This window comes from Devosia sp. (assembly GCF_036563435.1).
GTDB lineage: Bacteria > Pseudomonadota > Alphaproteobacteria > Rhizobiales > Devosiaceae > Devosia.
Genome location: NZ_DATCMJ010000008.1, coordinates 1 through 109926 on the forward strand (window position 1 = coordinate 1; position 109926 = coordinate 109926).

Below are 109926 nucleotides of genomic sequence, written 5' to 3' on the forward strand. Positions count from 1 at the left end.
TGCCGGACACGGGACTCGCGGGATCTCCAACGCTCGCAGAGATTCCGGCCCATGCCTCGACCCGCCCTGGCTGACGTTGCCATGCGCCCGGCCCACTCCCGCCACTGTCGCCTGCAGGCCGCCTGCGCGGGGTGGATGGGGAGAGGATATGCTGGGAACGAGGGGGTGGGGATAAGTATGTGTGGGGCAGTGATACTCAAAGCGGCCCGATCGCCAATCGCCGCCGCTGAACGTCACCCTCGGGCTTGACCCGAGGGGTCTTTGCTTCAGCCGCGTTTCGCAAGTGTAGAGCCCTCGGGTCGAGCCCGAGGGTGACGGCTGGTGGGTGGGGCCGATGGACAGGGGCTAAACCGCACCCCCTCCCATCCTCCCCCGTCGAGGGGGAGGTGCCGTGCGGTGTTTGTGGCACGATCTTGCGCTATCCACAGCACGGGCTTCCCTCCCCCTTGAGGGGAGGGAGTGAGGGTGGGGGTTCCAGCGGATTGACTGGCGCCTGAGTGGGTGGAAGGCACAGAACCCCCACCCTTGATCCCTCCCCTCAAGGGGGAGGGAGACGACTGCCACATCTCGGTTAGGAGCTAGGACTTTCTGGTGAGCCCCGGGAGTGGGTGCTAGCCCCGGGCCGTTACCCTCGGGCTGGACCGCTTCACCCGCACTCCGCAAGTGCAGGGCCCTCGGGTCGAGCCCGAGGGTGACGGCTGGTGGGTGGGGCCGGCGTCCTGCTAGTCGATCAGCAGTTGGACCTGGATTCGGTCGTCGAAGGACCAGCCGCCCAAGGAGAGGACGCCGCCGGAGGGGTCGCGGACGATGGGGGCGGTGCGGATAGCTTCGGCGGGGGCGGTGACCTTGAAGCCGAGGAATTCTTCGAGACGGTGCCGCGGCAGGTAGTCGGCGACGCTGGCGGTGAGGCCTGCCTCGCCCGAGCCGTTGACGATGCGAAAGCGTTCGTCCCAGACCAGGGTGCCATGCGGCACCAGCAGAGCATCGGGTGGCAGCGCCCGGCCCGGCTCACGTGCCACGGCGATGGCGCCATCCTTGATGCGGACCACGCAGCCGAGCACCGTGGTGGATTTGAGGAGTTCGCCACGGGTGATGGACTGGCGCAGCCGTTCCACCTGGCCCAGGGCGCGCGGCTTCTGGCGGCCGCCGACAATGTTGAGCACGCGGCCGAGCAGCCGGGTGGAAATGGCGGGGCTGAGACCGGTAAAGGGCGTCAGGTCGATGCGGGCGGCGCCAAAGCCGTCGAGGCGCACGATTTCGGCAAAGCAGCCATCGGCCATCTGCCGGATTGCCGCATCGGCCTCGGCGGCCCGCTCGGCGAACTGCGAAAGTGCCGCGGCATCGAGGCCCAGGGTGGCCAGAGCAGGCATGGCCTGGCGCCAGCGCACGCGCTCGTAATGAGTGTCGGTATTGGTCGGGTCTTCGGCTGGCTGGAGACCTGCAGCAAGGACAAGGTCGCGCAGGGCAGAAGGCTCGACGCCCAGGAGGGGGCGGTGCACGCGGACGCCTTGCACCTCGGCAAAGGACGTCATGCCTTTGAGACCTTCAAGACCGCTGCCATGGGCGAGGCGCATCAGCACGGTTTCGGCCTGGTCCTGCCGATGGTGGGCGGTGAGGAGAACCTCGGCAGCGTCTTCGGCCATTGCGGCGCCCAGCAGGCCGTAGCGGGCAAGACGCGCGGCTTCCTGGATGCCGTGCGAGGGCTTTTCGCCGGTCCAGTGCAGGGCACGCGCCGGAAGGCCAAGGCGCGCGGCGAGGTCGACCACCATGGCCACTTCGGCGGCGGCTTCCGGCCGCAGGCCATGGTCGACCGAATAGACGATCAGTCGCGGCGGCAGCGCTAGGCCGGCGGCCCAGCGCTGCGCCAGCAGCATCAGCCCTAGGCTATCGGCACCGCCCGAGACGGCCAGGGCGATGACACGGCTACCGGCAACTTGGTCAAACAGCGCCGCGAGCTCTTGCGGCGTCTCCAGTCCCGGCGTCATGCGGGCGGGCATTCGGCCTTGGTCTTCTCCGCTGCAAGCCGTGCCGCGACGTCGTCGGCAAGGTTGGGATAATTGCTGCTGACCTGCGCGAAGGTGCGGCAGGCCACTTCGCGTTCCCCGGCGCCGGAGATGGATGCACCGAGCTTGACCAGGAGTTCGGGCGCGCGCTCGCTTTGCGGATCCTTCTGGTAGGCGTCGAGCAGTACGTCGGCGGCCTCATTATAGGCGCCGCGCTGGAGGAGCGCATCGCCGAGGTAGTTAGCGGCGTCGCCGACCATCGGATTGTCGGGATAGAGCTCGATGAACTGGCTGAACTGATCCTCGGCAAAGGCATAGTCGCCGGACGCCAGGGCCTCGTAGCCGGCGTTGAACTGCGCATCGGCATCGGCATTGCCGGTGTCGGTGGCGGCGGGATCATAGTCGAGGTTGAGCGGCTGCCCGGTGGCGAGGTCGACGCCGCCGGTGGCGCCGGTGCCCACCAGGGGATCGGCCGAGGCGCCGGTCTCATCGGCGGGGGCACTGCCATCGTCAAAGGTGGGGTCGAATTCCACTTCCCCGGGGAGCGGCTGCACGCCCTGCTCTGGAATCTGGGTTTGCGGCACCGCGTCGGCCGGTTGCGTGGGCGTGGACGTGGAGGCGCCGGCGGGGGCGGCACTGCCGCCACCTTCTACCTGCGCCTGAAGCCGCGTCACCAGTTCCTGCAGCTGCGTCATCTGGAAGGTCAGGCCTTCGATCTGCCCGTTCTGGGAGCGCAACTGCTCCTCGAGCTGCTGGATGCGCACCAGGAGCTGCGCGCTGTCCTGCGCCTGGGCGACATGGATGCGCGCCGGCTGGGTGCTGTTGGTGAACGTCAGGCCGCCAAGCTCGGCCGGCAGCGGCGTCTGCGTCGCGGCCATGCCCGGGACCGTGATCCCGAGGCCAACGGCCAGCGTGCACAAAGCCCTTTTCCCTGCGCGTGCCATGGATGTTAGCTTCAAGTGACGCCTCCGCTGCCCAGATATGATCGACGCCAAGATGGTGTCGCGGCGTCAGCCGATAAAGGGCAAATGGGACAAAAAGAAAGCGCCCGGGCCAAATAATGGCTCCGGGCGCTTCTGCCTCCAGTTTGCACTGGATTCGGCTCCCCCGAGGGGGAAGGGTTTACTGCACGACGGTGACGGCGCGGCGGTTCTGCGACCAGCACGAGATGTCGTTGCAGATGGCAACAGGGCGTTCCTTGCCGAAGCTCTGCGAGGTGATGCGCTGCTGGTTGACGCCGCGGGATACGAGGTAGTTGACCACGACCGAGGCGCGGCGGGCGCCCAGGGCAATGTTGTATTCGCGGGTACCGCGCTCGTCGGCATGGCCTTCGATCATGATGCGGTAGTTCTGGTACTGGTTAAGCCAGGCGGCCTGCTTGTCGAGGGTGGCGGCCGCTTCGGCGGTCAGCGAGCTCGAGTCGGTTTCAAAGAACACGCGGTCGCCGACCGAGACCAGGAATTCCTGCTGGCTGCCCGGAGCGCCGCCGCCCGGACCGACATTGCCCACGCCGGTCAGGCCGACATTGTCGTTGGGGTTACGGGCACAGGCCGCAATGACCGCGACGAAGAACAGCATGGCGAGGGCGCGCACTGCAGTATTGAGGGGTGCGGTAAAGACCACGGTTCACTCCTGGAAAGGCAACAATCTTAAGCACGGCATTTACCGCGCTTAGTCTTAAGGCCGGGTTTGTGGACGTGGTTAATGTTCGGCTATCACGGCTGCAATGTGGCGGGATTCCGGGCTTTTTGCGGATGATGCAATCGCGCAACAGCAGCCGCGATGCTCCGGTTAAGGTTAAGCCTAGCCGCCCGCGCCCTGGTAGCGCTGAAGGCAAAAGCGCCAGAACCAGATGGCCGCCAGCGCCGCAAGTGGGCCGGCCAGAATTGCGCCCAGGCCCGCATAGTCGCCCAGAAACGGCACCGGCTTGCCGAGAAGGGCGGCGACGGGGACATAGGCCATGAAGCCGAGCGGAACCACCGTCAGCAGCAGCGCCTGGAGCGGTGCGCCAAAGATAGGCAGAGGATAGCGCGCCAATTCCCAGAAGCTGAAATAGATGCCGAAGAGGTAGCGCGAACGGCCCAGGATCAGCGCGGTGGCCGCTACCATGGTGATGATGGCGCCGGTCAGGATGGCGGAACTGAGAAAACTCAGCAGCAGCTGGAGGACGGTGAGCCACGACCAGTCGATGGCAAGCTGCGGCAGCGACCAGGCGAGCAGCACGAGGCCGAGGGCAACATGGCCGCCATATTCGATGTTGATGCCGGAAAAGCAAAGGTAGGCCCAGGGATTTATCGGGCGGACTAGGAGGACGTCGAACGTGCCCTGCCGCACCTGGTCTTCCATGTTGCGCAGTTGCACAAAAGTGAGCGAGGCGCCGATGGCGTAGCTGAGGACGTGAAAACCCAGCAGCAGCGCCACTTCGGGCCAGGTCCAGCCGCCGATATGCTCGAAGCGCGCGACGATGACCCAGATGGAGGCAAAGACCCCCGTATAGCCGAAGGCCTGCGCCAGCCATGCCACCACCAGCCCGGCGCGGTATTCGAGCCGCGTGCGCACGCGGAGCTGCACCAGGAACCACATGAGGCTTAGGGTTTCGCGCAAAGCTCAGCCTCCCTGCACCACGAGGCGGCCGGTCGTGCGCGACCAGAGCCAGCCGATCACACCCACCATCACGGCAAGCCACGCCAGGCCGCCCAACAGGGTCAAACCCGCGCCGGCGAGGTCGACCTGCCCCAGATAGACGGCCATGGGATGATAGGCGATCCAGGAGAATGGGAGGAGAGCGACAATCTGGCTGAGGGCCGGTGGAAAGAACCAGAGGGGCACAAAGCCGCCCGAAAGAAAGGCGACGAAGCCGCGCATGAACCATTCCAGCGCATGGGCATCGAGCACCCAGAAGCTGAGGAGGCCAAAGACGATGCCGACGGCCATGATCATGGCGGCCGAGACCAGGCACAGCAGCGCAAAGAAAAGGGCGTGGCCAAGGCTTGCGGGCGGGACGAGGCCGAAGGCGAACGCAATCACGGCGATCAGCGGCAGGCCGATCAGCAGCACCTGCGAGAGCTTGGACCCGACGGTGCGGGCAAACAAGGACGCGGGATAGGCATAGGGCTTGAGCAGCTGGTTGACGATGTCGCCACTGCGGATCGAGGCGCCGACGTCGCGCACCAGTTCGATCGAGTCCCAGTCGCTGAACAGCGCCACTGCGAGGACCGAATAGGTCACCATCTGCCACAGCGACACGCCATTGATGACGCTATTGCCGCCATAGACGGCGGTCCAGATCGAGACGCGGGCAAAGATCTCGAGCGCCACGCCGAAGAGGAGGGCCCAGACTTGAGAGCGGTAGGCAATGCGGGTGCGAAAGGCGCTGATAGCGAAGGCGAGGAACATCTCAGCTTGCCTGCCGCGACTGGTAGTGGGTGCGGATCACTTCCTCGATGTCGGGGCGGTGGAGTTCGATGTCGCGCAGGCCCGGCGGGTTGCCGAGCTGGGCGATAAGGTCGACCAGGGAACGCCCGTCGTCGGGCAGGAGGAATTCGCGCATCACCGGCGAAGCCCCGACCATTTCCGCACCCGACAGCATGACCGGGCCGGGATCTTCGGCAAATTCCAGCGTCAGGCGGCGCCGGGCGCCAAAGGCGGCATGCAGCTGCGCCAACGGCCCATCGAACAGGAGCCTGCCGTCATCGACCATGATGAGGCGCGGGCAGATGTGCTCGATATCCTGAAGGTCGTGGGTGGTGAGGATAATGGTGACGCCACGCTCGCGGTTGATCTGGGCGAGGAAGCGGCGCACCGCGTCCTTGGCAACGACGTCGAGGCCGATGGTCGGCTCGTCGAGAAAGAGGATCTTGGGGTCGTGCATCAGCGCCATGGCAATCTCGGCGCGCATGCGCTGCCCCAGGCTCAGTTGCCGCACCGGGCGGTCGATGAAGCTGGCCATGTCGAGCATGGCGAGCATCTCGGCGCGGTTGTGGTCGAAGCGCGCCTGCTCGATGCGGTAGATGCGCCGGTGCAGCTCGAAGCTTTCGCTCAGCGGCAGATCCCACCACAGCTGGCTTCTTTGCCCGAAGACGACGCCGATCTGGCGGGCATTGCTGACCCGCTCGGCATGGGGCGACACGCCCAGCACCTCGACCTGGCCGGTGGTGGGCACGAGGATCCCCGTCATCATCTTGATCATGGTGGATTTGCCGGCCCCATTGGGGCCGAGATAGCCCACCGCCTCCCCAGGGGCGATGGCAAAGGAGATGTCGGCGACGGCGTGGACCGGCACGGTATGGCGCGAAAAGAAGCTGCGCAGACCGCCCATCGTGCCCTTGGCGCGCACCCGCTGCTGGAAGGTCTTGCTGACGTGGTCGGCGACGATGATCGGGGACATGGAACCGGCCAGGGTGAAGGGGACCGGTTGGATAGTGGCGGGTTATGACAGAGTCGTGAAGAGCTCAAGTCGCGCGAAGTTCGCTCCTTGCGAAGCCGGAGTGGAGCGAAGGCTCCCCTCCCCCTTGAGGGGAGGGGTGGGGGTGGGGGTTCGGCGTTTTCCGCAACTTCTGAGCATGGGCAAACCCGGAACCCCCACCCTCGGTCCCTCCCCTCAAGGGGGAGGGAGGCGCTAGCACAAGCGCCAGTGTTTATCCCCTCCCTGCGCACTGCAGGGGAGGTAGAGGGTGCTTAGCTGCGCAGGCCGGACCAGGCGGGGTCGGAGGCGTAGCTTTCGGTGGGGATGGTGAGGAGATTGCGGCCCCAGATGTCGACGCTCATGAGGCGCGGGCCGTCATTGCCGCCCGGATCCTGGAAGAACATGATGACGCGCCCGTTGGGTGCCCAGGTCGGGCCCTCGGCGTGGAAGCCCGAATAGAGCATGCGCTCGCCCGAGCCGTCGGGGTTCATCACGCCGATGTTGAACTGGCCGCCCGACTGACGGGTGAAGGCGATGAGATCGCCCTGCGGCGACCAGACCGGCGTCGAATAGCTGCCCTGGCCGAAGCTGATGCGGTTGGCGTTGCCGCCGCCGGCGCCCATCATGTAGATCTGCGGGGAGCCGCCGCGGTCGCTTTCGAAGATGATGCGCGAGCCATCGGGCGAGAAGGACGGGCCGGTGTCGATCGCCGCGCCCGAGGTCAGCTGCATGGGCGAGCCGCCGCCGGTGCCCACGGCATAGATGTTGGTCGCGCCGCCCTGCTCCACCGAGAAGACGACCGTGCCGCCGTCGGGCGAGAAGCGGGGCGCGAAGGTCATGGCGCCCACATTGGCCAGGCGCTGCTGCCGGCCGGTCGAGAGCTGCAGCAGATAGACCTGCGGATTGCCGTCGGCGAAGTTCATGTAGACGACCATGTCGCCATTGGGCGAGAAGCGCGGCGTCAGCGCCATGGTGGAGCCATCGGTCAGATACTGAGCATTGGCGCCATCCTGGTCCATGATGGCCAGGCGCCGGACACGGTTGGCCTTGGGGCCGCTTTCGGCCGTATAGATGACGCGAGTATCGAAGTAGCCGCTGCCACCAGCCAGCGAGGTGTAAATGGCGTCCGAGACGATGTGGCCGACGCGGCGCGAGGCGCTCGGATCAGTATTGTAGCTCGAGCCGACGACCTGCGCGCCCTGGCGGGTATCCCATACGCGGACGGACGAGGAGATGGTGCCGCCGCGCTCGACGGCGCCCATGACCACGGCATCGACATTGACCGTGCGCCACATGTTGAAATCGGGCGTGGCGTTGACATCGCCGACCTGAATGGGCAGCGAGGCCGGCTCGAGCGGCAGGAACAGGCCGGAGCGGCGCAGGTTGTTGCGCACGATATCGGCGATCTCGCGCCCGAAGGTCGGATCGGACGAGGCGAAGTCGGGAACGGCGATCGGCAGGGGCTGGAAGTTGGCGCCTTCCACCCTGATCGTCACCTGGGCCCGGGCCTGGGCAGCCAGAGCCGCCGTCAAACCACTTGCGAGGCCGAGCTTGAGAGCATTCCGCCGCGTGAAAAGGGTCATTTCAGTCTCCATTCCTGCCAGTTGCTGGCCACTATGCTGCACCGACATCAAGGTTACGGGCTCAGCACGACGTTCATATTTTGCCACTCGCCGTAGCTGGCGGCCGAAAGCATATCGTAGGGGGCGCAGGCGGCCACGGCACTCACGGCCTTCTGGGCGATATTGATGGCCTCTGCCTGCTGGCTGACCGCCACGATGCGCGGAACATCCGACAGCGTGCCGTTTTGGCTCAGGCGGATGTTGACGGTCACCTCCACCCCCGGAATCTGTTCGTGGGGCAAGAGGTTCCAGCACTGTTTGATCTTGGCCACCATGGCGCCCATCTCGGTCGTGCTGAGGGTTGCCGCCGTGCCGGTCGTATCACCCAGGGTCGGCGAGCCGCCCTGCCCTGTTGTGGCGCCGGTGGTCTGGTCGCGATTGATCAGCGCCGAAATATCGTCGGCCAGCTCGGCATCGAGCTGCGGCGGCGAAGCCTGTTCGGCAACGCGCTCGGCTTCTTCAGCCTCCTCGGCGGCCTGGCGCTCCGCCTCTTCGCGCTCGGCGGCTTGCGCCGCGGCGACGCGGGCGCGTTCCTTTTCTTCTTCCTCGCGCTTGCGGCGCTCGGCCTCGGCCGCAGCGAAACGCTCGCGCAGCTGGGCGAGGTTTGACGGGCGCGCGGCTGGGGTAGGCGCGGCAACCGTTGGCTCCGGCGTCGGCTCGGGCGTGGGTTCAGGCACTGGCTCGGGCGCCGGCTCCGGTTCAGGAGCAGGTTCTGGTTCAGGAACAGGCTCGGGCTCCGGTTCGGGTTCCGGAGCGGGCTCGGGTTCTGGCGGCGTGGGCCGGGTGACAGGCGTGGGCGCCACCACCGGCTCTGGCTCCGGCGCTGGTTCGGGTTCCGGCGCCGGTTCCGGTTCGGGAGCGGGCTCTGGCTCGGGCGGCGGCGCGGCCTCGGGTTGCGGCGCTGAATTGGTCACCGGTGCCGGCGTTGGAATATCGGCAGGTGACGGCGTCGGCTGGTCCTGCTCAGTATTGCCGGTCGGCTGGGCGATTTCGGCAGGCTGATCGTCCTCGACGATGGAGGGCGTATCGGTTTCCACCACCTCGCTGTCGAGCTGACCGGCGCGGATGCTGGACACGTCGCTGATCGGCACGAGATCCACGGCAATGGCGTTGTCCACCGTCTCCAGCGGCTCGGCAAAGCCGAGATTGACCAAGCCGATCGCGAGGATGGCCAGGTGAGCAGCAATGGAAACGATGACGCCGGTCCGCATGGGCTGCGCTATTGCTCCGGCTGCGTGATGAGGCCGATCTTGGTGAAACCGCCGGCCGACAGGAGACCCATGACGCGCATCACGGCACCGTAGTTGGCGCTGGTATCGCCGCGCAGGTAGATGCGGTCCTCGGCGCCGTTGACGCCACGCGTGGTCAGTTCGGTTACCAGCTGGCTTTCGGCCACCGGATCGTCGTCAATGAAAACGGCACCGTCGGGCGTGACGCCCACGGTGATCGGATCGGCCTGGTTGGGCAGGGCCGCCGCGGCCGAACTCGGCAGGTCGAGCGGCACGCCGGCCGTCATCATCGGCGCGGCAACCATAAAGATGATAAGCAGCACCAGCATCACGTCTACCATGGGCGTGATGTTGATTTCGCTCATCACAGCTTTGCTGCGGCCCCGACGGCGCCGGCCTCCGCCGCCGCCACCTCCGCCTGATACACCCATGCCCATCTTAGCGGTTCCGTGCTTCGAGCTGGCGCGACAGGATGGTCGAGAACTCGTCGGCAAAGCCTTCGAGGCGGCCGATCATCTTGCCGGCATCGGCGCTGAGCTTGTTGTAGGCGATAACCGCCGGGATAGCGGCGACAAGGCCGATGGCTGTGGCAAAGAGCGCCTCGGCGATCGGGCCGGCCACCACGGCAAGGCTGGTATTGGACGAGGCCGCAATGGCGGTGAAGGCATTCATGATGCCCCAGACCGTGCCGAAGAGGCCGATGAACGGACCGGCCGAACCGACGGTGGCGAGGAAACCCAGGCGCTTTTCCAGCACTTCGCTTTCGCGGGAGATGGCCACATCGAGCACCTTGTCGAGGCGCTGCTGCATGCCGACGAAGCTCGCCGCATTCTGCTCGTGGCTGCGCTTCCACTCCTTCATGGCGGCGACGAAAACGGCACCAAGGCCGCCGGAGGGCTTTTCAGCCTGCTGCTGGTAAAGCTCTTCCAGCGACTGGCCGGACCAGAAGGTGCGCTCGAACTTGTTCATTTCGCTCGTGGTGCGGCGATAGGTAATGGTCTTGTCGATGATGATCGCCCAGCACCAGACCGAGGCAGCGACAAGGCCCAGCATGACGGACTTGACGATCCAGTCGGCGGCCCAGAACAGGCCCCAGATGGACAAGTCGGCATGAGGGGCGGCTGCCGCCGCAGCATCCATGGCTTCCATGTAGTGATCCTTTTTGGCCCGGTTCCTGCACCCGACCCCGAGCAGGCGATGGGGTCGAAATCTGTCAAAATTAAGAGAAATGCCCGACAGACCGGCCCTTAGCGGGTGGGCTGACGGACACGTGTTCGCTTTGCCGCGATTATGGTCAAGGAGTGGTTAACAAAGAGAGTCTTGGGGGGTGGCTGATGCTGGCGCGCCCGAACACGGAACGTCACCCTCGGGCTTGACCCGAGGGCACTTCACTTAACCAACATGCAGCAAGTGCAGAGCCCTCGGGTCAAGCCCGAGGGTGACGGCTGGTGGGTTGGTGAGCGGTCGGTGACGGTCGGTGGGGTGGGATGTGCACGTACCAGCTGGACCAGGTCAGATCGTGACGGCCGGTTGTGGACCAAACCGCTCGAGGATCACCCTGGGCATCCGTGCCGGACCGCCGCTGGTCTTGATGGCCACCACCACAACCGTGGCGCGGGTGAGGACGGTGTCGCCGCGCCGGATGGTTTGGTTGAGCGTGAGGCGGGCGCCGGTGATGGCGCTGACCTCGGTGACGACGGAAAGCAGGTCATCGATATGGGCGGCGCCGTCGAAGCTGATCTCCATGGAGCGGACGGCGAAGGCTATGCCCCCGGCAGCTAGTTCGGAATGGTGGATGCCCTGCTCGCGCAGGAATTCGGTGCGCCCGCGCTCGAAGAACTTGAGATAGGCGGCGTGGTAGACATTGCCGGAAAAATCGGTGTCTTCGTAGTAGATGCGGACGGGGAAGCTGTGGCGGTTCACGGCTGAGGCTCGTGGAAGATCACATGTTCGGGCCTGCCCGTGAGGCGGCGCAAGCGCTCGGGCAGCCAGGGCGGCAGGAGCCGGGCCTGTTCGAGAGCAGTGCCGGCCAGGGGCAGCCAGGAAAACTGCAGGATATGGCCTTCGTCCTCGCGCACGAGGAAGGGCTGGCTGCCGCCGGGCCGGACGTCTTGCGGCAGTTCGATGCGGTAGATGAAGCCCAGTTCGTGGAAGCGTTCGCCGACGCGGCCGTAGAAGCTTTCGGAGGTGAAGAGGAGCGGCCCGACGGTGACGGCCATGACCATTTCCTCGGCGATTTCACGCACCAGCGAGACGTCGCTGGGCTCACCCATTTCCACGCGTCCGCCGGGCAGCATGCAATAGTCGTCCTCGTCCTCGCGGCAAACAAGGACATGGCCGTCGCGGATGGCGGCGCCGGCGACGCGATAGTTGAACCGCGTGCCACCGACCGGAAAGCTGAGCATGATGCGGTCAGTCACTCTCAGGCTCCTCGAAGAGGCTTTGCTGCATGCCGACGAAGCCCTGCGGTACGCTGCGCCCCATATGCTGGAAGGCGATGCCGGTCAGCATGCGCCCGCGCGGCGTCCTTTGAATGAAGCCCTGCTGGATCAGGTAGGGCTCGACGATTTCCTCGATGGCATCGCGCGGTTCGCTCAGCGCCGCGGCGATGGTCTCGATGCCCACGGGACCGCCATTATAGAAATCGGCAATGGTGGAAAGATAGCGCCGGTCGAGCTGGTCGAGCCCGCGCGCGTCGACGTCGAGCCGCAGGAGGGCCTTGTCGGCCAGCTTGCGGTCGATCTCGGCGGCCCCATCCACCAGAGCGAAGTCGGTCACCCGGCGGAGGAGACGGCCGGCGATACGCGGCGTGCCGCGCGAGCGGCGCGCAATTTCCATGGCGCCATCGGGCGCCATCGGCATGCCGAGGAGCCGGGCACCGCGCTGCACGATCTGCACCAGTTCCTCGGGCGTATAGAAATTGAGCCGCACCGGAATGCCGAAACGGTCGCGCAGCGGCGTGGTGAGAAGGCCAGCACGCGTCGTGGCGCCCACCAACGTGAACTTGGCCAGATCGATGCGGACCGAGCGGGCGGCGGGTCCCTCGCCGATGATCAGGTCGAGCTGGAAATCCTCCATCGCCGGATAGAGCACTTCCTCGATCGCCGGATTGAGCCGGTGGATCTCGTCGATGAAGAGGACGTCGCGCTCTTCGAGATTGGTGAGGAGCGCAGCAAGGTCCCCGGCCTTGGCGATCACCGGGCCGGAAGTGGCGCGGAAGCCGACGCCCAGTTCGCGCGAGATGATCTGCGCCAGGGTGGTCTTGCCCAGGCCCGGCGGACCGACGAAGAGAACATGGTCGAGCGCCGTGCCGCGCTGCTTGGCGGCCTGGATGAACACCTCGAGATTGGCCCGCGCGGCGGCCTGGCCAACGAATTCAGAGAAGCCGGAGGGGCGGAGCGACACGTCCAGCGGATCGTCGCGGCCGGCGGCGGCGGAGGTCAGGTCGGTCACGCGCTCAACTCCCGCAGGCCGAGGCGGATCAGCTTCTCGGTGGGCATGCCATCGCCTTCACGGGCGACGATGCGCGCCAGGGCGGCAGAGGCCTGGGCACTGGAATAGCCGAGATTGGTGAGAGCCGAGACGGCGTCGGTGACGGCCGAGGAGGCGACGCCTTCGCCCAGGGCCGCCTGCAGGCCCAGCGTGCCGGCATCAATGCCCGGGCCGGTGGGGACCTTGCCCTTGAGTTCGGTGACGAGGCGGAGGGCGAGCTTGGGGCCGACGCCATTGGCCCGGCCGATCATGGCCTTGTCCTGGAGGGCCACCGCGCTCGAAAGTTCGGAGGGCGAGAGCACCGAAAGGATGGAAAGGGCGACGCGTGAGCCGACCCCCTGCACGGTCATCAGAAGGTTGAACCAGCCCTTCTCGGCTTCGCTGGCAAAGCCATAGAGGCGGATCATGTCTTCGCGCACGATGGTCTCGATGAAGACCACGGCGGCCTCGCCGACGCGCGGCAGGGCCTGCAGCGTGCGGCTGGAGCAGAAGGCTTCGTAGCAGACGCCGCCGCAGTCGATCAGCACATGATCGTCGCCGAAACTGTCCACCAGGCCCTTGAGCTTGCCGATCATGCGAGTGCCTTCAGGCGCTGATGGGCCACCCGGTGATGGGCATGGCAGATGGCGATGGCGAGCGCATCGGCCGCGTCGGCGCCCTTGAAGCTTGCGGCGGGCATCAGCGTCTTGACCATCAAGGCGACCTGGTCCTTTTCGGCGTGGCCCGTGCCCACGACCGACTTCTTGACCAGGTTCGCGGCATATTCGGCCACCGGCACGCCGCGGGCCGCCGGGGTCAGGAGCGCCACGCCACGCGCCTGCCCCAGGATCAGCGCCGAACGCATGCCGGCGTTGACAAAGGTTTCTTCCACCGCAGCCTCCTGCGGCGCGTAGCGGTCAAGGACCTCGCCCAGGCCGCTGAACAGCTCGGCCAGGCGCTCGGCCAGCGAACCGTCCGTAGCCGGTGTGACCGTGCCTGCCGCAACAAAGCTCAGCCGGCTGCCCTGTGACTCGATGATGCCCCAGCCGCAGCGGCGCAGGCCCGGATCGATGCCGATGATTCGCGTCGCAACATTCATGCCCACATCCTTAGTGAAACCCGTCCCATCTACCAAGCCTGATGTGAACAAAGAGGAAACAGTGAGGCGCCGAAGGTGCGCTTTCATAAAGTTCTATCGGAGCAGGAAACAGCTTCTTTAAGAACTCCGCCCTAGCCTCCTCGGTGGGAATGCAGGGGCTGATCATGAGGGACTTCCGCAAGGAGCCGCCGCCACAGAAGTGGCGGCCATTCGACCATTCCACTCATCGCGTGCGTGGCTTGGCAGGGGTTCTTGAGCCATGTGGCAGGAATGCTGTGAACGAGCGGTTCACCGCATCTATGCTTCTGGTAGCAAACAATAAACCATGGCCGGAAACCTCCTTCCGCCGCACCGCAACGTATCGCGGCATCCGCGAGTTTGCCCTTCGCTACACATGGGCGAACATGCATCTCCACTATCCAAGAACAACCCGATCGCGACCAAACCTGAAGCGCGAAGCCTCGGCACGCGTGCGGCAATGTTCCTACGCCGGCTGCCTGACCTTCGTTCGAGGCGTGGCTCCACGAAACCAGACGGGTCAAGATCGATGATGCCATCCAAGACATTGACGGCCCTGCAAAGCTGGTCCGGCGTCGGGCGCTGGACCTTCTACGGCACCATGACCTGCATCCTGGTGTCGGTCGCCTTCAACATCCTTTATTTCAGGGACCTGGGCGATGAAGCGCTGCAGCGGGCGCTGGTCAGCGCAACGCTGCTGCCGACGGCGCTTGGCGTGCCGTTTTTCGTCTATACGGGCCTTCGGGTACGCGGCCTGACCATCACCAACCTCCGGCTCGGGCTGGTGGCCCGCACCGATAGCCTCACCGCCTGCCTCAATCGCGGTGCCTTCACCGCCAAGGTGGGCATCATGCTGTCGCGAAAAAGGCGCGGCGCGCTGTTGATGATCGACGCCGACAACTTCAAGGCGATCAACGATGTCTACGGCCATGATGCCGGTGACGAAGCCCTGACCATCATCGCCCGCTCCATCCGCACCATCTTGCGCGCCGGTGACCTTGTGGGCCGCATGGGCGGCGAGGAATTCGGCGTCTACCTGCCCGACGTGGATCAGGTGAGTGCCGAAGCCATTGCCGAGCGCATCCGCCGCTCCGTCAACCTTGCAAGCTTTGCGCCCGATGGACAGCAGCGGCCGCTGGCCGTCAGCATCGGCGGCGTTGCCTTCGAAGAGGCATCGAGCTTCTCCGAACTGTTCCGAATTGCCGACCAGCGCCTCTATGGCGCCAAGCAAGCCGGCCGCAATCGCGTGATCGTCGTGCACCGCGACGACCACCCCGTGGTACCCTTCAAGCTTAGCGCATGAAAAAGGGCGGTGCCGTGGCACCGCCCCTTTACTAAATTGGTGGCGAACTAGGCCTGCAGCTTGGCTGCGTCTTCGTCGCTCATCTCGAAGTTCGAGTAAACGTTCTGCACGTCATCGTCTTCCTCGAGCGTGGCGATCAGCTTCATCAGCGTCGCGCCCTTTTCGGCATCGATCGGCGTATTGGTCTGCGGCTTCCACACGGCCTTGACCGACTCCGCCTCGCCAAGAACCTTTTCGAGGTTGGCGGCGACTTCGACCATCGCTTCGAACGTGGTGGTGATGTAGTGGCCTTCCTCGTCGCTCTCGACGTCGTCGGCGCCCGCCTCGATGGCGGCTTCCATCACCTTGTCTTCGGAACCGGCGCTCAGCGGATAAGTGATCTCGCCGACCTTGTCGAACATGAAGCCGACCGAGTTGGTTTCACCCATCGCGCCGCCATTCTTGCTGAAATAGGAGCGGACGTTGGAGGCCGTGCGGTTGCGGTTGTCGGTCAGCGTCTCGACGATGATGGCAACGCCGCCCGGGCCGTAGCCCTCGTAACGGATCTCGTCGTAGTTCTCGCCTTCGCCGCCCGATGCCTTCTTGATGGCGCGGTCGATATTGTCCTTGGGCATGGACTGCGCACGCGCATTGGCCACCGCGAGACGCAGGCGGGCGTTGAAGGCGGGATCAGGCATGCCAAGCTTGGCAGCGACGGTGATTTCGCGCGCCAGCTTGGAAAAGACCTTGGAGCGTGCCGCGTCGGACTTGCCCTTGCGGTGCATGATATTTTTGGCGTGTGAATGGCCGGCCATCGGTCACTCCCTCGATTAGAATGCTGGATTGGTGGCGCGTTATAGGCAAGCGCGTGCCCGTTGTGAAGCCGGTGCCGATGTGACGCTAGGGGTTCTTCTGCTTGCGATGGACGCGTACCACGACATCGGCGGCAGACCTGTTGAGCCGCTCCGCCAGCGCTTCAGCGGCCTCCAGGGCGAAGCTCCCATTGAGCACCATCCAACGATCCGAGATGGGCGAGCGGATCACCGGCGAGGTGACCAGATGACCATCGACCAGCACATCCACCACTTCTCCCACATGGGCGGCGGTGAAGTCGGCAAAGGCCTCCTGCCCATCGCCCGACATGAGGAGGACCAGCATGGGCTCGCCTGTCGCTTCATCGCGCTTGGCATCGGCCGACTGGATCTCGATCGTCACTTCCTGAGCCAGAACCAGACCCGGCGCGACAGTGAGCAGCGCCAGCGACAACGCCATCAGCACACGCCGGTTCATCGGACTATCCCTGCAGCGTCAAGGTCAAACCAAGGCTCGGCCTGCGCCAGCGAACCGCCGATGCGCAAGGGGAGCACTTTGCGGGCAAGGCCGCTGCGCGGATCGGTCTCCACCGCGACGCCGCACAGGGTTGCCTCGCCCTCCGCCGGGGCGAAGCGCCCATTGGGAATGCCGGTAAGGAAACGGTTGAGCGGTTCGTCGCTTTCGGTGCCGATAATGGAGTCGAAGTCACCGCACATTCCGGCATCGGCCATGAGCGCCGTGCCGCCGCGCAGGATGCGGTGGTCGGCCGTGGGAATATGGGTATGGGTGCCCACGACGAGGCTCACCTTACCGTCGAGGAAGACGCCCATGGCCTGGATTTCGGACGTCGCCTCGGTATGGAAATCGACGATGATGGCGTCCGCCTGCTCGCCCAGCGGACAGGCTGCTACGGCCGCTTCCACGGCGCGGAAGGGATCGTCGATGGGGGGCATGAAGACCCGGCCCTGCGCATTGATCACGAGAACGCGGTGGCCGTTGCGGCCTTCCACGAACATCGCCCCGCGTCCCGGCGTGCCGGGCGGCATGTTGATCGGGCGCAGAAGAGTGGTCTCGCGTTCGATATAGGTCAGCGCCTCGCGCTGGTCGAAGGCGTGATCACCCAGGGTCACCACGTCGGCCCCGGCGTTGCGGATGGCGTTGAAATGCCCCTCGGTCAGCCCCTTGCCGTGGCTGGCGTTCTCGCCGTTGACCACCACGAAATCGAAGCCGTAGCGCTCGATGATGCCCGGCAGTTGCTCGGTTACCGCCTCGCGTCCGGCGCGGCCCATAACGTCGCCAAGGAACAGGAACCTCATGCGCCTGCTCCAAAGCGCAGGAAACCCTTTTCGGTAACCACGCCGTCGAGCGGGACGTCATGTGCCTCCCGCGGCACATGGGCGACTTCCTGCAGGCTGAAGGCAAGTCCGATCAATCTGGGTTTCCTGGTCATGAGGGCAAGGGTGTGATCATAAAAGCCACCGCCATATCCCAGCCGGGTGCCCCGGCTGTCAAATGCCAGGAGCGGGACGATGATCAGATCCGGCTCCGCACGCGGTGCCGTCTCGGGCGGCGCCATCGTGCCGAACTGAGAAGGCACGAGCGGAACGTCTGCTTCCCAAACACGCATTTGGAGCGGCTGCCGGCGGCCGGTGACGGCAGGCAAAACCATTGTGTGGCCGCGGTGGCTCAGGTCCGCCAGCAAGTGGCGGCAATCGAGTTCGGATCCGATGGGCCAATAGCCCGCAATGATGTCCGAGGGTGGGAGGGGCACATGGAGGAGGAAATGTCGGCGTACCTGGTCGGCGGCAAGATCGCGCGCAGTCTGGTCGGGCACCTCTCGCCTGGCCCGCGCCTCGCGGCGAAGAGCCGTCTTGTCTGCGGCAGTCGTGTCGTCAGCCATGCACGCGCGTCTGCCTGCTTGAATAGGAGCCGCCCTGGCCGTGGGATATGCGATCCCGGGAACCTACTCACGTAGGTGGGCGCCGTGTGTCCGAACCCACGGGTCCGGTCAGGGACAGCTCCCTTAGGATCGATTAAGGCCCCGGGGATATGGTTATCCTCACGCGCCGGGCAGCAAGGCAGATATAGGCGCTTTGCCGGGGGATGCAAAGGGGTGGTCAGATGAGATCGAACCAATCCTGCAGCCCATGCAGGACGCGGAGGATGATGACGTCCTCGTTTTCAACCACGTAGATGATGTTATGCGCGCCGCAGGGCATAAGGCGGATGAGTCGGTTTGCAGCATGCCTCTCACTGCCGATTTGAGGATTGCTCGCCAAGGTGTCGAACATTCCGAGCAGCCGCAACGCATAGGAACGGGACACACGAGTACCAAACTGGACGACACCATGCTCCGCGATGAACTGAAGGTCGTCTTCAGCTTCGTCCGTGGTGAACCAGACCATCTGCTATGCTGACTTGCGGGCTTCCACGGCTGCGATGGCTCTGGACATGATCTGTTCGAGCAACTCTTCTTTCGACTTTTGGTTGATCCCGCTCGCCAGCGCCTGGTCGACCATGTCCTGCAGCTTTTGTCGGGCATATGTTCGCTGATCTTCCCGCACTAGGCCGACCATATATTCGCTGATGTCGCTGTAATGGCCGGCCGCGACCTGCTCCTCGATCCACTGCTTCATCTTGTCGGGCAGGGAGATATCCATCGTCGCCATGAGCGCTCTCCTTTCCATTTAGCCTACGCTCGATGGCAAACTTTGCCAACCTAGCCCTGCGGCAGGGGCGCGGCTTCGTCCAGGGTACCGGCGACGCCTTCGAGGGCCTTGGCGGCGTCGCTGAGCTTGGCGGCGAACTTTTCCTCTAGCGTCTCGATCTCGGCGGCGATTTCCTGGCCGGCCCGCGTCAGCACCAGAACCTCGCTCTCGAGTTCCTTGATGCGGCGCTCGGCTTCGGCCAGTTCGTCCACCACGGCGATCCCGGCCATGACGGTGAGGCGATTGTCGCCGATTTCGCCGACGGCACCCTTGAGCGCTTCCACCTGCGCGTTGAAGCGCTCCGCAAGCCCGATCAGGTGACCCTGCTGGCCCTCTTCGCAGGCCATGCGGTATTTGCGGCCATTGATCTCGACATTGACTTCCGGCACTGGGCTACTCCGCCTTGGCTAACACTTCGCGCACCGTTTCCATGGCCTCGACCAGCCGGCGCGACACGTCATGGGCGCTGTCGTCGAGGCGCTTGGCACGGGCCGAGGCCTTGTCGAGCTCGGTGGCAAGCCGGGCGCGCTCGTGCACCAGGCGCTGGGTATCCACCTCGATGCGCTGCTGCTGCCGGAGGCGGGCCTGGAGGTTCTTGACGCTCTGGTCCAGCCGCATCATGGCCCGGTCGAACCGCGCACCGGCGGCCTGCAGGCCATCTTCAAGTTCCGTCTCACTCATTGCAGCTACGGTCCTAATGCTCGGCGATTGAGGCAGCTTCAGGGTGCAACACCGCCCGGCGCATTGCAACCGGCACGGCAGGCACTGTCATTGACACGATAGGCGAACCTGTTATGCCTCGAAGCCGCCTTTGGGAGGAGGCTTGTAGGGCCTCTTCTCCCCAGAATTCAGACCTGACGAAAGCGCGAACCCGATGACGAACACTGCCCAGCAGAACGACTTGGCCAATGCGATCCGCTCGCTGTCGATGGACGCCGTCGAAAAGGCCAATTCCGGTCATCCGGGCCTGCCCATGGGCTGCGCCGATATTGCGACGGTGCTGTTCACCAAGGTGATGAAGTTCGATCCTGCCGACAGCAAGTGGGCCGACCGCGACCGCTTCGTGCTCTCGGCCGGCCACGGCTCTATGCTGCTCTATTCCAGCCTCTATCTGCTCGGCTACAAGGACATGACCATCGACCAGGTCAAGAACTTCCGCCAGCTCGGCGCTATCACCGCCGGCCACCCCGAATATGGTCACGCCGAAGGCATTGAAACCACGACCGGTCCGCTGGGCCAGGGTGTCGGCAATGCCGTAGGCATGGCGATTGCCGAAGCCAAGCTTGCGGCCGAGTTCGGTTCCGACCTCGTCGACCACCATACATGGTGCCTGGCCGGCGACGGGTGCCTGATGGAAGGCATCTCGCAGGAAGCCATCGCCCTGGCCGGCCACCTCAAGCTCAACAAGCTCACGGTGATCTGGGACAACAATTCCATCACCATCGACGGCGCCGTGTCTAACGCCGACTCCACCGACCAGATCGCCCGCTTCAAGGCATCGGGCTGGAACACGATCGAGATCGACGGCCATGACCAGGCGGCCATCGAAAAGGCGCTGCTTGACTCAAAGAAGTCGGACCGCCCGACCCTGATCGCCGCCAAGACCACGATCGGCTTTGGCGCGCCCAAGAAGGCCGGCACGGAAAAAGTGCATGGTGCGCCGCTAGGTGCCGAGGAACTGGCCGGCGCCAAGGCGGCGCTGGGCATCACCTATCCGGCTTTCGAAATCCCGGCCGAGATCCTCGATGCCTGGCGCGCCGCCGGCACCCGGTCGCAGAACATCCGTGGCGAGTGGCAGTCGCGCCTTGCCCAGTCCCCCAAGCGCGCCGAGTTCGAGCGCCGCATGGCCGGTGCCTTGCCTGCCGACTTCGCCGCGGCGATGACCGCGCACAAAAAGAAGCTGAGCGAAGAACAGCCCAAGGTTGCCTCGCGCAAGGCATCGCAGCTGGCGCTTGAAGTCATCACCAAGGTGGTGCCGGAAGCCCTGGCCGGCTCAGCCGACCTCACCCATTCCAACCTGACCAATACGCCGGACACCAAGCCGTTCCAGGCCGACAGCCGCGACGGCCGCTACATGATGTACGGCATCCGCGAGCACGGCATGGCCGCTGCCATGAACGGCATTGCCCTTCATGGCGGGCTGATCCCCTATGGCGGCACCTTCATGGTCTTTACCGACTATGCCCGCCCCTCGATCCGCCTGTCGGCGCTGATGGGCCAGCGTGTCGCCTATGTCATGACCCATGACTCGATCGGTCTCGGCGAGGACGGCCCAACGCACCAGCCGGTGGAGCACCTCTCGGCGCTGCGCGCCATCCCCAACCTCCTGGTGTTCCGCCCGGCCGACGCGGTGGAAACCGCCGAATGCTGGCAGATCGCCATTGAAACGGCCGACCAGCCCTCGATCCTCGCGCTGTCGCGCCAGAACCTGCCGACGCTGCGCACCGAACATACTGACGAGAACAAGTCGGCCAAGGGCGCCTATACGCTTGTCGGCCCGGCCGATGCCGATGCGATCATCTTCGCCACCGGCTCGGAAGTCGCCATCGCCGTCGAAGCGCAGAAGGCGCTGACCGAGCAGGGCGTCAAGGCGCGCGTTGTGTCGGTTCCCTCGATGGAGCTCTTTGCGAAGCAGAGCGATGCCTACAAGGCCGAAGTGCTGGGCAACGCCAGGGCCCGCGTCGCTATCGAGGCAGGCATCGAGATGAGCTGGAACAAGCTCCTGGGCGACAAGGGGCGCTTTGTGGGCATGCATTCCTTTGGTGCGTCGGGCCCCATCGACAAGCTCTACGAGCACTTTGGTATTACGGCCAAAGCCGTTGTTGAAGCCGTCACCGCACAGTTGTAAGAGGGCGCTGCCCTCCCTCCTCCCCCCTCCCTTCTAGGAGCGTCTTACCATGGCAATCCGCGTCGCCATCAACGGCTTCGGCCGCATCGGCCGCAACGTCCTCCGCGCCATCATCGAGTCCGGCCGCACCGACATCGAAGTCGTGGCCATCAACGATCTCGGCCCGGTCGAGACCAATGCCCATCTTCTCCGCTTTGACAGCGTCCATGGCCGTTTCCCCGGCACCGTGACCGTTGCCGGCGACACGATAGATGCCGGCCGCGGCCCGATCAAAGTGACCGCTGTGCGCGACCCGGCCGAGCTGCCGCATGCGGCGATGAACATCGACATCGCGCTCGAATGCACCGGCATCTTCACCTCCAAGGAAAAGGCCTCGGCCCACCTCAAGGCCGGCGCCAAGAAGGTCATCATCTCCGCCCCCGGCGACGGCGCCGACAAGACCATCGTCTATGGCATCAACCACGCCTCGCTGACCAAGGACGACGTGGTCATCTCCAACGCCTCGTGCACCACCAACTGCCTGGCCCCGCTGGCCTATGTCCTGCACAAGGAGTTCGGCATCGAAAAGGGAATGATGACCACCATCCATTCCTATACCGGTGACCAGCCCACGCTCGACACCATGCACAAGGATCTCTATCGCGGCCGCGCGGCAGCTCTGTCGCAGATCCCGACCTCGACCGGCGCTGCCAAGGCTATCGGCCTCGTCCTGCCTGAACTCAAGGGCAAGCTCGACGGCGTGTCGATCCGTGTGCCCACTCCCAACGTTTCCTGCGTGGACTTCAAGTTCATCAGCAAGCGCAACGTGACGGCCGAAGAGATCAACGAAGCGGTCAAGCGCTATGCCGACGGCGAGCTCAAGGGCGTGCTGGGCTACACCACCCACCCCAACGTCTCGATCGACTTCAACCACGACGCTCACTCCTCCACCATGGCGCTGGACCAGACCAAGGTGATGGACGGCAACTTCGTATCGGTTCTGTCCTGGTACGACAATGAATGGGGCTTCTCCAACCGCATGGCCGACACGGCCGTGGCGCTGGGCAAGACGCTGTAAGACTTTGAAGGGCGCTCTGGGGAGCGCCCTTCTTCTTGGGACCTCCCGATGAGCCTTGATCGCACCATTCGCTGGCGTGGCCTCGATCCTCAGACGCTCGAACATTGCCACGTGATCTCCACCGAGCGTGACACGCGGATCCGCGGCGCAATCGTCACCCCGGACTATGGCCTGTTCTACCGCATCAAGCTCGACGACACGGAGCGCGTGCGCACCGTGCGGCTGGAGCGCACCGACGGTGCGGTGCTGGAGCTCTTTTCCGATGGGCTCGGCAACTGGTCGGATGACCGGGCTGAACCGCTGGCTGGGCTCCAGGGCTGCATGGATGTCGATATCTGGCCGACGCCGCTGACCAACTCCCTGCCCCTTTGGCGCTGCAGCTGGGAACGGGGACAGCCGCAGCGCTTTGCCATGGCCTGGATCGATGCCGACGAGATGACCGTCCACCGCCAGGAGCAGCTCTATACCCAGCTCGATCCCACCCATTTTCGCTTCCAATCGGCCGATTTCGAGCGGGTTTTGGAAGTGGATGCGGATCGCCTGGTGGTGACCTATCCGGGCCTCTTCGAGCGCGCCTCATAGCGTCACCGCCGGGTCATCAAATCAGCCTAGGCTTTTGTGGTCCGTCCGGAGGCCAGCCATGTTCCATATCATGCGCCGCATCTTTGCCGGCCTGCCCTTTGCCTTCGCCGCCATTGGCCTTCTGGGGCAGCCGACCCTGCTGGTGGTTCCGCCGGTCCTGACCGCTGGCATCGTGTTGCTGCGCGACCGCAGCATCCGCCGCCGCGTCGGCGATGGTGCCTGGCCAAGCGACGGCTTTGCCCGGCATGTGCTGGTGGACGATCTGGCGCGGCTCCTATGCGTCACTTTGCTGGGCCTGCCACTCTTTGTAGCCTTCCATAGCCTGCGCAGACTTTGGGGCACCCCCTAGCGACACCACTTTGCCGCTTCCCCCGCCCTTTCGGCTCTGCTACGCCACCCCAAAGACCAAGGCCTGGAGACCCGCTATGTCCGCAACCTTCAAGACCCTCGACGAGCTCGACCTCAACAACAAGCGCGTGCTGCTGCGGGCCGATCTCAACGTGCCGGTCGCCGACGGCAAGGTTTCCGATGCCACCCGCATCGAGCGCCTGGTCCCCACCATCCGCGAAATCGTCAAGCGCGACGGCAAGGCCATTCTGCTCAGCCATTTCGGTCGGCCCAAGGGCAAGGTTGACTCCGAGTTCTCGCTCGAACAGGTCTGCGAAGCGGTGGCCAATGCAACCGGGCATCCGGTGGGCTTTGTCGCCACCGACTGGACCGATGTCAGCCAGGCGCAGGCGGCGATCAACTCCGCCCCGGCCGGATCAGTACTGATCCTGGAAAATACCCGCTTCCATCCCGGTGAAGAAGCCAACAATCCCGAACTGGCGCAGCGCATGGCGAGCCTGGGCGACGTTTATGTCAACGATGCCTTCTCGGCCGCCCACCGCGCCCATGCCTCAACCGAAGCGCTGGCCAAGCTCCTGCCGGCAGCGGCGGGGCTTGCCATGCAGGCCGAGCTCGAGGCGCTGGAAGCGGGCCTGGGCAAGCCCAGGAAGCCGGTGGTCGCCATCGTGGGCGGCGCCAAGGTTTCCTCCAAGATCGATCTCCTCGAAAACCTCGTCACCAAGGTCGACGCGCTGGTGATCGGCGGCGGCATGGCCAACACCTTCCTCCATTCCCAAGGCTATGCCATCGGCAAGTCGCTGGCCGAAAAGGACCTGGCCGAGACCGCCCAGCGCATCATGGAAAAGGCTGACCATTCCGGCTGCGCGATCATCCTGCCCATCGACGCCGTCGTAGCCTGGCACTTCAAGGCTGACACGCCAACGCGCCTTTATGGCGTGGACGCCATCGACAATGACGGCATGATCCTCGACATCGGGCCTTCCTCGATCGGGCGCATCAATGCCGCCATCGACGACGCGCATACCGTGGTCTGGAATGGCCCCATGGGCGCCTTTGAGATGAATCCGTTTGATGCGGGAACCGTGGCGATTGCCAAGCACGTGGCAAAGCGCACCCATGATGGCAAGCTGGTTTCGGTGGCCGGTGGTGGCGACACTGTTTCAGCCCTCGCCCATGCCGGGGTCAAGGACGCGTTGACCTATGTCTCGACCGCCGGCGGCGCCTTCCTCGAATGGATGGAGGGCAAGCCCCTGCCCGGCGTCGAGGCGCTCAAGAAGTAAGAGGTTGGTTCCTCCACCTTTCGTCGCATAACCACAGGTCTAATCGCGGGCCGGGAAACGAAAGTCTAATCTCGCTTGGAAATTCCATTGCGAGGTTGGACCATGACGAAATCGCTCAATGCCATTGCTCAGAAGCTGATGGAGCCCGGCAAGGGCATCCTGGCGGCAGATGAATCCGAAGGGACCATCGCCAAGCGGTTCGCCAAGATCAACCTGCCCAATTCGCTCGACCTGCGCCGCGACTATCGCGAGATGCTGTTCCGCTCGACCGATGCAATGAAGAACCACATTTCGGGCGTGATCCTGACCGAGGAAACGCTCGAGCAGTCAGCGGCCGACGGCACGCCCTTCCGTGCAATCCTGGCCGATGTGGACGTGATCCCCGGCATCAAGGTGGACCGTGGCGCCTTCCCCATGCCAGGCGATGCAGGCGAGAAGATTACCGAGGGCCTCGATGGCCTGCGCCAGCGTCTGGAACGCTATGCTGCGCTTGGCGCCGGCTTTGCCAAGTGGCGCGCCGTGATCACCATCAATGACGTGGCCCCCACCCGCAACAATATCCGCGCCAACGCCCATGCCCTCGCCCGCTATGCCATTCTCTGCCAGGAAGCGGGCATCGTTCCGGTGGTCGAGCCGGAAGTGGTAGGCGATGGCGACCCGGGCAACCATTCCATGGAACGCTGCGCCGCCGTCACCGGCGACGTGCTGGAAAATACCTTCAAGGAGTTGCGTCTTGCAGGGGTCGACCTCGCCGGCATGCTGCTCAAGCCCAATATGGTGCTGCCCGGCGTCAATTCGCGCGAGCGCCCCACCTATGAGGAAGTGGCGCAGCGCACCGTTGCCGTGCTCCGCGAACACGTTCCGGCCGCTGTTCCAGGCATTGCCTTCCTCTCCGGCGGGCAGACCGACGAGGAGGCCACGGCGCATCTTTCGGCCATGAACCAGATCCCCAACAAGCCTTGGCCGCTGACCTTCTCCTATGGCCGGGCGCTGCAGAACGTGGCCCTGCGCACCTGGGCCGGGCGGCGCGAGAACTTCCCGCAGGCGCAGGCCGCCTTCAGCCACCGCGCCCACATGAACTCGCTGGCAGCCCTGGGTACCTGGAGCTGCGAACTCGACCGCGCCGCCTGATTTCCCGTAGCTTCATCCAATCAATGCGCGTCCCCTCGGGGATGCGCATTTTCTTTGCGCCGGTTCCGGATTTTCGCCTATTGGAAGGGCTCTCCTCTTTGTCGCCAAAATGGGCGAACAGAAGGGCATCCCGTTTAGAGTATCCGGACGCCATGGCCCCCCAGCTTTACCTGATCACCCCTGCCGATGCCGATCCGGGCAGCTTTCCTGCCACCCTGATGGCGGTGCTCAAGGAAGCCGAGTTCGCCGCCATCCTGGTGAGCCGCGGTAGCATGGATGCGCAGAGCTATGCGACGCTGGCGGCCAAGGTGGTCAATATCGGTCAGGGCGCCGGCTGCGCCGTGCTGGTCGAAAACGAAGTGCCGCTGGTCAAAAAGCTCGGTGCCGATGGGGTGCATGTCAGCGGCGGTGCCGAGGAGATGGCCGACGCGGTGCAGGCGCTCAAGCCATCCATGATCGTGGGCGCAGGAAATATCGCCTCGCGGCACGACGCCATGACGGCCGGCGAGATGGATGTCGATTATGTGTTTTTCGGCAGCCTCGGCGGAGAGGCCGATCCGCAGGCCGAGGACCTCGCCCAGTGGTGGGCGGAGACCTTTGAAGTGCCGGGCGTGCTAAGCCTGCCGGGAGCGCAGCCGGGCGTGGATGCGCGCGGTGCCGAATTCCTTGCGCTGTCCACCAGCGTCTGGTCGGCCCCCTCGCCGGCAGCCATGATGCGTAACATCGCGGCGCGTCTGGGGGAGATCGCATGATGCGGCGCCTGCTGATCTCTGCGCTTCTTGCCCTCTCGCCCATTGCTGCCCTGGCCCAGGAACCGCCGGCGGAGACGCCCGCCGAAAGCCCGGCCGAGGCCATTTCTGACGAGGTGTTCGGCCCCCGTGCGGCGACCGACTATGCCTTCGGCGCCTTCCAGCGCGGCTATTTCCTGACCGCATTGGAGCTGGCACTGCCGCGCGCCGAAAAGGGCGATGCCGCCGCCCAGACGCTGATCGCCGAGCTTTATGCCAAGGGCCTCGGCGTGGCGCAGAACGACGAGCGCGCCGCCGGCTGGTACCAGCTGGCCGCCAACAATGGCGACCGGCTGGCCTTGTTCGAACTGGCGCTCTACTACCAGGACGGGATCGGGGTGCCGCGCAACCGCGCCCGCGCCGCCGACCTGTTCCGCCAGGCGGCGGATGCCGGCTATATTCCGGCCAAATACAACATGGCGCTGCTCCACGTTGAGGGCACCTATGCCTCCCCGAGCCTTGTCACTGCTGCCAAGCTGATGAAGGAAGCGGCCGATGCCGAATTGCCCGAGGCGCAGTACGACTATGGCAGCATGCTGATTGAAGGAGCGGGCATGGCGCCCAACCCCGAGGAAGGCGCGCGCTATATCGCCATGGCGGCCGAGCAGAACCTCATTGCCGCGCAGATCGACTACGCGACGCTGCTTTACCTGGGCCAGGGCGTGGAAAAGAATGTCGAGGAAGCCGCCCGCTGGTATGCCAGGGCCGCAGAGTCCGGCAATGCCGTGGCGCAGAACCGCTATGCCAAGCTCCTCGCCGTGGGCGAAGGCGTGCCGCTCAACCTCGAAGACGCCGCCATGTGGCGCTCGCTGTCGCGCCGGCAGGGCCTGAGCGACCCGGCGCTCGACCGCCTCCTGGTCTCCATTCCGCCCGAGCAACTGGCCAGCGCCGAGGAGCGGGCCCGCTTCTGGCCCTCCACGCCGCCCAAGGTGGAAACCGTGCTCGAGATCCCCACCACCGGCGCCCAGCCGGCCGAAGACGCGACACTTCCCGCCCCAACCGACGCGAGCGAGGCGCCCAGTGCGGCGCCTGCGGAAAGCCAAGACCCTTGAATGGGCGGGCATTCTGAGGCAATAAGCCCGCCACGCCCATAGACCATCCCACCTTTGGCCAGCCGCATCCGGCGCCTGGCCCGGCAGAGACTTCGCGCAAAGAGCAGCACCCATGGCCAAGATCAACGGCAACGAAATCCGTCCCGGCAACGTCGTCAACCACCAGGACCGCCTTTGGGTCGCGGTCAAGGTCGACCACGTCAAGCCCGGCAAGGGCGGCGCATATGCGCAGGTCGAACTCAAGGCCATCCTCGGCGGCACCAAGCTCAACGAGCGCTTCCGCTCGGCCGAGACGGTGGAGATCGTCGATCTCGAATTCCGCGACTTCACCTATCTCTACGAGCAGGGCGACAACCTGGTCTTCATGGACCAGGACAGCTACGAGCAGGTCGAACTGGCCAAGGACTTCCTGGGTGACCGCGCAGCCTTTCTGCAGGACGGCATGAAGATCACGCTCGAAATGCACGAGGACACGCCCTTGGGTGTGAAGTTCCCGCCCAATGTGGTGCTGGAAGTGACCGAGGTCGATCCGGTGCAGAAGGGCCAGAGCGTTTCCAGCCAGTTCAAGCCGGCAATCCTCAGCAACGGACTCAAGGTCATGGTGCCGCCCTTCATCGCTGTCGGCGAGCGCATCGTCGTCGACACGGCCGAAGCCACCTATATGCGCCGGGCTGACTGACCATGGCACGTTCTGCAATTCTCAACGTCATGGTCAATGCCGCGCTCAAGGCCGGCAAGTCGCTGACCAAGGACTTTTCGGAAGTCGAGAACCTCCAGGTCTCGCGCAAGGGGCCGGCCGACTTTGTCTCCAAGGCGGACCTGCGTGCCGAGCAGATCGTCTTCGGCGAGCTGCAGAAGGCCCGCCCGACCTATGCCTTCCTGATGGAAGAGGGTGGTGAAGTGGCCGGAACCGACGGCCAGCATCGCTGGATCATCGATCCACTCGACGGCACCACCAACTTCCTTCACTCCATTCCGCTCTTTGCCGTGGCCATTGCCCTCGAGCGCGCCAACGAGATCGTCGCTTCGGTGATCTACAACCCGATTCTCGACGAGCTCTACACCGCCGAAAAGGGTGGCGGCACCTGGCTCAACGACCGCAAGCGCCTGCGCGTCGCCGGGCGCCGCTCGCTGGCCGATGCCGTGGTCTCGACCGGCATCAAGACGCAGGGCACGAGCAACGACGCGCTGCAGCTGCGCCAGCTGGCTCATATCAACCCCGCCGTCGCGGGCATCCGCCGCTCCGGTTCCATCTCCATGGACCTGGCCTGGCTTGCCGCGGGACGGTTCGACGCGCTCTGGGAAGCCGGCCTTGCCCCCTGGGACGTGGCGCCGGGCCTGTTGGCGGTCAAGGAAGCCGGCGGCTTCGTCTCCGACTTCGCCGGCACCACCGGCTCGGTATGGAACGGCCAGGTCGTGGCCGGCAACGAAACCCTTCAGGCCGCCCTGCTCAAGGAACTGCGCCCGATCCAGTGATTCCCATGCATGCCTTCCGCCTGAAGCTGCGGAAGGCATTGCGATCGCCCATGGCGTTAACCTTTCCCGTTGCCCCGCTCGCGCGGGCTGACTAGTCTGCGCGCATGTGATTTGCGCGTGAGGGGCAAGGTTCAGGCAGATGACGCAAGGCTACGATCCCTACCACCTCGCCTCTCCCACTGTTTATCTCATCAAGATCGTGATCTTCCTGGTGCTGGTTGGCCTGGTGGCGGCCATCCTCATCGGCAACATCGTCACTTTTTTCTGGGCCAATCCCTTCATCAACTCGATGATCTTCCTGGCGCTCGCCGTCGGTATCTTCCTCAGCTTCCGCCAGGTCATTCGCCTTTTCCCCGAAGTGAAGTGGGTGAACTCGCTCCAGGACGGCAACACCACCAACGTGCGCTCGCCCATCCTCCTTGCCCCGGTGGCAGGCATCCTGCGCGAACGGATCGGCGAGGCGGTGATCACGCCGACCTCCATGCGCTCCATCCTCGATTCCGTCGGCAATCGCCTCGATGAAGCCAAGGACACCTCGCGCTACCTCACTGGCCTGCTGGTGTTCCTCGGCCTCATGGGTACGTTCTACGGCCTGCTTGAAACCGTGAGCTCGGTGGCCGGCGTCATCAACGCGCTCGACGTCACTGCCGGCGACAGTGCCTCGCAGTTTGCCAGCCTGCGCGAGGGCCTCGCAGCGCCGCTGGCGGGCATGGGCACGGCCTTTTCGTCCTCGCTGTTCGGCCTTGCCGGGTCGCTGGTCCTGGGTTTCCTCGATCTCCAGACCAGCCAGGCGCAGAACGCCTTTTATACCGATCTCGAGGACTGGATGACCTCGATGACCGAGCTCGACCATCCGGTCAGCGCCATGCAGGCCAATGCCGGTGGACCGGAAATGCAGGCCATGTTCGACCGACTCGGCGACAGCATGCAGAACCAGAACTCCTCGCAGAACGCCATCCGCGCCATGGCCGAACTGGCCCGTGGCATCGATGGCCTCGTCAAGCATATCCGCGTGGAGCAGGATGACCTGCGCCGCCATATCAACGAGCAGGGCGAGACCAACAAGAAGCTGCGCGAACTGATCGACGCCGTGCTGACGCAGGCCGATACCGAGCGGCGGAACTAAGCCATGCCGGGAGCCCGTTCCCGCAGGCGGCAGGAGGCCAATTACTGGCCCGGCTTTGTCGATGCGCTGTCGAGCCTCCTGCTCGTCATCATCTTCATGCTGTCGCTCTTCGTGCTGACCCAGTTTTTCCTGGGCCAGGAACTGCAGGGACGCGACACGGCGCTCTCCCGCCTCAATTCACAGATTGCCGAGCTTACCGAACTCCTGCAGCTCGAACGCGCCAATTCCGACGACCTGACCTCGCAGATCGCGACGCTGACCGCGACCCTGGGCAGTGCGCAGGCCGAGAATACCGAGCTCTCCAACCAGCTGGCGGGCATCGGCGCCGGCATCGGCGACAAGGATGCGACCATTGCAGGGCTCCAGGACGAGCTGCGCGCCGCCGAGGACCTGTCCGACGAGGCCAATGCGCAGGTGGCGCTGCTCAACCAGCAACTGGCCGCGCTGCGCACGCAGATTGGTGCCCTTGAAGCGGCGCTGGAGGCTTCCGAGGCGCGCGACACCGAGTCCCGCACCCAAATTGCCGACCTGGGCCGCAGGCTGAACGTTGCCCTTGCCCAGCGCGTGCAGGACCTGGCGCGCTACCGCTCCGACTTCTTCGGCCGGCTGCGGCAGATCCTCGAGGGCCGTGCCGATGTGCGCGTGGTGGGCGACCGCTTCGTGTTCCAGTCCGAAGTGCTGTTTGATCCCGGTCAGGCCGATATCTCGCCCGAAGGCACGCCCGATCTCGACGCCCTCGCCGAGGCCATCCTCCAGCTCGAGCAGGAAATTCCCTCCGATATCAACTGGGTGCTGCGCATCGACGGCCATACCGACATCCGCCCGATCAGCAACGAGCGGTTCCCCTCCAACTGGGAACTCTCGGCCGCCCGCGCCATCTCGGTCGCGCGGTACCTGGTGAGCAAGGGCGTTTCGCCCAACCGCCTGGTGGCGGCTGGTTTCGGTGAGTTCACGCCGCTTGATCCGGCAGAGACGGAGGAGGCGTATAGGCGGAACAGAAGGATCGAGTTCAAGCTGACGGAAGGGTGAAAGTGGATTCCCGCTTTCGCGGGAATGACGCCGTGGAGGGCTGATTTTGCCCCTACCCCGCCTCGTCCAGGCGGAACTGCAGCTTGGCCAGTTCGGCGTAGCGGCCGCCTTTGGCGACGAGTTGATCGTGGGTGCCCTGGTCGATGATCTGGCCGGCGTCGAGCACTAAAATATTGTCGGCGTCGCGGATGGTGGCGAGGCGGTGGGCGATGACCAGGGTGGTGCGGCCTTCCATGAGGCGCTCCAGTGCCACCTGCACCAAGCGCTCGCTCTGCGCGTCCAGCGCCGATGTCGCCTCGTCCAGCAGCAGGATCGGCGCGTCCTTCAGAATGGCGCGGGCAATGGCGAGGCGCTGCTTCTGGCCGCCCGAGAGGGTCACGCCGCGTTCGCCCACCATCGTGCGATAGCCTTCGGGCAGTTCGGCTACAAAGTCGTGCACCAGGGCAGCTTTGGCTGCGGCTTCGATCTCGGCATCGGTCGCATCGGGCTTGCCGAAGCGGATGTTGTCGGCGATCGTGCCGGCAAAGATCGTCGGTTCCTGCTCCACATAGGCGAAGCGCTGCCGCAGGGGCACAAGGGCCGCCTGGCGGATGTCGACGCCGTCGACGCGGATGACGCCACCGGTGACATCGTAGAAGCGCTGTAACAGCGACAAGGTCGTCGACTTGCCCGAACCCGACGGGCCCACCAAGGCGACGGTTTCGCCTTTGGCGACGGTGAAGCTGACGCCATTGAGGACGCGTTCAAACCCCGTACGATCATAGCCGAAGACCACATTGTCGAATTCCACTGTGCCCAGCGGCGGCACCGGCAGCGGTGTCGGGTTTATTGGATCGACAATGCTGGCTTCGGTGTCGAGGATTTCGGTCAGCCGCTCGGTGGCACCGGCCACCTGCTGCAAAGTGCCCAGAACGTCGCTGATATTGGTGAGCGCACCGGAGGCCATCAGGGCATAGACAAGGAACTGCGCCAGCTCGCCGGCGCTGACCGTGCCTTCGAACACGGCGCGGGCGCCCCACCAGACCAGCGCCACGATGGCCGCGGTGCCCAGGAATATGGCCATGCCGACAAGGACGGCGCGGGCACCCAGCCGGTGCACTTCGGCGTGGTAGCTGTCACGGCTGTGACGATTGTAGATGCCGGACTGTACCGCTTCCTGGGTAAACGCCTTGACGGTGCGCGTCGCCCCCAGCATTTCGGTGGACATGGCCGAAAGGTCGGCGAGCGCATCCTGCGTACGCCGCGACATGCCGCGGAGGCGGCGGGAATAGGCAATCAACGGAAAGAGGATGCACGGGACCAGCACGACCACCGCAATGGTCATGACCGGGCTGGTCAGCATCATCATCACCAGCGCGCCAAGGATGGTGATCAGGGAGCGCAGCGCCAGCGACAGGCTCGACCCGACGGCAAAGCGGATTACCCCGACATCACCGTTGAGCCGGCTGGTCAATTCGCCGACCCGGTTGGTGTCGAAGTAGCGGCTGTCGAGGCGCAGCAGATGACCGAAAACGGCTTCGCGCAGGTCCGCCAGCACTTTTTCGCCGAGGCTTGAAATGAAATAGAAGCGCGCGCCGCTGGCCAGGCCCATGATGGCCGCGATGCCCACGATCAGCCAGCCATAACGGGTGACGTTGTCGAGGTTCTGCGCGAGGAAGCCCTGGTCGATGGCGCCGCCCATGACAAAGGGAATGGCCAGCGACGACAGCGCCGAGACCAGCAGGAACAACACCGTCAGCACCAGCCGCAGGGGATAGCGCGCGACGAAGGGGACCAGCCGGCGTAGCGGCTGCAGCTTGCGCGCATTCACCAGGGGCGTGGTTGCGATTTTTTCAGGGTCAGCCTGAACCCGAACGGCTTCATCTGTCATCGCGCGGCTTGCCATTCTGCTTCGGGTCTGCATGAGGGCTAGACCGCAGGGAGGCTTCGATATAGGCACAAGGGAGATGGGCAGCAACCGCTTTGTCCGGTGCGAAATTGCCGCGCCCATAGGCTTGCGGAGTGCCCGGGCTTTCTGTATGAAGCCGCCAACACCAGTTCCATGCTCTCCGGGCGCCGCGGCGCCCGTTTGATTTGAGGCGATACCGATGAAGGCTGATACCCATCCGGACTACCACACCATCACTGTGGTCATGACCGACGGCACCAAGTACGAAACCCGCTCGACCTACGGCAAGGCCGGCGACACGCTGCAGCTCGACATCGACCCCAAGACCCACCCGGCCTGGACCGGCGGCACGGGCCAGTTGCTCGACCGCGGCGGCCGCGTCTCGCGCTTCAAGGAGCGCTTCAAGGGTCTCGGCCTCTAAGGCTGGTCTCGACAGGATTTTAGAAAGCCCGGCCTTGTGCCGGGCTTTTTGTTTGGGCGTTTGACTCCAGATCGTCACCCTCGGGCTTGACCCGAGGGCGTTACACCTCGCTGAGATTACGTAGGTGCAGAGCCCTCGGGTCAAGCCCGAGGGTGACGTGCGGTGATTGGGGAGCCCACGGAGTAACGGACGAAGGCCCCAGGAATGTACCGACTTACCGCCCGAACGCCGCTTTGAGACGGGCGAGCTGGTCGGCGATGCCGTTGGCGGTGCCGGGATCGAGTACTGGCATCTTGCCGCGTTCCATGGTGTCGAGTTGCATCACCCGGTCGAACAGGCGGTCGCCTTTGTCGATGAAATCGCGCAAGGCCTGCGGCAGCTGGTCAAAGCCCGGGCCGCCCCGCTCCGAGGGGGTGGCGGAGAACTTGACCTTCTCCTTTTCGGAACGGGCGTTCTCCCGCGTGATCTCGCCTTCGTTTACGGCGCGCTGCAGGAGGAGCCAGGAGGCCAGCTGCATGAGGCGTGTCGTCAGGCGCATGGATTCGGTGGCGTAGAGGAAGGACGCTTCGCGGCTGAGGATGCGGCTGTCGGAGCGGCCATGGCCGTCGAGATAGGTGGCGACCTCCTCGATCAGGCCCATGCCCTCGCGATAGAGTGCGTCGAAGCCGCTGGAGGCGACGATGCGCGGACCGATGGAAATGGCGTGGGCCGTCTCGTTTGCTTCGCTCAAGCGCTCGCTCCTCTTTCCCGTAAACTAACCCGGATTGGATCGATGGTCACGCCGCCGACGTGTTCTAGCTGAAAAGAGCTTTAACATCAGGGCCATACCAAGGCAGAAGCCGATATATGGGCGAAAAAAAGAGCGGCATGGAAACCGCTCTCGAAGTCAACAGGGAGGCGTCAAACAGAGGGAGAAACCGCTCTGAAGAATCCAGAAGATCTGAATACTTGAAGCTTAACGCGCGGAGATTAATTGCACGTTAACAGGACTCGATTTCTTAACCCTGCCTGCTTGGCTTCCATTGACCATCGCCTAGAGCTTGAAAGCCGACTCGGCTGCGCGCTTGGTCGCCACCCGTGCGTCGATGGCGCCTTTCAGCCGCTCGATCTCGCCTTCGAGGAGTCCGATCCGTTCGCTCAACTCCTCGACTGACAATGTATCGATCGGCATGCCCACTTCGTGGCCCTTGGGCTTCTTGATTTCTTCGTCAAACATCGGGAGCCTCCTTTGCCAGCATCAGCGGCGCAGTTTAGCCCCGCGCTCTTGCAGAGCAAGAGTGCTTGCGCCAGCATGGGGCATGACCCTGCCCCAGCATATGCAAGCCGTTGCCATTGCCCGCCCGGGAGAACCGGACGGACTGGAAATCCGGACCTGGCCGATCCCTGGCATAGGCGAGAACGAGGTCCTGATCCGCGTTGCCGCGGCCGGGGTGAACGGCCCCGACCTGGCGCAGCGGCGCGGGCACTATGACCCGCCGCCCGGTGCCTCGCCCCTGGCGGGGTTGGAAGTGGCCGGCGAGATCGTGGCGATGGGCAGCGTGGCCACCGGCTGGCTGCCGGGTGACCGGGTGATGGCGCTGACCAATGGCGGCGGCTATGCCGAATATGTTGCTGTTCCGGCGGGGCAGGTCCTGCCCGTGCCGACGGGTTGGTCGGTCGGTGATGCTGCCGCCCTGCCCGAAACGTGGTTCACCGTGACGCAGACGCTGGTGATGCGTGCCGGCCTTGAGCCTCAAATGTCCGTGCTCATCCACGGGGCCTCGGGCGGCATCGGTGGAGCGGCCATCCAGATCGCGTCCATACTGGGCGCGCGCCCGATCGCTATCGTCTCCTCGCCTGCCAAGGCCGACTACGCCAAGGAACTGGGTGCCTGGGCCACAATCGACCGGAGCGAGGATATCGCCGCACGGGTGATGGAACTGACCGGGGAGCACGGAGCCGATCGGGTGGTGGACGTGGTCGGCGGTCCCATGGCCGAGATCAACATTGCCGCCAGCGCAATCGGCGGCCATATCGTCCAGATCTCGACGCTGGACGGCAGCAGCGCCAAGCTGTCGCTCCGCACCATCATGGCCAAGCAGTTGACGCTGTCGGGCTCGACCCTTCGTCCCCAGAGCGCCGAAACAAAGCGCGCGATCGCCGGGCGGATCCGGCAGGACCTGCTGCCGGCCCTGTCGCAACCCGGTTTCCGCAAGCCGCGCGTCACCGTCTTTCCGCTTGCGGCGGCGGCGGAGGCTCATCGCGCCATGGAAGCAAGGAGCCATATCGGCAAACTCGTCCTCGTCACCCAATTCGGCGCGACGCTCTAGCTGGAGAAGCGTGGGGCAAAGGTCACATCGCCATTGCGGATCAGCCGCCAAAGCCATATATTGCGGACAGTTCCCCCTCAGCATGAAGCAAAGAGGCGGAGCGGCCCGGCGGAAAGCCGGCCGCGCCTGCAGGAGAGATTTATCATGACCCAGCCCTTGTTGATGCCCAAGGCAACCGCCGTCTGGCTCGTGGACAACACTGCGCTCTCGTTCGAACAGATTGCTGCCTTTTGCACACTGCATCCGCTTGAAGTGCAGGGCATTGCCGATGGCGACGTCGCCGGCGGCATCATGGGTGTCAACCCGATCCAGAACGGTCAGCTGACCAAGGAAGAGATCGAAAAGGCCGAGGCCGACCCCAACTACCGCATGAAGCTCAGCGAACCCAAGGTTCGCGTGGCTGCGGCCAAGCGCAAGGGTCCACGCTACACCCCCATCTCGCGCCGCAACGAACGCCCCAACGCTATCAAGTGGCTGGTGCGCAACCATCCCGAGCTCAAGGACGCGCAGATCATGCGCCTGGTCGGCACCACCAAGTCGACCATTGACTCGGTGCGTGAATCCACCCACTGGAACTCGGCCAACCTGACGGCCATGGATCCGGTGACGCTGGGCCTCTGCTCGCAGATCGACCTCGATCTCGAGGTCAAGCGCGCCTCCAAGGGCGCGGCCGGTCCGGACGAGGCGGATGAAGGCACCATGCTGATGACGGCGGAAGAGGCCCTGGCCCGCTCCGGCGCCCGCGGTTCTGCCGAGGGCGAGGAGGACGAATTCGCCAGCACCGACCACCGCCCCGAAGCCGCGCAGGACGAGTTCGACGCCGACTCGGTCTTTGCCAAGCTCAAGTCGCTCAAGAGCGACACGGACAACTAACCCTTTGGCCAGCAGGAGCCTTCGTTGGAAAACAACATCCTGCTGGCCGTTTTCGTTCTCCTGGCTGCCAGCGTCGCGCTGGTGCCACTGGCCAAGGCTTCGGGCCTTGGCACCGTCCTCGGCTACCTCGCCGCAGGCGTGCTGATCGGGCCCTTTGGCCTGGGCCTCGTCTCCGACAGCGAACTGATCCACCAGATCGCCGACATGGGCATCGTCATGATGCTGTTCCTGATCGGCCTTGACCTGCAACCGACCGAACTCTGGCGCATGCGCCACAAGCTGCTGGGCCTGGGCGTTACCCAGATGGTGCTGAGTTCGGGGATGATTGCCCTAGTGCTGATCTCGGCCGGCTTCGAGCCGGGCAGCGCCACCATTATCGGCCTGGCTCTTGCCATGTCGTCCACCGCCATCGCCATGCAGTCGGTCGAGCGGCGCGACATCACCCGCACCAATGCCGGCCGGGCCAGTCTCTCCGTCCTTCTGGTGCAGGACGTCTCCGTCATCCCCATCCTGGCGGCCATTCCCCTGCTGGCACTTCCCGGCGGCGTCATCGATGCCGAAGTGGTCGAGGCCGTGGAAGCCGTTGCCGACCCGCGCGACTGGGTGACGCCGGTAATCATTGTCGGTGCCTTTATCGGCGCGCTGGTCGCCAGCCGCTACCTGGTGCGCCCGCTCCTGCGCTTCGTAGCGCGCGCCGGTGTGCGCGAAGCCTTCACGGCGCTGGGACTGGCGATCGTCTTCGGCACGGCTCTGCTGGCGCAGTCGCAGGGCTTCTCGCCGGCGCTCGGGGCCTTTATCGGCGGCGTGCTGCTGGCCGACAGCGAGTATAGGCACGAGCTCGAAAGCAATATCGATCCCTTTAAGGGGCTCCTGCTCGGCCTGTTCTTTATTTCGGTGGGCACGTCGATCGCGTTCGACGTCCTCTGGTTGCAGCCACTGCAGCTTGCCGCGCTGGTGCTGGGCTTTGTCGGCATCAAGATCGCCGTGCTCTTTGCCCTGACCAGCATGTTCCGCATGCACCTGGCCGACCGGCTCCTTGTGGCCATCCTGCTCAGCCAGGCGGGCGAGTTCGCCTTCGTGATCTTCCAGTTCGCGCACGAAAGCGGCGCCATGACTGATACCGACCACGCCATGCTGTCGGTGGCGGTGGCGCTTTCGATGGCCACCACGCCCCTGCTGCTGCTGGCCTTCGACCGCTTCGTCGCGCCGCGCCTCGATGCACGGCAGCTGCCCCGGCCGCAGGATACGATCGATGCGGAGCGCAAGATCGTGGTGCTTGGCTATGGCCGTTTCGGCCAGATCATCACCCGCATGCTGCGCGCCCAGGGCTTCGACATGACGCTGATCGACGACGATCCGGCGCAGATCGAACTGGTGCGCAAGTTCGGGGTGAAGGTGTTCTATGGCGATGCATCGCGTCTCGCCCTGCTGCAATCGGCCGGGGTGGCGCATGCGGATCTGGTGGTGATCGCCGTGGGCGGGGCGGGCCGTATCCTCGACATCGGCCGCGCCGTGCGCCGGCATTTTCCCGATGTGCCCGTCGCCGCCCGTGCTGTGGATCGCGGTCATGCGCATGAATTGATGGCGCTTGGAATCACCGTCTTCGAACGCGAAACCTTTCTTTCGGCCGTGCGGCTGGGCGAGAAGGTACTGGTTCAGCTCGGCATTGCGCCCAATGACGCGATGCACATGGCCCAGGCCTTCGAGCGGCACGACAATGACCTGCTGGAACAGAGCTTTTCCGTGCGGCACGACGAGGCGGCCTTTATCGGCATGGTGCGCAGTTCCATGGGCCTGCTCAACGAGGCCATGAATGCGGACCGCCCCACGGGCAACCTTGTTGACAAGCCGGCGGCAAAGCGTACCGAGTAGTACGACGCCTGCAGCCTGCCGCCGGGCGACCCACCACCGGACCTTCCATGCCGCCAATCGATCCATTTTTCGTCGCGATCGCCGTGATCGCCGTCCTCATTGTCGGGCTCAGCAAGGCCGGACTGCTGGGCAGCCTCGGCATGGTGGGCGTGCCGCTGCTTAGCCTCATCATGCCCGCGCGCGACGCCGCCGGCATGATGCTGCCGGTGCTGCTGGCCATGGACGCCTTTGCAGTCTGGACCTATCGCAAGGAGGTGAACTGGCACATCCTGCGCATCATGCTGCCCGGCGCCGCCATAGGCACCATTGCGGGGTGGCTGCTCTGGTCCATGGTCTCGGACGATGCCGTGCTGCTGTTTGTCGGCGTGGTGACGCTGCTTTTCGTGCTCGACGCTATCCTGCCGCTGCGCAAGAAGCTCGAGGGCCTGCCGCCGTCCAAGCCCTGGGGCGCGTTCTGGGGCGGCTTTGCCGGCTTCACCAGCTTCATCAGCCATACCGGTGGCCCGCCGTTCCAAATCTATGTGCTGCCCCAGCGCTTGCCGCCTGCCGTCTATTCGGGCACCAACGCGGTGTTCTTTGCCATCGTCAACACGGCCAAGCTGATCCCCTATTTCTTCCTGGGCCAGCTCAACGTCCACAACCTGCAACTGTCGGCAGCGCTGATCCCGGTGGGCATCGTGGGCGTTCTCGTCGGCATCTACCTGGTGCGGCGCATTTCGATGAAATGGTTCTACCGAATCGCCTATTGGCTGGTTTTTCTTCTGGCGCTCTACCTCGTCTACAAGGGCGCACAGGGCCTGTTCTTTGCCGCCTAACAAAAAAGGGCCGCAGCACCCGCTGTGACCCTTTCCTACTCGGAACGCCAGTGCCGCTACTGGCCGTTCGAACTATAGCGGTAGATTTCGTCCTTCAATTCCAGCTTCTTGCGCTTGAGTGCGCTGACCATCAGATCGTCGCGCCGGGTATTTTGCAACTCGGCCTGGATCCTGCGGTCCAACTCCTGGTGGCGCCGTTCAAGCGCCGCGATATGCCCTTCAGTCGTCATGACAACTCCTAGAAAGCCTATGTGGACGAATCAATCGTCACAAATAATTCACGGACTGTCGACCACTTTCGGTCGCTGGTGGAAATCTGGTGCAAAACACCCTGTGATCGGCTAACCAGACATGAGCGTCGACTGCCGGGGTTGAGTTGAATTCAATGCTTTCACTGACCAAGGAAGAGGAAGCTGCGCTCGGGCTGGAACTGGCCACCAAACGCCAGGAACACAGCGATCTCGACGCCGCCATCGAGACGCTGACCGCATCGCACATTGCCGACCGGATGCTGATCCAGCGCCTCAAGAAGCGCAAGCTCGCACTCAAGGATCGCATCGTGCAGATCGAGAATATCCTCCTGCCCGATATCATCGCCTGACGCGCTGCACCGGCTTGAGATGTGGCGAAATCTGGGCTATCTGCGCGCTTTGTGGAGCTCGAGGGAACTAGCTCTATGCTGACCAAGCCACTCGTTGCCATTGTCATGGGCAGCCAGTCCGACTGGCCCACCATGCGCCTTGCCGCCGAAACGCTGGAGGCGCTGGAGGTGGAATACGAGGCGCGCATCGTCTCCGCCCATCGCACGCCCGAACGGCTGGTGGACTTTGCCACCAATGCCCGCTCCGAAGGCTTCAAGGTCATCATCGCAGGTGCCGGCGGCGCGGCTCACCTGCCCGGCATGATCGCTTCGATGACACCGCTGCCGGTCTTTGGCGTTCCAGTAAAGTCCAAGGCGCTGAACGGGCAGGACAGCCTCCTCTCTATCGTCCAGATGCCTGGTGGTATTCCCGTCGGGACACTGGCCATCGGCGAACCCGGCGCCATCAATGCGGCGCTGATCGCTGCTGCCGTCCTGGCGCTGGCCGACGATGAACTGGCCGATCGCCTCGACCGCTACCGGGCGCGGCAGACCGCATCCGTCCCGCTCTTTCCTGCAGATACCGAGTAGACCTGTGACCGACCTCCTTTCCGCCCTGCCGCCCGGCAGCATGATCGGCATCCTGGGTGGCGGGCAGCTGGGCCGCATGCTGTCGCTTGCCGCCAGTAAGCTGGGCATGCGGACGCATATTTACTGCCCCGATTTCAATAGCCCGGCCTTCGAGGTGACGCCGCACCGCACCATTGCCGCCTATGACGACGAGACGGCGCTCGCCGCTTTTGCCGATGCGGTCGACGTCATCACCTATGAATTCGAGAATGTGCCTGCGGCTACCGCCGAGTTTCTTGCTGCGCGCAAGCCGCTGCGGCCGGGCGCCAACGCCCTCGCCGTGTCGCAGGACCGGCTGGCCGAAAAGAGCTTCCTCGCCTCCAAGAACATTCCCGTTGCGCCCCATCGCGCGGTGACGATGCTGGCGGAGCTCGAGGCGGCAATCGACGAACTGGGACTGCCGGCCGTGCTCAAGACCACGCGGCTGGGCTATGACGGCAAGGGACAGCGCGTGCTGCGCGAGCGCGCCGAAGCTGCCGCCGCCTTTGCGGCGCTCGAGCCCAAGCCGCTGGTGCTGGAAGCCTTCGTGCCCTTCGAGCAGGAAATCTCGGTGGTCGTCGCGCGCAATGCGGCGGGCGAGGTGCGGGCCTTCGATGCGGCCGAGAACGTGCATCGCCATCACATCCTCTTCACCAGCACCGTGCCGGCCAACATTCCGCCGGGCATCGAAAAGCATGCCGCCATGCTGGCCAAGGTCATCGTGGTGGCGCTCGACTATGTCGGGGTGCTGGGCGTCGAATTCTTCGTGGTGCCCGGCGAGCGACCAACGCTGATGGTCAACGAGATCGCCCCCCGTGTCCATAATTCCGGACACTGGACCGAGGCGGTCTGCCTCACCGACCAGTTCGAGCAGCATATCCGCGCGGTGGTCGGCTGGCCGCTGGGCGATCCCGCGCGCATGGCCGATGTGGTGATGGAAAACCTGGTGGGGGACGAGGTCGACGTCGTGCCCTCCGGCCTTGACGGCAATACCCAGCCCCACCTCTACGGCAAGACCGAAACTCGTCCCGGCCGCAAGATGGGCCACATCAACCGGATTACGCGGCGGTAGGCTTGCGCTCTCCACGTGCACCGCGCGGTACCTCCCCCTCGACGGGGGAGGCCAGGAGGGGGGTGTCGGGAGCCACGATCTGCATCGTGGCCAACTGCCCCCCCACCCTTGATCCCAGCCATTCGAGCATAGCTCTCATGGCCTTCTTCGCTCATATCGCTCCACAGGAGTGTTATGCCCTGCGGGACGCTTCGAAGCCCGCAAGGAGAGTCGACTGCACCATCGATGCTTCTACCGCTCCAGCCACCTGTTCATCACGTTCACGACCGACTCCGGGTTTTCCATCGTCGGCAGGTGGGCGCTGTCGGGGAAGTAGACCAGTTCGGCGGCGGGTATGGCTGCGGCCATTTCGGCTGCCAGTTCGGGGGGCGTCAGCTTGTCGGCTTCGCCCACCCCCACAAGCGTCGGAACCGCAATGCCGGAGAGAATCGGGCGCGAATCCACGCGGTTCATGATCGCCACCTGCTGCCGGAGATAGGCCACCTGCCCCACGCGCTCGGACATGGCTTGGACATCGCGTGCCACCTCGGTGCCCATGTGTTGGGGGGCGATGAGACTGCCGAGCAGACCGCGCGACACGCCGATGAATTTGCCCTGCCCCACCATGGCAATGCCCTTGCGCCGAGTTTTCTTGCGGGCCGGATCGTCTGCCCGCGCGGACGTGTCGAGCAGCGCCAGATGCGTCACCCGCTCGGGCGCCTGGCGCATGATTTCGAGCGCCACATAGCCGCCCATGGAGAGACCAGCCAGGGCGAAGCGCTCCGGCGCCGCGGCCAGCACGCGGGTGGCCATGGCGGCAATGGAATCGTCCTGCGTCAGGTCGGGCACCGAGCTGTCCCAGTCGAACCCCGAGCGCACGTCGCGCCACAGGCGTTCGTCGCAGATCAATCCGGGCAGCAGCATCAGGTGCCTCGCCATTGCGGGTCTCCATGGGCCAAATATGCTGGCTCGACTGTGCCGCCGGATCGATTGCGGGAGCAACCGCGGATCGGGATTTCCGCGGTTTTTCTCTCCGCACAGTGGACAAGGGTGCGGAGCTGGGCTATAGAGCGGCCCACGGTGACTGGCTCTGCTGGTCGGCGACGGTGCTTTTTGGCCTCGGCGCTTCTATCCAAACCCACATACACCAAGCTTCGAAAGGGCGGTTGACCTTTGCAAGTAGTCGTTCGCGATAACAACGTTGACCAGGCGCTCCGCGCTCTGAAGAAAAAGCTCCAGCGCGAAGGCGTCTTCCGCGAGATGAAGCTGCGCAACTACTACGAAAAGCCCTCTGAAAAGAAGGCCCGCCAGAAGGCTGAAGCCGTTCGCCGCGCCCGCAAGCTGGCCCGCAAGCGCCTGCAGCGTGAAGGTGGTCTGCCTGCTCCAGCAGCGGCAGCGCGTCCCGGCCAGCCCGGCCGTCCGGCAGCAGCGACCCCACGCAGCTAAGCGCCAGCTGACAAGAATTAGAACGCCGTCCTTCGGGGCGGCGTTTTTGTTTGCCCTTAGTGCCGTATGCGCCAGCGGTCGAGCAGCGCCACGGCTATGGTAAGGGCCGCCACGAGTGGCAGCTGGGTGGTGAGGGCCGAAAAGGCATCCGGAAACAGGGTGCTGGCAGCAAGGGAGCCGGCAAAGCCGCCACCCACCTGGAAGAAGCCGGTAAGCGCCCCCGCGGCGCCGGCAATGGCGCCGAAGCCTGACATGGCCGCCGTGGTAGCAACGGGGCTGATGAAGGCCAGGCCGAGCATCCAGACGCCCACCGGGATCATGATGGCAATCACCGAGCCCGGAAAGGCATGCGGCAGAATGGCGAAACCAAGGCCACTCAAACCAAGCAGCGCCAGCGCACAGGTGACCAGCCGCTCGCTGCTGATTCTGGTGGAGAGGAATCCCACCACCAGGTTGCCGGAGATGAATGAGGCCGTCTGCACCAGCATGGCCATGGCAAATTGGAACGGCGTCAGGCCGATCCCCTCGATCAGCACGAAGGGAAGCAGCGCGGTGAAACCGTGAAAGCCGCTGAAGGTGAGGCCGAGCAGCAGCGAGGGAAACAGAAAGGCTGGCGCCACCAGCAGCCGGCGGTAGTTGCCGACGATGACCGAGGGGCGAAACGGCACCCGGGCCGTCTCGGGCAAGGTCTCGCGCGCGCTGGTGGCAAGGAGCGCCACAATGGCAAGGCCGAACCCAGCCATGACCACGAACATCAGGTGCCAGGTGCCAAGGAGCAGGATGACGCTGCCCAAGGTTGGCGCGACAGCCGGGGTGACGGTGAGGATCAGATTGATCAGCGTCAGGATGCGAATGGCCTCGCTGCCCACGAATTGGTCCCGCACCATGGCGCGGGACAGGGCCACGCCGGCCGAGACACCGAAGCCCTGGATGAAGCGGCCGAGGAACAAGAGCTCCAGATTGGGCGCGGCCGCCGACAGGAGGCTGCCCAGCACGTAGATGACGAAAAAGCTGATGCCGACGCTGCGCCGGCCGAAGCGGTCCGACAGCGGACCGCAGATCAGCTGCGCCAGGGCGAAGGCGGCAAAGTAGACGGTCAGCGTCAACTTGGCGCCAGCATCGGTGGTGCCCAGATCGACAACCAATGTTGGGAGGGCGGGCGTGTAGAGCGTCAGGCTCAAGGGTCCGGTCGCCACCATCAGCCCGCCCACGATGGCCGTGCGGCGGGCCGACATGCCTGGAACTGTCTTGTCGGTCACTGGCTGAGCGCCTCTCCGAAGAACGTCTTGGCGCGCTCCCAGATGCCGCGGGCCCATAGGTCGCTATGGCCTGCCCCCGGCTCGATCCAGAGCTCGGAGGGATTGGGCACCAGCTCGAAGAGCCGCTCGCCATTGCTGACGTCGATCGTCGTGTCGCCGGTGCCGTGGCCGATGAAGACCGGCTCCTGCACATCCAGGATCCACGCGTTGACCGGAAACTGGTCCTGCATCACCAAGCGCACCGGCAGTATGGGATAGCGCTCACCCGCGACGGTGACCGCCGACAGAAAAGGCGTCTCGAGCAGCAGTGCCTGGGCGCCGCGAATGCTGGCGACATAGGTGGCGGGGCCCGTGCCCAGTGAGCGGCCCCAGATCACCAGCGGAAAGCCCTGGCCCGCCGCCCAGTCGAACACGGCCGTTGCGTCTTCGAGGATGTTGTCCTGCGAAATTGTGCCGGGAGAGGCGGGGAAGCCGCGGTAGTCAAAGGCGACGAAGCCATAGCCTTCGGCCGCGAACTGCTCGTATCGCTCGTATTCCTGGCTGAAGCTGTCCGAATTGCCCTTGAAGTAGACGATCAGCGGCTTGCCCTGGACCGGCGCCTGGAACCAGCCATTGACCACAGCGTCGCCTGAAGGAATGGAAATTTTCTCGGCGCCCGGCAGGTTGGCATCGGCCAGTTCGAAGACCGACCCCTGCGGCGCATACTGCAGCGCGCGCTGGTTGACATACATGTAGCCCACGACGGCCGCATAGAGGCCGACCGCCACCAGTACCACAACAACCGCAATACGCCGCAACAGCTTCATCGCCCGCCCCCTGAAAAACCCGGAGGCGACCCTATAGTTCGGCAATGGTCTGCGCCAGCGCGCGCTCGAACACTTCCTCTGGCTGCGCACCCGACAGGGCATATTTCTCGCCGAAGACAAAGAAGGGCACGCCGCGGATGCCTTGCGCAGCAGCGTCGTTGGCAGCCTGTTCGGTAATGGCCAGCTCGTTCTCGTCGTTCATGGCATCGAGCGCGTCGCCGCGGTCGAAGCCGTACTCAACGGCGATGTCGGCAAGGACGTTGTCGTCGTTGATCTGCCGGTGCTCGAGGAAATAGGCCGCTGCTATGGCATTGGCCAGTTCGTGCTGGATACCGAGGGGCTTGGCGAGGCGCGTGATGGTGTGGACCTTCTTGGTAGGGAACATGCGCGGCTGCTGGCTGAGGTCGAGATCGATCCCAGACTTGCGCGCTTCCCCTTCCACCCGCTCCCACATCTCCCTGTGATCCTTGCCGTATTTCTGGCGAAGCATGTCGGCGACCACCACGCCCTCTTCGGGCGTGTTGGGATCGAGATAGAAGGGGTGGTTTTCGACCACGACGTCGACATCATCCGGGAGGGCCGCGATGGCATTGTCGAGCCGCGCCGAACCGACCAGGCACCAAGGGCAAACGACATCGGTGAAGACATCGATCTTGAGCAGCTTGGTCATGGGCGCTTCCTTGCAACGGAGTTCAGCAGCTCACATGGCGCGGAACGGCAAGGTTCGCAAGCACGCACTCGCAGGTAACTAGGCAGCAGCCTGGCTGTTGGTAACGGCAAACGGGGGCGACCAGGCAGCGGCAAAGCTCAGGCCCACAAAGGCGCTGAAGCCGGCCCAGATCATGCCGGGCGCCATGACCATGGCTGCCTTTGGATCGACGGCGCCAACGCGCACCATGGTGCCGAGGCCAAGCACCAGAAGGGCAAAGGCGAGGATGCTGAGAACCAGCGAGTCGAGCGGCATGACCAGGAAGGGATGGACGATCATACCAGCCATCAGGGCGACCAGCCACCAGCCGGCACTACGGCCTTCAGTGCCACGATCCACAACCATCCAGCGGGCGATGCCAAATAGCGGCAGGCTTGCAAGATGAAGAACCCCGCCCATCCAGCCGGGGAGGCCAAATGGCGCAAAGAAAAGCGGGACCATGCCATTGATTTCGGCAAGACCATTGGCGACAACAAAGACAGCAAGCGGCATTGCTGCACTCAGAACAAAGCCAAGTGCATTGTGCCGGTCTGCATCAAGAACCGAAAGAAACTGCTTCGAAACTGCCCGCGTGGTCGCCATCACCGGCTCCCGATATTGCTTACGACTGCGAAGGCAACAGGCAAGCGGCCCAAAGAGTTCCGCAAAGGTCAATCACAGTCTGCTGTTCGAAGCTTCACAACCCAGTTAGAAGCAGCGGAAAGGATGCGCGCATGACCGACTTGTCCGACTTCGCCGAACGCCTGGAAACCCTGGAAACGCGCATCGCTTTCCAGGACCAGACCATCGAGGAGCTGAATGCCACCATCACCGCGCAGTGGCAGCAGATCGACCTGCTGACGCGCAAGCTGCAGATGGTGGAGGAGCAGGTGCGCTCAGGCGTCCATATTGCCGACCCGGCCACTGAAGCCCCGCCGCCGCACTACTGACGCCAAAGGAAAGGCCCGCCGGAGCGGGCCTTTGTTTAGTGTCCGAGCGACTTGACGATGTCCTCGGTCGTCTTCTTGGCATCGCCAAACAGCATCATCGTGTTGTCGCGATAGAACAGCTCGTTCTGCACGCCGGCATAGCCCGCTGCCATGCCGCGCTTGATGAACAGCACCGTACCGGCATCCTCGACGTTCAGCACCGGCATGCCATAGATGGGCGAGGTCTTGTCGGTCTTGGCCGCGGGATTGGTGACGTCGTTGGCGCCAATCACGAAGGCAACGTCGGATTGCGCGAATTCGGAGTTGATGTCCTCGAGCTCAAAGACTTCGTCATAGGGCACGTTGGCTTCCGCCAGGAGCACGTTCATGTGGCCCGGCATGCGCCCGGCGACCGGGTGGATGGCGTATTTCACCGTGACGCCTTCGGCCTTGAGCAGGTCGGCCATTTCGCGCAGGGCGTGCTGCGCCTGTGCGACCGCCATGCCATAGCCCGGCACGATGATGACCTTGCCGGCATTCTTCATGAGGAACGCGGCGTCTTCGGCAGCGCCCTGCTTGACCGGACGCTCGTCCTCGGCCGCACCGGCCGATGCAGCGCTGTCGCCGCCGAAGCCGCCCAGGATCACCGAGATGAACGAGCGGTTCATCGCCTTGCACATGATGTAGGACAGGATCGCGCCCGAGGAGCCCACCAGCGCGCCGGTGATGATCAGCGCGGTATTGCCCAGGGTGAAGCCGATGCCCGCGGCCGCCCAGCCCGAATAACTATTGAGCATGGAGACCACGACCGGCATGTCGGCGCCGCCGATCGGAATGATCATCAACCCGCCCAGCACCAAAGCCAGGAGCGTGATCAGCCAGAACAGCCACGGATTGCCCGTCGTGGTGAAGGCCCAGATCAGCAGGAGGATGGCCACGCCCATGACGATGTGGATGGCGTGGCGTGCCGGCAGGATGATCGGCTTGCCGCTCATATTGCCGTTGAGCTTAGCAAAGGCGATCACCGAGCCGGTGAAGGTGAAGGCGCCGATGGCGACGCCGATGCTCATTTCAACCAGCGCCTGGGTGTGGATGGCGCCATGCGCACCGATGCCGAAGGCTTCCGGCGCATAAAGGGCGGCCGCGGCCACGAAGACCGCCGCAAGACCGACCAGCGAATGGAAGGCGGCCACCAGCTGCGGCATGTCCGTCATCTTGACCGTGCGGGCCATATAGGCACCGATGCCGCCGCCAATGCCGATGCCGGCGATGATCAGCACCCAGCTGATCCAGTCGCTGGGCGCCGCCACGAGGAGCGTGGTGACAATGGCGATGCCCATGCCCACCATGCCGAAGGCATTGCCCTGTCGGGACGAACGGGGGCTGGAAAGGCCGCGCAGCGCCAGGATGAAGAGGACGCCGGAAAGGAGATAGAGGAGCGCTGCGAAATCAGCAGAAATCATCGGCGCTAGCCCTTCTTCTTGTACATGGCCAGCATGCGCTGGGTAACGAGGAACCCGCCAAAGATGTTGACGCTGGCAAAGACCAGGGCAATGAAGCCGAAGGCCTTGCTGACCCAGTTGCCTTCAGCGGCCAGATGCACGCCCACCGCGAGCAGGGCGCCCACCACGATCACCGAGGAAATGGCGTTGGTTACGCTCATCAGCGGCGTATGCAGGGCCGGGGTCACCGACCAGACGACGAAATAGCCCACAAAGATCGCCAGCACGAAAATGGCGAGGCGGAAGGTGAAGGGATCGATGGCGCCGCCCGTGGCCGCATGGGCCGTGGCCGCGATCACATCGGCGGTCTGTTCTGCCGTTGCTTCCATTTACTGCGCATCCTTGGGAGTTGTCCGCTTGCGCGGCGTTCGCTTGGCCGGCTCCAGGGGAAGCACTGCCTCTGCCGCGGGCGCCAACGTCGACGCCGTCGCCGCCTTTCTGACGCGCGGCTTGGCGGGTTCGGCAGCCGCGATTGCCATGGGCTGCACCGATGCCGCGACCGGCTTGGCGCGGACCGGCTTCGGCGCGGCTGCCGCATCGACCACGGCCGCAGCCTTCTTGGTGGCGGCGCGCCTGGCGCGCGTAGGAGCGGGCTCGGCGGCTGCCGGAATGGACTGTTCGACGCCACGCGCTGCCTTCCTGGGCGTATCCGCCATGGCCGGCACTTCGGTCTTGCGCGCAGCGCTCTTCTTGGCCGGAGCCGTCGAGACTGTGCCGCCCTTGATGGGCGCCGCCTTGGCCACGACGCCCGCTGGCGGCGGGGTCGGCGCGTCCTTGGCAACGGCGGCCGGTGCTGGTGCAGGGGCGGAAGGAGCGGCAGCGAAGTTCGGATGAACGACCGCGCCATCGCGGGTCAACACCGTTGCCTTGACCAGCTCGTCGTCCCAGTTCACCGCAAGCTTCTTTTCCTTGCCGTCGATCAGCGTGGTGAGGAAGGCAAGGAGGTTGCGGGCATAGAGCTGGCTCGCCGTAGTGGGGATGCGGCCCTGCATGTTGGTGTAACCGACGATGGTGACGCCGTTGTGCTCGGTAACTTGGCCGGGCACGGTAAGTTCGACATTGCCGCCGCGCTCGGCAGCCAGGTCCACGATTACCGAGCCGGGCGCCATGGATTCCACCATTTCCCGGGTGATCAACCGCGGCGCCGGGCGGCCGGGGATCAGGGCGGTGGTGATCACGATGTCCTGCTTGGCGATGTGCTGCGCGGTGAGCGCGGCCTGCTTGGCCTGGTATTCGGCGCTCATCTGCTTGGCATAACCGCCGGCGGTTTCGGCCTGCTTGAATTCCTCGTCCTCGACCGCGATGAACTTGCCGCCCAGCGACTCCACCTGCTCCTTGGCGGCCGGCCGGACGTCCGTGGCCGAAACCACGGCGCCCAGGCGCCTGGCGGTGGCGATGGCCTGGAGGCCTGCGACGCCCGCGCCCATGACGAAGGCCTTGGCGGGGCGCACGGTGCCGGCTGCGGTCATCATCATCGGCAGGGCGCGGTCGAACACCGCGGCCGCCTCGATCACGCCCTGGTAACCGGCGAGATTTGCCTGCGAAGAAAGGATATCCATCACCTGCCCCCGGGTGATGCGCGGCATGAACTCCATGGCGATGGCGGTGACGCCGGCCCGGGCGAGGTCCTGCACGTCGCGTTCGTTGCCATAGGGATCGAGGGCGCCGATCACCAGCGCGCCGGGATTGACGCCAGAGAGAAGCGTGGCGGACGGGCGCCTTACCGTCAGCACCACATCGGCCAGGTTCAGAGCCGAAGCGGCACTTTCCGCGATCTCAGCGCCTGCAGCGCGGTAGTCCTCATCGGCAATGCGCGAGCCCTGACCTGCGCCGTGTTCCACCGAGACACTTGCACCCAGCCCGATCAGCTTGCCAACTGTTTCGGGCGTGGCCGCAACGCGGTTCTCGCCTTCGAAGCGCTCGCGGAGAATGGCGATCTTCATGGAAGTCTCCTGCCCGCCTGCCGGTCGGGCAGGCGTGGTTCAAATGCCTGCTAGGATGCCGCGATCAGGGCCGGATCAGAAAGTAGAGCACGATCATGGATACGGCCATGATCAGCGTCGACCACTTAACGGCCGTGAGGAAGCCGTTATAGGTCGCCTCGTGCTGTGCGTAGTCCATGGGAGACTCCACCTGCAATTCTGCGTGGTGCTCGGGGCGGTGCTTGGCCATATGGTCCTCTAAGTCCAGTCGTCTCAATCGGGCGCCGATCACTCGGGCCTCAGGGTGAAGTCGCTTCCAGCTCGTCGATCAAGCCTTCGATCATCGAAAGACCAAGCGACCAGAATTGAGGGTCCTTGGCATCGAGGCCGAACGGCGCCAGCAGCTCGGAATGATGCTTGCTTCCCCCGGCCTTGAGCAGCTCGAAATAGCGCTCTGCAAAGCCCTCACTGGCTTTCTCATACTGCGCGTAAAGCGAGTTCACAAGGCAGTCACCGAAGGCATAGGCATAGACGTAGAAGGGGGAATGAATGAAGTGCGGAATATAGGTCCAGAAGATCTCGTAGCCTTCGTTCTGGATGATGGCGTCACCCAGCGATTCCTTTTGGACGTCGAGCCAGATCTGGTTGATCTCCTCGGTCCTGAGCTCGCCCTGACGGCGGGCGGTGTGGACCCTGCGCTCGAAGGTATAGAAGGCGATCTGCCGCACCACCGTATTGAGCATGTCCTCGACCTTTGAGGAGAGGAGCGCAAAGCGCTGCTGCGGGTCGGTGGTGTTGTTGAGGAGGTGGCGGAAGGTCAGCATCTCGCCAAAGACCGATGCCGTTTCCGCCAGCGTCAAAGGCGTATTGCTGAGGATCGGCCCCTGCGCCGCCGCCAGGCGCTGATGCACGCCATGGCCCAGTTCGTGCGCCAGGGTCATGATATCGCGCGAGCGGCCCATGTAGTTGAGCATCAGGTAGGGATGAGCGCTGGGCACGGTGGGATGGGCAAAGGCGCCCGAGAGCTTGCCGTCGCCAGTGGGCGCGTCGATCCAGCCGCTGTCGAAGAAGGGTGCGGCCACTTCGGCAAGCTGGGGCGAGAACTTGCCATAGGCTTCCATGACCGTGGTCTTGGCGCTGTCCCAGTCCCAGGTCCGTTCGTCGCTCGTCGGCAGCGGCGCGTTGCGGTCCCAGGCATTGAGCTTGTCCTTGCCGAACCATTTGGCCTTCATGGCGTAGTAGCGGTGCGAAAGACGCGGGTAGGCCGCCTGCACCGCTTCCTGCAGCGCATCGACGACCTCGCGCTCGACCGAATTGGCCATGTGCCGCGAATCGGCAATGTCCTGATAGCCGCGCCAGCGGTCGGAGATTTCCTTGTCCTTGGCGAGGACATTGGTGATGTGGGTGAAGAGCCGCCCATTGGCCGCCAGCGTCTTGCTCAGCGCCTTGAACGCCGCTTCGCGCTTTGCCGCGTCCTTCTCGGAAAGGAGGTGCAGCGTTGCTTCCATGTTGAGGGTTTCGCCGTCGACCTCGAATTCGAGGCTCGACAGGGTCTCGTCGAACAGACGGTTCCAGGCGGAATAGGCGGTGACCGACTTGTCGTGGAACAGCTCTTCGAGCTTGTCGTCGAGCTGGTAGGGCTTGGCCTTGCGCAACTCGGCAAACCACGTGCGATACCGGGCCAGTTCAGGATCCTTGTCGAGCGCGACATCCAGATCGGTATCGGCGATGCGGTTGAGCTCGAGCTCGAAGAACAGCACCTTGGTCGAGAGGCTGGTCAGCGCCTCGTTGGTATCGCCCATGAACTTGGCGCGGTCGGGGTCGGTGGATTTCTGCGCATACTGCAGGAAGGCGAACGAACCGATGCGGCCGCTGAGATCGCCAAGGGCTTCGCTGTCCCTGATGGCCTCGATCAGCCGGCCGGCCTTGGCGAGTTCGGTGAGCTTGCCCTTGTAGTCAGCCTCGAACTTGGCGGCGAGTGTCCTGGCCCTTTCGAGGTCTGCCGCAAAGTCCGGGCTGTCCTTGCCGGAATAGAGATCCGACAGGTCCCAAACCGGCAAGGTCCCGAACTGATTGTGGCCCTTTTGGGCTGGTGCGGTCATGGCTGAACTCCGGCTGGTCCGATTTGCGCGCGGACCTTAGCCAGAGCGCACCCGCCTGTGAAGGCGCTACTGCGTCACGGGCGAGTTGGCGACCGGCGTCTGGTTGGAGGCCGGCGTATCGCCCTCTCCGCCCGAACTGCCGATAAAAGCCATGGTGCCAAAGAACAGGGCGCCCAGCAGCCAAAGGGCCCCGGCCATAAGGGCAAAGCCTTCGATGAATTCAAGCCCGGTGCGGTGATGCATGTCCATGTCGTGGTCTCCGTTTCCAATCCAAACACGGACGGCACCGCCTCGGTTGCGTCCGAGCGGCGTCCCCGAAAACGGCGCATGATTAATCGGCCCTTAACCCGCCTCCACCCATCCTGCTCCCAAAACGGCACACGATTCGATGCCGGAGCAAGAAGACTTCAGGAGTTTGGATGACGCGCGTTCTCGTAGTCGATGATGACCCGGTTCAACTGCGCCTCACCGCCGAGGTCGCCAATCGTGCCGGGTTCAAGCCCCTGACCGCGACCAGCGGCGAACAGGCGCTCCGGCTGCTGCGCGACGATCGCAATATCGGCGCCATGATCCTCGACCTCGTGATGCCCGACCTCGACGGCATGGGCGTGATGGACGCCATGCGGCGCGAGGGGCTGACGACGCCCGTCATCATCCAGACCGCCAATGCATCGCTCGAGACCGTGATCTCGGCCATGCGCAACGGCGCTGCCGACTATTTCGTCAAGCCGGTAGCGCCGGAGCGGCTCGTCATCTCCTTGCGCAACGCCATGAAGCTCGACGCGCTCGAAGCGGCCATCCGCGCGGAGCGGGCGCGCAAGAGCGGCACCTTTACGAGCGCTGACCTCATCGCCAAGGCGCCCGCCATGGCGCGCGTGCTGACGCTGTGCGGCAAGGCGGCCAAGTCCAACATCCCGGTGCTGATCGAGGGTGAAAGCGGCGTGGGCAAGGAACTGATCGCCCGCGTCATCCAAGGCTCAGGCGATCGCGCCGGCAAGCCGTTTGTCGCCGTCAACTGCGGCACCATCCCGCCCAACCAGGTGGAGGCAGTCCTGTTCGGCCACAAGAAGGGGGCCTTCCACGGCGCGGTCACCGATCAGCCGGGCAAGATCGCCGAGGCGCATAACGGTACCTTGTTTCTGGACGAGATCGGCGAACTTGCGCCCGAAATCCAGGGCAAGCTGCTGCGCGTGTTGCAGGATGGCGAGATCGAGCCGGTGGGTGCATCGCGGCCCGAGCGGGTCAATGTCCGGGTGATCTCGGCGACCAACCGGCGGCTGCTGAACCTCGCCAAGTCAGGCGAGTTCCGTGAGGACCTCTATTACCGGCTCAACGTCTTTCCGATCTATGTTCCGCCGCTGCGCGAGCGCATGGAAGACCTGCCGGCACTGGTCTCGATGTTCATTGCCCGCTTTTCCGCCGAGGCCGGCAAGCGCGTCCTGGGCATCTCGCCTCCAGCGCTCGACCTCCTCATGGCCTATGACTGGCCAGGCAATATCCGCCAGCTCGAAAATGCGGTTTATCGGGCCATCATCCTGACCGACGGCGCCTTTCTCGAGACGGTGGACTTTCCCCAGATCTATAGCCAGACCCTGGGGCGCGATATCTCGCTCAAGGCGCTGGAGGCCGTGCCGGTGCCCGCAGCGCCCGTGCATATCGACGCGGCGGCCTCGCGGCCGCGCGTGGTGCAGGACGAACCCGCTCCCGTGCCCGATCGCTTCCTTGCTCCGACCGGCGAAATTGCAGCCCTTGCCGAGATCGAACGCGCAGCCATCGTCTTTGCCATTGAGCACCATGGCGGCCGCATGTCGCGCGTGGCGCGGGCGCTCAAGATCGGGCGCTCGACGCTTTATCGCAAGCTGCATGAATATGGCCTGGCCGAAGAGCTGATCAACGACGCCGCCTGAGGCGAGGGCTACTGCCCGTACCAGTCCGCGACGGCCTCCATGTCTTCCTCGGAAAAAGTGCCGATGGCCTTGGCCATGATGTTGGCCCGGTGCCCACCGCGCTCGGCGCCGAGTTCGCTGAAGAGCTTGAGCTGCGTCAGCAGGTAATCCCTGTCCTGCCCGGCCAGCCGGGGGTAACTCGGATCGCCCGCCGGCCCATGGCAGGAGTCGCAGGCGGCGACATCTTCGCCGGGAATGCCGAGGCGAGCAATGTCGGCACCCCGCTGATTGCCTTCCGGCGCGACCTCGATCCCCAGCCCATAGCGCTCGGCAAGGCGGGTAATGGCGTCTTGATCCAGTTGCGCGGCCGCAGCCTTCATGGTGCCGCTTTCCCGCGAGCCCAGCCGGAAGGCTTCGAGCGCGTCCTCGATGTATGCCGGAGTCTGGATGTCAAGCCGCGGCAGGCCGGCGCCGCCGCCCTGCCCCTCCTCGCCATGACAATCCGCGCAGCGGGCCGAACCGGCCATGGCCTCGTATTCGGCAGCGCTCATCTGCGGCATGACCTTGAGAAAGGCCACCATGTCCCAGACCTCGTCATCGCGCTTTTGGCTGGGCCAGGCCGGCATGGCGGTGCGCCTGATGCCGTGCTTGACCGTGTAGAACAGCCTCGCGTCGGGCCGCCAGCGGTCCAACTGCTCCATCAGCAGCGGCGGCTGGGGCGAAAGGTCGGCGGCGAAGCGCTGCGGCGGCGCGGCCGGGCTGCCGTGGCAATCGGCGCAGACCATCTCGTAGTGGCCGGCCGCGCGCTCGACCATCAGTGGATCGTCCGTCGGCTCCACATGGAGGTCATAGCTGCGCAGGGCGATGGACTGGCGCGAGGCGAGGCGGAAGTAGAGGTCGGTCAGGTCCGACTGTTCCGGTTCGGCGGCGAAGTTGAGGATGCCGGTGACCGGCAAGAGCGCCAGGCCCAGCACGCCGAAGATGCCGCCGACGACATAGGGCTTGAAATCGTGCTTTTTCATGCCTGAGCCTCCCGGCGCAGCGCCCGCGCTACGAGAGAAAGTCCGCCGGCCAGATAGATCACGCCGCCGATCGCCAGCATGATGACGCCGCCCAATTGCTGGTCGGCCAGGCCGGAAAGGTCGAACAGCCCCTGATGCACATGGCTGAACATGGGCCGTGGAGCGAGGCCGAGCAGGGCACCGAGCAGGGTCATGTGCATGGAGGTGAAAAACAGCGACAGCGCACCGGCCAGGGCCGCCTGCATGCGGGTCTGTGCCGTGCTGGCCAGCGCCAGCACCCACACGGCAAGCGAGACGAGAAAGAAGCAGGCCTGTTCGATAGCAAGGACCCAGGGCATGCTCCGCGCCGCGTCGTGCAACGCCGGGGCATGCCAGCCCCAGACCACCACCAGGTCGACAAGGCTGATGACGATGGGCAGCATGATCTGCGAGGCTGGCAGCCGCTCGGCCACCATTGGCGCAAGACCAATGGCCACCAAGGGCACGCCGATACCCACCACCGTCATGTGAAGCGCCATATGGGCGGCAAAGCTCATCGGCACGAGGCCCGGCAGCGGACCCAGCCACGCCAGGGCCAGCACCAGCAATCCAACATAGAGAACGCTGCGATCACTCATCGGCAATTGGCCAAGTAGAGCATGGGAATGGCGACATAGAGCACGGCCACGGCTGACAGGACGCAGAGCATCAGTGCCACATGGCTAAGGAAGCGGTGTCGCTCCTCAGGCGTATTGTGCTCGAACTCGAAGTCGTTGTCGGTCACGCTGCGCGCCCGGACACGCCACAGCCGCCAGGTGGAAAGGCCGATGGCCGCCAGGGCCACCACGGTCGCGATGATGATGACGATGCGGGCATCGGCGAGTGGAGCGTCGCGCCCGAGTTTTTCGCAGTAGACCGCTCCATAGACGTAGCAGAACAGGAAATGGACCGACCAGATGATCGGCGAGGCGATCACCGTCCAGAGATCCGTGCCATGGCCGGTTTCCCTTTCGACTTCATCATGGGCGCGCTGGGGAGTACTCATGCCAGTAACGGAAAGCCTCCTATGACCAGAGCCGTCAGCAGCCCGCAGAAGGTGGTGAAATGCCAGTAGAGGGTGACGTTCCAAAGGTCCGCGTCATGGTCCGGGGTCAGCTTGCGGCAGATCGAGCGCGCCAGGCAGTAGGCCTGCATGATCATGCCGGCGGCGAAGTGCAGCACGATCCATACCGCAAGGGTCCAGACGATCGCTGGGTAGGAATGTGAGGTCGGATCGAGCCCGGTGAACCAAGGTCCGGCCAGAAGCGCTGCCCCCGCGGCCACGGCGCTGACGAGGCTGAGTCCGAGCAGCCACCGTGCCAGGATGGCATGCCCACGGCTGTTGACTATGCGAGCACCAAACGTGAGCCCCCAGGTCAGCAGCATGACGAGTCCGGCCAGCAGCGGCCATTGCCAGCCCGGACCGGTGACGCCCGGTGGCGGAAACTGCTCATGCACGGTCCAGAAGAAGAAGTAGCCGAACAAGAGCGCCAGATAGGCGGTGAGGTCACCTGTCATGGTGATGAACATGGCCCACCAGCCGGTGGAGCGCACGCCGGCGCTATAGAGCGGCAGGACGTGGCCGCCACCCACATCCTTGGTGGGCTTTTCCGGGATTTCGGCCGTGCCGGTCCACAGCCAGACAAGCACGGCAACGAGGAAAACCACGCCACCGGCCAGCGTCAGCCACCACAGGTGCCAGGTGGCGAAAATGAACACGGCACCGAGGCCGATCGCTGCAATCATCGGTAGCCAGCTCGGCCCGCCCACCCGCAGCACCTGCAGCGGTTGCGCGTCGAGCACCGAGGTCACCAGCGTTTCGCGTCTGCCTTCCCTGGCGTCGGCAAGGAGCCCCCTGCCCTCGTCGATTGTCGCCAGGAGGTTCTTGTCGTCCCACAGCGGATAGCGGCTGGTAATCTGGGGGATCGAGCGCATGCCCCAGCTCGGCGCCGGCACGGGTCCGGACCATTCCAGCGTTCCGGCATTCCAGACATTGCGCTTGGCATAGGGCTCCTTGCCCTTGGGGCGGACGCAGTCCCACACCATCACCAGGAAGCCGGCGGCGAAGATGAAGGCGCCCACGCTCGACACGAGGTTGAGCATGTCCCAGCCGCGCTCGGCGCTATAGGTGAAAACGCGCCGCGGCATGCCCAGCATGCCGGTCAGGTGCATGGGCAGGAATGTGATGTTGAAGCCGGCAAACATCAGCCAGAACGACCAGATGCCATAGGCGCGCGACAGCACCTTGCCGGTGACGAAGGGGTAGTAATACTGGATGCCGGCCATGACCGGAAACAGCATGCCCCCGATCAGCGTGTAGTGGAGGTGAGCGACGACGAAGTAGGTGTCGTGCACCTGGAAATCGAACGGCGCGACCGCGACCATGACCCCGGTGAGCCCACCCAGGATGAAGATGGCCAAGGCCCCCAGGCAGAACAGCATGGGCACGCTGCGCGTCACCCGCCCCATCATCACCGTGGCGATGAAGACGAAAATCTGGATGCCGGTGGGGATGGCGACAGCTTCAGAAGCGGCTGAAAAAAAGCCAAGCGAAATTGCCGGCAGGCCGGTGGTGAACATGTGGTGCACCCAAAGCCCGAAGCTCAGAAAGCCGGTGCCGAGCGCCGACAGCACGATCCAGGAATAGCCTGCGATGGGCCGTTGCGCGAAGGTCGGCACGATCATCGCCAGGAGCGCAATGGCGGGCAGGAAGATGATGTAGACCTCCGGATGCCCGAAAATCCAGAACAGGTGCTGCCACAGCAGCGGATCGCCACCGCGCGAGACGTCGAAGAACGGCCAGTCGAATACCCGCTCCAGCTCGAAGAGGACGTCGCCGGCGATCAGCGGCGGGAAGGCGAAAAGGATCATGCCGCCGACGATCAGCACATACCAGCCGTAGAGCGGCGTCAGGTTGATATGCATGCCCGGGGCGCGGCACTTGAGAACGCCCACGATCAGTTCCACCGCCGCGGCGATGGAGGCGACTTCGATGAAGCTCAGGCCCAGGAGCCAGATATCGGCGCCGATGCCGCTCTGCTCGGTGGAATAGGGCGGATACATGAACCAGCCCGCATCGGGCGCCGCGTTGAAAAAGATCGAGCCGCAAACAAAGACGCCGCCGATCACGAAGCACCAGAAGCCGAAGGACGAGAGCCGCGGAAACGGCAGGTCGCGTGCGCCCAGCATGGCCGGCAAAATCAGGATTGCCACCGCCTCGAAGATCGGCACGGCAAACAGGAACATCATCACCGTGCCATGCAGGGTGAACACCTGATTGTAGAGCGGAGCGGGCAGGAAGACGTTTTCGGGAAAGGCGAGCTGGAGGCGGATCAGGAGCGCCAGCACGCCGCCAAACATCATGAACAGGAATGACGCCGAGATATACCAGACGCCGATCGTGGAATTGTTCACGTCGGAGAAGTAGCGCAAACCTGTGGGCTGCTCCCACACCTTGGCAAGCTGCTCTTCTTCCTGGCGCTTGTCCTCGGTCATTTGAGCCCCATCAGAAAGGAAACGATTGCCTGCCGCTGCGCATCGTCGAGCGAAGCATAGTCGGGCATGCGCGCGTCGGGCTTGATATGCGAGGGCGCCACCAGCCAGTCCTCGAGCGCCTCAGGCGTCAACGGCAGCGTCGCCGCGGCCAAGCTGCGGCGGCTGGCAAAATGGGTGAGATCAGGCCCCACCGAGCCGGCTTCGCTGACGCCGCGCACGCGATGGCAGGCGCCGCAGCCAGCGGTGACGAAAACTTCGCTTCCCGCAGCATCGGCCGGTTGCGCCTGCCCGGTCAGCCAGGCTTCGAAATCGGCCACCGGGTGCACCATGGCTTCAAACGCCATATAGGCGTGCGAGGGGCCGCAGAACTCGGCGCACACGCCGCGGTAGACCCCGGCCTTCAGCGGTCGAAGGCGCAGGAGGTTGGTGCGGCCGGGAATGAGGTCCATCTTCCCGCCAAGCGCCGGAATCCAGAAAGAGTGGATGACGTCGGTACTGTTGAGGACGAACTCGACATTGGCGCCCACGGGCAGATGCAGCTCGTTGGCCGTTTCCACCCGCTGGCCGTCCGCCGTCTCATAGGCGAAGCGCCACCAATATTGCTCGCCGGTGACATGGACGCGCAGGTCGGCGTCCTCACTGCCTGCCCAGTTGGGCAGATAGGCGAGGCCGAAGACCAGCAGCGCCGCTAGGGTAACCGTAGGAAAGGCAACGCCGCCGTAGAAGATGAAGCGGTCCGCGAACTTCTCGCTTCTGGGTTTGCGCTTGCCAATGACGGCGTAGATGGCCGCGCCCATCACGACGCACCAGATGACGGCGGCGCCGATCGCCATGACCCAGAACAGCAGTGCCTGCCCTTCCGCCTGCTCGCCGGCGGGGTGGAGCATGCTCTGCTCGCCGTTGCAGCCTGCTAGCAGCGACGCCATCGCCAGGGCGCCACAGAACCGGAAAAAGGAAAAAGGCGCCCTGCCTGTCTCTCGCGTCATTAGCCCCCGCACGTTCGAGATATTTCGGGAACGCCATTGTCCCTGTCGAGTTCCTCCGGTTCACCGCCCCGCGACAGGAGACCGCATGCCGGCGCCGACCAGCTATTCAAGTGTGCAGATTTTTCTCCATTGGACCATAGCTGCGCTGGTGATTTTCCAGCTCACCGTCAACACCGGAATGCAGGCGGCCTTCAACGATCACGTGGACGGACGCCCGCCCGAGGAAATGGGCGCAGCTGTGCTCCACATCATTGTCGGCTCCATTATCCTGGCACTCGCTATTATCCGCCTGAGCATCCGCCACGTCCGGGGTGTTCCCGTCGCCCATGCCGACAACCCGGCCGTGGTCAACTGGCTGGGCCATGCAGCCCATATGCTGCTCTATGGCTTCATCTTCTTCATGCCGTTGACGGGGCTGGTGGCTTGGTTCGGTGGCCTAGAGTTTTCGGCAGAGCTGCACGAGCTGGGCCGGCTCCTCCTGATCCCGCTGGTAGTCCTTCATGCGCTGGGTGCGCTGGCCGAGCACTTCGTGTTCCACAACGATTCCCTGCGCCGCATGCTGACGCTCAACCGGGACAAGTAAGCGCCTCAGGGGGCGTTTTTCTGGACGATGCAATTGCCGCCCGCCGCCAGCAGCTGCTGGCAGAGCTGGTTCGCCTCGCCCCTGGTCTGCCGTCCGATCATTGCCGAAAAGCGCATGCTGTTGCCAAAGGCCGGGTTGCGGGCGCTGATCAGCATCAGTTCTTCCGCGCCGAGGACGGCACTGAACTCGGCCTTTGCGCGGTCGAAGCGCATGCGGGCGACGTCGGCAGAGGCGTTCTGTGCGATCAATACGCCCCAAGGCTGCCATTCCGCGGGACTGGCGACGAGGTTGGGTACGCTGACGGACCGCGCCATATCGAGGCAGGCCGCATGGAAATCGACGCCTTCGGCTAGCGTAAAGCTAACCTCCTGCGGTGGATTTGCTAGCCATGTGTCAACCGAATGACCGGTGACGATCATGACATAGGCGCGCGTTTCGGCAGGAAGCGGTCCGCCGCCGGCTGACACATAGCGCGAGATCCTTCCCTCCCCGCCATTATAGGCTGCAGCGGCAAGGCCGAGGTTGCCGAACTTGCCTTCGAGGAAGCGCAGGTATTCGGCGGAGCGTGCCAGTGCTTCGGCGGGATTGAATGGGTTGCCGAGGTTCCGCAACCGCGCCGTTCCCGGCATGAACTGGGCGATACCTTCGGCGCCCGCCGGACTGAGCGCCGCGGGATCAAAGCGGCTCTCCTGCCAGATCAGGCGGGCGAAGAAATCCGCTGGGAGGTTCCAGCGCTGGGCATAGAAGGACAGAGCGCTGCACACATCGCTGCGATAGCTGTCCTGGCTGATGCAGACATCCTGCCCCTCGATGGCATAGCAAGCCTGCCCCTCCGGCTCCTGTGCGAAGCCGGCCGGGGTAGTGGCGGCGCCAGCAAGCAGCACCAGCCAGCTCAGAAGCGTTGCTCGGATCAAGGGCGGCTCGGGTCGGTTTCAGTAACATGGAAGCCGCGGCACCTCGGGGCGCTGCGCCAATGCTCCAACCCGTAGCTCCGGCGCGAGTTCCCCCTCCAAGTCCTGTCAGTGATTGACGGCATCCTCGACCTAGTTGGTGGGCACCGATGCACTGGCATCGACAGTGGTCGCCTGGCTCGGCAAATAGACTTCCGTTGGCATTGAGGCTCCGGCCTCAGCAAATGTAGACCACCAATGCCGACGAGGATCAGCCTGTTCCCCTCCGATCACCACGTGACCAGAGGCGAGCGGTGCAGCCACGTGTCGGTCTTGACCTGATCAAGGACAAAGCCAGCGACGTCGCTGCGGGACACCGTTCCGCCGTGGAAACCCGCCAAATTTTCAAGTGCGCGCACTGAACCGCGTTTAGGCTTGTCATTGAGTATTGCTGGGCGCACCAGAGTCCAAGCCAGTCCACTCTCGCGAATAATGGTCTCTTGGCGGTCCTTGTCGGCGTAGACCTTGCGCAGCAGCAGGGGAAAGATCAGCCGGTCGAACACGAAGCCGCCATGGCCACGGCTGTCGCCAGCGCCGATGCCGCTTATAGCCACCAGGCGCGACACGTTTTCGGCCTGCATTGCTTCAACCAAGACCTGAGTTGCGGCCGAGAGAAGCCGTACCGCCTTGAAGGGGCTGGGCGGAGTGCCCAGCGCGCTCACAACCGCATCCTGGTCTTTGAGGGCCTTGCGAATGGCTGCGGCGTCACGCGCATCGCCCACGATCAGCCTTGCTCCAGCAAGACCTTGGCCTTTCTCGGCCGACCGCACGAGGGCCGTCACTTCATAGCCCCTGGCGACGGCCTCTTTGACGATCAGGCGCCCGGTGCCGCCGGTGGCGCCAAGCACCAGGATCCGCGTGGAGGTGTGTGCGTTGGTTGCTGTGCTCATGATAATGCTCCTGAACAGGACGGCCCATTGCGGGGATCCTATGTGATGAAAGTTGGTTAGGATTGCCGCTCAGGCCGAGACGGTTTCGGTGACGAATTCGCGATAGGTGCGCAGCGGGCGGCCGAGCATCTCCGTCAGACGTTCGAGGTCGCCTGGTTCAGGCCGCATGCCATCGGTCAGGAAGCGCTCGTTCATCAGGCGCATGTCAAAGGCCATCCAGTTCGGCATGAAACCGCGCAGGTTCTGCTCGTAGCCTTCCGTGTCGTCTCCACCATAGGCGACAGTCCGGCCCAAAATGTCCGACCAGATGCCGGCAACCTGTTCTCCCGACAGAGTCTCGGGGCCAACGAGACTGATGCGCGTCAGTGGCAGGGCCTCTGGCGCATTCTCGCGACGCAGCAACTCCAGCGCCGCGACTTCACCAATGTCGCGCGCGTCGATCATGGCGATGCCTTGATCGCCGATCGGCATGGGATAGACACCATAGGAAAGCAGGGCGTCCTTGATCAGCAGGTCATTGTTCATGAAATAGGCCGGCCGCAGGATGGTGGCGCCAAAGCCCATCTGTTCAAGCATGCGCTCGACCGCGAACTTGCCAGCGAAATGGGGCACGTTCACGTAGCCATCGCTGTGGATCACCGACAAGTAGACGACCCGGTCTACGCCAGCCGCGCGAGCGGCGTTGAGCGTCAGCAATGCCTGCGTCAGTTCATCGGGCGAAACGGCATTGAGCAGAAAGAGGGTCGAAACGCCGTCAAGCGCCTGACGGAGCGAGTCGATGTCGAGCATGTCGCCCTGCACCACCGAGACCCCAGCGGGAAAAGCGGCTTTGTTGGTGTCGCGGACAAGGACACGTATGTCTGCGCCGCGCTTGATGAGTTGGTCGACGACGTGACGGCCGACCGTGCCGTTGGCACCAGTTACGAGGATGGTCATGGGGATCACTCCGGGATTAAGAAGACACCCCGAATTTAGCGATCCACCTGATCGCCAATAGACGCTATATCTAGACCCATCGTCTCGTAGGTGGAACACATGGACCTGCTCGCTCTTGCCGACTTCAATCTGGTGGCGCGTCATGGTGGCTTCGGCAAAGCGGCCCGGGAGGCGGGTCGACCCAAGGCGACATTGTCCCGCCGGGTGAGCGAACTGGAGGCAAGTCTGCAGCTTCGCCTGTTCGAGCGCGGCGGCAGGGCGCTGAAGCTTACGGAGGAAGGACGGGCCTTGTTCGAAAGAACGGGCACCTTACTGACCGAACTCGACGAGGCCGCAGCGGCCATTGCTTCGGGCGGTGAAAATCCACGTGGTCGGCTGCGGATCAGCGCACCCTTGTTGTTTTCGCAGACGGCGATGGGGCGGTTGGCGGCCGAATTCGCCATGAAGTATCCGCAGGTCCAGCTGGAGGTCACAACCGACGATCGCCCCGTCGACATGATTGAGGAGGCCTATGACCTGGTGATCCGCGTCAATCCAGCCCCAGACGAAAGCCTCGTCGGCCGCGCCTTCCTTCATGACCGGCTGGTGATCGTTGCAAACCCGGCCCTCCAGCGCCCCACGGACGGGAGGCCCGTTCCTGCAGTGGTCCGGGTTTCGGGGGAGCGTGCGACGGCCTGGAAGCTTCGACCGGGCTCCGGCTCCGCCAGCCTTGCGGTCGACCCAATCCTGCAACTGTCGTCCTTGCCCATGGTCCGCGACGCCGTTCGCGCCGGCGCCGGCGTGGGGCGGCTGCCCATTTCCCTGGTCAGCCATGACCTGGCCGCAGGACGTCTGGTGCATTGGGGCGACGTCGATGTGCCCGAGATCAGCTTGTGGGCGCTCTACCCCTCGCGGCGGCTGCTAAGTGCCCGCGTCTCCGCGTTCCTCGAGCATCTGCGCCTGGCTTTTCCCAAAGGTGCTCCGGACGAACTGGCCGCCTATGTGGCCGGGTGATAGCGAGGCAAAACGGCCGCTGCATCTTGTGCACCGGCCGCATGATGTCTTGCTTGTCCAAACGGGTTAGGCACGTGGCGGCAGGAACTCGCTGTGAAAGCGTGCGGCATTGGCCAGCATGATGGCGCGACGCTCGGCAATGACCTCGGGCGTGGGTGGCGTCGGCGTGCTCGTGCGGGTCGGCAGCACTTCACCGACGAGCTTGAAGAATTCTTCCTGTCCGGCCGGCAGGCAGATGCAGAGGAAGCGGGCAGGCGTCGCGGAAACCACGCGGAAGCCATGCGGGGCATTGGCCGGAATGTTGACGGTATGTCCCGGACCCACATGATAAACCTCGTCCCGGAACGTCACCTCCAGCTCGCCTTCGAGAACATGGAAGATCTCCTCGAAATCGTGCCGGTGCGGCGGAGGGCCACCTGCCGGAACCAGCATGTCGATCATCGTGTACCGGCCGCCGGTCTGCTCGCCCGAAACGAGGATCGTATAGGTTCCGGCACCAACCCCCAGATGCGTCAGCCCTGCGTCATCGGCATGGACGATGGTGGCGCTGCGGGAAAGATCATCGGCGGGAAGGGTGTTGTTTGCGTCTGTTGCCTGGTTGCTCATGTCACATCTCCTTTGGACAAGAGCAAATCTAAGGCGCCACAGTCATGGGCGGGAGCCACGGAATTTGGACGGATCGTCTCGCCGGCGGAACGATAAGAGGAGCGCAATTTGGCCGATCCAGAACCGGTCACACTCTAAACGCGCTTCCCCGCAAGCCGATACCGACCGCGAAGAGGGTTAGGGCCCTGCAGCTGACGGACAGCTTAGGGTGGTGAAGGGAATGACCGCTTTTGGCTCCTAACCGAGCTAAGCAGACACCGGCTTCCCCCAACGCTGTCTTAGTGCGGATGGTGATCGAAGACATTCGGCTCTAGCCGGTGTGTGCATAAATGTTGATTGTCGCACCAAGCACTTCTCGCCCGCTCCAGTTGTTCACTGAGCATCGGCAATGTGCCAATCTTCAGTGAACGGGGAGCTGAACGCGTATGATAGTTTCCCAGACATATGGCTTGGCGCCCACCTTAGCCTGCCGGAGGGCCGCAAATGGATAGTGGTTCCGGGCATAGGCTGTGCACCACGTCATCAGCTAGGCTGCTGCGTTCACGCCTTCCGCTAGTCGCGGGAGTACAATAGTACGCCAGCCTGAACCCATGTTCTCGAATGCGAAGCGGTGCTGGGGGTTATCAAGGTCAAAGCCACGATGTTCCAGGAGCAGGACACAGCCTTCCTTCGCTGGCTTTGTGCTCCAATGCAATTCGAAGTCGCCAAAAGTGTAGGCTAATTTCTCGCCAGGATGCACTTCAATAACGCGGCAGGGAATTTGACCCCACTTGTCCATGTCCATTGTGAACTCGTGTCCGACAATCGGGGCGATTTCACCCGGTCGCCACCATTGTGCGATGCCGGATGGGGTCGAGATACGCTCCCAAACTCTCTCCGGCGATGCTGCGATCGGTTGTTCAACAACAACAGTCTGAAGGGTCATTTGTTTTCGTCCTCAATTTGACGAGCCAAGGTGTTCAGGCGCGTTTTCCAATAAGCCTCATAGGGTGCGAGCCAGGATCGAAGCTCAACGAGGGGTTGTGCATTGAGCGAATAGAACCTTTCACGGCCTGACTTTTTCTCGACCACCAGACCAGCCTGCCGCAGAATGCCGAGATGTTCAGACACAGCCGACCGACTCAAGTCGAACTGGACCGCAAGCGATCCTGCTGTTTTCTCTCCATCTAGAAGGATGGTGACGACCCGGCGGCGAACCGGGTGAGACAGGGCGGCGAAAACGGGTTCGGTGTTCATAAACTCATTATGTCGGAATTATCCGACATGTCAACTATGCCCGACACATTTTGCTGTTGGCTTGCGTCCTTGCGGCCAGCGATCGAGGGCCCGTAGTCTCACATCCCGATCTAAGTCGGCTCGCCTGCTTGGCTAACCCATGCAGCAGGGTGAAGAAGGAAGCACGTCCACCTGCTCGATTCTGTGCCGTTCCACACTGACGCTTCGGACCGAAGCCAATGACGACTGCTATTGAAAAACTTGAAAGTTAAACCGACGACGAAAACGGGTCGCAAGCGGCAATGACGAACGCATTTTTCAGAGCGCAAGCCAACCGTTGAGCTAGAACTCCGCCGCGGTCATTGACCGCTCAGGGAGCGAAACCTACTTCTCTGTGATGAGCAACCTCACAGCGACAATTCGGCGAGCTGAGCTGGACGACCTTCAGCAGCTTAATAACGTTATGTGCAGGGCATCCCTGGCGGTTGAGACGGGCGAAGTGCTTCAACAATTGTTGGACAAGCCCGAGTACCTGCAGCTCGATCCAGGGCTGATTACCAGCGGTCAGGTGATCTTGGCCGAGTGCGATGGCGTTCCCATAGGTTTCGCATCGTATCTTGTGTCTGGAAGCGCCGAGGCAGAACTCGACGGGATGTTCGTCGATCCGAAGTACTGGCGCCGGGGCGTCGGGCGCCTGCTTTTCGAGGCAGTCGAGCATCATCTCGTCGCTCGGCAGGCAGCCGGTATACGTGTCGTGGCAGGTGTACGGGCTGTCGAGTTCTACAAGTCCGTGGGTTTCTTGATTGCGGGCGAGGCGAAGACGGCGCTTGGACCAGTCGTTCCAGTCATGACCAAGGCTCTACCATAGTAGAGGTGCCCCATGCCGAGCATTGGGGCGGAAGTCCGTTTGGCGCCCCCCTTTCGGTCGTTCAAAGTGCCACTTCAATTTCCTGAAAGCAGTCGGTCCGCTTAGGTCCCGGCGGCACTTAGGGGTGGGAAGCGATGAAGCAGATTCCGGTTAGTACAAGGCTCAAGCAGTCTGTCTCGGACCTTGCGGCTAGCAAGAGGTTTATCTGTCCCCTAGAAGCTGCTTTAGGCTGACAACAGCACCGGCCCCGGCATGCCAACGTCCTTGACCGGCGGGCGCCCGAACATTCTGGCATATTCGCGCGAGAACTGCGTCGGGCTTTCATAGCCGACGCTATAGGCCGCGCTGGACACCGATTGCCGCTCGGCAAGCATGAGCCTTTTCGCCTCGATCAGGCGCAGGCGCTTTTGGAACTGCAACGGCGTCGTTCCGGTGATCGCCTTGAAGTGCAGGTGGAATGCCGAAACGCTCATGCCGACAGAACTGGCGAGATCGGCAACAACCAGCACCTGCTCGAATTTGCTGCGAATAACGGCAATGGCCTGCGCGATCCTTGCTGCATGGCTGTCGGCACTGGCCAGTTGGCGCAGCAGCGCGCCATGCTGGGCGAACAGCAGCCAGTAGTGGATCTCCGTCATCAGCAGGGGATGAAGAACCTGCGTGGCCTGTGGCTTCTCGAGCAATGAAAACAAGCGCCCCATCGCGTTGATAATGGCATCGTCCGCTTCCGCAGCCGAGATCGCTGGCGCGCCATGAGCGCTGGTTCCGGCCACCGGCTCGCGTGCAGCCAGCTCGCGGATCAAACCCATGTCAAGCTTGAGCGCCAACGCCACATAGGGGTGGTCCGCAGAGGCCTGGTTGATGCGCGTCTGTGTCGGAAGGTCGACACCCACGATCACAGAATGGCCCTTGGGAAAATCGACGATCTCGTCGCCCTGCAGAGCCTGTTTCCCGCCGTCCAGAACCAGGCAGAACAGCGGCTCGTAGAGTACCGGCGCAAACGCGGTGACGCTTCTATGGCGGGAGACGCCCAGGCGCGCAACGGCTGTTTGTTGGGGCTCTTCTCCCATCCCGCAGGAGTCGGCATAGGCAAGAACTTTTGCGGCAAGTGCGTCCAGCATGGCAAGCGTCTCCACAGGATCAGGCATGAGCCATATCGGCTTTCGGAGGCAAGTTCCAGATGAGGGTGGTGCAAGATTAGAGGAATAGGCATGCCCATTCGAGGATGTGGCAGGCGAGCGATGTTGGGCAGCGCTACTGAAGCTGCAGCCAAACATCGGAGCACAGCATGAACATCACCGGCAACACCATCCTGATCACGGGCGGCAATAGCGGCATCGGTCGCGCGCTTGCCGAAGCCCTCCTCGCCAAAGGCAACAACGTCATCGTCACCGGGCGCGACGCCACCAAGCTAGCCGCGGTCAAGGCCGCCAACCCGGCCATCCACACCCGTGAGCTTGATGTGGATGATGCTGCAGCCATTACGGATTTCTCGGCTCAAATCGTCGAGGAATTCCCCGAGCTCAACGTGCTCGTCAACAATGCGGGCATCATGCGTCCCGAAGACGTCAAGGCCAATGACAGGGCGACCGCTGAAGCAACGATAACCACCAACCTGCTGGCGCCGATCCGTTTGACCGCAGCCCTGCTGCAGCACCTGCTGTCCAGGCCGTCTGGCGCCGTGCTGACCGTTTCCTCGGGTCTAGCCTACCTGCCACGCGGGCCTTTTCCGACCTATTGCGCCACCAAGGCGGCGATCCATTCATATAGCCAGACCCTGCGTGTTCAGTTGCGCGGCACTGGACTCCAGGTGATTGAACTCGTGCCGCCCTATGTGCAGACCGAATTGACCGGCAAGCAGCAGGCCAGTGATCCCAACGCCATGCCTCTCGACGACTATATCTCTGAAACCCTCACCCTGCTCGAGCAGCAGCCCAATGCGGAAGAGATCATCGTACAGCGTGCCAGCTTCCAGAGGTTCGCAGAGCGCGAAGGGCGTTACGCGGAGTCGTTTGCTCGCCTGAACGGCTGATCCACCTGCGCAAACCAGAAAGGTTGGCCCAGGGCTTCATGCCACAGCCAACCTGAACCTCCTAGTCGCAGACTACGCGAGGGGTAGAAGAAGACTTTCTTGGGCAACCTCGGTGCAGATCGCTAGAGTTCCTGCCCCGGGGAACTCAAGCGGCTCCATTGAAAAACTCAACAATTATCGCCGATCCATTTCGGCAGCGAGAGCTATGGCCTAGCGCTTGTCGCAGCGACCAGTGCAAACGGCGGTCGGCAACCATAGCCTGCGTCATCGACAGCCAGGCCGAGTTGTTGCGCTTCGTAGGGAATTTGATGCGCTTTCGTTGGGACTGCATAGCGTTGCGCCTTGGGCACAGGCGGCGCTCACAAAGCTGCGAGTGATTGCTCCCGTTAAGGTTTGCAGTTTATTGCTGGGCAGCGCTGAAATGGTGCGTCGGGAGACGAAAAGCCTGACGCGTCCCGTTGCAGCGTAGCCGTGCATGGAGCTCAGATGAACAAGATCCTGGTGTCTGTCGTGGCCCTCGTGGCCGGTCTTGGCAGTGTGTTGCCCGCCGTGGCCCAGGAGGTTGCGGGGCTGGCCGCGAGCCCGGTGGTGATCGCGCCGCCGCAGTCGCCGCTGGCCGAGATCATCAAGCAGAACCTGTCGCGGGCCTATGGCACCGCCGGCGAGAACAGCGCCGCCTATTCCGAGGCGCAAAAGCTCTATTTCCTTTATGGCAGCCGGCACTTCGAGCCCATCTGGCTGGACACCGCGGCCAATGGCGACGTGACGTTTTCACCTGCGGCCGAAAAGATCCTCAAGCTGTTCGAGGCAGCCGAAAGCGAGGGCCTGCGGCCGTCGGATTATTTGAGTCCCAGCCTCGATCCCAAGGCGGCCAAGGGCGACGCCGCCCGCCAGGCGGCGCTCGAGACCGAGTTTTCCGCCGCCACCCTGCGCTATGCCACCCATATCCATACCGGTCGCATCCGGCCACAGTCGGTGGACAAGCTGCTCGACATCGAGCCCAAGCAACTCGACGGCGCGGCCCTTCTGACCCAGCTTGCCTCCAGCGCCGATCCGGTGGCCGTGCTTGCGGCACTCGAGCCGACCCATCCTGAATTCCTGGCGCTCAAGCAGGCGCTGGCGACGTTCGCCGACAAGGCCGATGACAGACCGTTGCAGATTGCTGCCGGTCCGAGCCTCAAGCCCGGCATGAGCGACCCGCGCGTGCCGGCGCTTCGCACACGGCTCGAGCTGCCGCCCGTGGATGGCCTCGTCTATGACGATGCACTGGTGGAAGCCATGAAGGCGTTCCAGGCGACGCAGTCCCTGGATGTCGACGGCGTCATGGGCCCGGCAACGCTGACGGCCCTCAACGGCGGCGTGCCGGTCACCAAGGCTGACATCATCGCCAACATGGAACGCTGGCGCTGGATGCCGCGGGAGCTCGGCGCCTTCAACGTCTTCGTCAACATTCCCGAATTCCGCCTCGCGATCAACCGCGATGGGCAGGAAGAATATACGACGCGCGTGGTGGTCGGCACGACCAAGAACCAGACGCCGGTCTTTTCCGACAATATCCGGCACCTGGTGGTCAATCCGTACTGGAACGTGCCCTCGTCCATCATCAAGGGCGAGATCGCGCCGGCCGTGTTGCAGAACCCAGCCTATATCGACAACCAGAACATGGACCTGCTCTACCAGGGCGAGCCGGTGAGCCCCTGGCAGGTCAACTGGAGCATGGTCAGCACCAGCAACTTCCCCTTCCGGGTGCGCCAGCGCCCCGGCGCGGGCAATGCGCTGGGCCAGATCAAGTTCCTGTTCCCCAACAAGCACGACGTCTACCTGCACGACACGCCGTCCAAGTCGCTGTTCTCGCGCTCGGCACGGGCCTTCAGCCATGGCTGCGTGCGCGTGGAAAACCCGATGGAATTTGCCGACGCGCTGATGGCCAATGAGCCCAACATCTCGCGCGCTTCGCTCGAGGCCATGTTCGGTTCGCAGGAACGCTGGGTAAATCCCGAGACGCAGATCCCCGTCCACCTTGCCTATTTCACCCTGCGGGTCGGCAGCGATGGTGCGCTCAAGTCCTATGGCGACGTCTATGGCCACAATGCCAAGCTGATCGAGGCCATGGGGCTGGCCGCGCCCACGATCGCGCCCGAGATCATTGCCGAAGTAAATGCCGTAGTTGACGAGCTCTCCCCCTGACGGGAGGTCCCGGTTAATCCGCTGTTTACAATTTCGCCTTGGTTGCGCCGCCTTTTGTCCACTATGATCCTTCCCGGACGGGCTCCGGCAGCTGCTTGAGAACTTGTTAGCGTTAATCAAATCGATCGATTTTAGCGCTAAGGTCTGACGACAACTGGCATCAACCGGGCAGAGTTTGGCGTGACGGGGACATCCTTTTTGAAACAGCACCAATTCGTGCGGCTTCTGATGGCCGTCCTGTTGAGCATCACCGTCATCCTGCCCCAGGCGACGACCGGCGCCGCTGCCGCCTCGGAACGGGCGCTCTACCTCTACTATACCCATACCAAGGAAACGGCCCGCATCGTCTTCAAGCGCAACGGGCAGTATGTCCAGTCCGGGCTCAGTGAGCTCAATGTCTTCCTGCGCGACTGGCGCCGCAACGAGCCGGCCCGCATGGACCCGCGCCTGTTCGACCTGGTGTGGGAAGTCTACCAGGAAGTCGGCGCCAGCCAGCCGATCAACGTCGTTTCCGCCTACCGCTCGCCCCAGACCAATGCGATGCTGGCCAAGACCTCGGCCGGCGTGGCCGACAATTCCCAGCACATGCGCGGCACCGCGATGGATTTCTTTATTCCCGGCGTGCCGCTGGCCAAGCTCCGCGCGGTGGCCATGCGCAAGCAGTTCGGCGGCGTCGGCTACTACCCCACCTCGGGCAGCCCCTTCGTGCATCTCGACGTCGGCTCGGTGCGGGCCTGGCCGCGCATGACCCGCGCGCAACTCAAGGAAATTTTCCCCGACGGCCGCACCATGCATCTCCCGACCGATGGCAAGCCGCTGTCACAGGAGGGCTACCAGATTGCCATGGCCGAGTGGAAACAGTGCCACCGCTATCCCTGCGACGGCGGCTCCTCCGGCACACGCGTTGCCGAAGGCGGCAGCGGCAAGTCGCTGATGGACATGTTCTTTGGCGGCGGCAACAACCAGCGCCCTGCCGCAGCACCAGCGGCGGCAGCACCGGCGCCCGCCCCGGTTCAGGTCGCAAGCGTCGCGCCTGAAGCCACGACCCCCGTTGCGGCACCCATGCCGGCCATGCGACCGGCAGCCTTTGGCGGCGTCATGGCGCCTGTCGAAGCGCCCGCGGCAACTGCCGCCGAAGCCATTCCATTCTCCACCACCGGCAGCGCTCCGCTCGACCCATCCGAACTGGTGACGGTGGCCTCTGCCCCTGTTCCGGCCACCAAGTCCGAGCGCCTGCGCGTTGCGACCGCCTCGGCCCTGCCGGCGGGCGATGCCGTGACCGCCCTTGCGGCGCTGACCGCTCCGGTGCCGCAGCCGCGCCTGATCATGACTGCGCCCGAAAAGCCCGAGACCATGACGGCCTACCTCGCGCCCCTGGCACAGGATGAATCGGCCCAGCGCGCGCTGGAAACGATCATCGAAGGCGCCGGCGCGACATCCGTGCCGCCTGCTCCGGCAACGCGCCAGGCCATCCTGCCGCCGCTGACCGGCGCCTCTGGCCTGCGCACCGCCTCGCTCGGCGGCAGCATGCCCTCTGCGCCAACCGTGACCGATCTCTTCAGCAGCACCTTCAGCGCTGCCCAACAAAACGAGCCTGTAGCCGAAGCCCTTGCCCAGCACATTGCCAAGCGTCCCGTCGCCGGCGACATGCGCAAGCCGGAGATGGTCGCCCCCGACTTCGAGCATGTGGCCGATGTCCTGACCATTCCCGAGCCACTGGCGACGGACCGTTTCGCCACCATCTGGGATCGTGACGAAGCCGATTTCGATCCCACGGCCGAAATGGGAAAGTATGTGACGGTGATGGGCGTAGGCGATGCACCAGCCGAGTTGTCCCACACCCAGTTTGTCACCGCAAAGCCGATCGCAACAGCGGCCAACTAGCCGCCGCAATTCAGGCGACTTGCTCCGCTAGCACCACCTGACGATGCCGCCAGGTGGGAGCACGCTTGTTGCAATGCCCCTGCCCGCGGCCTAAAGACTTCTGACCGGTCCTGCTCCGGACCCCGACCGCTCTGGCAAAGGACCTCCGCTTGGCCGACAAGTCCGTGACCCCGCTCCTCGACACCGTCGCCTCTCCGGCCGATCTGCGCGCCTTGCCGCGCGAGGACCTGCGCCAGTTGGCCGACGAATTGCGGGCGGAGATGATCGATGCCGTGTCGGTCACCGGCGGGCATCTTGGCGCCGGTTTGGGCGTGGTGGAACTGACGGTCGCGCTGCATGCCGTGTTCTATACGCCGCATGACCGCATCATCTGGGACGTGGGGCATCAGGCCTATCCCCACAAGATCCTGACCGGCCGTCGTGACCGTATCCGCACCCTGCGCCAGAAGGACGGCCTCTCCGGTTTCACCCGCCGCGCCGAGAGCGAGTATGACCCCTTCGGCGCCGGCCACTCCTCGACGTCGATCTCCGCCGGCCTCGGCATGGCTGTGGCCAGCGAATTGCTCGAGCAGAAGCGCAATGTGATCGCCGTCATCGGCGACGGCGCCATGTCGGCGGGCATGGCCTATGAAGCGATGAACAATGCCGGTGCCATGGATGCGCGGCTGATCGTGATCCTCAACGACAACGACATGTCCATAGCGCCGCCCACCGGCGCCCTGCGCACCTATCTGGCCCGGCTGGTCTCCGGTCCCGTCTATCGCGGCACCCGCGAGGCGGCCAAGACGGTGGTCAGCAAGCTGCCCTCGTTCCTCCACGAGCCGGCGAGAAAGACCGAGGAATTTGCCCGTTCCTTCTTTACCGGCGGCACGCTGTTCGAAGAGCTGGGGTTTTACTATGTCGGTCCGGTAGACGGCCATGACCTCGACAACCTGGTGCCTATCCTCGAAAACGTCCGCGACGCCGATGCTGGGCCCATCCTCATTCACCTGGTGACCCAGAAGGGCAAGGGCTATGCCCCGGCCGAGAGTTCGGCCGACAAGTACCATGGCGTGTCCAAGTTCAACGTCATCACCGGTGCGCAGGCCAAGGCGCAGTCCAACGCCCCCTCCTATACCAGCGTCTTTGCCGAGACGCTGATCCAGGAGGCCAATGACGATCCGCGCATCGTGGCGGTGACCGCCGCCATGCCGACAGGCACAGGGCTGGACAAGTTCGCCCAGGTGCATCCGAGCCGCATCTTCGACGTCGGCATTGCCGAGCAGCATGCGGTGACATTTGCCGCCGGCATGGCCAGCGAAGGCATGCGCCCGTTCTGCGCCATCTACTCGACCTTTCTCCAGCGTGCCTATGACCAGGTGATCCACGACGTGGCGATCCAGCACCTGCCGGTGCGCTTCGCCATCGATCGGGCCGGCTTCGTGGGCGCCGACGGCCCCACCCATGCCGGCAACTATGATGCCGCCTATCTTGGTGCTATTCCGGGCCTGGTGCAGATGGCGGCCAGCGACGAGGCCGAACTGCGCCACATGGTGGCGACGGCTGCCGCTTATGACCAGGGTCCGATCGCCTTCCGCTATCCGCGCGGTGACGGGCTGGGCGTTGACATGCCGGCGCGTGGCGAACCTTTGGTCATTGGCAAGGGCCGGATCGTGCGCCAGGGCGCGACCATTGCCATCCTGAGCTATGGCACCCGCCTTGGTGAAGTCCTCGCCGCCGCCGACAAGCTGGCGGCTTTGGGCCTCAACCCGACCATCGCCGATGCGCGCTTCCTCAAGCCGCTCGACGAAGAACTGATCGCGCAGCTCGCGACCACCCATGACGTGCTGCTCACGACCGAGGAAGGCTCGATTGGTGGCTTCGGCAGCCATGTCGCGACCTTCCTGGCCAGCAACGGCCTGCTCGATGGCAAGCTCCGCTTCCGCCCGCTGATGATCCCGGACCGCTTCGACGAGCATGCCAGCCAGGCGGACATGTATGCCGCCGCAGGGCTGGATCGCGCCGGCATTGTCGCCACGGCGCTGACTACCCTGGGTTACGATGAGGCCGCCAAGGCCAAGGCGCTGAACCAGCTCAGCTAACCTGTTTCCTGCTTAGACAAAAAGCCCGCGGATCGCTCCGCGGGCTTTTTTTGGGCAACGTGTCGCCCCTACTTCCAGGTGAAGGCGCGTGTCACGGCATAGTTGAACACCGAGCTCATGACCGCGCCGGCGAGACCGGCTACAAAGGTCTGCTGATCCCAGGCATAGATGGCGCTGGCCACCGAAATATTGGCCACCCCGCCCAGAGCGCAGATGGCAAAAAAGCTCAGGAGCCCGGTGATGAGGCGCTTGCCGCGCAGCTTGCGGTCCGAATAGGTCAGGTTGTTGTTGAGGAAGAAGTTCCAGGTCATCGCGATCAGCGTTGCCGCGATCTGCGACACCACAAATCCCTGCGCCAGCACGGAGGTGAAGAGGCCCAGGGTCAGCAGGTGCACGACCACACCGGTACCGCCGACAAGACCAAACAGGAGGAAGCTCGGCGGCAGTGCCCCGCCGGTGAGCTTGGACAGCCAGAGGCCGAGATACTGGATGACCACCAACGGACTCATCTTGCTCTCGCCCGCATGGCGCTGCCGGAAGGTATAGCCCACCTCGGCGGTCTTGAGCGGCGTGCCCATGCGCGCCGAGGTCACGATGAGGTCAATGAGGATCTTGAACCCGTCGCTGGCAAGCTTCGGCGCGGCCTTGAGCGCCGCCTCGCGGCGGATCAGGAAGAAGCCGCTCATCGGGTCGCTTACCGCCTGCCCTGCAATCATGCCCGCAAGCTTGTTGGCGAAGTTGCTGCCCGAAAGGCGCGTGGCGCTGAGCCCGTTGCCGGCCGAACCGCCCTCGGCAAAGCGCGAGCCAACCACGAGATCGGCGCCAGCCACTGCCTTTTCCAGCATGACGGGCAGGATGGTTTCGTCATGCTGGAGGTCACCGTCAATCACCGCCACATAGGGTGCAGAGGTGACGGCCATGCCTTCGACGCACGCCGAAGCCAGGCCGCGCCGGCCGAATCGGCGCAGGCAGCGGATATTGGCATAGACGCGGCTGAGTTCATTGACGAGGTCGGCCGTGCCATCGGGGCTGTCGTCGTCCACGACGATCATTTCCCAAGGCGTGCCGCTCAGGGCCAGCGCCACTTTCTCGTACAGCAACTCGATATTGTCCCGCTCGTTGTAGCTGGGAACGATCACGGCCAGCTGGGGCGGGTGGTAGCTGACGGGCTGCTGGATGGCGGAAGTGGTTGTGGTCGGGCCGATCGACATAGATGGGGAACTCGGTTGCACAAAGCCATTACAGGCAGCCGCTACAAAGCATAAGCCTGTCATAAGGTTGCACGCGTTCCTGCCATGGCTGCCTTGCACTGCTTGCAGGTGTGCGCCAACCTCGTTTATGCCAATCAGCAGCCTTGGCACAATTCGGGAGGGGCCGTGTATCAGCCTAGCGTCGATGGCCAGCAGGATCGGCTCACGCGTTTCGTCCTGCTGTTGCCGCTCCTGTTCGTGCTGACTGGCACGCTGATCCGCTTCCTTGCCTTCCGCTATCATCAGCCCGACACGCCCTGGACCGAGTATTTCGGCGCCATGTGCCGCTGGGACTGCATCTGGTACGTCAATCTGGCGGAAGACGGGTATAGCCGCTTTCCGGTGCCCGATCGCGTGGCGGCGGCCAACTGGGCCTTCTTCCCCTTCTATCCCATCCTGGTGGGTGCCCTGGGCAAGCTGCTGCCCATCCCAACGATCGTTCTTGCGAGCCTCATGTCCATCGTGACCGCCTACGTGGCGGTGGTCGTGGCTTGGCCGCTGCTGGGGCGTAGTCGCCGTGCCTATGCGCTTTATGCCGCCTTCATCCTCAGCGGCCCGATCTCGATCTACTTCACCACCTTCTTCACCGAAGTGATGTTCGTCCTCCTGACCACGCTGGTCTTCCGCTTTCTTGGCCGCAGCAACTATCTGGGTGCCGCGACTGCGGCAGCCCTCCTCTCGGGCACCCGCATCATCGGCGTCTTTGTGTCGCTGTCCCTTGGGCTGCAGGCGCTGCTGGATCGGCGGCGCACCACAGGTTCGTGGCGCGGCTGGCTGCCGGGCCTGCTGGGGCAGCCCAAGCTGGTCCTTGCTGTCTTCCTCTCCCCGCTCGGGCTCTTTCTCTATATCGCCTTTCTCCATTACTGGATCGGCGATGGCCTGGCCTTCAGCCATGTCCAGCGCGCCTGGGCGCGGCAGGTCGGCAATCCCTTCGGCTATCTCTGGCAAGGGCTGACGGCTTGGTCGACGACGCCGGGGCAGTGGTTGACCCACTCGCAGGTCCTTGCGCTTTCGGCTGTCGCCGGCCTGGCGCTCACCGCGGTTCTTGGCTGGCGCCGGCAATGGCCTGCCGCGCTGTTTGCACTGCTCGCGATCCTCATCCCGCTCGCCGCGGGCCTTGCTTCCATGCTGCGCTTCATGGTGGCGATGGCGCCGCTCACCATCACCCTGATGACGCTGCTGGCGCGCTGGCGCTGGCTGTTCGCCCTGAGCCTCGTGACCCTGCTGGTCAGCGCCTGGTTTGTCACCCTAGCCTGGTTCGGAGGCAATCTTGCGCTTGTTTGACCGCAGCCCCATTGCTTTTGGCGCCTATGGCTTGGCGGCGCTGCTGGCCGTGTTCGAATTGGCCGTGCTGTTGCAGGCGCTTCATCCGCAGGTGTCGGACAACTACCGCGCCTATTACATCGACCGCACTAATACCTGCCTCAGCCAGCCGGTGACCGGCGAATATACCCTGGGCACCGAGATCAATTTCCGCTCGGGCGGCCCGAACACGCGTGAACTACGGCCATGCGGCTGGGACGGTCCGGCGGGCGATGGCATGCACTCCATCGGCGAGACCTCGCGCCTCCTGTTTGACGTGGGTGCCGCCCAACCCTTGTCGCTGATGCTTGAGCTGACCGGCGTCAGCCTCGAAGGTCCGCCGGTGCAACATGTCGACGTCTCGGCCAATGGAGTGGCACTTGGCACGCTCGAAGTCACGCCCGGACGCACCGATCGCTTCACCACCGCCGTACCGGCCGCAGTTATCGACGGCGCAGGCAAGCTTACGATTCAGCTCGACTTCCCCGACGCCATCGACCCAAGCAAGGGCCGCGTCTCTAATACCCACTGGCGTGCGGTAAAGCTCAGCGCCGCCAGTGTCACGCCGACATCCAAATAGAAACGCCCGGCGCTGGGCCGGGCGTTTGCTTGAACTCGAGTAGCTGCGGGCGCGGCTCAGTCTTCCGGCGGCGCTTCCACCATGCCGAGGGCCGCCATGTAGAGCTCAAGGATGGCCTCCTGCTCGGCGCGCTCGTTGGCATCCTGCTTGCGGATGGAGACGATCTTGCGCAGGATCTTGGTGTCGAAGCCATTGCCCTTGGCTTCGGCATAGATTTCCTTGATGTCGGCGGCAATGGCGGCTTTTTCTTCTTCCATGCGCTCGATGCGCTCGATGAAAGCCCGCAACTGATCCTGGGCGACGCTGTCTTCGACGGCCATGGCACTTCCTTTTCGTTTGCTGCCGACCTTCAATCGCACAAGGCTCCGCCATTCAACCCCTTTTGAATCCAATCCACATCACGGCAGCTTGCGATATCCTCAATTCGCCCCAAACAGGCCATTAGCCATTGACCAACGCTTCCCCATAAGGTCAAAGAAGGCACGTTTTCCCGATGATCGCTGGCACCAGATTGCACAAAACCCGTCTCGGCATGACCCTGATCGGCGCCTTGTCCGGCAGTCTGGCCTTTTTCGTCGTACCGGCGCATGCCGACCTGCGCATCTGCAACGAAACCACCAACATGGTTTCGGTGGCGCTGGGCTATCGGGCAGAGCGCGGCTGGATGAGCGAAGGCTGGTGGCAGGCCCCTCCGGGCGATTGCCGCGTGCTTTACCAGGGCGACCTCGAGCGCCGCTTCTATTATCTCTTTGCGGTGGACGACATCGGCGGCGGCGCCTGGGACGGCTCCGTCTTCATGTGCACCCGTGACGAAACCTTCACAATATTCGGGGTTGAGGATTGCCTCGCCCGCGGCTATGAGCGCACCGGTTTCTTTGAAATCGATACCCAGAACCGAACCGATTGGACTTTGCAGCTGACCGAGAATGCTGCAGGGCCTGCAGTGGTTGGTCCTGACGGCAGCGAAGACCTCGAAGACCCAACATTTCTTGTCGATCCCGACGACGTCACCATCGACGCGCCCGAGACCGGCACAACGACGCCAGGAACGGAAACGCAATGAGACGTATGAGACGCGCGAAGATCCTCGCCACGCTCGGGCCCGCCAGCCAGGACGAAAAGATGATCGAGGAACTGGCCAAGGCCGGTGCCGACGTCTTCCGCATCAACATGAGCCATGCCAGCCACGACCTGCTCAAGCAGACCGTGGAACGCATACGCAATGTCGAGAAGCGCCTCAATCATCCTTTGGGCGTATTGGTCGACCTCCAGGGTCCCAAGCTGCGCGTGTGGAAATTCGCCGAAGGCTCGATCAACCTCGTTGCCGGCCAGAAGTTCACGCTCGACAGCGACAAGAACGACAACGGCAATATCGACCGGGTCTACCTGCCCCATCCCGAGATCATCGAAAGCGTCTCTGTGGGTGATCGCCTGCTGCTGGACGACGGCAAGCTGCAGCTCAAGGCCACCAAGGTTGGCAATGGCGCCATCGAGACCGAGGTCGTCTATGGCGGCAAGCTCTCGGACAAGAAGGGCGTTTCCCTGCCCGATACGCTGCTGCCCACCGGTGCGCTGACCGAGAAGGACCATGCCGACCTCTTGGCGGGCCTGGCCGTCGATGCCGACTGGATTGCGCTCAGCTTCGTGCAGCGCCCCGAGGACATCATCGACGTCCGCAAGATCGTCCAGGGCCGTGCCGGCGTCATGGCCAAGATCGAGAAGCCGCAGGCCATCGATCGCCTCGAGGAAATCGTCAAGCTCTGCGACGCCATCATGGTGGCCCGCGGCGACCTGGGCGTCGAGCTGCCGCTCGAGACCGTGCCGGGCCTGCAGAAGCGCATGATCCGCATGTGCCGCCGCTATGGCAAGCCGGTAGTGGTCGCCACGCAGATGCTGGAATCCATGATCACCTCGCCGGTCCCGACCCGCGCCGAAGTGTCGGACGTTTCCATTGCCGTGTTCGAAGGCGCCGACGCCATCATGCTGTCGGCGGAATCCGCCTCGGGCCAGTATCCGGTGGAAGCGGTCTCGACCATGAACAAGGTGGCCGTGGCCGTGGAAGGCGACGCCAACTACCGCAACATCATCCGTGCCGCCCAGACCGAGCCGGAAGCGACCGCAGCCGACGCCATCTCGGCGGCGACACGCCAGGTAGCGGAGACGCTCGATCTGGCAGCGATCGTGACCTACACCGCCTCAGGCTCCACCGGCATCCGTGCCGCCCGCGAACGGCCCTCCAAGCCCATCATCGTCCTTTCGCCCAACCAGCGCACCATCCGCCGCATGTCGGTGGTCTGGGGCGTCCACTGCGTACAGACCGAGGATGCCGTGTCGCTCGAGGATATGGTCGATCGCGCCTGCGTCATCGCCTACCAGGAGGGCTTTGCCCGCCCCGGCGACCGTATCGCCATCACCGCCGGCATTCCGCTGGGCACGCCGGGCGCCACCAACATGCTGCGCATCGCCTTTGTCCGCCAGGACGGCGCTGGCTCGAGTTGAGGGCTCTCGCACTGCAGAAATGAAAAGGCCCGCGCGAGCGGGCCTTTTATTTAGCGGCGGAAGATCCGGTCGGCGATCCGGCTATTGGTGCCGGCCGCCATGCCGGGGATCAGGAGTGCATCGATCAACCACCAGAGGCCCGGGATGAACCAGAGAAAACTCAGGACGCCGAAGGTCACCAGCGTCAGCAGCAACGTCACGCCCGACAGGGCCAGCATGATGAAGCCGCTCAGCGGCCGGCCTAGGTAGAAGCGGTGGGCGCCCACATAGCCCAGAAAAAACCACAGTACATAAGCTGCGATCAGTGACTTCTTCTCGATATCGTATTGGGCCGAAGTTCGGTCCATGGTCATGGGCATTGTCTCCTTGGTCGATACAGCAAATGGTATCGATCTGCCCCGGTTCAAGACCGATGGCTCGCTAGGAGCGGTTGCGGGCTTCGAGGAGGCTCTTGAGCGCCAGGAAATCGGTCTGGATCCATTCCAGCGTCGAGGCGAACTGGTCATCGTCCATGTCGCCGCGCTGAAAGAAGGTGAAGATCAGTTCGGTGCCCCCTTCATTGGGCACGGCGCGCATTGGTGTGGTGAGCAATTCCCCGCCGGGCATGAAGATGGTGTGATCGAGCACGCCGAAATTGTTGGGCGGGGTGAAGCGGAAGTGCCGCGGACCGGCCGGGGTCATTCCTTCCCAATCGCCATTGGGCAGGGGCCGGAACGTGCCCCCTTCCACCGCCGCCCAGTATTGGTAGTTCACCGGCTGGGCAAGGTAGTCATAGACCTCGTCGAAGGGTCTGGCGATGGCAGTGGTCAAGGTGTGCGAGCGCCGCATGGCCGTCCTTGTTGTGCTGATGCAGAGCACAAAAACAACAAAGCCCGCTTTCGCGGGCCTTGTAAATCGTCTCGGTAGCGGCTCAGCCCTGGCGGGCCTTGAAGCGCTTGTCTACCTTGTTGATGATGTAAACCCGGCCGCGACGGCGGACGAGCTTGTTCGCGCGGTGGCGAGTCATCAGCGCCTTCAGCGAATTACGGACTTTCATCGGTCAATCCTTGAGTCAAACAAAAGGGGCGCCTAGGCGCCCGAAACTGGGCGCATACATAGGGAAAACAGCTGGGGCTGTCAACGCGCAACGCGGAGGAATTTGCCCCCTCGCCTGCCTTTCCAACAGGCGCCTGTCGGCGCCCGATTAACGCGGCATATGGAAAGCTCGATTATGCTGAGCTGGTCTTGAAAGCGGGCGGCAACATGGCAATCGAGGAAATCAGCAGGCGCGGCGTTCTGGTCGCGGATACGTCGGCGCATATGGCGTCCCTTGTGGGGGGCATGCTGCGCAGCCTTGGCCGCAAGGATATCCGCGAAGCCTATGATGCGACCAAGGCCATGTCCGAACTCCGCCGCCGCCCCTTCGACATCCTGATCATCGATGCCGACCTGGCCGAACTCGACGGCGTGGCCTTTACCCGCAAGCTCAGGGCGCTCGCGGACTGCCAGAACCGCACCATTCCCATCATCATGATGAGCGCGACGCCCGATGCCAAGCGCATCGCCGATGCCCGCGATGCCGGGGTCACCGAGTTCCTGCGCAAGCCCTTCGCCGCCAACCACCTGCAGACCCGGCTGAGCAATATCGAGCTCAATCCTCGCGGCTTCATCGAAGCGCGCAATTACAACGGCCCCGATCGTCGCCGCCGGGTGGTCGAGGTTGGCGACGAGCGCCGAGAGCATCGGGCGGGGGAATAGGTTCGGGCGGGCATGCCGGAAGCGCCGCCTGCGATGCGGTTGTCCTGGTTGTTCTACAGGGGGAGGAGCCGATCTGGGTTGGGGTTGGATCGTGCCCAGGAGTGGAGCCGCTTGCTGAGCAAGGAAGAATAGATTTCCGCCTGCGCGGGAATGACGTCGTGATTGAAAGCCTGATCTGGTGGGTGTGCTCCACCCCCACCCAGCCTCCCCCTGGGAGGGGGAGGAGCCGATCTGGGTTGGGGCGGGATCGTGCCCATGAGTGGAGCCGCCCCTCCCCTTCAGGGGGAGGTTGGGAGAAGGCGGGCTGCTACGCTGCGGCTTTCCTCAGCTTGCGCCGCAGTTCGCGCCGCTCCATTTCGAGCTTGGGATCGGGCACCGGGACCGAGGCGATGAGCTTTTTGGTGTAGTCGTGCTGGGGGTTCATCACCACCTGCTCGGCCTCGCCGATCTCAACCACTTCACCAAAATAGAGCACCATGACGCGCTGCGCGATGTGGCGCACCACGGCGATGTCGTGGGAGATGAAGAGCAGCGAAATGCCCATCTCTTTCTGCAGGTCCATCAGGAGGTTGATGACCTGGGCCCGGATCGAGACGTCGAGCGCTGAAACCGCCTCGTCGCAGACCACGAGCTTGGGCCTTGTGATCAGCGCCCGCGCAATGCCGATGCGCTGGCACTGCCCGCCGGAAAACTCGTGCGGATACTTGTTGATCATATCGGCGGTAAGACCGACCTTTTCCATCATCTCGATCACGCGCGCCGTGCGCTCGGTCTTGTTGATCTCGGGATAATGGATCTGCAGCGGCTCGGCGATGATGGCGCCCGCGGTCATGCGTGGGTTGAGCGAGGCCAGCGGGTCCTGGAACACCATCTGCACATCCTTGCGCAGGGCGACCAGTTCCTTGGGCGACATTTTCTGGATATCGCGGCCGAGCCAGATGGATTCGCCGCTGCTGGCCTGCAGCATGCGGATCACGGCGCGTGACAGAGTCGACTTGCCGCAGCCGCTTTCGCCCACAATTCCCAGCGTCTCGCCCTGGTAGAGATCGAAGGACACATTCTTGACGGCGCGCAACACCTTGCGCCCGCCGAAGAGGCCACCGGAGGGAATGGTGAACTCGACCGAAAGATCGCGCACCTTGAGGATGGGTTCAGCCTGGTTCATGCTTCGCGCGCTCCAACCATGAAGTCATAGGAGACCGTGGACAGGCGATCGACCTTCTGGTCGAGCCGCGGCACGGCGGCGAGCAGGCCTTGCGTATAGGGATGCTCGGGATTGGCGAAGAGATCGAGCGTCTTGCGATATTCCATGACGCGGCCGCCAAACATCACCAGCGTGTCCTCGCAGCTGCCCGCCACGATGCCCAAGTCGTGGGTGATGAGGATGATGGCGGTGCCGAAATCCTCCTGCAGGTCGACCAGGAGGTCCATGATCTCGGCCTGCACGGTTACGTCCAGAGCCGTGGTCGGCTCGTCGGCGATCAAGAGCTCCGGCTGGCAGAGGAGCGACATGGCAATCATCACGCGCTGCCGCATGCCGCCGGAAAACTCGTGCGGATACATGTGGACGCGATTGCGGGCGTCCGGAATGCGCACGGCATCGAGGAACCGCACGCTTTCGGCCAAAGCGGCCTCGTGGCTCATGCCGCGATGCTTTTCGAGCACCTCGGTCATCTGCCGCGAGATGCGCAGATACGGATTGAGCGAGGTCATCGGGTCCTGGAAGATGATCCCGATGCGCTCGGCGCGATACTTGTTGATCTCGCGCAGCGGCAGGTTGAGGATTTCCTTGCCGTCGAACACCACCGAGCCGGAGGCCCGGCCATTCCTGGGCAGGAGGCCAAGGAGGGCAAAGGCGCCCTGCGTCTTGCCGGAGCCGCTTTCGCCCACGATGGCGAGGGTGCGGCCCTTTTCAAGCGTATAGGACAGGTCACGAACGGCATGGACCACGCCATCCTGGGTCTGGAAATCGACCTTGAGGTTCTTGACTTCGAGCAGTGCCATATCAGCGATCCTTGGGGTCGAGCGCGTCGCGCAAGCCATCGCCGATATAGGTGAGGCATAGCAGCAGGGTAACCAGCACCACGGCTGGTCCGATCAGCATCCAGGGCAGCGTCTCGGCCACCGGGGCGCCAAAGGAGATCAGCGTGCCCAGCGACGTCTGCGGCTCCTGCACGCCCAGGCCCAGATAGGAGAGGAACGACTCGGTCAGGATGATTTCGGGGATGGTGAGGGTTGCATAGATCACCACCGGCCCGGTGAGATTGGGGACGATGTGGCGGAAGATGATGGCCCAGGACGAGGCGCCGCTGGCGCGGGCCGCCTCGATGAATTCCCGCTCCTTGATGGAGAGCGTCTGTCCGCGCACAATGCGGGCCATGGTCAGCCATTCGAGGCACCCGATGCCGACAAAGAGCAGTACCGGATTGCGCCCGAAGATCACCACGAGGATGATGACGAACAAGATATAGGGCAGCGCATACATGATATCGACGAAGCGCATCATGACCGCGTCGACCTTGCCGCCGAAATAGCCGGCAATGGCACCATAGACCACGCCGATGATCACCGAGACGAGCGTGGCCACGGCCGCCACGATCAGGCTCATCTGGGTACCCTGCATGATCCGGGCCAGCATGTCGCGCCCGTTCTGGTCGGTGCCGGCAAAGTGCCCCGCCTCGAAGTTGGGTGGCTTGCGAATGCCGCTCCAGTCGATCTTGTCGTAGCTCCAGGGGAGGAGATAGGGCCCCAGGAAGGCGAAGAGCACGATGAAGATGACGACCGCGATCGAGAGCAGTGCCGCCTTGTTGCGCGCCAGGCGCCACATGGCGTCCTGCGTCAGCGAGCGGCCCTTGGGCGCGTCCAGCGTTTCAAGCTTGCGCGCATATTCGGTGAGGACGGCGTCCTTGCCCGTTATTCCGGCCATCAGTGGTACCTCACCTTGGGATCGAGCCAGGCATAGACGATGTCGACGATGAGGTTCACGGCGAGAATGATGAACATGTAGAGAATGGTCGTCCCCAGCACGAGGCCGTAGTCGCGGTTGAGCGCGGCGCTGATGAAATACTTGCCGATGCCGGGAAGCGCGAAGATCTGCTCCACCACCAGGGACCCGGTGAGCAGATAGCTCAGCCCCGGTCCCAGATAGGAGACCACCGGCAGGAGTGCCGGCTTGATGGCGTGGCGGGCGAGGATCAGCCGCTGCCCCAGGCCCTTGGCCCGCGCGGTGCGGATATAGTTGGTGCCGAGCACCTCGATCATGGAGCCGCGCATCAGCCGCGCGGTACGGCCCGCATGGGGGAGGACGAGGACGGTGACGGGCAGGACCAGGTGGGCCAGCGAGCCGTTCTGCCAGCCACCGGCCGGGAACCAGTCGAGATAGACGCCGAAGACCAGCTGGAGGATCGCGGCCATCAGGAAGTTGGGCACAACGAGGCCCACCATGACCAGCAGGACCAGGATATAATCGGGCAGCTTGTTCTGGTTGACGGCAGAAAGCGCGCCGGCGACGAGGCCGACAATGGTGCCGATGATGAAGGCGGTGAAGCCCAGCATCAGCGTGAAGGGCAGGCCGATCCACAACATCTCGGCGACGGTGAAGTCGTTGTAGACCATGGAGGGGCCGAAATCGCCCTGCAGCAGCCGCCAGACATAAAGGAAATATTGCTGGATCAGCGGCAGGTCGAGATTGTAGTGAGCGCGCAGATTGGCCAGCGTGGTGGGCGGCAGCGCGCGTTCCCCGTCAAACGGGCCGCCTGGTGCCAGGCGCAGGATAAAGAAACATGCGGTAACGGCAATCAGTGCGATCGGGATGGCCGACAGCACGCGCCGCGAAACATATCCAAACATGGGGTCCGGACCTTTCAGCTCCACCGCGTCGCTGCGTCACGCGCCGACCGGGAGGAAACAAATACGGCGCCGCCCCTCCCAAGGGGCGACGCCGCGCGATTGTGTGCCCTTATTCGGACTTGCTCAGCCAGCGCGTCCGGTGAATGTCCGAAGCGTTGTTGACAAAGCCGGTGACGGTGGGGGCGACCACGTTCTGGGCGATGTAGTTGTAGATCGGGATGGCGGCATATTCGTCCATGGCGATCTTTTCGGCCTGGCCAAGCAGCTTGGCACGGGCAGCAAGGTCGATTTCGGTGGTCGCCTGATCCATCAGGGCTTCGAACTCGTCATTGCTGTAGCGGCCGTAGTTGTTGCCCCAATTCATAGTGCCGTCCTGCTCCACGCCTTGGCGCAGGAGGTCGAGCGTGTTGGACGGATCGGAATAGTCGAGCAGCCAGCCGGCACGGCCCACTTCGAAGTCACCGGCGCGGAGCGCATCATAGTGCACGGCGGTTTCGGAGTTGAACAGTTCCGTCTTGACGCCGATCTGCTCCCACATGGACGAAATCGCCACGGCCACGCGCTGATGGTTGTCGTTGGTGTTGTACTTGAGCTGGACCTGGAGCGGCGAGGAGGACGTGTAGCCCAGGCCTTCCATGATCGACTTGGCTTCCGCCACGCGCTCTTCGTAGGAGAGGCCGATCCATTCGGGCTGGTAGACTTCAACGCCCTCGTAGTTGGCGGTGCCCTCAGGCACCCAGCCATACATCGGCAATTCGCCGGTCCCGAGCACGTCAGGGCCGATCACGTCGCGGTTGACGGCCATCGACAGCGCCTTGCGCACGTCCGGGTTGTCGAAGGGCTCTTTTTCCTGGTTGATCACGTAGTAGTAGATGCCAAGGAACGGGGCGAAATAGTCCTGGCCCTCAAGGTTCGCGGAGATCCACTGCGCCTGATCGGACGGGATGTCGGTCAGGATGTCGTATTCGCCGGCACGGTAGCGCGACAGGGCGGCAGCAAGGTCGTCCTGGACGAAATAGTTCACTTCGTCGATCTGGACGTTTTCGGCATCCCAATAGGTCTCGGACTTCACCGACTTGATGTAGCTGCCAGGCGTCCATTCGGTGGGCGTATAGGGGCCGTTGGAAACGATGTTCTCGATCTTGGTCCAGTCATTGCCGACCTTGTCGATCACGTGCTTGGGCACGGGATAGGCGGTATAGTGTGTCAGCGCCTGGAGGAAGAACGGCGTCGGGCCTTCGAGGGTGATTTCGACCGTCTTGTCGTCGATCGCCTTCACGCCCAGCTCGTTGAAGTCGGTGACGCTGCCGTCGGCGATTTCGGAGCCGTTCTTGATCGGGAACTGCAGATAGGCGTAGTCGGAAGCGGTCTTGGGATCGAACAGGCGCTGGAAGGCAAAGACGAAGTCTTCGGCCGTTACCGGCTCGCCATCCGACCACTGGATGCCGTCACGCAGCTTGAAGGTATAGACCAGGCCGTCTTCGGAAATGGTGTGGCTCTCGGCCTGGCCGGGAATGGCTTCGGCATTGGCGTCTTCGGTCATCAGGCCTTCGAGATAGTCACCGATGATGCGGTTTTCCCAGTCGCCCGAGGCCTGGTGCGGGTCGATCGAGCCTGGCTCGGACCCGTTCATCATGTTCAGCGTCACGGCCGAGGCGGCACTCGTCATCAGCGCGGCCAGGAGGCCGGCGGTGGCAGTCGCCTTCAGGGTTTGCGTGAGTTTCATTGGCGTCCCATCTCCTTGTGGAATTTCCCGTATGTCTTCGTCCCGCGGTCATGGCGCCGCGATTACTCAGTTTCCCCCGACCGTCAGCCAGCCGGTGATTGCTGGACGGTATTACGCTCTTCCGTCCACTGACAAGCAAAACATTGACCTAAACGTCAACGACGCCAACGATAGCGTGATCGTGACTGCTCGCACTGTGGTCGATCACGCTAGCCACCCAGCCAGCCGCCCTGCTGCACGCCATAGAGCACCACCGCCAGGGCCACGAGGCCCAGCCAGGGCACCCAGCCCGGCATGGGGCCGCGCGGTTTCTTGACCGGTGGCACCGGCTTCTTCTCCGGGCGGCGGAATTTGACGACGTTTTCGTTCATTGCGCATTCTCGAGGATGGCGGCGACACCTTGCCCGCCCGCCGTACAGACGCTCAACAAAGCGCGTTTGCCTGGTGCCGTCGAGAGCAGTTTGGCCGTGAGGCCCAGGATGCGCGCACCGGTCGCAGCAAAGGGGTGGCCATAGGCAAGGCTCGAGCCCTTGACGTTGATCCTGGCCGGATCGATCGCGCCCAGCACCTCGTCGCGGCCGAGGACGTCGCGGCAATACGCGGGATCGTTCCAGGCCTCGAGCGTGCACAGCACCTGGGCGGCAAAGGCTTCGTGCAGTTCGAAATAGTCAAAGTCGGCAAAGCTTAGCTGCTGCCGGTCCAGCATTTCGGAGACAGCGATGGTCGGCGCCATGAGGAGGCCTTCGCCTTGGGCAAAGTCGTTGCCGGCGACGCGGCCGGTGGTGAGATAGGCGAGGATCGGCAGGCCACGCTCACGCGCCCAGTCCTCGCTGGCGAGGAGCACGGCCGAAGCGCCGTCGGTGAGCGGCGTCGAATTGCCGGCCGTCAGCGTGCCGTGACCGCTCGACTTGTCGAAGGCGGGCTTGAGCGTCGCCATCTTGTCCAGATTGGCGTCGGCCCGCACATTGTTGTCGCGCACCAGCCCGGCGCAGGGCACGAGGAGGTCGTCGTGAAAGCCCTCGTCATAGGCTCTGGCGGCATTGCGGTGGCTCGCAACCGCAAGCGCGTCCTGCTCCTGCCGCGTGATGCCCCATTCGCGCGCCATCAGCTCGCAATGCTGGCCCATGGAGAGGCCGGTGCGCGGCTCGTTGACCGATGGCGCCACCGGCGTCAGTTCGCCAAACGAAAAGCCCTTGAACGCCTTGAGCTTCTCGCCGCCGCTTCGGGCCTTGTTCACCTCGAGGAGGCGATGCTGGAACTTGTTGCCAAAGACGATCGGGCTGTCGCTGACCGTGTCGGAGCCGGCAGCGATGCCACTGTCGATCTCGCCCGAGCGGATCTTGGCGGCCAGGACCAGCGCGGCCTGGAGGCTCGTTCCGCAGGCAATCTGCATGGTCGTGCCCGGCGTGCGCGGCGACAGGCCTGCATCGAGCACGGCTTCGCGCGCTATGTTGAAGTCGCGCGAATGTGCGATGACCGATCCGGCCACCACCTCGTCGATTTTTTCGCCCTTGAGCCCGTATTTGTCCGCTAGCCCCGCCAGCACGGTGCCGAGCATGGAGAGGTTGGTTTCCTCGACATAGGCGGTGTTGCCGCGCGCAAAGGGAATGCGCGCCGAACCGACGATGGCGACTTTTCGAAGTTCAGTCATTCCTATGCTCACCTTGTTGCACCGGATGTTTCAGTCGACTCCCTCCCCCTTGCGGGGAGGGATCAAGGGTGGGGGGATGTTTGGCCCCAATCCTGATATCGGGGCTCCGAACACCCCCTGCTAGCTTCCCCCGTCGAGGGGGAGGTGCCCCGCGGTGGATGTGACCACATATTCCCTATCAAACCCGTCCATCCTGTCTTGCCTTGAGCGGTCCGCCGAGGAAAGGCGCAAAGCCCGTGCCCATGATCACGCCGATATCGGCCAGTTGCTCATTGGCGACGACGCCTTCGGCGACCACCACTTCGGTCATGTCGACCAGCGGCTTCACCAGTTCGCGGCCCAACCCGGCGAGGTCGGCATGGGCGGGGGTTTCGCCCTTTTGCGCCTTGCCATCGACCCACTTGTAGAAGCCTTCGCCGGTCTTGCGCCCGAGCTTGCCGTCCTTGACCAATCGGTCGAAGCGGGAGCCCTCGGGGACGGCATGACCGAGTTCGGTCGCCACCGACTTGCCGACATCGAGGCCAACCGTATCCATGAGTTCGATCGGGCCCATGGGCATGCCAAAGGCGACGGCGGCGGCATCGAGCAGTTCGGGACTCTCGCCGCGTTCCACGCGTTCGACCGCGCCCAGCATATAGGGCATCAGCACCCGGTTGACGAGGAAGCCCGGGGCGGACTTGACCACCACGGGCGACTTGCCGATGGCCAGGGCAAAGGCGGCACCTTTGCCGATTTCGGCATCGGTATTGAAGCTCGAACGAATGACCTCGACCAGCGGCAGCTGCGCGACGGGATTGAAGAAATGGAGGCCGATCAGCCGCTCGGGCTGCTTGAGCTTTTCAGCAATGCGTTCCAGTTCGATCGAGGACGTGTTGGTGGCAAGGATCGCGCCGGGCTTGAGCTGGTCTTCGAGCCCGCCAAAGATCGCCTGCTTGACCTCGAGCTTTTCGACGACCGCCTCGATGATGACGTCAGCCCGCCCAACGCCCTTGCCGGTCGCATCGGCTTCGAGCCGCATGACCGCGGCATCGACTTCGTGCTTCTTCTTGAGGCGCTTGCGGAACAGCTTCTTGGCCCGGTCGAGCGCCGGCTTGATGCGCTCCATGTCGAGGTCCTGCAGCGTCACGCTCATGCCGCGCAAGGCGCACCAGGCAGCGATGTCCCCGCCCATGACGCCGGCGCCGATCACATGCACCCGCGCGAACCTGACGCCCTTGGTGCCCTGTTTCTTGAGCCCTTCGGAGGCAAAGAACACCCGGCGAAGGTTGGTTGCGGCGCTCGAGCCCATCAGCGGCACGAAGGCATCGACCTCTCCGGCGATCATCGCCTGCCAGTCGTCGCCATGCCTTTCAAACAGGTCGATGAGCGCAAAGGGCGCCGGATAATGCTCCTGCCGCGCCTTCTTGCGGGCCTGTTCGCGCATCTTGTTGGCGACATAGCCGCGCAGCGGGCCCATGGCCATCGCGCGCTTGTGGAAGGGCGCCTCGCTGGAGCGGCGCTTCTGCAGCACCGCCTTGCGCGCTTCCCAGCGCAGCATGTCGCGGTGGCGCACCAGCTTGTCGACCAGGTTGAGCCCGCGCGCGGCGCCCGCCCGCAGCATCTTGCCGGTCAGCATGATCTGCATGGCATCGACCGGTCCGACCTGGCGGATGGAGCGGCCGGTGCCGCCAAAGCCCGGGAAGATGCCAAGGCCCACCTCGGGGAAGCCAATGCGGGTCTTGTCGTCATTAACCGCCACCCGGTAGTGGCAGGCCAGCGCCAGCTCGAGGCCGCCGCCGAGGCAGAAACCGTGAATCCCGGCAACTACGGGAATGGTGAGCTGTTCGATGCGCGCCAGCAGCGCATGCGTCCGCCGCAAGGCATCCGGCAGCACCGAAAAGTCGCTCATGGCGTCGAATTCGCTGATGTCGGCGCCGGCAATGAAGCCGCTATCCTTGCCGCTGAGGAGAATGATGCCGGCCAGTTCGTTGGAGCGGGCGAGTTGCTCGAAGCGCTCGACCAGCAATTCGAGCTCGGCAATGGCCTCGCGGCTCAGCGTATTGACCGGGCCGGGCGTGTCGATAGTGAGCCATCCCAGCTGCTCTACATCGCGGTGGAAGCGCCAGTTTTTTGTTTCCGGCATCTGCGGCTGGATCATTTTTGCTCCTCACGTCCTTGATGTCGCCCGTTCACCGGGCGAACTCCCTCCCCCTGCGGGGAGGGTTAGGGGTGGGGGGCGAGAGCCCCGGTATGGGGGCAGCCCTCCCCCCACCCTTGATCCCTCCCCGCGAGGGGGAGGGAGTCGACTGCACCTACGGTTCCTACTCCGCCGCCACCTTGTGTTTCTCCGGCGCGCGGAGTTCGTCGCTGGCGAAATCGTCGACCTTGACTGCGCGTTCGGTCGCCTCTTCGGCGGCGCGCATGATGCCGGCCTCGTTGTCGTTGAGCACGCCGGCTGCGACTGCATCGGCAATGGCGTCGCGGTCGAGCCGGCGCTCGATGACGCCCTTGCGCGACGCCTTGACGAAGCGCGCCTCGATCTCTTCGGCCTCGGTGACCTTGATGAAGGCGTCCTCAAGCACGCCCGTCACGTCATCGGGATCGGTCGTCACATAGACGCCCGTCGTCAGGCGGTCGCGGAATGCACCGGGCCGCAGGACCGAGCGGACGAAGCGGTAGTTGACCCGGTCGCTGGCCGGCTTGGCATGCCGCCCCAGGGGGAAGCAGAGGAAGCGCATGGCGCCGGCAAAGAACGGATTCGGGAAGTTGCTGAACACCTCGTCGAAGGTCTGTTCCATCGAGGCGACGCGATCGGCCATGATGGCTTCCACCAGTTCGCGGTCTTCGGGCAGTTGCCCCTCGTCCTCAAAGCGCCGCAGCGTGGCGGACATCATGTAGAGGTCGCCCAGGATATCGGCCATGCGGCCCGAGATCTTCTGCTTGCGCTTGAGCGCACCGCCCAAAACCACCGTGGTCCAGTCCGCCGTGAGGGCAAAGGCCTGCGAATAGCGATGCAGCCGCCGGTACCAGTGGGCCATGGGGCCATCATTGGGCGTCGAGGCAAAGGCACCATTGCTGATGCCATGGAGGAAGCTTGCCACGATGTTGCGCAGCATGAACTTGGTGTGGCCGCCAAAGGCCTGGTCGAACTGGTCGAGCCCGACCCGGCGATCCTTGTTCTGCGCTGCCTGCACTTCCTTGAGGAGGTAGGGATGCGCCCGCAGCACGCCCTGGGCAAAGGTCATCAGCGTCCGTGTCAGGATATTGGCGCCTTCCACGGTGATGGCCACCGGCAGCGCCTGGTAGGCGCCGAACAGGTAGTTGTTGGGTCCATCCTGGATGGCGCGCCCGCCATGGATGTCGAAGGCGTCGTCCATGCTGTCTCGCATGGCTTCGGTCGCGGTATATTTGAGAAGGCCCGCGATCACCGCGGGGCGCTGGCCCTCGTCGACCATGGATGCCGTCAGCCGCCTTGCGGCTTCAAACGTATAGGCGCGCTTGACCATCTCGCCGAGCGGCTCGGCCACGCCCTCCATGATGCCGACGGGAATGCCGAACTGCCGCCGGACCCGCGCATAGGCCGAGGTGGCGCGCAGGGTGGCCTTGATCGAGGTCGTGCCGATGGCCGGCAGCGAGATGGCGCGGCCGGTGGAGAGGCATTCCATCAGCATGCGCCAGCCCTGCCCCGCATAATCGGTGCCACCGATCAGGAATTCCATGGGGATGAACATGTCTTTGCCCCGCACCGGACCGTTCATGAAGGCCTGCCGCGCGGGGAAGTGCCTGCGCCCGATGTCGAGGCCGGGATGGTCATGCGGGATCAGCGCCAGGGTGATGCCGATATCGGCGCCCCGGCCGAGGAGATTGTCGGGATCCTTGAGAATGAAGGCGAGGCCCACAAGCGTCGCGATCGGCGCCAGGGTGATGTAGCGCTTGTCGAAGCTGAGACGTACGCCCAGAACTTCCTTGCCCTCGTAAGTGCCTGTGGTGACGACACCGATGTCGCGCATGCCACCTGCGTCTGAGCCGGAATGGATGCCGGTGAGGGCAAAGCAGGGCACGTCCACGCCTTTGGCGAGGCGATGGAGATATTTCTCCTTCTGCGCCGGCGTGCCGTATTTCTCGAGCAGCTCGCCGGGCCCGAGCGAATTGGGCACCATGACGGTGATGCCAGCCGCAACCGAACGGCTGGAGATCTTGGAAACAATCATCGACTGCGCCTGGGCGGAGAAGCCGAGGCCGCCATGTTCCTTGGCGATCAGCATGCCCAGGAACCCCTCGTCCTTGAGGAACTGCCAGAGCTCGGGCGAAAGGTCGGCGCGATTGTTACGGATATCCCAGTCGTCGGTCATCCGGCAGGCAGTTTCGGTCTGGTTATCGAGAAAGGCCTGCTCTTCGGCCGTAAGGGTCAGCGGGCGGATGGCATTGAGCTTGCTCCAGTCCGGCCGTCCGGAAAAGAGCTCGGCGTCCCAGCCGACGGTGCCGGCATCGAGCGCCTCCTGCTCGGTGCGGCTGACCTTGGGCAGGATGGATTTGACCGCGCCATAGATGGGCGTGATCAGGAGCGGCTTGCGCACGGCTTCGATGCTGAGCAGCAGGAACACCACGCCAAGAACGAGGAGGAACCAGCTGCCGCCGTCCAGTTCGTAGCCGACGCCCACCTCCGGGAAATGCAGCCCGGAAAAGAGGCCGATCCCCACAAAGGCGATACCCCAGTGCCAGAGCGGGCTTTCACGCATGGCAAGCACGGCAAAGACCACAAGGCTGACGGCAACGACGGCAAAAAACATGGCCCCTCCGGCGCGGGCGCCTGGCGCCCTGTTCATCCCACTCCTCCAGCGGCCGCGTTGCAACCGCTGGCTCTTCTGGAACGCAGTCTAGCAAGGTTTACGTATACGTCAACCGATGACCGAATACGTCTCGCCGTGCCGGAATGCGCGCACCTGCAACGCGCGGCGCATCCAAAGGTTCGGAGAGCCGTTTGACGTTAACGTCAAGGCGTGGAATATTTCGTGGAGATAGGCGTTAAGCCCGCAGCCGGAACCGGCAACTGGAGGAACCATGGCCACTGTGACCGATACTGCCGCCCCCTTGCGTCCGTGGATCGCGAGCTATCCGGAAGGCATCGTCTGGGACGACACGATCGACACGCGGCCGGTCCATGAACAGGTCCTGGCCGCCTGCGCCAAGGATCCGAAAGCCATTGCGCTCGATTTCCTGGGCGGCACCACCAGCTTCGGCGAACTGGGGCGCAAGATCACGGCCTTCGCCGGCGCCCTCCAGCAGCAGTTCGGCGTCGGCAAGGGCACGCGGGTGGCCATCATGCTGCCCAACACGCCCTTTTACCCCATCGCCTATTTCGGCGTGCTGCGCGCCGGCGGCACGGTGGTCAACTGCAATCCGCTCTATACCGTGCCCGAACTCAGCCATATCGCCGCCAATGCCAGCGCCGACATCATGGTGACGCTGGACCTCCAGCAGATCTACGAAAAGGCGGAGAAGCTGGTCGAGGCCGGCCACGTCAAGGCGCTGATCGTCTGCCACTTCCCCGACGCTCTCCCCACAGTCAAAAAATGGCTGTTCTCGATCGCCAAGCGCAAGGACCTGGCGCGCCTCGGCGCCTCGCCGGTGCGCGACAAGGTCACCATGTTCAACGACCTCATTGGCCGGAACGACCAGCCCAGCCCCGTCGCCATCGATCCGCAGCAGGACATCGCCGTCCAGCAATATACCGGCGGCACCACCGGCATCCCCAAGGGCGCCTTGCTGACACATGCCAATATTTCGGCCAATATGAGCCAGATCGACAAATGGGGCGGCGGGCTTTTCTACCCGCCCTCCAAGGTCGTGGCGGTGCTGCCCTTCTTTCATATCTTCGCCATGACGGTCTGCATGAACGTGCCGCTCTGCAACGGCACGCAGGTGGTCATGCTGCCGCGTTTCGAGCTCAAGGCCCTGCTCGATCTCCTGACCCGCACCCGCGCCAATGTCCTTCCCGCCGTGCCGACGCTGCTCAACGCCATTGCCCGCGCCGGCCATGTGACGCCGGCGCAACTGGCAAGCCTTGAGGTCTGCATTTCCGGCGGCGCGGCCCTGCCCGACGAAATCCGCCACGCCTTTGGCCAAAAATCCAAGGCGCTCCTCGCCGAAGGCTATGGCCTGACGGAAGCCTCGCCCGTCGTCTGCTGCGCGGCCTTGCGCGTCCCTTCCAAGCCCATGTCGATCGGCATGCCCCTGCCCGGTACCGATATCCGCTTTGTGGGCGTCGACAGCGGTGAAGTGGTGGGCATCGGCGAGGACGGCGAGCTGCAGGTGCGCGGCCCCCAGGTCATGGCCGGTTATTTCGAGGACCCTAAAGCCACCAGAGACGCCTTCATGGATGGCTGGCTGCGCACCGGCGACGTCGGCCATGTCGACGCGGACGGCTATGTGTTCCTTGTCGATCGGATCAAGGACCTCATTATCTGCTCGGGCTTCAATGTCTATCCGCGTACCATCGAGGAAGCGCTGATGACCCACGAGGCGGTCGAGGAGACCAATGTGATTGGCGTACCCGACACCTATCGCGGCGAGGCGCCGGTCGCCTTCGTCAAGCTGCGCGACGGCCACGCCGCCACCGAGGAAGAGCTCAAGAAATATCTGGCCGAACGCCTCAACAAGATCGAAATGCCCAAGGAGATCATCTTCAAGGATGCCCTCCCCAAGACGCTGATCGGCAAGCTCAGCAAGAAAGAACTGCGCGCTGAATATGCGCAAACCAGAGCCAGCAAGTGAACCACGCCGCTCCCGATAATCGCGACCTTTTCGCTATCGCCGACCTTGCCAAGGAATTCGGCATTTCGACCCGCGCCATTCGCTTCTACGAGGCCAAGGGCCTCCTTTCGCCCGAACGCGTCGGCGCCACCCGCATCTTCCGCCGCCGCGACCGAGCGCGGCTGATCCTGATCCTGCGCGGCAAGCGCCTCGGCTTCTCGCTGCGCGATATCTCCGACTATCTCAGCCTCTACGACGCCGATCGCAACCAGCAGGTCCACCTTCTCACCGCCAAGGTCGACGAACGCCTCGCCTCGCTGGAAGCGCAACTGCAGGACCTGCAGACGACGATCAAGGAGCTGCGCGAGATTCGGAAGCTGGCGGGAGAGCGGCTGGGAAAGGCGGGATAGCATGTTCGAGATAGGACAAGGACGAGACTTGCGGCAACAAGCCGTCGCCCTCGCGCGCCGCCGTGCACGGGAACGCCGATCGCAGCGGAAAACCAACTATCTCCTGAGTTCTTCAGCAAACGCCGAGCGTCTGGCTGAAGGCATTCGCCAGCTGAAAGCTGGTCACTTCGTTCAAGCGGAATGGGGTCCGGACGGGCAACCTGGTGAAGATCAATTACTGACGTCGGTGCCGCTTTCTCCCGTTGCAGGAGAAGGTGCCCGAAGGGCGAATGAGGGGTTACTTCCGCCTCTTCACATTCTTCGTCATAAGATCCGGCTTCTTGGGTTTGACCCAGCCCTTGGGTGGCTGGCGGACAGGTACCTGGGTGCCCAGGCCCATGGCGCCCGGCGGTGGCTGGCCGACGGTGACCGTGTCGGGATCGGCAGGGACTTCGCCCTTGAGGCGCGCGATCTCGTTGCGCAGCTGCGTCGCCTTTTCGAAATTCATGGCCTCTGCCGCCGCCTGCATTTCCTTGCCCAGCGCCAGAAGCCGTTCATTGATCGATCGTGACGACATCGGACCCTCCCACATCTCAGTAGACCTCATGGTGAGCCTGTCGAACCACGAGGTCGTGGCACCATAGCGCGCCCGACCTCGTCCTTCGACAGGCTCAGGACGAGGTCTCGGGGCATCCTAAGTCGCCCCGATAAACACAGCCATATCCTCCAGCGTCGCCGCTTCACTGGCCGGCTTGTCCCAGCGGATGCGGCTGATGCGGGGGAAGCGCAGCGCGACGCCTGATTTGTGCCGAGTCGATTCCTGCGCCGAATCGAAGGCGACTTCGAAGACCAGTTCCTTGCGCACCTCGCGTACGGGGCCGAAAGCCTGCAGCGTATTGGCGCGGATCCACTTGTCGAGCTGCTTGAGCTCCTCGTCGGTGAAGCCGAAATAGGCCTTGCCGATGGGGACGATCTCGTTGCCCTTCCAGACCCCGAACGTATAGTCCGAGTAGAACGAGCTCCTCTTGCCATGCCCGCGCTGGGCATACATCAACACGGCATCGACGACATTGGGGTCGCGCTTCCACTTGAACCAGTAGCCCTTGGGTCGGCCCGGCACATAGGGCGAGGAGCGGAGCTTGAGCATTACGCCCTCATGGCCGTGCTCGTCCGCCCCCTGCCGCCGCTGCTGCGCGAGGTCTTCCCAGTCGTTGAAGGGCAGGATCTCCGACACGTCCATCCGCGTCTGCGGATTGGCGGCAAACCATTGCTCCAGCCGTTGCCGGCGCTCCGTCCAGGAAAGCGTCCTGATATCCTCCCGCCCGTCAAACAGCATGTCGTAGACGCGGATAAAGGCCGGGCTGTCCTTGAGATGCTTGGCCGAGGCAACCTTTTTGTTGAGCCGCTGCTGCAGATCGTTGAAGCTGCGCGCTTCGAAATCCTTGCCCACCAACAATTCGCCGTCCAGCACTGCCCGTCCATGGACGTTCTCGACGATGTCGGGAAAGGAATTGGCGATGTCGTCGCCCGTGCGCGAGAACAGCGAAACCGTCCCGCCGCCCAGCACCAGCTGCACGCGGATGCCGTCCCATTTCCACTCGGCCGAGAAATCCCTGGGGTCGAGCTTGCTCAGGTCCTTTTCCTCGTCGATCGGGTTGCTCAGCATCAGGGGGTGAAAGCGCGAAGACTGGTCGATATCGGGGCGCGGCGCCTTGCCGTCGAGCCAGGCGAACAGATCGAGGTAGGGCACCTTGAGCCCATGCCAGACCTCCTCGATCTCCTGCACATCCACCCCGCTCATTTCGCTCAGCGCCGTCTTGGCAAGCCGCGCCGAAACGCCGATCCGCAGGGCACCCGTTGCGAGCTTGACCACCGCCCAGCGCTCGTTGATCCCCGCCCGCGTGAGGAGCGAGGCGATCAGCCTGGGCAGGTCGCTCTTGCTGGTGGTGTTGAAGAGTTCGATCAGGTCGGTGAGCGAGGGCAGTTCACCCTCTTGGCCGTGATGCGGCCAGATCAGCGCTATGGTTTCGCCTAGGTCCCCCACATAGTCGTAGCTCATGGCAAACAGCGTCGGGTCCACCTCGCGCAGGACGATGTCCTTGAGAAGAGCCGGCTTGACGTTGCGGAAGGTCAGGGCACCGGTCAGCACCGCGAGGGCAAAGCCGCGATCGGGATCCGGCACTTCGCGGAAATACTGCTTCAGTGCCGCAAGCTTGCGCGTGCGCGACGGCGTCAGCGCCAGGAGTTCGAGAAGTTGGGCAAAGCGCTTCATTCCTCCGTGCCCTCCCCGCCATCGTCTTCGAAGCCCTGGATGTTGAGCGGCTCGGCCTCAAGGCCTTGCGTGCGGCACCAATAAACCAGTGCATCCTCGCGCCCATGCGTCACCCACACGGTTTTCGCTCCCGTGTCGTGGATGGTCCGCTGCAATTCGCCCCAGTCGCAATGATCCGAAATCACCAGCGGCAGTTCCACCAGCGCCTGCCGCGCGCGTTGCTTCACGCTCATCCAGCCCGAGGCCTGCGACACGACCGGATCGGGGAAGCGCCGGCTCCAGCGGTCGCGGATGGCCGATGGCGGAGCGATGACGATCTGCCCTGCCATGGCAGCCTTCGGCATGCCCGTCGCCGGGATCAGCTCGCCAAGATCGACGCCCAGTTCCTGGTAGAGCTCGCAAAGCCGGATCATGGCGCCATGAAGGTAGATGGGCTGGTCCCAGCCTGCATCGCGCAAGAGCCCGATCACCCGTTGCGCCTTGCCCAAGGCATAGCACCCGACCATGTGGCAGCGCTCGGGCTGGTCGGCGATCGACTTCAGCAGCCGCCCGATCTCAATTTGGGGATGGGGGTGCTGGAACACCGGGAGGCCAAACGTGGCCTCGGTCACGAGGAGATCGCAGGGCACCAGCTCATAGGGCTGCGCCGTCCGGTCAGCCAGGCGCTTGTAGTCGCCCGTGACCACGACGCGCTGGCCGCCCTGCTCGATCAGCACCTGCGCCGAACCCAGCACGTGCCCCGCCGGAAAGAAGGTAATGGTGACGTCGTCGATCTGGAGTGGTTCGCCGAAGGGCAAGGCCTGGAAGCGCCCAGCGCAATCCTCGCCATAGCGCACCTTCATGATGGCGATGGTATCAGGCGTCGCCAGCACGGCGCCATGCCCGCTTCGCGCGTGATCGGCATGGCCATGGGTGATGATCGCCCGCTCCCGCGGCACCGGCGGATCGATAAAGGCGTCGATGGCGCGGATATGAAGATCGCGGTCGAGAATGGGCTGCGGCATGGCCGATTCAACGTGAGAGCCCGCTGAAGGTTCAGCGGCCCTAGTCGGGCAGGAGTGGGTCGAGAACTTCGAGCGGCGTACCCTCGAGCTCGGGAACCAGAGCGGGCAGGTCGGCGCCTGTGAGGAGTTCGATTGCCTGCGGCGCCAGCCAGAGGCCGAGGGCTGCAACGATCGCAAGGGCTCCCCACCAAGCCAGGGTCAGCAAGCCATCGCGCGCCAGCAGGCCCAGCGCATAGACGGCGATCACCGCCGCCGCGATGGTGGACGACATGGGGATGAATTCAAGAAGCGGCATGATAGCGCCGAGCAGCAGGCAAACCCCAGCCCCCAGGCGCCGCATCGGCTGCCGCGTAAACACCAGCAAGCGGCGCCGCACGACGCCGTCGGTCATCTGGCTTACGGGAAGCAGGAACTTCAACAGCTTCTCGGCGTGCTTGGCCGAAAGCGAGCGCCACCTCAGCCAGCCGGGCAACCAGATCTGCCGGCGCCCGGCAATGATCTGCGCCGATACGATTGCCGTATGGAGGCCGATCACGGTGGGCAGCCCCGGAACGATGCTGAGCGGCGAGACCACGATCAGCGCCGGAATCAGCAGCATGGGTGCCGCCGCCTGAACGCCGGCCACCTCCTGCAGAAGGCCAATGGAAATCGCCTCTCCCCGCGCCGTTCGCTGCTGAACCTTGCGTACGAGACGTGACAATGCACCCTCGCTGCGCGCTTCGGTTTTATCGAGCATGGTCGCTCCCGTTGTGGCTGGCGCGCCGGCCGATCAAAGGACTCTGCTCGTCTCGAGCAGCCCCGGCCGCTGGTCGCTGGCCGCGGTGATCGCCGCCTCCCCGCCCAGCACCACGACATGGCCCTGCCGCGCCACGGCGTCCACGGCTTCCGCCATGCGGCGGAAATCGGCGGTCGTGGTGCCCAGGATCTCGTCGCGCCGCTGCTGCCGGAGGGCGTCCGTCGTGCCGGTCAGCTGCCGCCACATGGAGGAATAGCCCTTGGCATCGGGGAACTCATAACCGTCCACATCGCCGATGACGCCGATGATCGATCGCGTCAGGTCGGTGTCGCCAATCGGCGCATGGAGGGCCCGGCTGGCACCGTCATAGACGTCGAGGGTCTTCAGCAAGTTCGGATCGCGATAGCTGACGAAGCTGAAATTGCCCGAGGTCAGGTCGAAGCGGCTGGAGCCGCCATAGGCACCGCCCTGCACGCGCACCTTGTCCCAGAGGTAGGTGGTGTTGAGAAATTTCAGCACCACGCTCGAAGCGCCGCTGAGCTCGAAGCCGAGTTGGCGCAGATTGGCGCCCTTGCCCACGTAATTGACCTGCGCCGGAATGATCAGCCCCTCGGATCGCTTATGAAAGGCGATGTTCCAGTCGGCAAAGGGATGCAGTGTATCGGGCAACCGGCCGAGGAAGGGTTCGATTTCCCCCTGTGCCCGGTCCCACAGGCTGCCATCAGCGGTGACATTGACCACCATCCGCGGGCGATTAAACAGCGTATCGCGAATGCGCCTGAGCACCGTCTCCACGCCGGTCCAGTCGCTGTCGACGCGCTTCACCAGATCGCGCAGGAACTGCAGATAGCTGACGCCGCCCAGCTGTTCGGCGATCCAGCTGGCTTCCGTCAAACCTGATTTGAGCCGCGTATCCACGATGGCATTGCCGCTCGGCACCAGCCGCGCCTCGAAGCCGGCCTTTTCTTCGAGCGCCATCTGCCGGAAGCGCTCGCGGTTATCCAGCCGGGCGTCGAGCAGCACGTCGCCCATGATGGCAAGCATGTCGTCGAGCTTGTCCGGAACGGCCTTGCCCGAGAGGAAAAACCAGGCGGCGCTGCCATCGCTGCCCTGCCGCGCCGCCAGCGCCCGATGCTGGGCGATGCCGCCGGTAGATTGGCCGATCCTTTGCGTCAGCGAGACGAAATTTTCCTTGCCCGTGCCCGTCTGTAGCAGTGCCCGGCCGAACAGCGGCAGGTAGGGCAGCAGGTCCTTGTCGAGCACGTGGAGGTCGAAGCCGAGGTCGAGATAGACGATGCCCAGCGTCGGCAGGTCGTGGCGGAACAGCCGCGTGCCGGCCAGGGTGCCGATCTCGATGGGCACGGTACGGCTTTGCCGCGGCAGGTCTGCCAGGGTCAGCGTCGGGATCTTGGCCAGGAGCTCGGGGGCATCCACCGCTTCCTGCAGGGCCTTGAGCTTTTCGGTTTCCGCGACGGTCGCCTCCAGCCCCGCCTGGTCGAAGGTGGCGCGCTTTTCGGCAAGGATCGCGGTTTCCTTATCGGCCTCGCGCTTTCCCTGCTCGGGATCGGCACTGAGCGTCACCGTGGTGCGGTGCATGTTGTCGAGGAACAGCCGCCCGATTTCCCGCTCGAAATGGCCATTGGCGGCCTTGTCGCGCAGGGTGGCCAACGCTTCCTCGAAATGGAGCGCCGAAAGCGGGTCCCCTTCATGCAGCCAGGTGCCCAGCGCGTTGAACATGTAGATCATGCCGCGCGGCATTGAACCGGTGTTGTTTTCGCGCAGCGAGAACTCGAAGGTATTGGCCGCCGCCGCCAGCTGCTCAGCGGAAAAGCCCGTTTCCGCCACCTGTCGCAGGGTGTCTAGGATCAGCGTCTCCACCTGCTCGGCATTGGCCGGGTCAATGCCCTTGAGGCCAAAGCTTGCCATCGGCTGCCGCAGCCCTGAACCGATGCCGCCGCCGGTGATCCCCTCGCCCAATCCGCTCTCCGTGAGCGCCTTGCGCAGGGGCGCCGCCGGATTGCCGGCGAGGAGATAGCTCAGCATGCCATGCGACAGAACCTCGGTCCGATCGGCCGGTGGATCGATCATCCAGTTGACCGAGACCATGCCGTCCCGCCGCGTGTCGCCGTCCCGGGTGCCGGCATAGGTGGCCACCACCTGCCGCGGAGCGTTGAAGCGCGGCTGCAGCTGGACCTCGGCGTCGACCGTCTCCCGCTCGAACTGCGAAAAATATTCATCGAGGATGCGCAGGCGCTCGGCCGCATCGTCGTCGCCCGAAAAGAAGGCTCGCGTATTGGAGGGGTGGTAATAAGTCTGGTGGAAGCGCTTGAACTGCTCGTAGCTCAGGGCCGGAATGGCCTTGGGATCGCCGCCCGAACTCTTGCCATAGGTGACGTCGGGGTAAAGCGAGCGCTGCGCCAGGTCGCGCATCACCGCATCGGGCGAGGAAAATACGCCCTTCATCTCGTTGAACACCACGCCCTTGTAGACCAGCGGGGAGCCGGTATCCTCGAGCTCGTAGTGCCAGCCCTCCTGGCGGAACGTGTCCTCAGTGATCAGCGGAAAAAACACCGCGTCTAGATAGACGTCGACGAGGTTGTAGAAGTCCTTGAGGTTGAGCGAAGCCACCGGATAGACGGTCTTGTCCGGAAAGGTCATGGCATTGAGGAAGGTGTTGAGCGATCCCTTGATCAGCTCCACGAAGGGCTTCTTGACCGGATATTTGCGCGACCCGCACAGCACCGAATGCTCGAGGATATGGGCGATGCCCGTCGAGTCCTCGGGTGGCGTCTTGAAGGTGATGCCGAACACCTTGTTCTCGTCGTCGTTAACAAGGCTCAGCACCTCCGCCCCCGTCTTCCTGTGCCGGAACAACTGCGCCTGCGAATTCACCTCCGCGATTTGTTCGTCACGGATGAGCTCGAAGGCGGGATGAGACATGGGAAACTCTTGTTGTCGTTCTAGCGCCCTAACCTAGGTGCGACGGGCTCAATCAGCTAGAGGCGTCGGTCGAGATTGATCAGTGTACACTTTTCGTGTACACAAGTCAGAGTCGTGCCATAATAGGCCGACTAGGTAATTGTGCCGCCCACACCCAGGAGTAGGGATATGCCTAGCAACAAAGGTTCTGGAGCGGCAACTTGGACTTCGAATGGGATGAAGAAAAGCGCCGAAGCAATCTTGAGAAGCACGGCGTGGACATATTTGTTGCGGCCCTAATTTTTGATGGTCCGACGTTTAAAAGGGAAGACCGGCGCCACGACTATGGCGAACTGCGCTTCAAGTCGATCGGTCTGGTCGATGACACCTGCTATGTCGTCATTCATACCGAGCGCAATGGCGCAACCCGCTTGATTTCTGCCTGGTTAGGAGGCCGACGTGACCGAAGAGACTTGGAAGCGCATCTCTCTGGATGAACTGCGCCGCATGAAAGATGCGGGTGAAATCCAGCACAATCCCAACGCACCTGAAGGCCCTGAACTCGGTGAAGACTTTTGGGCAAACGCGGTCCTGGTTCCGCCGCGGTCAAGCAAGTCGGTGCACCTTAAGCTCGACGCCGAGGTTTTCGAATTCTTCAAGCGGCAGGGCAAGGGCCACATCACGCGCATGCAGGATGTGCTCAAGGCCTACGTGAAGGCCCATGAAGAAAAAGCGGCCGGCACGGCGGGTGAGAAACCAAAGCGCCGCGCCGGCTGACCTTAGACGTTGCCCCGGATCGCCGGCTTCACGTCCTTTTCATACCACTCGCCGAGGCGACCCATCAGCGCTGGGAACAGCGACTTCTGCTCGCTGGCCGCGACATTGTCTGCAAGCTGTTGCGGCTTGCTGACGCCAGCGATGATGGTCGAGACCTCTGGATGGTCGAGAATCCAGCGCAGGGCGAACTGGCTCATCGGCATGGCCTCGGGAGCAAGGCCGCGCAGCTCTGCCACCAGCTCCACGCCGCGCTCGAAGGGAATGCCCGAAAAGGTTTCGCCCACCGAGAAGGCTTGCCCATCGGCATTGTAGTTGCGGTGGTCGCTCTCGTCGAAACGGGTGGACTTGTCGAACTTTCCGCTGAGGAGGCCACTGGCCAGCGGCAGGCGGACGATGATGCCGACATCCTGTGCCGCTGCCTTTGGCAAAAGCTCCTTGGCCGCATCCTGGCGGAACAGGTTGAAGATGATCTGCAGCGTCGCACAGCCCGGCTGCTCGAGGCAGATCATGCCCTCGTCGATGGTTTCGACGCTGGCGCCCCAATGGCGCACCAGGCCCTCGGCCTTGAGTTCGTCCATCCACCCGAAGATCTGCCCGTCGCGCAGCACCTCGGTGGGCACGCAATGGAGCTGCGCGAGGTCCAGCGTCTCGACGCCGAGGCGCTGCGCCGAGCCCTGGAGGCTCGCGCGGATGCCGTCCTTGGAATAATTGTTGGGGAAGAGCCCGCCGCCGCGCCCGAGCTTGGTGGCGACATGGACGCCCGGTCCCTTGGGGTGGCTGCCGATCCGCGTCTCGCTGAGGCCGCCGCCATAAACGTCGGCCGTGTCCCAGAAGGTCACAGCCGACTGGTTGGCCGCTTCCAGAATGGCCTTGGCCGTGTCGTCGCCGACCGGGCCGAAATCCCCTCCAAGCTGCCAGCAGCCCAGCCCGATCTCGCTGACCTGGTAACCCGTCTTGCCCAAGCGTCGTGTTTTCATGGTTCTGGTCCTTTGCACCCGGGCCGCATCGCCGCTGCGTCAGCGTAAACGGCTGACGTGCCTCGGCGATCCGGCCACTTTATTCGAAATAATCGGGATGATCGGCAATGGTCTGGTTCAGCAGCACTTCGGCCCGGGCAAGATGCGCCCGCATCGCCGCCTCGGCACCCGGCACGTCGCCTTGCGCAACGGCGGCGACGATCAGCTTGTGCTCGCTGATGGCGCGCTGCGACGAGGATGAACCCAGCGTCAGGTAGCGCACCCGATCGAGCTGCATCTTGTGATCGTCGATCAGTTGCCAGGCATATTCCACCGAGGCGAGCCGCGCGAGGGTGCGATGAAACAGTTCATCGAGCGTATGGAAGCGCCGGCTGTCATCGGCGTCGGACGCCGCCTCCTGCTCGGTGATCAGCGCATCCATTTCGGAGCGCGACTCGGCACCAGCCTGTGCGGCAAGACGCCGGATGATCTCGACTTCGATCGACTCGCGGATGAACCGCGACTGCCGCACGCCTTCGGGAGAGATCTTCTTGACCACCGTGGCGCGCTTGGGCCGGATCAAGAGTAGCCCCTGCTGCGCCAGCCGGATAAAGGCCTCGCGCACAGGCTGGCGGGAGACGCCATAGCGGCCAGCAATGTCGCTTTCGGAAATCACGTCGCCCGGCTTAAGGGCCATGGTGACGATGTCGTCACGCAGGGCACCGACCACGCGCAGAGCCATGGTTTCCTCTGCCGCCCCGGACACGATTTCAGCCATTGTTTGTCTCCGCCTCCACCATGTGCCACCTGCCCTGCCCGGCCCGCCCGCCAAATGCAAGCTTCCACAGGATTCTGCCGGCACAATCAATGCCCCGCCGGCGCCCAAAGAAACAGTACCTCTTTCCAATCTTGTATGGTAGATGCGATCAACCCGTTCGGGATCGCCCAAAATATTCAACCGGAGGAATTCGATGGCCAAGACTTACGCCCTGGTGGGGACCGGCGGCCGCGCCCGCATGTTCTATGAAGCCATCCTTGGTCCGCATCGCGATCAGTCCCGGCTCGTTGCCCTTTGCGACACCAACCAGGTGCGCATGGACTTCACCAATCGCGTGATCCAGCAGGAACTCGCGGGCGATGCGCTCCCCACCTACAAGGCGGCGGAGTTTGCGCGCATGCTGTCCGAGCACAAGCCCGACACGGTGATCGTCACCTCCATCGACCGCACCCACCATCTCTACATCATCGCTGCGCTGGAAGCAGGCTGCGACGTCATCACCGAAAAGCCGATGACGACAGACGCCGAGAAGTGCCAGGCGATTCTTGATGCCGTGGAGCGCACCGGCAGACAAGTCCGTGTCACCTTCAACTACCGCTACGCCCCTCACAATTCCGCCCTGCGCGAGCTGATCGCCGAAGGCGCCATCGGCACCCCGACCTCCGTCCATTTCGAATGGCTGCTCGATACCCGCCACGGCGCCGACTATTTCCGCCGCTGGCACCGCGACAAGCGCAATTCGGGTGGGCTCATGGTCCACAAGTCCACCCACCATTTCGACCTCGTGAACTTCTGGCTCGGCTCCCAGCCAGACCTGGTCTTCGGCATGGGCGATCTCAAGTTCTATGGTCGTGCCAACGCCGAACAGCGCGGCGTCTTCACCCCCTATACCCGCACCACCGGCGTCGAGGCCGCCAAGGACGACAAGTTCGCCATCGACCTCACCTCAAACCCGGTGCAGAAGGGCCTCTACTGGGACGCCGAAAAGGAAGACGGCTATCAGCGCGACCAGAACGTCTTCGGCGACGGCATCTCCATTGAAGACACTATGAATGTCATGGTCCGCTACCGCAACAAGGCGGTGATGACCTATTCGCTCTACGCCTATGCCCCCTGGGAAGGCTTCAACGTCGCGATCAACGGCACCGGCGGACGGCTCGAGCTCACCGTGCACGAAACCTCCTACATCAATGCCGGCTCGACCTCGGACACCGAAGGCGCCGCCAAGGGCGTCAAGCTCTACCACTTTCCCCTTCATTGCGAAGCGCGCCAGGTGCCGGTCAAGCACGGCGAAGGCGGACATGGCGGCGGCGACAAGATCATGCTCGAGGAAATCTTCGGCAATGCCACGCCCCGCCCCGGCTACGGCGCCAACCACCGCGACGGCGCCCTCTCCATCCTCACCGGCATCGCGGCCAACCAGTCCTTCCAGACCGGGCTGCCGGTCGACGTTAAGACGCTGGTCAAGCTCTAGTCCGCTCCTACAGCGATAGGATTCCAGCGAGGGCTCGGGGTCCATGTTCGTTTCCAACCAAGCACCTGGCCTGGCTTGGTTCGCCGCGTAAGTTCCGGCTTTCGCCGGGTGACAAAAGAGGATTGGCAAACCGGAAACCTTTCGCCCCTAACTCCCGTATCTCGCTCAGATCATGATCAGGGAGCACCCATGGCGCGCGAGACGTTTACCGGAACGGCCTGGATCACCGGCGCGGGCACCGGCATCGGGCGAGGCATTGCACTGGCACTGGCCGCGCGCGGCATGACGGTGGCCGCCAGCGCCCGTACCGAAGCCGATCTCCTGTCCCTTGCAGCAGAGGCCAAGGGGCCTGGCTCGATCCTTCCGGTCCGGCTCGATGTCACGGATGAAGAGGCCGTCCGCGCAGCCGTGGCCCGGATCGAGGCGGAGGCTGGCCCCATCACCCTTGCCATCATCAACGCCGGAACCAACAGCGAAGTCACGGCGCAAAAGTTCGATACCGGAAAGTTTGCATCCGTGATGGAGATCAACCTCCTTGGCGCAGTCTATTGTCTTGGCGCCCTGCTGCCGCGCCTGCGCCAGCGGCGTTCCGGTCGCATTGCCCTCGTGGCGTCGGTGGCCGGGTACCGCGGCCTGCCGACGGCCGCCGCCTATGCGGCCAGCAAAGCAGGCCTCATCGCCATGACCGAATCGCTCAAGCCCGAGCTTGAAGGCGACAATGTCGAGCTCACGCTGATCAATCCCGGCTTTGTTGATACGCCGCTGACCCGGCGAAACACCTTCCCCATGCCCTTCCTGATCGATACCGATGCGGCAGTGCGGGCCATCATGCGCGGCCTCGAACGCGGTCGCTTCGAGATCGTCTTCCCCTGGCAGATGACCATCTTGATGAAGCTCCTGGGCGTGCTGCCTTACCGCCCGTTCTTTGCCATCACCCGGCGCATGGTGCGCCGGCTATGAAGCACGGTGCGGCCGGTGCGGGTAGACGCGCAAGCCCTTGAGCAGGAGCTTGACCGCCTCCCAGTGGATCGCCGCCGTCACCTTCATCGTCATCAGGGGATGGGCAAGCACGGCACGCAGCAACGCCGCATCCGTCAACGCGGTGCGCTCTCCGCTGAACGTTGCGGTCAGCAGCACGTCTTCCCGGTCGCTTTCCACGATGCCGATGCGCACCGTCTCGTCCGGCGGCGTGATGGTGAAGTGGTAGACGCAGTCCATCGGCATAAAGGGCGAGACGAAAAACGTCTTGGGGCAGCTGTGCCGGACCGTGCCCTCGCTTGCCGGCAGCACATAGGCGTGCCGTTCGCCATGCGTATTGTGCACTTCATGGATGATGGCGGCCAGAGTGCCATTAGGCCGGTGGCAGAAATAGACGGTAAGCGGATTGAACACATAGCCCAGCATCCGCGGATAGCACAGCATGCGCACTGCACCGCCCGCCGTGATCCCCGCTCTTGCCAATTGCGCGTCCACCCATGGGCGTAGCGGTCCCCCGTCTCCATGGTCGCGTTCATGAAAGCTCATGAGGCCCCAGCGATTGATCTTGAGCCAGCGTAGCGACAGGCGGGGCAGTTCATCGAGATCGAGCAGGAGCGAAAACACCCGATAGCTCAGCCGGTGCCGCTTCGGGCGCAGCCTTTTATGGGTGACCACGCCTGTATAGATGGCGCTGCCGCTCACTCTGCGGCTTCCAGCAGGGGCGCAGCGGCGATGCGGCTCGGAGGTATCGGCCACGGCCTTGCCACGCCGAAATAGTCCGCAACCGCCAGCCCCGACTGCAGCGCATCTTCGTGGAAGCCGTAACCGAAATAGCTGCCGCAGAACCAGGTGCCATGGCGGCCCTGCAGCTGCCAGAGGTCGCGTTGTGCGGCAAGGGCGTGCTGGTCGAACAGCGGATGGTCGTAGTCATAGCTCTGCAGCACGGTGCTTGAGCGCGGCTCGCGCGTGGGATTGAGCGTCAGGATCAGTGGGTGGCGACGGTCGAGGTTTTGCAGCCGGTTCATCCAGTAGCTGACACAGAGCGCATCGTCCTCGGCATCGGCCTTGCTGCCGATATAGTTCCAGCTGGCCCAGACATGCCTGCGGCGGGGCATCAGTGACGGATCGTCATGCAGCACCGCACGGTTCTTCGTGTAGCGGAACGCGCCCAGCACCTCTCGCTCGAGCTCGTCGGCATCCTCGAGCAGGGCGAGCGACTGGTCGGCATGGCTGGCGAGGACCACAT

General features: G+C 63.9%; 114 protein-coding genes, 1 other RNA gene and 1 pseudogene (1 of these 116 only partly in view). 42 read left to right on the forward strand and 74 right to left on the reverse strand.

Features of this window, described 5'->3' with window-relative positions; all coding sequences use genetic code 11:
• Positions 1-722: 722 nt before the first annotated feature.
• The 15 genes from tilS to ruvC all read right to left on the reverse strand — a co-directional run bounded on the left by tilS (position 723) and on the right by ruvC (position 13829).
• Positions 723-1997: a tRNA lysidine(34) synthetase TilS gene (tilS, locus tag VIL88_RS04870; protein ID WP_331986589.1), complete on the reverse strand. Its 1275-nt coding sequence runs from the start codon at positions 1995-1997 to the stop codon at positions 723-725.
• Positions 1982-2923: a tol-pal system protein YbgF gene (ybgF, locus tag VIL88_RS04875; protein ID WP_331986590.1), complete on the reverse strand. Its 942-nt coding sequence runs from the start codon at positions 2921-2923 to the stop codon at positions 1982-1984. The genes tilS and ybgF overlap by 16 nt, the downstream gene beginning before the upstream one ends.
• 202 nt (positions 2924-3125) lie before the next feature.
• On the reverse strand, positions 3126-3581 hold the full coding sequence (gene pal / locus VIL88_RS04880) for a peptidoglycan-associated lipoprotein Pal (RefSeq protein ID WP_331986880.1): 456 nt from the start codon (positions 3579-3581) through the stop codon (positions 3126-3128).
• 225 nt (positions 3582-3806) lie between these two features.
• Positions 3807-4607: an ABC transporter permease gene (locus VIL88_RS04885; protein ID WP_331986592.1), complete on the reverse strand. Its 801-nt coding sequence runs from the start codon at positions 4605-4607 to the stop codon at positions 3807-3809.
• 3 nt (positions 4608-4610) lie between these two features.
• Positions 4611-5399 (reverse strand): ABC transporter permease, encoded by a 789-nt coding sequence (locus VIL88_RS04890; RefSeq protein WP_331986594.1) that lies wholly within the window; start codon positions 5397-5399, stop codon positions 4611-4613.
• Position 5400: 1 nt separating this feature from the next.
• Complete coding sequence (locus VIL88_RS04895) at positions 5401-6390, reverse strand: ABC transporter ATP-binding protein (RefSeq protein WP_331986596.1); 990 nt, start codon at positions 6388-6390, stop codon at positions 5401-5403.
• 290 nt (positions 6391-6680) lie between these two features.
• Positions 6681-7991 carry a Tol-Pal system beta propeller repeat protein TolB gene (tolB, locus tag VIL88_RS04900; RefSeq protein ID WP_331986598.1) on the reverse strand — a complete coding sequence of 437 codons (1311 nt, stop codon included), beginning with the start codon at positions 7989-7991 and terminating at the stop codon, positions 6681-6683.
• Between the two features lie 53 nt (positions 7992-8044).
• Positions 8045-9241 carry a hypothetical protein gene (locus VIL88_RS04905; protein WP_331986600.1) on the reverse strand — a complete coding sequence of 399 codons (1197 nt, stop codon included), beginning with the start codon at positions 9239-9241 and terminating at the stop codon, positions 8045-8047.
• An 8-nt stretch (positions 9242-9249) separates the two neighbouring features.
• Positions 9250-9696 carry an ExbD/TolR family protein gene (locus VIL88_RS04910; RefSeq protein ID WP_331986602.1) on the reverse strand — a complete coding sequence of 149 codons (447 nt, stop codon included), beginning with the start codon at positions 9694-9696 and terminating at the stop codon, positions 9250-9252.
• Between the two features lies 1 nt (position 9697).
• Complete coding sequence (tolQ, locus tag VIL88_RS04915; protein WP_331986882.1) at positions 9698-10399, reverse strand: protein TolQ; 702 nt, start codon at positions 10397-10399, stop codon at positions 9698-9700.
• A gap of 372 nt (positions 10400-10771) precedes the next feature.
• Positions 10772-11182: a tol-pal system-associated acyl-CoA thioesterase gene (gene ybgC, locus VIL88_RS04920; protein WP_331986604.1), complete on the reverse strand. Its 411-nt coding sequence runs from the start codon at positions 11180-11182 to the stop codon at positions 10772-10774.
• Positions 11179-11679, reverse strand: a complete 501-nt coding sequence (locus VIL88_RS04925) for an NUDIX hydrolase (protein ID WP_331986606.1) — start codon at positions 11677-11679, stop codon at positions 11179-11181. The genes ybgC and VIL88_RS04925 overlap by 4 nt, the downstream gene beginning before the upstream one ends.
• Positions 11672-12712, reverse strand: coding sequence for a Holliday junction branch migration DNA helicase RuvB (gene ruvB / locus VIL88_RS04930; protein WP_331986608.1), 1041 nt, complete (start codon positions 12710-12712; stop codon positions 11672-11674). The genes VIL88_RS04925 and ruvB overlap by 8 nt, the downstream gene beginning before the upstream one ends.
• Positions 12709-13326, reverse strand: coding sequence for a Holliday junction branch migration protein RuvA (ruvA, locus tag VIL88_RS04935; RefSeq protein WP_331986609.1), 618 nt, complete (start codon positions 13324-13326; stop codon positions 12709-12711). The genes ruvB and ruvA overlap by 4 nt, the downstream gene beginning before the upstream one ends.
• A complete protein-coding gene (ruvC, locus tag VIL88_RS04940; RefSeq protein ID WP_331986611.1) occupies positions 13323-13829 on the reverse strand; it encodes a crossover junction endodeoxyribonuclease RuvC in 507 nt (168 codons plus the stop codon). The genes ruvA and ruvC overlap by 4 nt, the downstream gene beginning before the upstream one ends.
• A 547-nt stretch (positions 13830-14376) precedes the next feature.
• On the opposite strand from ruvC, the gene VIL88_RS04945 reads away from it, so the two are divergent.
• On the forward strand, positions 14377-15150 hold the full coding sequence (locus tag VIL88_RS04945; protein ID WP_331986614.1) for a GGDEF domain-containing protein: 774 nt from the start codon (positions 14377-14379) through the stop codon (positions 15148-15150).
• Positions 15151-15197: 47 nt separating this feature from the next.
• Here VIL88_RS04945 and VIL88_RS04950 read toward each other — a convergent pair whose 3' ends face one another.
• From VIL88_RS04950 to VIL88_RS04990, 9 genes are all read right to left on the reverse strand, one after another.
• Positions 15198-15944, reverse strand: a complete 747-nt coding sequence (locus VIL88_RS04950) for a YebC/PmpR family DNA-binding transcriptional regulator (RefSeq protein ID WP_331986616.1) — start codon at positions 15942-15944, stop codon at positions 15198-15200.
• 85 nt (positions 15945-16029) lie between these two features.
• Positions 16030-16419 (reverse strand): SecDF P1 head subdomain-containing protein, encoded by a 390-nt coding sequence (locus tag VIL88_RS04955; protein ID WP_331986618.1) that lies wholly within the window; start codon positions 16417-16419, stop codon positions 16030-16032.
• Entirely contained in the window at positions 16416-17258 is an 843-nt protein-coding gene (locus VIL88_RS04960) for a TIGR00282 family metallophosphoesterase (RefSeq protein ID WP_331986620.1), read from the reverse strand. The genes VIL88_RS04955 and VIL88_RS04960 overlap by 4 nt, the downstream gene beginning before the upstream one ends.
• Positions 17255-17842 (reverse strand): 5-formyltetrahydrofolate cyclo-ligase, encoded by a 588-nt coding sequence (locus VIL88_RS04965; protein ID WP_331986622.1) that lies wholly within the window; start codon positions 17840-17842, stop codon positions 17255-17257. The genes VIL88_RS04960 and VIL88_RS04965 overlap by 4 nt, the downstream gene beginning before the upstream one ends.
• A gap of 22 nt (positions 17843-17864) precedes the next feature.
• A non-coding RNA gene (gene ssrS / locus VIL88_RS04970) (6S RNA) lies at positions 17865-18022 on the reverse strand.
• Between the two features lie 37 nt (positions 18023-18059).
• On the reverse strand, positions 18060-18347 hold the full coding sequence (locus VIL88_RS04975) for a type II toxin-antitoxin system RelE/ParE family toxin (protein WP_331986624.1): 288 nt from the start codon (positions 18345-18347) through the stop codon (positions 18060-18062).
• A gap of 3 nt (positions 18348-18350) precedes the next feature.
• On the reverse strand, positions 18351-18611 hold the full coding sequence (locus VIL88_RS04980) for a type II toxin-antitoxin system ParD family antitoxin (RefSeq protein ID WP_331986626.1): 261 nt from the start codon (positions 18609-18611) through the stop codon (positions 18351-18353).
• Between the two features lie 50 nt (positions 18612-18661).
• On the reverse strand, positions 18662-19039 hold the full coding sequence (locus tag VIL88_RS04985) for a cell division protein ZapA (protein ID WP_331986628.1): 378 nt from the start codon (positions 19037-19039) through the stop codon (positions 18662-18664).
• Positions 19040-19043: 4 nt separating this feature from the next.
• Positions 19044-19331, reverse strand: coding sequence for a DUF4164 family protein (locus VIL88_RS04990; RefSeq protein ID WP_331986630.1), 288 nt, complete (start codon positions 19329-19331; stop codon positions 19044-19046).
• Between the two features lie 193 nt (positions 19332-19524).
• Here VIL88_RS04990 and tkt point away from each other — a divergent pair, with 193 nt between their 5' ends.
• The 12 genes from tkt (at position 19525) to VIL88_RS05050 (ending at position 31367) form a co-directional block, all read left to right on the forward strand.
• Positions 19525-21498, forward strand: a complete 1974-nt coding sequence (gene tkt / locus VIL88_RS04995) for a transketolase (protein ID WP_331986632.1) — start codon at positions 19525-19527, stop codon at positions 21496-21498.
• Between the two features lie 49 nt (positions 21499-21547).
• On the forward strand, positions 21548-22555 hold the full coding sequence (gap, locus tag VIL88_RS05000; protein ID WP_331986634.1) for a type I glyceraldehyde-3-phosphate dehydrogenase: 1008 nt from the start codon (positions 21548-21550) through the stop codon (positions 22553-22555).
• A 48-nt stretch (positions 22556-22603) separates the two neighbouring features.
• A complete protein-coding gene (locus tag VIL88_RS05005; RefSeq protein ID WP_331986636.1) occupies positions 22604-23137 on the forward strand; it encodes a putative glycolipid-binding domain-containing protein in 534 nt (177 codons plus the stop codon).
• Positions 23138-23195: 58 nt separating this feature from the next.
• Complete coding sequence (locus tag VIL88_RS05010; RefSeq protein WP_331986638.1) at positions 23196-23486, forward strand: hypothetical protein; 291 nt, start codon at positions 23196-23198, stop codon at positions 23484-23486.
• Positions 23487-23562: 76 nt separating this feature from the next.
• Entirely contained in the window at positions 23563-24765 is a 1203-nt protein-coding gene (locus VIL88_RS05015) for a phosphoglycerate kinase (protein WP_331986640.1), read from the forward strand.
• Positions 24766-24867: 102 nt separating this feature from the next.
• Positions 24868-25896 (forward strand): class I fructose-bisphosphate aldolase, encoded by a 1029-nt coding sequence (locus VIL88_RS05020; RefSeq protein WP_331986642.1) that lies wholly within the window; start codon positions 24868-24870, stop codon positions 25894-25896.
• A gap of 152 nt (positions 25897-26048) precedes the next feature.
• Positions 26049-26648 (forward strand): thiamine phosphate synthase, encoded by a 600-nt coding sequence (locus VIL88_RS05025; RefSeq protein WP_331986644.1) that lies wholly within the window; start codon positions 26049-26051, stop codon positions 26646-26648.
• The gene (locus tag VIL88_RS05030) at positions 26645-27736 is read left to right on the forward strand and encodes a tetratricopeptide repeat protein (protein WP_331986646.1); all 1092 of its coding nucleotides are present in this window, start codon (positions 26645-26647) and stop codon (positions 27734-27736) included. The genes VIL88_RS05025 and VIL88_RS05030 overlap by 4 nt, the downstream gene beginning before the upstream one ends.
• Positions 27737-27848: 112 nt before the next feature.
• On the forward strand, positions 27849-28415 hold the full coding sequence (gene efp / locus VIL88_RS05035) for an elongation factor P (protein ID WP_331986648.1): 567 nt from the start codon (positions 27849-27851) through the stop codon (positions 28413-28415).
• Positions 28416-28417: 2 nt separating this feature from the next.
• Complete coding sequence (locus tag VIL88_RS05040; RefSeq protein ID WP_331986650.1) at positions 28418-29212, forward strand: inositol monophosphatase family protein; 795 nt, start codon at positions 28418-28420, stop codon at positions 29210-29212.
• Between the two features lie 139 nt (positions 29213-29351).
• On the forward strand, positions 29352-30338 hold the full coding sequence (locus VIL88_RS05045) for a flagellar motor protein MotA (RefSeq protein WP_331986652.1): 987 nt from the start codon (positions 29352-29354) through the stop codon (positions 30336-30338).
• A 3-nt stretch (positions 30339-30341) separates the two neighbouring features.
• Positions 30342-31367 (forward strand): peptidoglycan -binding protein, encoded by a 1026-nt coding sequence (locus tag VIL88_RS05050; protein ID WP_331986654.1) that lies wholly within the window; start codon positions 30342-30344, stop codon positions 31365-31367.
• 52 nt (positions 31368-31419) lie between these two features.
• Here VIL88_RS05050 and VIL88_RS05055 read toward each other — a convergent pair whose 3' ends face one another.
• Positions 31420-33237, reverse strand: coding sequence for an ABC transporter ATP-binding protein (locus VIL88_RS05055; RefSeq protein WP_331986656.1), 1818 nt, complete (start codon positions 33235-33237; stop codon positions 31420-31422).
• 217 nt (positions 33238-33454) lie between these two features.
• On the opposite strand from VIL88_RS05055, the gene rpmE reads away from it, so the two are divergent.
• A complete protein-coding gene (rpmE, locus tag VIL88_RS05060) occupies positions 33455-33676 on the forward strand; it encodes a 50S ribosomal protein L31 (RefSeq protein ID WP_314257717.1) in 222 nt (73 codons plus the stop codon).
• Between the two features lie 214 nt (positions 33677-33890).
• Here the strand turns inward: rpmE and VIL88_RS05065 are convergent, their stop codons facing one another.
• The gene (locus VIL88_RS05065; protein WP_331986660.1) at positions 33891-34406 is read right to left on the reverse strand and encodes a DUF1465 family protein; all 516 of its coding nucleotides are present in this window, start codon (positions 34404-34406) and stop codon (positions 33891-33893) included.
• Positions 34407-34709: 303 nt separating this feature from the next.
• Positions 34710-34892, reverse strand: coding sequence for a DUF1192 domain-containing protein (locus VIL88_RS05070; RefSeq protein ID WP_331986662.1), 183 nt, complete (start codon positions 34890-34892; stop codon positions 34710-34712).
• Positions 34893-34974: 82 nt separating this feature from the next.
• Between VIL88_RS05070 and VIL88_RS05075 the strand changes: the two genes are divergently transcribed.
• The 4 genes from VIL88_RS05075 to VIL88_RS05090 all read left to right on the forward strand — a co-directional run bounded on the left by VIL88_RS05075 (position 34975) and on the right by VIL88_RS05090 (position 39545).
• The gene (locus VIL88_RS05075; RefSeq protein WP_331986664.1) at positions 34975-35985 is read left to right on the forward strand and encodes an NAD(P)H-quinone oxidoreductase; all 1011 of its coding nucleotides are present in this window, start codon (positions 34975-34977) and stop codon (positions 35983-35985) included.
• Positions 35986-36129: 144 nt separating this feature from the next.
• Positions 36130-36858 (forward strand): DUF1013 domain-containing protein, encoded by a 729-nt coding sequence (locus VIL88_RS05080; RefSeq protein ID WP_331986666.1) that lies wholly within the window; start codon positions 36130-36132, stop codon positions 36856-36858.
• Between the two features lie 24 nt (positions 36859-36882).
• On the forward strand, positions 36883-38730 hold the full coding sequence (locus tag VIL88_RS05085; protein WP_331986668.1) for a monovalent cation:proton antiporter-2 (CPA2) family protein: 1848 nt from the start codon (positions 36883-36885) through the stop codon (positions 38728-38730).
• A gap of 47 nt (positions 38731-38777) precedes the next feature.
• The gene (locus tag VIL88_RS05090; RefSeq protein ID WP_331986670.1) at positions 38778-39545 is read left to right on the forward strand and encodes a sulfite exporter TauE/SafE family protein; all 768 of its coding nucleotides are present in this window, start codon (positions 38778-38780) and stop codon (positions 39543-39545) included.
• Between the two features lie 56 nt (positions 39546-39601).
• Here VIL88_RS05090 and VIL88_RS05095 read toward each other — a convergent pair whose 3' ends face one another.
• Positions 39602-39775, reverse strand: coding sequence for a YdcH family protein (locus VIL88_RS05095; protein WP_331986672.1), 174 nt, complete (start codon positions 39773-39775; stop codon positions 39602-39604).
• Positions 39776-39939: 164 nt separating this feature from the next.
• Between VIL88_RS05095 and VIL88_RS05100 the strand changes: the two genes are divergently transcribed.
• From VIL88_RS05100 to VIL88_RS05110, 3 genes are all read left to right on the forward strand, one after another.
• Positions 39940-40146 (forward strand): YdcH family protein, encoded by a 207-nt coding sequence (locus VIL88_RS05100; RefSeq protein ID WP_331986884.1) that lies wholly within the window; start codon positions 39940-39942, stop codon positions 40144-40146.
• 75 nt (positions 40147-40221) lie between these two features.
• A complete protein-coding gene (purE, locus tag VIL88_RS05105; RefSeq protein WP_331986673.1) occupies positions 40222-40716 on the forward strand; it encodes a 5-(carboxyamino)imidazole ribonucleotide mutase in 495 nt (164 codons plus the stop codon).
• A 4-nt stretch (positions 40717-40720) separates the two neighbouring features.
• Positions 40721-41806, forward strand: a complete 1086-nt coding sequence (locus tag VIL88_RS05110; protein ID WP_331986675.1) for a 5-(carboxyamino)imidazole ribonucleotide synthase — start codon at positions 40721-40723, stop codon at positions 41804-41806.
• A gap of 231 nt (positions 41807-42037) precedes the next feature.
• Here the strand turns inward: VIL88_RS05110 and VIL88_RS05115 are convergent, their stop codons facing one another.
• A complete protein-coding gene (locus tag VIL88_RS05115) occupies positions 42038-42724 on the reverse strand; it encodes an alpha/beta fold hydrolase (protein WP_331986677.1) in 687 nt (228 codons plus the stop codon).
• Positions 42725-42958: 234 nt separating this feature from the next.
• Here VIL88_RS05115 and rpsU point away from each other — a divergent pair, with 234 nt between their 5' ends.
• Positions 42959-43231: a 30S ribosomal protein S21 gene (rpsU, locus tag VIL88_RS05120; RefSeq protein ID WP_331986679.1), complete on the forward strand. Its 273-nt coding sequence runs from the start codon at positions 42959-42961 to the stop codon at positions 43229-43231.
• A gap of 56 nt (positions 43232-43287) precedes the next feature.
• Here rpsU and VIL88_RS05125 read toward each other — a convergent pair whose 3' ends face one another.
• The 4 genes from VIL88_RS05125 to VIL88_RS05140 all read right to left on the reverse strand — a co-directional run bounded on the left by VIL88_RS05125 (position 43288) and on the right by VIL88_RS05140 (position 46587).
• On the reverse strand, positions 43288-44490 hold the full coding sequence (locus tag VIL88_RS05125) for a multidrug effflux MFS transporter (protein WP_331986681.1): 1203 nt from the start codon (positions 44488-44490) through the stop codon (positions 43288-43290).
• Positions 44487-45296: an alpha/beta hydrolase gene (locus VIL88_RS05130; protein WP_331986682.1), complete on the reverse strand. Its 810-nt coding sequence runs from the start codon at positions 45294-45296 to the stop codon at positions 44487-44489. Before VIL88_RS05130 ends, VIL88_RS05125 begins: the two co-directional genes overlap by 4 nt.
• Before the next feature lie 31 nt (positions 45297-45327).
• Positions 45328-45966, reverse strand: a complete 639-nt coding sequence (locus VIL88_RS05135) for a DsbA family oxidoreductase (protein ID WP_331986684.1) — start codon at positions 45964-45966, stop codon at positions 45328-45330.
• 78 nt (positions 45967-46044) lie between these two features.
• Complete coding sequence (locus VIL88_RS05140; protein ID WP_331986686.1) at positions 46045-46587, reverse strand: tryptophan-rich sensory protein; 543 nt, start codon at positions 46585-46587, stop codon at positions 46045-46047.
• Between the two features lie 131 nt (positions 46588-46718).
• On the opposite strand from VIL88_RS05140, the gene VIL88_RS05145 reads away from it, so the two are divergent.
• Positions 46719-46934: a SlyX family protein gene (locus VIL88_RS05145; protein WP_331986688.1), complete on the forward strand. Its 216-nt coding sequence runs from the start codon at positions 46719-46721 to the stop codon at positions 46932-46934.
• 35 nt (positions 46935-46969) lie between these two features.
• Here VIL88_RS05145 and VIL88_RS05150 read toward each other — a convergent pair whose 3' ends face one another.
• From VIL88_RS05150 to VIL88_RS05175, 6 genes and pseudogenes are all read right to left on the reverse strand, one after another.
• Positions 46970-48373: an NAD(P)(+) transhydrogenase (Re/Si-specific) subunit beta gene (locus VIL88_RS05150; RefSeq protein WP_331986886.1), complete on the reverse strand. Its 1404-nt coding sequence runs from the start codon at positions 48371-48373 to the stop codon at positions 46970-46972.
• Positions 48374-48381: 8 nt separating this feature from the next.
• Positions 48382-48744, reverse strand: a complete 363-nt coding sequence (locus VIL88_RS05155; protein WP_331986690.1) for a proton-translocating transhydrogenase family protein — start codon at positions 48742-48744, stop codon at positions 48382-48384.
• A 312-nt stretch (positions 48745-49056) separates the two neighbouring features.
• Positions 49057-50358 (reverse strand): annotated as a pseudogene (locus VIL88_RS05160) (Re/Si-specific NAD(P)(+) transhydrogenase subunit alpha); the annotation flags it as partial.
• Between the two features lie 64 nt (positions 50359-50422).
• A complete protein-coding gene (locus VIL88_RS05165; RefSeq protein ID WP_331986692.1) occupies positions 50423-50587 on the reverse strand; it encodes an aa3-type cytochrome c oxidase subunit IV in 165 nt (54 codons plus the stop codon).
• Between the two features lie 49 nt (positions 50588-50636).
• A complete protein-coding gene (locus VIL88_RS05170; protein WP_331986694.1) occupies positions 50637-52439 on the reverse strand; it encodes a M3 family oligoendopeptidase in 1803 nt (600 codons plus the stop codon).
• A 66-nt stretch (positions 52440-52505) separates the two neighbouring features.
• Positions 52506-52688: a hypothetical protein gene (locus VIL88_RS05175; protein WP_331986695.1), complete on the reverse strand. Its 183-nt coding sequence runs from the start codon at positions 52686-52688 to the stop codon at positions 52506-52508.
• Between the two features lie 170 nt (positions 52689-52858).
• Here VIL88_RS05175 and VIL88_RS05180 point away from each other — a divergent pair, with 170 nt between their 5' ends.
• Positions 52859-54346 carry a sigma-54 dependent transcriptional regulator gene (locus tag VIL88_RS05180; protein ID WP_331986697.1) on the forward strand — a complete coding sequence of 496 codons (1488 nt, stop codon included), beginning with the start codon at positions 52859-52861 and terminating at the stop codon, positions 54344-54346.
• An 8-nt stretch (positions 54347-54354) separates the two neighbouring features.
• Here the strand turns inward: VIL88_RS05180 and VIL88_RS05185 are convergent, their stop codons facing one another.
• The 5 genes from VIL88_RS05185 to coxB are packed head-to-tail and all read right to left on the reverse strand — an operon-like array spanning position 54355 to position 59747.
• Entirely contained in the window at positions 54355-55347 is a 993-nt protein-coding gene (locus VIL88_RS05185; RefSeq protein WP_331986698.1) for a c-type cytochrome, read from the reverse strand.
• The gene (locus VIL88_RS05190; RefSeq protein WP_331986700.1) at positions 55344-55964 is read right to left on the reverse strand and encodes a cytochrome c oxidase assembly protein; all 621 of its coding nucleotides are present in this window, start codon (positions 55962-55964) and stop codon (positions 55344-55346) included. The genes VIL88_RS05185 and VIL88_RS05190 overlap by 4 nt, the downstream gene beginning before the upstream one ends.
• Complete coding sequence (locus VIL88_RS05195) at positions 55961-56371, reverse strand: hypothetical protein (protein ID WP_331986701.1); 411 nt, start codon at positions 56369-56371, stop codon at positions 55961-55963. Before VIL88_RS05195 ends, VIL88_RS05190 begins: the two co-directional genes overlap by 4 nt.
• Positions 56368-58860: a cytochrome c oxidase subunit I gene (gene ctaD, locus VIL88_RS05200; RefSeq protein WP_331986703.1), complete on the reverse strand. Its 2493-nt coding sequence runs from the start codon at positions 58858-58860 to the stop codon at positions 56368-56370. The genes VIL88_RS05195 and ctaD overlap by 4 nt, the downstream gene beginning before the upstream one ends.
• On the reverse strand, positions 58857-59747 hold the full coding sequence (gene coxB, locus VIL88_RS05205; RefSeq protein ID WP_331986704.1) for a cytochrome c oxidase subunit II: 891 nt from the start codon (positions 59745-59747) through the stop codon (positions 58857-58859). Before coxB ends, ctaD begins: the two co-directional genes overlap by 4 nt.
• 184 nt (positions 59748-59931) lie before the next feature.
• Between coxB and VIL88_RS05210 the strand changes: the two genes are divergently transcribed.
• Entirely contained in the window at positions 59932-60429 is a 498-nt protein-coding gene (locus VIL88_RS05210; protein ID WP_331986705.1) for a cytochrome b, read from the forward strand.
• A gap of 5 nt (positions 60430-60434) precedes the next feature.
• On the opposite strand, the gene VIL88_RS05215 is transcribed toward VIL88_RS05210, so the two are convergent.
• The 3 genes from VIL88_RS05215 to VIL88_RS05225 all read right to left on the reverse strand — a co-directional run bounded on the left by VIL88_RS05215 (position 60435) and on the right by VIL88_RS05225 (position 63205).
• Entirely contained in the window at positions 60435-61343 is a 909-nt protein-coding gene (locus VIL88_RS05215) for a lytic transglycosylase domain-containing protein (protein WP_331986707.1), read from the reverse strand.
• A gap of 266 nt (positions 61344-61609) precedes the next feature.
• Positions 61610-62269 carry an SDR family oxidoreductase gene (locus VIL88_RS05220; RefSeq protein WP_331986709.1) on the reverse strand — a complete coding sequence of 220 codons (660 nt, stop codon included), beginning with the start codon at positions 62267-62269 and terminating at the stop codon, positions 61610-61612.
• A gap of 69 nt (positions 62270-62338) precedes the next feature.
• Positions 62339-63205 carry an NmrA/HSCARG family protein gene (locus tag VIL88_RS05225; RefSeq protein WP_331986710.1) on the reverse strand — a complete coding sequence of 289 codons (867 nt, stop codon included), beginning with the start codon at positions 63203-63205 and terminating at the stop codon, positions 62339-62341.
• A 99-nt stretch (positions 63206-63304) separates the two neighbouring features.
• Between VIL88_RS05225 and VIL88_RS05230 the strand changes: the two genes are divergently transcribed.
• Positions 63305-64198, forward strand: a complete 894-nt coding sequence (locus VIL88_RS05230; RefSeq protein WP_331986712.1) for a LysR family transcriptional regulator — start codon at positions 63305-63307, stop codon at positions 64196-64198.
• 66 nt (positions 64199-64264) lie between these two features.
• Here VIL88_RS05230 and VIL88_RS05235 read toward each other — a convergent pair whose 3' ends face one another.
• The 3 genes from VIL88_RS05235 to VIL88_RS05245 form a co-directional block, all read right to left on the reverse strand.
• Positions 64265-64804 carry a cupin domain-containing protein gene (locus VIL88_RS05235; protein WP_331986713.1) on the reverse strand — a complete coding sequence of 180 codons (540 nt, stop codon included), beginning with the start codon at positions 64802-64804 and terminating at the stop codon, positions 64265-64267.
• Between the two features lie 526 nt (positions 64805-65330).
• Complete coding sequence (locus VIL88_RS05240; protein WP_331986714.1) at positions 65331-65729, reverse strand: SRPBCC domain-containing protein; 399 nt, start codon at positions 65727-65729, stop codon at positions 65331-65333.
• A complete protein-coding gene (locus VIL88_RS05245; RefSeq protein WP_331986716.1) occupies positions 65726-66040 on the reverse strand; it encodes a metalloregulator ArsR/SmtB family transcription factor in 315 nt (104 codons plus the stop codon). Before VIL88_RS05245 ends, VIL88_RS05240 begins: the two co-directional genes overlap by 4 nt.
• Positions 66041-66416: 376 nt before the next feature.
• Here VIL88_RS05245 and VIL88_RS05250 point away from each other — a divergent pair, with 376 nt between their 5' ends.
• The gene (locus tag VIL88_RS05250) at positions 66417-66887 is read left to right on the forward strand and encodes a GNAT family N-acetyltransferase (protein WP_331986717.1); all 471 of its coding nucleotides are present in this window, start codon (positions 66417-66419) and stop codon (positions 66885-66887) included.
• Positions 66888-67111: 224 nt separating this feature from the next.
• Here VIL88_RS05250 and VIL88_RS05255 read toward each other — a convergent pair whose 3' ends face one another.
• Positions 67112-68035 (reverse strand): AraC family transcriptional regulator, encoded by a 924-nt coding sequence (locus tag VIL88_RS05255; protein ID WP_331986719.1) that lies wholly within the window; start codon positions 68033-68035, stop codon positions 67112-67114.
• A gap of 140 nt (positions 68036-68175) precedes the next feature.
• Between VIL88_RS05255 and VIL88_RS05260 the strand changes: the two genes are divergently transcribed.
• The 4 genes from VIL88_RS05260 to dxs all read left to right on the forward strand — a co-directional run bounded on the left by VIL88_RS05260 (position 68176) and on the right by dxs (position 75071).
• Positions 68176-68919, forward strand: coding sequence for an SDR family oxidoreductase (locus VIL88_RS05260; protein WP_331986720.1), 744 nt, complete (start codon positions 68176-68178; stop codon positions 68917-68919).
• Positions 68920-69405: 486 nt separating this feature from the next.
• Entirely contained in the window at positions 69406-71106 is a 1701-nt protein-coding gene (locus VIL88_RS05265) for a L,D-transpeptidase family protein (RefSeq protein ID WP_331986721.1), read from the forward strand.
• A gap of 198 nt (positions 71107-71304) precedes the next feature.
• Positions 71305-72990 (forward strand): DUF882 domain-containing protein, encoded by a 1686-nt coding sequence (locus VIL88_RS05270; protein ID WP_331986723.1) that lies wholly within the window; start codon positions 71305-71307, stop codon positions 72988-72990.
• 149 nt (positions 72991-73139) lie between these two features.
• Positions 73140-75071 (forward strand): 1-deoxy-D-xylulose-5-phosphate synthase, encoded by a 1932-nt coding sequence (dxs, locus tag VIL88_RS05275; RefSeq protein ID WP_331986724.1) that lies wholly within the window; start codon positions 73140-73142, stop codon positions 75069-75071.
• Between the two features lie 68 nt (positions 75072-75139).
• Here dxs and VIL88_RS05280 read toward each other — a convergent pair whose 3' ends face one another.
• Positions 75140-76282 (reverse strand): glycosyltransferase family 2 protein, encoded by a 1143-nt coding sequence (locus VIL88_RS05280; protein WP_331986726.1) that lies wholly within the window; start codon positions 76280-76282, stop codon positions 75140-75142.
• A 165-nt stretch (positions 76283-76447) separates the two neighbouring features.
• Between VIL88_RS05280 and VIL88_RS05285 the strand changes: the two genes are divergently transcribed.
• Both VIL88_RS05285 and VIL88_RS05290 read left to right on the forward strand, forming a co-directional pair.
• Positions 76448-77605 (forward strand): hypothetical protein, encoded by a 1158-nt coding sequence (locus VIL88_RS05285; RefSeq protein ID WP_331986727.1) that lies wholly within the window; start codon positions 76448-76450, stop codon positions 77603-77605.
• Positions 77592-78203 carry a hypothetical protein gene (locus VIL88_RS05290; protein WP_331986729.1) on the forward strand — a complete coding sequence of 204 codons (612 nt, stop codon included), beginning with the start codon at positions 77592-77594 and terminating at the stop codon, positions 78201-78203. The genes VIL88_RS05285 and VIL88_RS05290 overlap by 14 nt, the downstream gene beginning before the upstream one ends.
• Positions 78204-78259: 56 nt before the next feature.
• Here VIL88_RS05290 and VIL88_RS05295 read toward each other — a convergent pair whose 3' ends face one another.
• Positions 78260-78523, reverse strand: a complete 264-nt coding sequence (locus VIL88_RS05295; protein ID WP_092182999.1) for a DUF2312 domain-containing protein — start codon at positions 78521-78523, stop codon at positions 78260-78262.
• 191 nt (positions 78524-78714) lie between these two features.
• Between VIL88_RS05295 and VIL88_RS05300 the strand changes: the two genes are divergently transcribed.
• Together VIL88_RS05300 and pyk are read left to right on the forward strand one after the other, a co-directional pair.
• Complete coding sequence (locus VIL88_RS05300) at positions 78715-79266, forward strand: DUF1036 domain-containing protein (protein ID WP_331986733.1); 552 nt, start codon at positions 78715-78717, stop codon at positions 79264-79266.
• Positions 79263-80702: a pyruvate kinase gene (gene pyk, locus VIL88_RS05305; protein ID WP_331986734.1), complete on the forward strand. Its 1440-nt coding sequence runs from the start codon at positions 79263-79265 to the stop codon at positions 80700-80702. Before VIL88_RS05300 ends, pyk begins: the two co-directional genes overlap by 4 nt.
• A 50-nt stretch (positions 80703-80752) precedes the next feature.
• Here the strand turns inward: pyk and VIL88_RS05310 are convergent, their stop codons facing one another.
• From VIL88_RS05310 to ykgO, 3 genes are all read right to left on the reverse strand, one after another.
• Positions 80753-81055 (reverse strand): TM2 domain-containing protein, encoded by a 303-nt coding sequence (locus VIL88_RS05310; protein WP_331986736.1) that lies wholly within the window; start codon positions 81053-81055, stop codon positions 80753-80755.
• A gap of 67 nt (positions 81056-81122) precedes the next feature.
• A complete protein-coding gene (locus VIL88_RS05315; protein WP_331986737.1) occupies positions 81123-81530 on the reverse strand; it encodes a hypothetical protein in 408 nt (135 codons plus the stop codon).
• Between the two features lie 82 nt (positions 81531-81612).
• The gene (ykgO, locus tag VIL88_RS05320; protein ID WP_046139985.1) at positions 81613-81738 is read right to left on the reverse strand and encodes a type B 50S ribosomal protein L36; all 126 of its coding nucleotides are present in this window, start codon (positions 81736-81738) and stop codon (positions 81613-81615) included.
• A gap of 206 nt (positions 81739-81944) precedes the next feature.
• Here ykgO and VIL88_RS05325 point away from each other — a divergent pair, with 206 nt between their 5' ends.
• A complete protein-coding gene (locus tag VIL88_RS05325) occupies positions 81945-82439 on the forward strand; it encodes a response regulator (RefSeq protein WP_331986741.1) in 495 nt (164 codons plus the stop codon).
• Positions 82440-82746: 307 nt separating this feature from the next.
• Here VIL88_RS05325 and VIL88_RS05330 read toward each other — a convergent pair whose 3' ends face one another.
• From VIL88_RS05330 to VIL88_RS05370, 9 genes are all read right to left on the reverse strand, one after another.
• On the reverse strand, positions 82747-83604 hold the full coding sequence (locus VIL88_RS05330) for an ABC transporter ATP-binding protein (RefSeq protein WP_331986743.1): 858 nt from the start codon (positions 83602-83604) through the stop codon (positions 82747-82749).
• The gene (locus VIL88_RS05335; RefSeq protein WP_331986744.1) at positions 83601-84443 is read right to left on the reverse strand and encodes an ATP-binding cassette domain-containing protein; all 843 of its coding nucleotides are present in this window, start codon (positions 84441-84443) and stop codon (positions 83601-83603) included. The genes VIL88_RS05330 and VIL88_RS05335 overlap by 4 nt, the downstream gene beginning before the upstream one ends.
• A gap of 1 nt (position 84444) precedes the next feature.
• Positions 84445-85365, reverse strand: coding sequence for an ABC transporter permease (locus tag VIL88_RS05340; RefSeq protein ID WP_331986745.1), 921 nt, complete (start codon positions 85363-85365; stop codon positions 84445-84447).
• Positions 85365-86288, reverse strand: a complete 924-nt coding sequence (locus VIL88_RS05345; RefSeq protein WP_331986747.1) for an ABC transporter permease subunit — start codon at positions 86286-86288, stop codon at positions 85365-85367. Before VIL88_RS05345 ends, VIL88_RS05340 begins: the two co-directional genes overlap by 1 nt.
• A 109-nt stretch (positions 86289-86397) precedes the next feature.
• Positions 86398-88014, reverse strand: coding sequence for a peptide ABC transporter substrate-binding protein (locus VIL88_RS05350; RefSeq protein ID WP_331986749.1), 1617 nt, complete (start codon positions 88012-88014; stop codon positions 86398-86400).
• A gap of 209 nt (positions 88015-88223) precedes the next feature.
• Complete coding sequence (locus VIL88_RS05355) at positions 88224-88385, reverse strand: hypothetical protein (RefSeq protein ID WP_331986750.1); 162 nt, start codon at positions 88383-88385, stop codon at positions 88224-88226.
• On the reverse strand, positions 88382-89665 hold the full coding sequence (locus tag VIL88_RS05360) for an acetyl-CoA C-acetyltransferase (protein WP_331986751.1): 1284 nt from the start codon (positions 89663-89665) through the stop codon (positions 88382-88384). Before VIL88_RS05360 ends, VIL88_RS05355 begins: the two co-directional genes overlap by 4 nt.
• A gap of 178 nt (positions 89666-89843) precedes the next feature.
• Positions 89844-91802, reverse strand: coding sequence for a 3-hydroxyacyl-CoA dehydrogenase NAD-binding domain-containing protein (locus VIL88_RS05365; RefSeq protein ID WP_331986753.1), 1959 nt, complete (start codon positions 91800-91802; stop codon positions 89844-89846).
• A gap of 163 nt (positions 91803-91965) precedes the next feature.
• Positions 91966-94434, reverse strand: coding sequence for an acyl-CoA dehydrogenase (locus VIL88_RS05370; RefSeq protein ID WP_331986754.1), 2469 nt, complete (start codon positions 94432-94434; stop codon positions 91966-91968).
• Positions 94435-94705: 271 nt separating this feature from the next.
• Between VIL88_RS05370 and VIL88_RS05375 the strand changes: the two genes are divergently transcribed.
• Together VIL88_RS05375 and VIL88_RS05380 are read left to right on the forward strand one after the other, a co-directional pair.
• On the forward strand, positions 94706-96418 hold the full coding sequence (locus VIL88_RS05375; RefSeq protein WP_331986756.1) for a long-chain fatty acid--CoA ligase: 1713 nt from the start codon (positions 94706-94708) through the stop codon (positions 96416-96418).
• A complete protein-coding gene (locus tag VIL88_RS05380) occupies positions 96415-96807 on the forward strand; it encodes a MerR family DNA-binding protein (protein ID WP_331986757.1) in 393 nt (130 codons plus the stop codon). Before VIL88_RS05375 ends, VIL88_RS05380 begins: the two co-directional genes overlap by 4 nt.
• A 277-nt stretch (positions 96808-97084) precedes the next feature.
• Here the strand turns inward: VIL88_RS05380 and VIL88_RS05385 are convergent, their stop codons facing one another.
• From VIL88_RS05385 to VIL88_RS05405, 5 genes are all read right to left on the reverse strand, one after another.
• The gene (locus VIL88_RS05385) at positions 97085-97363 is read right to left on the reverse strand and encodes a UvrB/UvrC motif-containing protein (protein ID WP_331986758.1); all 279 of its coding nucleotides are present in this window, start codon (positions 97361-97363) and stop codon (positions 97085-97087) included.
• A gap of 117 nt (positions 97364-97480) precedes the next feature.
• The gene (locus VIL88_RS05390; RefSeq protein WP_331986760.1) at positions 97481-99058 is read right to left on the reverse strand and encodes a cisplatin damage response ATP-dependent DNA ligase; all 1578 of its coding nucleotides are present in this window, start codon (positions 99056-99058) and stop codon (positions 97481-97483) included.
• Positions 99055-100062: a ligase-associated DNA damage response exonuclease gene (locus tag VIL88_RS05395; protein WP_331986761.1), complete on the reverse strand. Its 1008-nt coding sequence runs from the start codon at positions 100060-100062 to the stop codon at positions 99055-99057. The genes VIL88_RS05390 and VIL88_RS05395 overlap by 4 nt, the downstream gene beginning before the upstream one ends.
• A gap of 40 nt (positions 100063-100102) precedes the next feature.
• Complete coding sequence (locus VIL88_RS05400; protein WP_331986763.1) at positions 100103-100798, reverse strand: exopolysaccharide biosynthesis protein; 696 nt, start codon at positions 100796-100798, stop codon at positions 100103-100105.
• Between the two features lie 33 nt (positions 100799-100831).
• On the reverse strand, positions 100832-103738 hold the full coding sequence (locus VIL88_RS05405; protein ID WP_331986764.1) for an insulinase family protein: 2907 nt from the start codon (positions 103736-103738) through the stop codon (positions 100832-100834).
• Positions 103739-103938: 200 nt separating this feature from the next.
• On the opposite strand from VIL88_RS05405, the gene VIL88_RS05410 reads away from it, so the two are divergent.
• Positions 103939-104214, forward strand: coding sequence for a BrnT family toxin (locus tag VIL88_RS05410; protein ID WP_331986765.1), 276 nt, complete (start codon positions 103939-103941; stop codon positions 104212-104214).
• The gene (locus tag VIL88_RS05415) at positions 104177-104494 is read left to right on the forward strand and encodes a BrnA antitoxin family protein (protein ID WP_331986767.1); all 318 of its coding nucleotides are present in this window, start codon (positions 104177-104179) and stop codon (positions 104492-104494) included. The genes VIL88_RS05410 and VIL88_RS05415 overlap by 38 nt, the downstream gene beginning before the upstream one ends.
• 2 nt (positions 104495-104496) lie before the next feature.
• On the opposite strand, the gene VIL88_RS05420 is transcribed toward VIL88_RS05415, so the two are convergent.
• Together VIL88_RS05420 and VIL88_RS05425 are read right to left on the reverse strand one after the other, a co-directional pair.
• The gene (locus VIL88_RS05420; RefSeq protein WP_331986768.1) at positions 104497-105471 is read right to left on the reverse strand and encodes an aldo/keto reductase; all 975 of its coding nucleotides are present in this window, start codon (positions 105469-105471) and stop codon (positions 104497-104499) included.
• A gap of 79 nt (positions 105472-105550) precedes the next feature.
• Positions 105551-106228, reverse strand: coding sequence for a GntR family transcriptional regulator (locus tag VIL88_RS05425; RefSeq protein WP_331986769.1), 678 nt, complete (start codon positions 106226-106228; stop codon positions 105551-105553).
• Between the two features lie 193 nt (positions 106229-106421).
• On the opposite strand from VIL88_RS05425, the gene VIL88_RS05430 reads away from it, so the two are divergent.
• Together VIL88_RS05430 and VIL88_RS05435 are read left to right on the forward strand one after the other, a co-directional pair.
• Positions 106422-107702 carry a Gfo/Idh/MocA family oxidoreductase gene (locus tag VIL88_RS05430; protein WP_331986771.1) on the forward strand — a complete coding sequence of 427 codons (1281 nt, stop codon included), beginning with the start codon at positions 106422-106424 and terminating at the stop codon, positions 107700-107702.
• 189 nt (positions 107703-107891) lie between these two features.
• Entirely contained in the window at positions 107892-108662 is a 771-nt protein-coding gene (locus VIL88_RS05435; RefSeq protein ID WP_331986772.1) for an SDR family NAD(P)-dependent oxidoreductase, read from the forward strand.
• Here the strand turns inward: VIL88_RS05435 and VIL88_RS05440 are convergent.
• Together VIL88_RS05440 and VIL88_RS05445 are read right to left on the reverse strand one after the other, a co-directional pair.
• Positions 108657-109382, reverse strand: a complete 726-nt coding sequence (locus VIL88_RS05440) for a DUF1365 domain-containing protein (RefSeq protein WP_331986774.1) — start codon at positions 109380-109382, stop codon at positions 108657-108659. The genes VIL88_RS05435 and VIL88_RS05440 overlap by 6 nt on opposite strands.
• Positions 109379-109926: the end of an NAD(P)/FAD-dependent oxidoreductase gene (locus VIL88_RS05445; protein ID WP_331986775.1), read on the reverse strand. It continues 799 nt past the right edge of the window; only the last 548 of its 1347 coding nucleotides appear in the window; the start codon falls outside the window, past its right edge; the stop codon is at positions 109379-109381. Before VIL88_RS05445 ends, VIL88_RS05440 begins: the two co-directional genes overlap by 4 nt.

What these genes read in the sequence shown, in the direction of transcription:
- VIL88_RS05040 (WP_331986650.1), top strand. Translation starts at nt 28,418, where the DNA reads ATGGCACGTTCTGCAATTCTCAACGTCATGGTCAATGCCGCGCTCAAG.
- VIL88_RS05240 (WP_331986714.1), bottom strand. Translation starts at nt 65,729, where the DNA reads ATGACCCTTCAGACTGTTGTTGTTGAACAACCGATCGCAGCATCGCCG.
- VIL88_RS05425 (WP_331986769.1), bottom strand. Translation starts at nt 106,228, where the DNA reads ATGGCTGAAATCGTGTCCGGGGCGGCAGAGGAAACCATGGCTCTGCGC.
- VIL88_RS04895 (WP_331986596.1), bottom strand. Translation starts at nt 6,390, where the DNA reads ATGTCCCCGATCATCGTCGCCGACCACGTCAGCAAGACCTTCCAGCAG.
- VIL88_RS05260 (WP_331986720.1), top strand. Translation starts at nt 68,176, where the DNA reads ATGAACATCACCGGCAACACCATCCTGATCACGGGCGGCAATAGCGGC.
- VIL88_RS05170 (WP_331986694.1), bottom strand. Translation starts at nt 52,439, where the DNA reads ATGACCGCACCAGCCCAAAAGGGCCACAATCAGTTCGGGACCTTGCCG.
- VIL88_RS05225 (WP_331986710.1), bottom strand. Translation starts at nt 63,205, where the DNA reads ATGACCATCCTCGTAACTGGTGCCAACGGCACGGTCGGCCGTCACGTC.
- VIL88_RS05235 (WP_331986713.1), bottom strand. Translation starts at nt 64,804, where the DNA reads ATGAGCAACCAGGCAACAGACGCAAACAACACCCTTCCCGCCGATGAT.
- VIL88_RS05115 (WP_331986677.1), bottom strand. Translation starts at nt 42,724, where the DNA reads ATGGCGAGGCACCTGATGCTGCTGCCCGGATTGATCTGCGACGAACGC.
- coxB (WP_331986704.1), bottom strand. Translation starts at nt 59,747, where the DNA reads ATGCTCCACCCCGCCGGCGAGCAGGCGGAAGGGCAGGCACTGCTGTTC.
- VIL88_RS05015 (WP_331986640.1), top strand. Translation starts at nt 23,563, where the DNA reads ATGTCCGCAACCTTCAAGACCCTCGACGAGCTCGACCTCAACAACAAG.
- VIL88_RS05080 (WP_331986666.1), top strand. Translation starts at nt 36,130, where the DNA reads ATGACCCAGCCCTTGTTGATGCCCAAGGCAACCGCCGTCTGGCTCGTG.
- VIL88_RS05005 (WP_331986636.1), top strand. Translation starts at nt 22,604, where the DNA reads ATGAGCCTTGATCGCACCATTCGCTGGCGTGGCCTCGATCCTCAGACG.
- VIL88_RS05355 (WP_331986750.1), bottom strand. Translation starts at nt 88,385, where the DNA reads ATGAACGAAAACGTCGTCAAATTCCGCCGCCCGGAGAAGAAGCCGGTG.
- VIL88_RS04960 (WP_331986620.1), bottom strand. Translation starts at nt 17,258, where the DNA reads ATGAGGTTCCTGTTCCTTGGCGACGTTATGGGCCGCGCCGGACGCGAG.
- VIL88_RS05385 (WP_331986758.1), bottom strand. Translation starts at nt 97,363, where the DNA reads ATGTCGTCACGATCGATCAATGAACGGCTTCTGGCGCTGGGCAAGGAA.
- VIL88_RS05130 (WP_331986682.1), bottom strand. Translation starts at nt 45,296, where the DNA reads ATGAAGCTGTTGCGGCGTATTGCGGTTGTTGTGGTACTGGTGGCGGTC.
- VIL88_RS05185 (WP_331986698.1), bottom strand. Translation starts at nt 55,347, where the DNA reads ATGAAAAAGCACGATTTCAAGCCCTATGTCGTCGGCGGCATCTTCGGC.
- VIL88_RS05245 (WP_331986716.1), bottom strand. Translation starts at nt 66,040, where the DNA reads ATGAACACCGAACCCGTTTTCGCCGCCCTGTCTCACCCGGTTCGCCGC.
- VIL88_RS05375 (WP_331986756.1), top strand. Translation starts at nt 94,706, where the DNA reads ATGGCCACTGTGACCGATACTGCCGCCCCCTTGCGTCCGTGGATCGCG.
- VIL88_RS05405 (WP_331986764.1), bottom strand. Translation starts at nt 103,738, where the DNA reads ATGTCTCATCCCGCCTTCGAGCTCATCCGTGACGAACAAATCGCGGAG.
- VIL88_RS04990 (WP_331986630.1), bottom strand. Translation starts at nt 19,331, where the DNA reads ATGAGTGAGACGGAACTTGAAGATGGCCTGCAGGCCGCCGGTGCGCGG.
- efp (WP_331986648.1), top strand. Translation starts at nt 27,849, where the DNA reads ATGGCCAAGATCAACGGCAACGAAATCCGTCCCGGCAACGTCGTCAAC.
- tilS (WP_331986589.1), bottom strand. Translation starts at nt 1,997, where the DNA reads ATGCCCGCCCGCATGACGCCGGGACTGGAGACGCCGCAAGAGCTCGCG.
- VIL88_RS05055 (WP_331986656.1), bottom strand. Translation starts at nt 33,237, where the DNA reads ATGACAGATGAAGCCGTTCGGGTTCAGGCTGACCCTGAAAAAATCGCA.
- VIL88_RS05165 (WP_331986692.1), bottom strand. Translation starts at nt 50,587, where the DNA reads ATGGCCAAGCACCGCCCCGAGCACCACGCAGAATTGCAGGTGGAGTCT.
- VIL88_RS05230 (WP_331986712.1), top strand. Translation starts at nt 63,305, where the DNA reads ATGGACCTGCTCGCTCTTGCCGACTTCAATCTGGTGGCGCGTCATGGT.
- VIL88_RS05075 (WP_331986664.1), top strand. Translation starts at nt 34,975, where the DNA reads ATGACCCTGCCCCAGCATATGCAAGCCGTTGCCATTGCCCGCCCGGGA.
- pyk (WP_331986734.1), top strand. Translation starts at nt 79,263, where the DNA reads ATGAGACGTATGAGACGCGCGAAGATCCTCGCCACGCTCGGGCCCGCC.
- VIL88_RS05265 (WP_331986721.1), top strand. Translation starts at nt 69,406, where the DNA reads ATGAACAAGATCCTGGTGTCTGTCGTGGCCCTCGTGGCCGGTCTTGGC.
- VIL88_RS05330 (WP_331986743.1), bottom strand. Translation starts at nt 83,604, where the DNA reads ATGAACCAGGCTGAACCCATCCTCAAGGTGCGCGATCTTTCGGTCGAG.
- VIL88_RS05135 (WP_331986684.1), bottom strand. Translation starts at nt 45,966, where the DNA reads ATGACCAAGCTGCTCAAGATCGATGTCTTCACCGATGTCGTTTGCCCT.
- tolB (WP_331986598.1), bottom strand. Translation starts at nt 7,991, where the DNA reads ATGACCCTTTTCACGCGGCGGAATGCTCTCAAGCTCGGCCTCGCAAGT.
- VIL88_RS04890 (WP_331986594.1), bottom strand. Translation starts at nt 5,399, where the DNA reads ATGTTCCTCGCCTTCGCTATCAGCGCCTTTCGCACCCGCATTGCCTAC.
- VIL88_RS05315 (WP_331986737.1), bottom strand. Translation starts at nt 81,530, where the DNA reads ATGCGGCGCTCGCACACCTTGACCACTGCCATCGCCAGACCCTTCGAC.
- VIL88_RS05350 (WP_331986749.1), bottom strand. Translation starts at nt 88,014, where the DNA reads ATGAAACTCACGCAAACCCTGAAGGCGACTGCCACCGCCGGCCTCCTG.
- VIL88_RS05435 (WP_331986772.1), top strand. Translation starts at nt 107,892, where the DNA reads ATGGCGCGCGAGACGTTTACCGGAACGGCCTGGATCACCGGCGCGGGC.
- VIL88_RS04910 (WP_331986602.1), bottom strand. Translation starts at nt 9,696, where the DNA reads ATGGGCATGGGTGTATCAGGCGGAGGTGGCGGCGGCGGAGGCCGGCGC.
- VIL88_RS05210 (WP_331986705.1), top strand. Translation starts at nt 59,932, where the DNA reads ATGCCGGCGCCGACCAGCTATTCAAGTGTGCAGATTTTTCTCCATTGG.
- VIL88_RS05365 (WP_331986753.1), bottom strand. Translation starts at nt 91,802, where the DNA reads ATGATCCAGCCGCAGATGCCGGAAACAAAAAACTGGCGCTTCCACCGC.
- ctaD (WP_331986703.1), bottom strand. Translation starts at nt 58,860, where the DNA reads ATGACCGAGGACAAGCGCCAGGAAGAAGAGCAGCTTGCCAAGGTGTGG.
- VIL88_RS05335 (WP_331986744.1), bottom strand. Translation starts at nt 84,443, where the DNA reads ATGGCACTGCTCGAAGTCAAGAACCTCAAGGTCGATTTCCAGACCCAG.
- VIL88_RS05140 (WP_331986686.1), bottom strand. Translation starts at nt 46,587, where the DNA reads ATGGCGACCACGCGGGCAGTTTCGAAGCAGTTTCTTTCGGTTCTTGAT.
- VIL88_RS05195 (WP_331986701.1), bottom strand. Translation starts at nt 56,371, where the DNA reads ATGAGTACTCCCCAGCGCGCCCATGATGAAGTCGAAAGGGAAACCGGC.
- VIL88_RS05400 (WP_331986763.1), bottom strand. Translation starts at nt 100,798, where the DNA reads ATGCTCGATAAAACCGAAGCGCGCAGCGAGGGTGCATTGTCACGTCTC.
- VIL88_RS05430 (WP_331986771.1), top strand. Translation starts at nt 106,422, where the DNA reads ATGGCCAAGACTTACGCCCTGGTGGGGACCGGCGGCCGCGCCCGCATG.
- VIL88_RS05190 (WP_331986700.1), bottom strand. Translation starts at nt 55,964, where the DNA reads ATGAGTGATCGCAGCGTTCTCTATGTTGGATTGCTGGTGCTGGCCCTG.
- VIL88_RS05250 (WP_331986717.1), top strand. Translation starts at nt 66,417, where the DNA reads ATGAGCAACCTCACAGCGACAATTCGGCGAGCTGAGCTGGACGACCTT.
- purE (WP_331986673.1), top strand. Translation starts at nt 40,222, where the DNA reads ATGCTGACCAAGCCACTCGTTGCCATTGTCATGGGCAGCCAGTCCGAC.
- VIL88_RS05345 (WP_331986747.1), bottom strand. Translation starts at nt 86,288, where the DNA reads ATGTTTGGATATGTTTCGCGGCGCGTGCTGTCGGCCATCCCGATCGCA.
- VIL88_RS04950 (WP_331986616.1), bottom strand. Translation starts at nt 15,944, where the DNA reads ATGGCCGGCCATTCACACGCCAAAAATATCATGCACCGCAAGGGCAAG.
- VIL88_RS05010 (WP_331986638.1), top strand. Translation starts at nt 23,196, where the DNA reads ATGTTCCATATCATGCGCCGCATCTTTGCCGGCCTGCCCTTTGCCTTC.
- rpmE (WP_314257717.1), top strand. Translation starts at nt 33,455, where the DNA reads ATGAAGGCTGATACCCATCCGGACTACCACACCATCACTGTGGTCATG.
- tolQ (WP_331986882.1), bottom strand. Translation starts at nt 10,399, where the DNA reads ATGGATGCTGCGGCGGCAGCCGCCCCTCATGCCGACTTGTCCATCTGG.
- VIL88_RS05030 (WP_331986646.1), top strand. Translation starts at nt 26,645, where the DNA reads ATGATGCGGCGCCTGCTGATCTCTGCGCTTCTTGCCCTCTCGCCCATT.
- VIL88_RS05280 (WP_331986726.1), bottom strand. Translation starts at nt 76,282, where the DNA reads ATGTCGATCGGCCCGACCACAACCACTTCCGCCATCCAGCAGCCCGTC.
- VIL88_RS05175 (WP_331986695.1), bottom strand. Translation starts at nt 52,688, where the DNA reads ATGGACATGCATCACCGCACCGGGCTTGAATTCATCGAAGGCTTTGCC.
- VIL88_RS04945 (WP_331986614.1), top strand. Translation starts at nt 14,377, where the DNA reads ATGATGCCATCCAAGACATTGACGGCCCTGCAAAGCTGGTCCGGCGTC.
- VIL88_RS05340 (WP_331986745.1), bottom strand. Translation starts at nt 85,365, where the DNA reads ATGGCCGGAATAACGGGCAAGGACGCCGTCCTCACCGAATATGCGCGC.
- VIL88_RS05090 (WP_331986670.1), top strand. Translation starts at nt 38,778, where the DNA reads ATGCCGCCAATCGATCCATTTTTCGTCGCGATCGCCGTGATCGCCGTC.
- VIL88_RS04955 (WP_331986618.1), bottom strand. Translation starts at nt 16,419, where the DNA reads ATGAACCGGCGTGTGCTGATGGCGTTGTCGCTGGCGCTGCTCACTGTC.
- ruvA (WP_331986609.1), bottom strand. Translation starts at nt 13,326, where the DNA reads ATGATCGGCAAGCTCAAGGGCCTGGTGGACAGTTTCGGCGACGATCAT.
- pal (WP_331986880.1), bottom strand. Translation starts at nt 3,581, where the DNA reads ATGCTGTTCTTCGTCGCGGTCATTGCGGCCTGTGCCCGTAACCCCAAC.
- gap (WP_331986634.1), top strand. Translation starts at nt 21,548, where the DNA reads ATGGCAATCCGCGTCGCCATCAACGGCTTCGGCCGCATCGGCCGCAAC.
- VIL88_RS05370 (WP_331986754.1), bottom strand. Translation starts at nt 94,434, where the DNA reads ATGTTTTTTGCCGTCGTTGCCGTCAGCCTTGTGGTCTTTGCCGTGCTT.
- VIL88_RS05255 (WP_331986719.1), bottom strand. Translation starts at nt 68,035, where the DNA reads ATGCCTGATCCTGTGGAGACGCTTGCCATGCTGGACGCACTTGCCGCA.
- VIL88_RS05420 (WP_331986768.1), bottom strand. Translation starts at nt 105,471, where the DNA reads ATGAAAACACGACGCTTGGGCAAGACGGGTTACCAGGTCAGCGAGATC.
- ruvC (WP_331986611.1), bottom strand. Translation starts at nt 13,829, where the DNA reads ATGAATGTTGCGACGCGAATCATCGGCATCGATCCGGGCCTGCGCCGC.
- VIL88_RS05390 (WP_331986760.1), bottom strand. Translation starts at nt 99,058, where the DNA reads ATGAAGCGCTTTGCCCAACTTCTCGAACTCCTGGCGCTGACGCCGTCG.
- tkt (WP_331986632.1), top strand. Translation starts at nt 19,525, where the DNA reads ATGACGAACACTGCCCAGCAGAACGACTTGGCCAATGCGATCCGCTCG.
- VIL88_RS05045 (WP_331986652.1), top strand. Translation starts at nt 29,352, where the DNA reads ATGACGCAAGGCTACGATCCCTACCACCTCGCCTCTCCCACTGTTTAT.
- VIL88_RS04965 (WP_331986622.1), bottom strand. Translation starts at nt 17,842, where the DNA reads ATGGCTGACGACACGACTGCCGCAGACAAGACGGCTCTTCGCCGCGAG.
- VIL88_RS04905 (WP_331986600.1), bottom strand. Translation starts at nt 9,241, where the DNA reads ATGCGGACCGGCGTCATCGTTTCCATTGCTGCTCACCTGGCCATCCTC.
- VIL88_RS05155 (WP_331986690.1), bottom strand. Translation starts at nt 48,744, where the DNA reads ATGGAAGCAACGGCAGAACAGACCGCCGATGTGATCGCGGCCACGGCC.
- VIL88_RS05295 (WP_092182999.1), bottom strand. Translation starts at nt 78,523, where the DNA reads ATGGCCGTCGAAGACAGCGTCGCCCAGGATCAGTTGCGGGCTTTCATC.
- VIL88_RS05220 (WP_331986709.1), bottom strand. Translation starts at nt 62,269, where the DNA reads ATGAGCACAGCAACCAACGCACACACCTCCACGCGGATCCTGGTGCTT.
- VIL88_RS05025 (WP_331986644.1), top strand. Translation starts at nt 26,049, where the DNA reads ATGGCCCCCCAGCTTTACCTGATCACCCCTGCCGATGCCGATCCGGGC.
- VIL88_RS04980 (WP_331986626.1), bottom strand. Translation starts at nt 18,611, where the DNA reads ATGGCGACGATGGATATCTCCCTGCCCGACAAGATGAAGCAGTGGATC.
- VIL88_RS05180 (WP_331986697.1), top strand. Translation starts at nt 52,859, where the DNA reads ATGACGCGCGTTCTCGTAGTCGATGATGACCCGGTTCAACTGCGCCTC.
- VIL88_RS05325 (WP_331986741.1), top strand. Translation starts at nt 81,945, where the DNA reads ATGGCAATCGAGGAAATCAGCAGGCGCGGCGTTCTGGTCGCGGATACG.
- VIL88_RS05020 (WP_331986642.1), top strand. Translation starts at nt 24,868, where the DNA reads ATGACGAAATCGCTCAATGCCATTGCTCAGAAGCTGATGGAGCCCGGC.
- VIL88_RS05050 (WP_331986654.1), top strand. Translation starts at nt 30,342, where the DNA reads ATGCCGGGAGCCCGTTCCCGCAGGCGGCAGGAGGCCAATTACTGGCCC.
- VIL88_RS05070 (WP_331986662.1), bottom strand. Translation starts at nt 34,892, where the DNA reads ATGTTTGACGAAGAAATCAAGAAGCCCAAGGGCCACGAAGTGGGCATG.
- VIL88_RS05145 (WP_331986688.1), top strand. Translation starts at nt 46,719, where the DNA reads ATGACCGACTTGTCCGACTTCGCCGAACGCCTGGAAACCCTGGAAACG.
- VIL88_RS05310 (WP_331986736.1), bottom strand. Translation starts at nt 81,055, where the DNA reads ATGACCATGGACCGAACTTCGGCCCAATACGATATCGAGAAGAAGTCA.
- VIL88_RS05360 (WP_331986751.1), bottom strand. Translation starts at nt 89,665, where the DNA reads ATGACTGAACTTCGAAAAGTCGCCATCGTCGGTTCGGCGCGCATTCCC.
- VIL88_RS05095 (WP_331986672.1), bottom strand. Translation starts at nt 39,775, where the DNA reads ATGACGACTGAAGGGCATATCGCGGCGCTTGAACGGCGCCACCAGGAG.
- VIL88_RS05395 (WP_331986761.1), bottom strand. Translation starts at nt 100,062, where the DNA reads ATGCCGCAGCCCATTCTCGACCGCGATCTTCATATCCGCGCCATCGAC.
- ykgO (WP_046139985.1), bottom strand. Translation starts at nt 81,738, where the DNA reads ATGAAAGTCCGTAATTCGCTGAAGGCGCTGATGACTCGCCACCGCGCG.
- VIL88_RS04975 (WP_331986624.1), bottom strand. Translation starts at nt 18,347, where the DNA reads ATGGTCTGGTTCACCACGGACGAAGCTGAAGACGACCTTCAGTTCATC.